The following is a 115,343-nucleotide window of genomic DNA, read 5'->3' as shown; positions in this document are numbered from 1 at the left end:
TCGCGGTCTCGGCGATGGTGCCGTTGTTGGCGGTGGCAAATAAGGGTGGGGTATTCGAAGCGGCAGGGCTAAGATTGGAGATGTCAAAATCATCGAGCTTTCCAAAAATACCGCCGTCGCCTGCCGTAATGTATATTTTCGAAACGCCGCTCCACCCGAGGGCAACGTTTTCCCCGCTATTGGCAAGAGAGCTGCTTGTTGTGCTATCGCCATTATCGGAGGAGATCGTAAAAGTGTCAAAATGGGTGGGACCGGACCAGTTGTATATATAGATACTGTTCGCGTCGAAGGTTTCGCCGGTCGAAAAATACAGGGTCACCTGCGACTCATAAGCGCCGGAATGTCCAATTGTGACATAGCTGTTTCCTGAGTAGGAATATGCCCCTGTACCTGCGCTCTGTCCATCAACGACGAGCAGATAGCTTCCGACGTTGAACTTGGCATCGTCAGCAGGGTTGCTACTATAGGCGCCAGCATCGTTAACGCTATCGAAGCTGATATTTCCGGTATAAGCGAGAAGACTTTGGAATTTGGCTAGGCCATCAGACGATAACGGCACGTCATCGCTCACACCTCGGCTCACCTCGAGCACCCAGTCGCCGCCGGCGGCGAAGTTCCCGGTGGCGTCGTTCGACGCCGCCACATCCGCCCCGGTCGCCACCGCCAGCTCCTCGACGAACGCCATCCCGGTCTTGCCCTCACCTACTCGGCAGCCATACAACAACAAATCCCCTTCATCCGACAACGACCCCGAAATGGTTTCCAGCGCCTCGCCATACTCGTCCAGGGTCGCCGAGGACAGCACGCCGTCCCCCAGATGCACTTCGCCGGTATCGCCGTGGGAGAGAATGTGCAGCCCGTCGATCGCCTCGCGTCCTTCCAGGGCGGCGGCGAGCTCTTCGACCCCGTCGCCCTCGCCGGAGAGCAGGATGACCTCCATGCCCGCCTCTGCGGCGGCATCGGCCAACACCTGGTAATCGTCCACGGAGGTGTCGACCACGGCGACCTCGGCGCGATCGCCAGGCAAGGCTTCATGGGACGGGGGGTCCGTCTCCCGGGTGGAATCGATGGTCTTTTTGTGCGTGAAGCGATCGAAGGTACCCATGCCTGGTTCTCCATTCTTGCTCAAGGGGGTGACCGGACACTCGATCCGGTGAAACGGTCGACTCGTTTACAGGTTTTCTCTAACTTGCAACAGCTATATGATGCTATTCATCCGTCCTTTGCGCCGTGATCACGTTGGCCTTGCTGGCGGTGAGATCGCGCCAGAAGTCCATCCCTTGGAATTTCTTGAACAGATCCGGCGGCAGAATGGTGCGGCGGGGCTGAAAGGCCACCTTGGGCCGGACCCGGTGCAGTCCCGAAAGGCCCAGGGCTTCGTCGAAGTCGGGCGCGTCGAATTCCACGTGGTCGAAGTCATGACCGTCGTAACAGGGTTCATCGATGAAGTCGTAGATCAACGGCAATACCTTGCCCGGCGCCCGGGCCAGCAAATCGTAGTCGACAATCAACAGGGATTCCGCCTGCTCGCCGTAGAAGGCTTCCTTGAGCGCCGCCCAAGGGAATCCCACCAAGCGGTCGTGGCGCGCCAAGGCTTCCACCCGGGAATAGACCGTGGCGCGGTCGGCGTCGGAGCCGAACAGGCGGGAATTTTGAAAGGGATGCCGGCGGATGAGGCGCTCCAGGCTGTCCATGATCCAGGAAACGTCGCGCACGCAGGCGATGATCTTGGCTTCGGGAAACAGCTCGGCGAGCAGGGGCAGCTTGGCGCACCACTGACGGTTGGTGTCGAAAATCACCCGGGCGTCATTGTCGCCGTAGTATGCGTCGAACAACCCTTTCAGGAGGCGCGGTTTGTGGACCTCCTCCATCAAGAGGGACACCTCCGTGCCGGGACTCATCAGTTGCAAGTTGGCGGACACGAGGGCGCCCAGCGGGCTGGACATGGACGCGTGAAAGCGCGGATTCTGACGCAACAGGGCCGCCAGCAGCGTGGATCCCGAACGCGGCAACCCGGAGATGAAATGGAATTGTTTGGTCATGAAATCGAATCTCCTCCCCTGTCGATTCGCGGTTGGAACAAGCGTGCAATCCCCACGGCGCTCCCTAGAAAGATAGCCAATTTTAGTACAGCCCACAAACTCGCAGGACCCACCCGCCGCCGGTGGGCGGAAATCCGGTTCCGCCGATGGCCCCCAGCGCTTCCTTGACGCTCTGTCAATCCGGAACTAACCTTGCTGGTGGTGACTGCGACCGCCTTCGTGGATGCCCAAAGCTCGGCTCGATTGCCGCAGGGTTCCACGGGATGGCCCTTCCGGATCTTCCCGGGCTTGTCGAAGAGCCGCAATATTTCAATCGTAGGAGACCCCCCCATGTCCGATACCCCGTTCGATCCCGACAATCCCCCCGCAAAGGTGGAGCCCCCTGCGGAACCCCCGGTGGCCGTCTCCCCGGAGGATGAGGGCAAGCCGCTCCTGGGCCGTCTGACCAAGGACGATTTCGAAAAGCACCTGAATCAATCCTTCCGGATCACCCTGGAGGACGAAGCGGTGGACTTCACCCTGGTGGAGGTGACCGAATTGCCGCGCAAAGTGAGCAATGCGGAAGTCGCCAAGGCCTTGGGACTCGCCGAGCGGGCGCCTTTCACGATGATTTTCCGCGGGCCGCGGGAGGCCGAATCGGGCCAGGGAACCTTCGCCGTGGAGCATCCTGAAATGGGCCATATGTCACTTTTCATGGTGCCGGTTCAGGGCACCGACGAGCACATCGACTACGAGGTCATTTTCACCTGAAGCCGACCCGGCACGCCTCCGATTGACGCGGGCGGCGTCGGTCGGGGCGCTTTCCCGCCTTTAACCGTCCCGAGTCGGGAAGCTATTTCCGAGGCCGCCACTCCATCAAGTAATAAACACCTTCTTCGGCGATTTTCCGGAATCCGAGCCGGCGATAGAAACTCAGCGCGGGGTTCTCCCTCTCCACGTGGATGGTGACCGGCTTGTCCTCCTCGGCGGCGTCCTCCATGATCGCCCTCATCAACCGACTGCCCACGCCCTTGCCGCGCCGATGGGCCAGCAAGGCAATGTCCACCACCCGGATCTGGTCTTCCAGCGGCCGCAAATAGAGCCGCCCCAGGGGCTCGCCGTTCCGATCCTCGACAACCTGGAAGCGGGTGCCGTCGAGATAGGCCCTATAATATTTGTGCTGCACCTCGAACTGCTGTAGCAGGAACCGTCGCTTGTCTTCCTCGGTCCAGTGCGGAATTTTCGCCATCTCGTAATCCCGCGACTGGCAATAGATCTCAGCGAGCAGGGGCAAGTCGTCGGGCTCGTGCACCGGACGCAGCCTTGGCATTATCTCTTGATTCATACACCTTCCTAACCAAGTGGATCCGTCGGAGCCGGGCTATTTGATCACGACCGCGGGGGATAGTCGCCCACGACGCAGATAATGAAGTTCACCGCCAGGAAGGGCTGGCGGTTGTAGTGCGCCTGACTCGATCCGGCATTGCCCGTCGCCTGCGGCGACATGGAGGAGGTGGCGGCGGGATCGGGCTTGAAACCTTGGGTGGGCCGTGTTGGCGGTAAGCCCCGGTCCTTGATGGGCTTGGCAAGGGTGGCGTCATTGGCGGGATCGGCCGATTGAGCGGTGGCGTTCTTCGCCTTGAGGTTGTGCCGATGGGAAGGCAGTTGATCCCCGGTCACGGTGACCCGGTCGCTCCCCAGCGGCTGAGCCAGATGGCGCCGCGTCAGTCCCGGACCTTGGCCGGGGTGCATGGGTGTGCGGCCCATGAGATTGGGGACCGCGAAGGTGGTGCGGCCATCGCCGCCGTACATATTGGAAATAATGCTGAACAGCATGGTCTGCTGGTCGATATGCATCAACTGGCCGTTGCATAGGGCCCAATTGCGCGGGGCGTAGTTTCCCCCGAACATCCGGACCTCGCCGATATAGAGATCAGCCATGGGGTGTTCTCCTGGTTTGGTTGCGGATTCGGCGTCGCCGGTTAGCTGCGCTGCGGATAAGTGCCGTAAAGCGACAGAATGAAGTTGATGCCCAGACTCGGCATCATATTGTCATGGCCCTGATTTCCGCCCACGGGCTGCATCACGTCGTCGTGCAGGGTCGCGTCGGGTTCTTCGGCGCGGTACAGCATTTCGTTGGCCGAAGCATCCGCCTGAGCGTACATCCGTCCCGCCGGCTGATTGGAGGAGGCGGAGGCCGGAGCGGCATTGAAGGAATGGCTGTGGGCCGGCATCTGCGACGTGGTGAGCCGGACGGTTTCGCTACCGCCGCGCTCCCCCATGCGGCGGGTGGAAAGGCCGCCGCCGGTGCCGTAATGGATGGGGACGCGGCCGCGCATGTCGGGGTACGCGAAGGTGGTGTGGCCGTCACCGCCGAAAGTGGTGCCGAGCAGCGAAAAAAGGGCCTGATTCTGGGCGATGGCCATCAATTGGCCGTCGCAAAAAGCATAGTTGCGCGGGGCAAAATTGCCCGCGAACAACTTGATCTCACCGATGAAAGGGTCCGCCATGATGATTCTCCGGGTTGGAAAAAGTGAAACACTTGCCGCAGCCGCACGGCGTCAGGAACGACTCGGCCAGAGGCCTTTCAAGGCAATGCAGAAATTGAGCCCCATATAAGGCTGCATGTTGGGATGGGCCTCGCTTCCGCCGGTGGTGCTGACGGTGCCCGGCTCCAGGCTCGCGGGGTTCGCCGCGGAAGGGGCAAAGGCGTCGCGGGCATTGCCGTTTCGGTCAACGTAGTTGGCCGGAAAGGCACCGCCGGGGTCGTCGGTGGTGCCGTTTTCGGAAGCCGCCAATACCGGGTGGTTGTGAGCCGGAATCTGATCCAATGTCAGCGGAACGGATTCATAACCGCCCGCCTGAGCATCCCCTATGTCTTGCCCGGGGTGTACGGGAGCGCGACCGCGCATATCCGGAAGCGCAAAGTTGGTGGTGCCGTTGCCGCCGTAACGGTTTCCCAGAAGCGCATATAGCGCCGAATTCTGCTGGATCTCCAGCAATGCACCGTCACAACGGGCCCAATCCCGTGGAGTCCAGCCAAATCCAAACATGCGGATCTCGCCGATAAACGGTTCGGCCATGCGTGTCTCCTATTTTTTTGAATTATCGAATTTATTATAGACCCGATCCTTGCCCTATCACTTCCTTTGCGCGGAAAGTCATCGAGACCGGAGGAATAAAGTCACCTTGATGGTGTACGAAGCGACAACAAGCCGCAAAGCAGGTCAAGCGAAAAATCGGCTGGATTCCAGCCTCCACGTCACAATGAACCCCCGAGGTCGCCGCAAACAAACGCCTTCATTCAAAATCCTGTTTTTTCATCCAGGGGATGATCCGCTCGAAGGCTTTCTCGATTTGCTCCAGGGAGGTGGAATAGCTGATCCGCAAGGCATTGCTGCAGGATTCGCCGAAGGTGTCGCCGGCGATGGTGCACACCCCCGTTTCCTTGAGCATGCGCAGCGCCACATTGGTGCCGTTGATGCCTTCCGGAAGAGAGGGGAAAATATAAAAGGCGCCTTCCGGCCGATAGCCCTTCAAATACGGCGTCTCGTCGACCAAGGTCACCAGGCGGTTGCGGCGGCGGGTGTATTCGGCCAGCATCTCGTCGACAAAGCTCCGATCGCCGCGCAGCGCGGCCACCCCGGCCCACTGGCAGGGGGTATTGGCCACCGTGGTGGTGAACATGTGGTAGCGGCGCAGTTTTTTGATCGCGCCCTGGCTGGCGATCATCCAGCCGATGCGCATGCCGGCCATGCTGAAGGTTTTGGAAAAGCTGCTCACCACCATCACATGGTCCAGATCGCTGCAGCAGGACAGCACGCTGGGATAGGTCTTGTCGTCGTAGACCAGGTGATCGTAGACCTCGTCGCTGATCACGTAGACGTTGCGATAGGCGGCTTCCTGGACGATGGCTTCGACGGTTTCCCGCGGGTAGAGGGTGCCGGTGGGATTGCTGGGCGAATTCAGCACGATGGCGTAGGTGTTCATGTCGATGGCGTCGATCACTTCCTGGGGATCGAGCTGATGGCCGTTTTCGGCCCGGGTGGGAATGTATTTCACCTCGCCGCCGTTCATTCGGATCAAGGGCGCGTACAGCATGAAACTGGGATCGGGCACGATGAATTCGCGTCCCGGGGCCGATGTGGAAGTCAGCGCCAGGTAGATCGCCTCGGTCGCGCCGGTGGTCACCAGAATGTTATCCGGGCTCAGGGAGCGACCGTAGCGCTCGCCGTAATACTCGGCCAGGGCCTCCAGCAATTCAGGCAATCCCGCGTCCATGGTGTAGCCGGTCTGACCGGCCCGCATGGCCTCGATGGTCGCCTCCACCACATGCGGCGGCGCGGGCATATCGGGCTGGCCGATGGACAGATGGATCACGTCGTCCATTTCGGCCGCCAGGTTCACCATCTTGCGGATTCCCGGCACCGGAATGGCGTGCAGGGCCGGATTCCAGATGGGATCCTCGCTTTCGTAGAAATCGGCGTCGGTGATCATGCCCCGTTCTCCCGATCAAACAACTCCGGCCGGTTTTCGGTCAGGGGTGCCGCCTGCTGGTAGGCGTATCCGGCCCGCAGCACCCGCTCATCGCTGAACCGAGGCCCCACGATCTGCAATCCGATCGGCAATCCGTCGGTACTGAATCCGCAAGGGACGGACAAGGCGGGCTGCCCGGTCATGTTGAAGGGATAGGTAAACGGCGTCCAACTGGGCCAACGGGTGCTGTACCAGTCTTCGGGCACTTCCCGGCCGGCCTTGAACGCGGTGATGGGCAAGGTCGGCGTGAGCAAGAGATCGTATTTGCGATGGAAGACGGCCATGCGCTCGCTGAGCGCCATCCGGATATTGACCGCCCCCAGATAATCCAGCATGGAGAGCCGGGACGCCTTTTCGGCCACCTTGACCAGTTCGGGGTCCATCAAGGCGCGTTTTTTGGTCCCGATATCGCGCATCGCGTTGGCCGCCCCGCCGTAGAATAAATGACCGAATGCGCCCACCGGATCGCTGAAGCTGGGGTCCACCTCCATCACCTCGGCGCCCAGGCTCTCGAACACGGCGACCGCCTGTTTGAACGCCGCTTCGATTTCCGGATCGACATTCACATGGCCCAAGTTGGGCGTATAGGCGATTTTCCACCTCTTAACGCCCCGGTCCAATTCGGCCAAATAATTGACGCCCCGCCGCGGAGCGGCCTGGCTGTCGCGTAAATCGGGCTCGGTCAGGACGTTCATCATCAAGGCGCAATCCTGGACGGTCCAGGTCATCGGTCCCGCGTGGGCGAGCGTCCCGAAGGGGCTGGCCGGCCAATGGGGCACCTCGCCGAAAGTGGGTTTCAAACCCACGATGCCGCAAAAGGCGGCCGGGATTCGAATCGACCCGCCGGCGTCGGTACCCAGCGCCAAGGGTCCCATTCCCAGGGCCACCGCGGCGCCGGAACCGCCGCTGGAACCACCGGAGGTCTTTTCCGGATTCCAGGGATTGCGGGTCACGCCGTGTATGGGGCTGTCGGTCACGCCCTTCCAGCCGAATTCGGGCGTGGTGGTCTTTCCCAGCGGGACGTAGCCGTTGCGTTTCAAAGCCGCCACCGCGGGCGACTCCTTGCCCAGCGTACTGTTCGGCTCGATCACCTTGGAACCCTTGACGGTGGGCCACATGGGCGTCAGGAATACATCCTTGACCGCCACCGGCACCCCGTCGAGCCAGCCCTTGGGTTCGCCTTGCTGGTAACGCTCCTCGGATTCACGCGCATAACGCAAGGTGGTTTCCGAATCCACCAGACACCAGGCATTCACGTGTGGATCCAGCCGCTCGATCTGATCCAGCATGGCCCGGGTCGCTTCCACCGGCGAAAGGCTGCCCTTCCGATAAGCTTCCAGCAATTCAACCGCGGTCATCCGCAACACATCTTTACTCATATCCCCACTCCTTTATTTCACGCCACATGTTTCCCGACGATGCATAAAAAATGGTTGCCATTGAGGCGATCGAGCAAAAGCCCATCCTACTTGGCGCTGATATAGCCGCGCTTTTTCTCCACCACATTCAGCATAGGGGATCCGGCGACCCAGCGGCGGAAATTCTCCACGAACTGCTCGCCCAAAGCTCGGCGCCAGCCGATGAAATCACCGGCCATGTGCGCCGAAATCATCACGTTGGGCATATCCCACAAGGGGCTGTCCGCCGGCAACGGTTCCTGCTCGAATACGTCCAGCGCCGCCCCGTCGATTTGCCCGTTTCTCAACGCCTCGATCAAGGCATCGAGTTTCACAATCGGGCCGCGGCCCACATTGATCAGGCGCGCACCGGATTGCATTCGCTCGAAGGCGGAACGGTCGAACAGACCTTCGGTCCGGGGCGTCAACGGCGCGGTAATCACCACGTAATCGGCGCTGGGAAGCAATTCGTCCAAGGCATCCTCGCCGTACACTGCATCGAATCTTTCGTCCTCGCGGGCATGGCGGGCCGTTCCGATCACCCGCATACCCACCGCCCGCAGCAAAGCGGCCACTTCGCGGCCGATGGAACCGGCACCGACGACCAAGGCGGTCTGTTTATGGATCAATTCGGTTTCCCGATGCCGCCAGCGATGCTGGCGCTGATAATCCAAATTGCCCAAGGTGTCCTTGGCGAACAACAGTACCGCGCCCAACACGTATTCGGCGATCCCCCGGTCGAATATGCCGCGCGCATTGGTGAGAATGATGTCGCTTTCGGTCAACTCGGGAAACATCAACGCATCGACCCCCGCGCTGGTGGCGTGCACCCAGGAGATATGATGCTCACGGGGCCAAACTTCTCGCAGCCAATCGGTGCGAAAATCGGTCACCACGAGAATGTCCGCCGCCGGCAAGGTCTCGCGCAACACCGATTCATCGCGCGCATAGCGCACTCGCGCTTGGCCTCCCAGTGCCTCCAGGCCGGGCAAGTCGGGCTCGTCGGGCGCGGTCAGCACCACGATTTGGGTTTGCTTGGACATGGGAATCAAATCGTTTGCAATGCTTGCTCGAACAAGCCGACCGCCTCGTCGATCTGCTCCCGGGTCACGATCAAGGGCGGCAGCCACCGGACCACCTGGCCGTGGGTTCCGCAACGCAGCATCAACAGGCCGGCCGCCTCGCTTTCCTTGAGCAACTGGGCCGCCCGTTCGCCCGAGGGTTGTTTCTTGTCGTCGACGATCTCCATGCCCAGCATCAAACCCATGCCCCGGATCTCGTCGATGAAGCGATAGGCTGACTGCAATCGTTCCAACTGCTGGCGAAGGTAGGCGCCGTTCTCGCGTACATTGGCGAGCAGGTTTTCTTGCTCGAACACATCCAAGGTCGCCAACGCGGCGGCGCAGGCCACCGCGTTGGCCCCGTAGGTGCCGCCCTGAGAACCGGGAAAACCTTGCTTCATCAAGTCGGCGGATGCGGCAATCGCCGACAAGGGGTACCCGCTGGCCAAGCCTTTGGCGGTAATCAGGATATCCGGCCGGACATCGAAATGTTCATGGCTCCAGAATTGGCCGGTGCGCCCATATCCGGCCTGGATTTCGTCGCAGATCAGCACGATGCCGTGCCGATCGCAACGCTCGCGCAGGCCCTGCATGAAACCCTCGGTGGCGGGGTAATAGCCGTACTCTCCCTGAACCGGTTCCACGATGATGGCGGCGGTGTCGGAAGGCGCGGATTGGGTAACGAACAAATGATCCAGTTCCTGCAGGCAAAAACGGGTGGTCTCTTCTTCGCTCCAGCCGTAACGATAGGTATGGGGAAACGGCGCGTACACCACTCCGGCCATCATGGGATGGAAACCGGTGCGCACCTTGGGGGTGGAGGTGGTCAAGGACGCCGCGCCCATGGTGCGTCCGTGGAATCCCCCTTGAAAGGCGATGATGTTGGCTCTTCCCGTGGCTTGTCGCGCCAACCGGACCGCCGACTCCACCGCCTCGGAACCCGAGTTCCAGAAAGCGATGGCGTCCAGTTCCGCGGGCAGACGCTCATACAAACGGTCGGTCAGTTCCAGCATCCGCGGATGCTTGACCGTGGTGTACTGGGCATGGACCAGGGTGGCGACTTGTTTTTGCGCGGCGGCGACCACCGTCGGATGGCAATGCCCCGTGGCGGTCACGCCGATGCCGGACGTGAAATCCAGGTACTTCGTTCCGGCCGCGTCATACAAATACGCACCTTCGCCACGTTCCACGAGCACGGAGCTGGATTGGGCCAGCAGCGGGGACAAATGACTCATAAAGACTCCTTTAGCGCTTGTTTTCAAACCCGATCCTCTGCGGCGGGACCCACATCGTGGATTTAGGATGACGCCTACCACCCGGCAACGCAAGATCCTATTTTCATTCGCCTCCCATGCACAAATATTTCACTTCCAGGTACTCCTCCATGCCGTATTTGGACCCTTCCCGACCGATACCCGACTCCTTCACGCCGCCGAACGGCGCCACCGGGTTGGAAATCAGCCCTTCGTTGATCCCCACGATACCCGCTTCCAGGGCCTCCGCGACGCGCCACACCCGATGGATATCGCGGCTGTAGAAATAGGAGGCCAGCCCGTAGGGCGTATCGTTGGCCAGGCGAATCGCTTCTTCCTCGGTTTGGAATTTCATCACCGCGGCCACCGGCCCGAAGGTTTCTTCATGGCACAACTGCATGTCCGGGGTCACCCCGGTCAGCAGGGCGGGTTGCACATAGGTGCCGCCCAGGGGATGGGCCTCGCCGCCGAGGATCAGCCGCGCGCCCTTGCCGACCGCATCCCGGAGATGCTCATCGACCTTGTCCACCGCCGCTTGATTGATCAGCGCGGATTGATTGACGCCCTCCTCCAGGCCGTTGCCGACTCGCAAGGTTTCCATCGCGGTTTTCAGTTTCTCCACGAACGCATCGTGGACGCCTTCCTGAACCAAGAAACGATTGGCGCAAACGCAAGTCTGGCCGGTATTGCGGAATTTGGAAGCCATGGCCCCCTCCACGGCTTTATCCAGATCCGCATCGTCGAAAACCAGGAAGGGTGCGTTGCCGCCCAGCTCCAAGGAGATCTTCTGAATATGCTCGGCGCACTGGGCCATCAACTTGCGCCCCACCTCGGTGGAACCGGTAAAACTGAGTTTGCGCACCGTGGCGCTGGAGGTGAGGGTTTGACCGATCCTGACCGCATCGCCGGTGATCACATTCAGCACGCCGTTCGGCAAACCGGCGCGCTCGCCCAGCTCGGCCAAGGCGAGCGCGGAAAACGGCGTTTCGGCGGCCGGCTTGACCACCATGGAACAACCCGCGGCCAGTGCCGCACCGGCCTTGCGGGTGATCATGGCGGAAGGAAAGTTCCAGGGGGTGATCGCCACCGACACCCCCACCGGCTGCTTAATCACCACGATATGCTGGCCCGGCTTGGCCGCCGGAATGGTATCGCCGTAGGCCCGCCGGCTCTCCTCGGCGAACCATTTGAGGAACCCGGCGGCATAGGCGATCTCGCCCTTGGCTTCGGGCAGCGGCTTGCCTTGCTCCAAGGTCATCAGGCGCCCCAGGTCGTCCTGGAGCGCCATCATCAGCTCATACCAGCGATACAGAATCTCGCCGCGCTCGGCGGCGGTCTTCTTCCGCCAGACCTCAAATCCCTCTCGAGCGGCGGCAATCGCCCCTCGGGTTTCCGCTTCGGCCATGTCGGGGACGGTGCCCAATATCTGTTGATCGGATGGATTGACGACCTCCAGCGTGGCACCGCCATCCGCATCCACCCATTGGCCGCCGATATAACACTGCTGACGAAACAGATTTTGATCTTGCAGATTCACGCCGCTCATAGAAGCACCTCGATGGTTATAGGGGATAATCCATACCGCTTCCGGGCATAGAGCTAACTAGGATCTTAGCACAAATGCCTTTCATATCCCGTTGCGCAGCCCCAATGCCGGCGGATAGGGTTCCAAGTAATATTGCCAGGCCAGATAAAGGTCGCGAATATGGCTTTGATGATGGCGCAGCAAGGTGAAAGGAACGATCAGGGGGACTTCGCCGCGGCGATAATCCTCGATTGCCCGGGCCAACTCCTGCCGATCCTGGGAGCTCAAATACTTACGCAGATAACCGGAAAGATGTTGAAGGGCGTTGACGTGATTGGGGCGCCGGGCACGACGCTGGAGAGCGGCCATCAACTGGAGGAAATACTCCTTCGCCAGCGCTTCAAAAGGCCGCTTTCCCGCCTGGGAAAGCAGCCGGCCGAGTCGTTGATACGCACTGATATTGTGGGCCATCACCATGTATTTATGCCGGGTGTGAAATTCAATCAAGCGAGCGGGAGTCAGACCTTCCTCGCGGAGCTTGCGCCAGCGACAGTGAACAAAGACCCGTTGCAGGAAATTCTCCCGTAGAATCAAATCGTTCAGGCGCCCTTCCTCTTCCACTGGAAGCTCGGGGCGCAGCGCTTGCCACACACCGGTAAACATACCGACACCCCGCTTGTGGATCAATTGTCTTTCGCCGTCGTGCACCCGAACCCTGGCCATCCCGCAAGAGGGTGAATCCTTCTTGGCGATGAAACCGTCCACCGAATCGTGCTCGTTCAGCTGAGCTCGGGCGAAGTCAGTCATTTTATCGGTAAAATCGCGGCTGTGGTCACGAACCTCGAGGAGACGCACCCGACTATCGTGTTGGACCAGATGAATGGGCGGGCGGGGCACTCCCAGGCCGATGGCCACCTCGGGACAGATCGGCCGCAGCTCCATATAGGCGGCCAGGGTTTCCAGATAACGATTCCGCTTGTGTCCTCCGTCATAACGGACTTGCTGGCCCAACAGACAGGCGCTGGTCAAAATCACCGGCGTCGGGTGACCATCGCCAAGCGCTTCAACAAGTCGGTGTTCATTCATCACGCTTCGTTCCTTGTTGATTGGACCGGACCAGGCAATCGCGAAGCTGCGATAGCAATGCATCTTTGTCCAAAGGCAACGGTTCTACCCCTGCCTTGCGGAAATCAGTGGCGTGACGAGCCGAAGCTTCGCCGGCGACCATGACCGGCACGGAGATATTTCGCGCCAGGATGGGCAGCTCCTGAGTCAATAAACGCCGGGAAGGGGTCGAGTTCGCATATAGCAGCACCGCCGCCGCGCCACAGATTTCCGCGCTCTCACCTAAATATAATAAAGGGGTCGTATCCGGGACCCATATCAAACGATAATTCCGTTCCACCAATAGAAGCCCCAAAAATGCCGAATTCAAGTCGTTATCGTCCCCGGGCAAGCAACCGAATAGGATAGTGGGACCTTCATTACGCAGGGTTTGTTGCCATAGATGGTGGCCCAATTGAACCGTCAAATACCTACGCAGCATGGACGTCCCATGGATCGCCTGAGGCTCGCGCCCCTCCAGGCGCCTGAGACGTTCGAGCGCCGGACGCAGCACCTGGCGTACCAGCAAAACACTGGGGTACAGATTGCAGGCTTCCCGGTAGGCGGCATCCAACGCGCCGGGACTGAACGCCAATGAAGCCTTGACCAACGCCTCGGCGTGCCGCTCCCAGTCTTGCCCGGTCAACGGCGGCACCTCGGTGGTCTGGGGTTGTTCCAGAGCCGCCCTCACCCGGCTAACGGGAATACCGGTCTCCAGCAGTCTCACAACCCGCTGAATCAACTGTATATCCTGCTCAGAATAAAGACGATGCCCCTTGGGCGTCCGATGAGGCTTCACCAGACCATAGCGCCGCTCCCAGGCCCGCAGGGTAATGGGATTGACTCCGGTCTTCTCGGCCACTTCCCGGATAGGATACAACCCTAGCGGCGAGGTGTTCGTCTTCGATCCTTTGGCGTCAGTCATACCATTCCATCCTTGATAGAAATTACCTTATTCTCAAGCGGCTGCTGCTCACAGCTTGTCTTGTTAATCCGGTTCCTCAGAACGCCAGTCGAGTCCTTGCAATGCCCAGTTATCGGAATCCAAGACGTCTCCGCCTTGATACTTGATATAACAAGCATAATGCTGTTTTTTCGCCACCCCCGGAGAATCGGTGACAATTACGCTGGCCTTGATCAAGTATCGACCGCCCCCGAGACTCCAAATCTTTTCGGCGCCAGTAGGAAACTCGACTCGAGCCGCCCCCATTTCTCGGCGGATATATTCGCCACACGCCAACTGGGCCGACCGGGCTCTCTCGCCATTGACCGGCTCGATGACGTCGGTCCGGGCAAAATAATCGGAATCCAGCACATAGCGCATGAACGGCAGAATGACAAACACTTGAAGGACATATAATAACGCCACGTAAAATACGATTTTTAAAAGTGACTGCCAGTCGGGCAACCAATCTCGCCACCGTGTCACCATGATCCAATCTCCTCAAAACGGGGGGTTCCCACCTTTCGACGACTTCCGTGTGCGCATATAAGTATCTCCGAAATACAGCAGGTGGGACACTCCGCAGTAAGTCAGTCCAATCACCAAAGGAACGCTGAGGGGAATCCCGTTGATGCGCGAATAAAACGGAATGCCCGCCGCGGCCAGCAGGAACAGAGCTCCCATAAACAAAGCTTCCAGATAACCTTTATGGCGATATCGGAACATCCAAAGTAAAAATTGAATTGCCACCAGATAAAAAACAATGACCAATAAATTCCGCCCCATAGGGCCATAGATCTGCATCATTTCCGGAAATACCAGACCCGGCTTGAGCAACACGAAAAGGCCGCCGACGACCGAAATTAAAACGGAAATATAAAAATTAATCCAGATGACTGCTTGCATGGAATTCAACTAAAAATCGATTAAATGCCTTATCGAAAAAAAGCAGCATCCCTGCTGTCTCCAACCGGCAAACGCAACTCATACATGTCAATGCCAAAATCCCGGCTCATCCCATGCCCTCATCAAACTCTATACAATAATTATACAAAAACAAACAAAGCAGTCAATTTTTTATGCACAACCTAAAACTAGGTCAAAAATTGCACCACAATTCCCGTCATTAGACATCCCACTACCACAAAACTGAGATGGGTACGCAGGGTACGAAAAAACCGAAGATCTTCGCGCTCGGGATACCAGGCGAGATCGATGCGCCAGGCGATCAAAAATAAAACCGCCTGAATTGCAGCTCCGATTCCAAAGGGCAATGTCAAAGTGAGCCAGCCGATGAGGGCCGGCACTACGCTCCAGAGAAGATGACGATGAACCATTTTACCGCTAGCACCGCCTGCAATTACCCATCCCCAGTGGACAGCCCCGACAAACGAGAGAATGACTGCGCCGTAACTTAGAAGCATTGTTCCAAAGAAGGGCTGCAAAGATGGATGCACCACTCCTAAAATCAGCGCGCCCAGGATGAACGGCAACAGCCCCCCGTACCCCAACCAGGCCATTAGCCGTACGCTGTCTGTCTCACCTCTTTGGAGCGCCAAACGAAGTTCCGGCTCGCCCCCTACGAACTGACCATTCAGGAAAATCATCGGCAGACCGTGCCAGGCGTAGGTTTCGCTCAAATGCTGAAAAAGCTCGCGATGTTGCCGGTTCGCCATGGGCATCTCGACCGATCGAAAGTCTAAACCTTGACTATCCAACCAATCTATAAGGGTACGGACGTCCGTCAGTGACGAATGAAAAATAACGATAGGAGAAGACTCAACGGCCTCCTTAAAAAAATCAGCTGAAACATCGACGGTATACATAAAAGGTATTCCTTGAGCAGGACAATTCAATTAAATAACCAGATCCAAAAATTGAGAATGCCGGCAAACCCGGTCCAGAGAAGATACGGCATCATCAGGTAGGCAGATAAGGACCTGAGACGAGCGAAGACCGCCACACAAGCGCCTACCACCACAAGCAGCAAGCCCAGATCGAGCAAAGCCCAACCGATCGCATGACGTCCGAAAAACAACCAACTCCAGGCGGCATTCGCCCCAAGCTGAAAAAAGAACAAGCTCAATCCGACATTGCGCAAGCGGCTTGCCGGCACCGCCCAAACCAACCAGGCAGCCACCGCCATCAAGGCATAGAGCGCACTCCAGACCAGAGGGAACACAAAATCGGGAGGCGTAAACGGGGGTTTGGTCAGATGCTGGTACCACTCGCCGGGCCGAAACCGGCTACCGATGAAAGCCGCCGTGGCGGTGGCACCGGCCGCAACCGTCAATTTCCACCAGGATCGGGCAAGCATCGCTCAATCCCCCTGACATCGAGCCTTGACCTCACCGACATAGGCCTCCAATTCGTCGGTGGAATGGAGAAACCGCCAGCTGGTTAATCCCTCCTTCACCAACCATCCCCCCCCTTCCGGAATCAGTTCGTACCCATACTGATGCAAGACATCCTGGCATTCCAGCACCCTTGCCTGCTCGTCGGCGGGGATATTCAGGCCCGGATGAAAAGGATGCAGCCACATCTGATAAAGACTGAAGAAGATCTGAGCCCCCATGGACAGCCCCATCACACCACCGGAGACGACGATGACATAGGCAAAGAAAGGATGATTGCGGGCAGGAATCCAGGAAAGAATATCCACCAGCATCGCCACAAAAGGAATGATGACGATGGTTCGTTTGAGGGTGACATTCATGTCGCACAAAATGAATATCTTGCCCAGCAAGTACAGAATAAAAGCGATGCCGAACAGGTGGATATGCGATACCTTGACCAAGTTGGGCAGCGACGCAGGTTTGCCCGCGGCCACTTCCATCACCCCTTCGTACGTGGTCAGATTGGGCAGCGACGGATTGGCCTGGGGATTATGGCAACCGATGCAGTTTTGCTGGAAAATGGGAGCGACCTCTTCCTCGAAGCGGTCCCGGCTTTTGCCGCTATGAATCCACTTGATGAGGGTGTTCTTGTTCTCGGCAGAACCGACATATCCCGCCATAATGCCATTGATCGCCGCCTCCAGACGAGTCTGCTCCATCGACCCATAGTAAGAAATGATCACATCCTGAACCGACATGCCCGGATTTCCGTCCCGATTGTTGTAGGTGAAATACAGATGGGTGAGAGCAAACAGATAACCCACCCCGATCGTCAGCAGAAACAAGGTATCGATGAGTTTTTCGCTGGTGGAGATATCCCAAAATCTCCGATAACGGGTAGCCATAACAAGTACTCCTATCAATTAGAGGCCAGTGGAAGCATTACGGGACAGACAGAGCTCACGAAGCGGTCGGTTGTGGAATCGGTCGATGGAAAATTCTTGCAAATCGAAACCCGGATCCTCTCCAGTACTCAGAGCGGCGACGATCTCTCCGAATAGGGGAGCATACTTCAGGGCCTGCCCCGATCCGAGACAATGGATGAGATTTCCGACTTTGGAATCTTTTCCCAAAATAAAACGCAAGTCCGGCGTGATATCGAAAAAAGAAGGATAGGCATAGGTGGATACCGGATTACCGACCTGAGGGAAACGGAAACGAATCTTTTCCCGATAAGCGGTCAATTGTTCTTCTGAAGCGCCCTGGCTGCCCGCCTCGTAAACCCGATCAGCCGCTTCCGACATGAAGGCAAAACGGGTGAAAGCCGCCAGAACATCGCGGCCGTTTCGGGATCGGGGCCGGTGGACATGCAACTGACTTCCCGGCCAGCGGCGAAAGTAAGCGTTCTGAACATAATCGGCAATGATGGGTAAGGATTCAGGTATTTCTTGCCCGCCGGCCAGAAAGTTGGCCGCCAAGACCGGCTCCAGGGCGACCGGAATCGCGATCCCGCAGCGGGCGAAAAGCTCCGCGCTCCAGGCACCGGCGGCGTTGACCACCTGCTCGCAGTTGAACGAGCCTTGACGGGTATGAAGCTTGATGATTCGTTGAGCATCATCCTGTTCGAACGCCACTACGGGGCAATGCTCGAAGACCTGAACATCGTTGCCACGGAGAGCTGTCTGCAGCGCAGTCAAAACCTCCCCCGTCTCGAGCAGCAGCGCCTCGGGTTCATAAAAATAAAGCGATTCAGGATCGGTACGAATCGCATTTTGGCAAAGTTTCTCTGCCTCCTTAGGCGATAGACGTTGAAAGCCCACACCATAGCGCTGCATGGAACGCTCCAGTTCGCTCCATTGCCCCTGTTCGTCAGCCGGAGCGATCCAAAGCGCGCCCGGCTCTTGATAGGGAATTTTGACGCCCCAATACGCATCGAGTCGTTTCCAGCAATTTATGGCGGCCTTTCCCATTCTGGCGGCGTTGACGGAAGCGTTGACGGCGCGGACGATAGCGCTGTGCCTGGAACTCAAACCCGCCCCCAGCACCTTGCGTTCGACCAGCGCCACCTGACCGGGCCCCAAGCTGCGTCGCAGCGCAATGGCGCAAGCCGCTCCCAAACAGCCTCCGCCGATGATCACGGTATGAAAATGCTCGTCCATACAGGCACCCTCCTTTCAAAAGATGGAGAGTTCGTACAAGGTTTCGACCGTTTCTTTGATAAAAAAAGCCGGCAATCCCGCGACCACGTTTTCCGGGATGCCCAGCCATCCCACGCCGTCGGCAGGTCCCATGCTGACGAAATACCCCATCTCCCGAAAACGGTAAGGACTGAGGCTGAGACCGTGACGATGACGAACGATGTTTTCCCCTACCAAACGTCCCTTACGGGTAGCCACCTGGGCGCTGAGGGTATTGGCACCGCCCCCGGCGAAGGCGGTGCAATCCCCGGCGGCGAACAAACATTCCATCACCCTTCCCCCTTGAACGACCTGTCCGAAAGGATTCACCTGAATCGTCCTGGGATGAGCGACCAGCCCCAGACAAACCATCGTCAGGGCAGAAGGCAGGGTTTGTTTCTCACCGCTGATTCGATGCTCCAACTGCACCTGATTTTCCCGGCATTCGCGCAGAAGGGTTTGATCCAAATACTGAATCCCCGCTTTGGAAATTTTCTGGGCGGCGTATTGACGCATCCGCCGAGGGAACTGCGCCAAAACAACTTGACCGGCATCCACCAAGCGCAAGCCGTACGTGTGCGCGGGAATATTCCGCCATTGCCGGCGCCACGCATCCAGCTCGAATAAAATCTGGATACCGCCGGCGCCGGCGCCGACCACCGTTATCCAAGCCTCTTCTTTTTCATAATCCGACAACCTCCGCCGGAGGTAAGCGGTGAAATCCAGTCGGCTCAAATCATCGGGCGTCAGCGCCGCTCCCAGCACAGGCAATGAGCAGGGTCGACTGCCGGTCGCAATGACAAGGTAGTCGAAAGCCAACCGTTGGCCATCGAGAAGAAGGGTTTTGCTATGTTGCCAATTCTCCAAATTCTCCTCGTTAAATTGGATTTCCGCTTGGAGATGCCGGCAACCGAAACGCCGTTCGAAGTCGCGGAACGGGATTTGGCAACGCCCGCCGGGATGGCGAATCAATTCGTGCAGACGCGTCCGTTTGATATGCGCGGAGTGCGGATCGACCAATGTCACGTCCGCCCCGGGGCAGCGTTCGTGAAGCGCAACGAGTGTGGCCAAGCCCGCGTATCCGCCACCGAGAATGACTACTTTCGGCCGCATAGCTCCCGCCCTTCTTCTGGCTTGGTTAATGATGAAACCTGCTTTTCAACTTGAAAGCAAGCGTAAATGTTCGCCACAAAAATATTGTACAGATTGGAAAATTATATACAATAGTTATTCAAAACATTTACGGAGTGCTTATGGCATCACCACGATTGGCCGTTGTGGGGGGAGGCGTTGCAGGCCTGGTTAGCGCCTGGCTTTTGTCTGCGAAATATTCGGTGACGCTCTTGGAGCGGAACGCTTGTCCGGGCGGACACAGCCATACGGTTGAGATTCCCGGCCCCGACGGAGAGTTGGCGGTGGATACGGGGTTCATTGTCTATAACGAGCGTAATTACCCCCTTTTAACCCGTCTTTTCTCCCATCTCGGGGTCGCTAGCCGCCCCACCGATATGTCCTTTGCTTTCTCCACCGATGAGGGACGTTACGAGTGGGCCGGAGACAATCTCAATACATTATTCGCTCAGAGAAGCAATTTACTCAATCCACGCCACTGGCGGCTGCTGGGGGAGGTTATCCGCTTCAACCGCGCCGCCAAGCGGCTGCTGGAAAATCCGGACGACTCACTGACCTTGGACCAATTTCTATGCCGCGAGGGGTTGAGCGGGCCCCTGGCCCAAGCCTATCTGCTTCCCATGGCGGCGGCGATCTGGTCTTGCCCCACTCGGACCATGCAGGAGTTTCCGGCGCTCAGCCTGTGCCGTTTCTTCCATAACCACGGTTTAATCGATCTGTTCAATCGTCCTCAGTGGCGCACCGTCGAAGGAGGAAGCCGCCGTTACGTCCAACGGCTCCTGGCGACCGGTCGGTTTGAACTGAAGCTGAATTGCCCGGTGACATCGGTTCGTCCGGGATCGAAAGGCTGGGATATTACTGCGGAAAACAAGACGGAAACGTTCGATCAAGTCATCCTGGCTTGCCATGCCGACGAAGCCCATGCCTTGCTGGCAAATGAACCGCAAGAAGTAAGGGACTGCCTGGCCGCTTTTCCTTACCAAAACAACATCGCCTGGTTGCACCGAGATGAAGGGCTGATGCCGGTACGGCGACAAGTTTGGTCCGCCTGGAATTATCTAACCGCAGAAGACGCAGACCAACACGCGGTCTCGGTCACCTATTGGATGAACCGTCTCCAGCACCTGCCCATGAACCGGCCCGTATTCGTCAGCCTCAACCCCCTCCGACCGCCGCGGGAAGATCGCGTATTTCTCATGTGCACGTGGCAACACCCGGTGTTCGACCGCCACGCTTTAGCGGCTCAACATGCAATCGCAGCTTTGCAGGGAAAGGATGGGCTTTGGCTGGCGGGCAGCTATACCGGTCATGGCTTCCATGAGGACGCGGTAGCCAGTGCGGTGGCGATAGCACGCCGCTTGGATGCCTTACCCAGTTGGTTGGACGACCAGGAATAATCTAATGCGCGAACCCCACGCCGCCTCCCTGTATTACTGCTCCATCATGCATGCGCGCCGGTTCCCGGTTCGCTACCGGTTCCGCTACCGGTTGTTCAGTCTGCTGCTGGATCTCGACGCCCTGCCCCAATACGACCGAAAACTCAAGCTGTTCGGTTACAACCGACCGGCGCCGGTGGCATTTTACGATCGAGACCACGGCCCTCGAGACGGGCGGCCGCTAAGGCCCTGGATCGACCAGGTGCTCGAAGACGCCGGTATCGGATTGGCAGGCGGGGAAGTGTCTCTTTTGACCCTCCCCCGCCTGTGGGGCTATGTGTTCAACCCCCTCAGCCTCTGGTACTGCCGTCACCGCGACGGCAGCCTCCGGGCGGTACTGGCGGAAGTGCATAACACTTTCGGCGAGTGGCACGGCTATCTGCTCCACGAACAGGGTCGCCCGATCCAATGGCCGCTGTGCTCGAAGGCGGCCAAATGTTTTCACGTTTCTCCGTTTATCGGCATGGAGGCGGTGTATCACTTTCGTCTGTCAGAGCCGACCGAGCGGCTGCAAGTCTCGATTCAAGAGTATCAAGAGGATCGGCTGATGCTGATCGCGACCCAGTCCGGTCGCCGGGAAGCGCTCACCGATCGCGCCCTGTTGCGGGCATTGTGCCGATTTCCCTTGGCCACCTTCAAAGTGATTCTCATGATCCATTGGCAGGCGCTCAAGCTTTGGCTCCAGAAAATCCCCCTCTATCACAAACCCGAACCTCCCGACCAGGAAGTCGGCGGCTAATCGTTTTTATTCATGCAAACAAGAGACAAGTCATGACGGTATCGATCCAACGTCCTCCGGCCTTAATCGATAAACTCTTTTTAAAACGCCTGCAAAACATTTCCAAAGGCACGCTGGAAATCGAACTTGCCAGCGGCTACCGCGAACAGCTCCGCGGTAATGAAGGGATGCCCGAGGCTTCCTGGAAAATTCACCGCCCGATGCAACTTTTAGGCAAGGTCGCCCTTAAAGGCGCAATGGGCCTGGGCGAGAGCTATCTGGACGGAGACTGGGACAGCCCTGATCTATTCGCCCTTCTGAGCCTATTGGCGCTTAATGAGCGCGAGTTGGGCGGGGAGGGTACCGGGTTGGCCGGAGGGATCGACCGTCTGCGTCACCTGTTCAATGTCAACACCAAAACAGGAGCGCGGCGCAACATCCAGGCCCATTACGACCTGGGAAACGAATTTTACCGGCTGTGGTTGGATGAAACCTGGAGCTACTCGGCGGCTCGGTTTGCTTCCCCCAGCGACTCCCTGGCCGTCGCTCAGCGGCGTAAATACCGGATGCATCTGGCAGCAATCGACGCCGAACCGGGACAAGCAGTGCTGGAAATCGGCTGCGGCTGGGGCGGTTTCGGTCTCGAAGCTGCCGCTCACGGTTTGCGGGTCACAGGAATTACCCTATCCCCCGCTCAACTCACCCTGGCCAGAGAAAGGGTTCATAAAGCCGGAGTCTCCGATTACGTTCGACTCGAGCTGCAGGACTACCGGGATTTGACCGGCACTTTCGATCACATCGTCTCCATCGAAATGCTGGAGGCGGTGGGGGAGGGGTATTGGCCCACTTACTTCGAAACCTTGGCCCGGGTCCTAAAACCCGGTGGTCGAGCCTCGATTCAGGTCATTACCATCGATCACCATTATTTCGAAACTTATCGACGCCAGGCGGATTTCATCCAGCGTCATGTATTTCCGGGCGGGATGCTGCCGTCGGTACCGGTCTTCGAAAAACAGGCGGAAACAGCCGGCCTACAAGTCGCTCACCGTCACACCTTCGGCGCCGATTACGCCCGCACCCTTCGTCACTGGCGCGCCCGATTCTTGAACCAAGAAGAATTATGCTTGGCGCTCGGTTGCAACCCCAGATTCCTGCGCCTCTGGCATTACTACCTGGCCTATTGCTATGCTGGCTTCGTTACCGGACGCGTGGATGTCAACCACTTCGTGCTGACTCGCCCATGAAAAAACCGCTGTCCTTGCCGCGCCTGATCGCCTACGGTTTGCCAGGGTTGCCCTTGGCCATCCTGGGCCTGCCTCTTTACGTCTACCTGCCCACCTATTACGCCCGCGATCTGATGCTGGGGACACCCTTGGTAGGCAGCATTCTGCTGGCGGCGCGACTTTTCGACGTGGTCACCGATCCGGCCGCGGGCTTGCTGAGCGACCGACTGTCCCTGGACAACTGGCGCCGCCGGGGCATGATGGTCATGGGGGTACCGTGGCTGCTGATCGGGATCTGGATGTTGTTTCTACCGCCGGCGGGAATCGGGGCCGGCTGGCTGCTGCTGGGAACCTTGCTGGCCTATCTGGGATGGACCCTGGTCAGCATTCCCTACGCTGCCTGGGGCGCGGAGTTGAGTCCCGATTATCACGAACGCAGCCGTTTGGCCGCCAGCCGCGAGGGTTTTCAAGCCCTGGGAGTGCTTCTGGCGCTGGCCGTTCCCACATTGGCGGGCATCGCGGAAGACGCCGGCGCGACGCTGCGCTTGCTTTTTACTTGCGTCGTTGTGACCCTACCCCTGACGGTCTTGATCGCGGTCAGGGTACTCTCGGAATCCAGGTGGATTTTGCAAGGCCCCGCACTGACGGCCGGAGTGCGGTTGCTGCTGAGCAATCAGCCCTTGCGGCGGCTGCTTCTGGCCTATGTCCTGGACGGACTCGCCAACGGATTGCCGGCGACCCTATTTTTGCTCTTCATCACCGAACGGATGCAAGCCCCGGAGGCCACCGGCCCACTCCTGATTCTCTACTTCGGCATGGGCGTCGTCGCCCTCCCCGCTTGGATCGGGCTAGCCCGCAAGATCGGCAAGCACCGAGCCTGGGCCATTTCCATGGGGGTGGCGGCGCTTTCGTTCACCATCGTTCCCTGGCTCGGACCGGGCGATCTGGCCGTATTCACCGTCACCGTCGCATTCACCGGGTTGACCCTGGGCGCCGACATGGCCCTGCCGACGGCGATCCAGGCGGACGTGGTGGACGTGGACACCGCCCGCGGGGGCGGCGGACGCGCCGGTCTTCTGTTCGGCATCTGGGGCATGGCGACCAAACTGGCCTTGGCCTTGGCGGTGGGGATCGCCTTTCCGCTCCTGGGGCTGGCCGGCTACGATCCGGCGCTCCCAACCCAGCCCACCTCGGCGCTCACCGCCCTGGGATTTCTGTACGCCGGCCTGCCGGTACTGCTGAAATTGCCCTGTATCTATATTGCCTGGCGCTTTCCTCTGGACGAACATGCCCAATTCGATCTCCAAAGAGAAATTCGACGACGCAAAGCCGACCTTTCTACCGGAGAGAAGTAATGCACTCCAAGCGATTCATCTCATTTATCCTTTTGATCCTCATAGGGAAAACCCTCGGCGCGGCTACCCCGTGGCCGACCCGACTCGATTACGGCGATCACGGCTTGGTACTGACGGGCCAAGGGGAGGCACGTTACCTTATCTGGCACGTTTATGACGCCGCCTTGTATCTGCCCGCCGAAACCGACGAGAAACACGTCCTCGACGAGGACACACCGCGCTGTCTGGTGCTCCGATACGGGCGCGAAATCTCGGCCGAAGATATCCGGACCGCCGCCGACAAGATCCTTGACCGCCAAGCCGACCCTCCGACTCTGACCCGCTTGGCACCTGCCATCGAGACAATCCATCGAGCCTATCGCGATGTTGCGCCGGGCGATCATTACCGCCTCTGCCATGCCCCCGGTCTGGGAACCCGGTTGTATTTCAACGACGAACTCCAGGCGGAAATCACCCTGCCCGGTTTCGCACGGGTTTATTTCGGCATCTGGCTGGGACCGGATGAACCCATCTCCGAATCATTGCGCCAAAGCCTTCTGACTAAGCGCGGATAAACGGTACAATCCGTCGCATGACCACCATCCGCCTGATCAGCTTCGATCTGGACAATACCGTCTGGCCTACCGATCCGGTATTAAGGCAGGCAGAGAACGAGGCATTCCGATGGCTTCAGCAACGCGCCCCGCGCCTTGCCTCGAGCCACGACCTCAATAGTCTGCGCGCCCACCGCCAAGCACTCATGCGACAACAGCCGGCCATCGCCCACGACATGACCGCGGTGCGGCTCGCCTCCCTCCGACTGCTTCTCGAGGCATTCGAATATCCGTTGGCACTGGCGGATGAAGCGATGGCAATCTTTCTTCGAGCGCGCAATCGGGTGACGCCTTATCCCGACGCCCCCCCGGTACTCGAAACCTTGGCTCAAACGCACCGGCTGGTTTCGCTGACCAACGGCAACGCCGATGTAACATGCACCCCACTCGGTCCCCACTTTCACTTTTCCCTGACAGCGGCCGGCGTGGGCGCGGCCAAACCGTCTCCGGAGATGTTTCTGAAAGCTCTGGCGCAAGCCGGAGTCGAAGCCGGCCATTCGGTCCACGTGGGCGACGACCCGCACCTGGATATCCATGCAGCCAGGGAAGTGGGCATGCGCGCGGTTTGGGTCAACCGCGAGGGCGCTTCATGGCCGAGGGAGCTGCCGCCGCCCGATACGGCGGTTCGAAATCTCTATGAACTCATTGACTGGCTTGCGTTACTGCCGGATCAACCCCTATCAGTAGTTTGAATGAAGCGTGTAATCCCCCACCGGGCGCGTGAAAGTAAATTTAGCCGGCGTCACGACCAAAAAATTGCCCAGTTTTTGAAAGGACCGATGGGGGGGAAATGCATGCGAGATTAAGGTTAGCGGGCTCAGGCCAATGTACAAACCCGTCCCGGTAACCGTAGCGATGAACCCTATCGGACGCAATGCGAGATCCACCACGTAATCGCTGGTTGCCACGACGCGCTTCGATTCTTCGGCAAATACCGGACTGGATACCGCCACTACCATCGCTAAAATCAAGGGCTTTAAATATTTCATTTCATAATCTCCCGTTTATACGCCTGCCTCTTGTTAGACGTACAAACACCATCGAATAAGACAGACCAGATGATTTTTCAAGCCAACGACGCATCGCACGGAAAAATCTCGAACCGGAAAGCTTCTTATCGCGGATGGACTCATATTTCACTCAATCAATGACGGATTGAAGATGACAAACAACCCAACCGCCCTGATATGGTTCCGACGCGACCTGCGACTTGCCGACAATCCCGCTCTCCACGCAGCTCTGGCCGATTACCGCACCGTCTTGCCGATATACATTCATGCCCCCGAGGAAGAAGCCCCGTGGGCACCGGGAAGCGCTTCGCGCTGGTGGCTGCACGAGAGCCTCGAGGCCTTGGACGCGTCGCTGCGTCAAAAGGGAGCTCGATTGATATTGCGGCGGGGACCGAGCCGCCGGACATTGCCGGCTTTGTGCCGGGAAACCGGTGCTAAAACCGTATTCTGGAATCGTTTGATCGAACCGGCGGCCCGGAAGCGGGACCGAACGGTGGAAACGGCGCTGCGCGAGGCGGGAATCGCGGTGGAGGAAAAGGAATCCGCCTTGTTGTATCCGCCGGAGACGACAGTCAAAGAGGACGGAACCCCTTACCGTGTGTTCACCCCCTTTTGGAAAAACTGTTTGAAATCGGGGCTCCCCGCCTCCGCAAGGCCGGCCCCGAATCGCTTGCCGCCCATTCCGGACGGGATCTCCTCCCTATCCTTGGAAGCATTGAAACTGCTCCCGAAAACCCCTTGGTATGCTTCCATCGCCGCTTGCTGGCAGCCCGGCGAGGCAGGCGCCGGGAACGCTCTGACGGCGTTCGTGGACCATGCCTTGCCCGACTATTCAAAAGGACGCGACCGGCCCGATCTGGCCTTGACCTCCCGGCTGTCGCCGCACCTTCATTTCGGCGAAATCAGCCCTCAGCGGGTGGCCGCCGAGGCGCAAGCGGCAACACCACCCGGCTCGGGGGCGGCGGCGGCGTTTCTGCGCGAACTGGGCTGGCGGGAATTTTCCCATGCCCTTCTTTGTCACTTTCCCTCTCTGCCCGATACGCCCCTCGATGCTCGTTTCGAGCGCTTTCCCCGGGCCAATGACCATGCCGACCGATTCGAGGCTTGGCGGCGGGGGCAAACCGGTATTCCGCTGGTGGATGCCGGGATGCGCCAGCTGTGGCGCACCGGCTGGATGCACAATCGGGTGCGGATGGTGGTCGCCTCGTTTCTGGTCAAGAACCTGCTCATCCCCTGGCAGGAAGGGGCGCGCTGGTTCTGGGACACCTTGGTGGACGCGGATTTGGCCAACAACAGCCAGAATTGGCAGTGGGTCGCCGGCTGCGGCGCCGACGCCGCCCCCTATTTTCGAATTTTCAATCCCGTCCTGCAGGGGCGCAAATGCGATCCCGAGGGCAACTACGTCCGGCGTTGGGTACCGGAGTTGGCCAAGCTTCCGGCCCCTTCCATTCATGCCCCTTGGGAAACCAAAGAAACCGCTCTGAAATCTGCGGGCATCCGTCTCGGGGACGATTATCCCCTTCCCATCGTCGACCTCAAAGCCAGCCGCAAGCAAGCGCTGGACGCTTTTGCGCACATTCGGAAATAAGGGCAGACCTCTACCAGGGCCGCTGGCCCACATAATTACCGGGCGGATCGTAATTGCATACCCAGATCTGTCCCCGGCTGGGACAAACCGCCATGCCGCAACCCAACCTGCGCGTATCGCGCCATACAATTTGCGTGTAATGACCGCACATGGCGCCTGAACAGCGATTGCCGGCATAGTCGTAATCCTGTTTTTCCGACACCCACTGGGCGACCACCCGCGAAGCGGTCAGCGCCTTCAGTTCTCTTCTCCCATCCGACCATCGCACCGCGCTGGACCAGTAGAGATTTTCGCCATACTTGCCATTCGAGCGATGTTTAAGCTTGCAGCCGTTGCGACGTGCCAGATGATCCGCCCACTGTTGGGCATAAGCGGCCAAAGCATCCGACCATTTCAAAGGAGGAACACCCACCTCGGCTCGCGCCGCATTATGGGCGGCGGTCATGCCTGACATCCTACCCGTTTCCGCCGCCGTGGAAGAGACGGATAAGCTCAACGACAATAAGGCAACCAACAAAGTCGAATTTCGAATGAGCGGCCTGTCGTTCATCGGTTTGTGGATAGGCGTGATTCCGTCATGGGCTCGATTCGCGACTCGGCTTCGTGGTTTTCGATCTGAGCTCGGATAGCATCGAGCAGTTTTTCCCCCCGCGCGCCCGCCTGCTCGATATACACTTGCCGAACGCCCATGCTCGCCTGGCGGAAAGCTTCGCGTTGGGTATCGGTGAGCTCCACCACTTCGGTACCGCCCGCTTGTTTGATGATATTCAAGCGTTTTTGGTTAAACGTTTCCTGCTTTTGGTAGATCCAATCCACCATATCGGCCACCACGCCGTTAAACCATGCCAGCTGCTCGGGCGGGAGGCTGGCGTACCATTGGCTGCTCGCCACGAGGGTGGACACGAACTGGGCGTGACGCGCCAAGGTCATCACATCCTGTTCTTCGTAGAAACTCATCTCCTCGATGGCGAAAATGGGATTGACTTGGCCGTCGATCTGACCCAACTGAAGACCGCTGTATACTTCGGAGTAAGGCAAGGGGGTCGGGTTGGCGCCGTAGGCTTCGTAAGTTTTGATGAGAATGGGAGAGGTCATGGTACGGATCTTGAGCCCTTCAAAATCCGCGGGAGACGTCAACGCTTTATCTGCCGTCCACGCCATCCAGCCTTCCGGGACGATGCCGATCAACTCCAGGCCCTGCTCTTGGTAGGCGGAAGACAAAATTTCCCGCACCGGTTCGCTGGCGAGGACTTGCTTGTTGATCTGATTGTCATCGGAGAACACGAAATGCAGGGTGAACACGCCCACTTCCGGGATCACCGAGGCCAGATGCCCCGGTGAAGCGAAGGTCAGATCCAGCGCGCCGGCTTGCACCAGTTCGGTCAATTGCGGCGACGTTCCCAGGGTCCCATAAGGATAGATTTCCACATGGATGCGCCCCTTGGAGCGTTCCGCCATCCTTTTTTTGAATTCCCGGGCGTAGGCATCCTGTACGCTGCCCTCCACCTCTTCCAGCGCGATACGCCAAGTGATCGCTTCAGACGCCTCCTCCGAGGACTTCGAACAACCGCCGATCAGGACGATCACGCAGATCCAAAAAACAGCCAAGCAACGCAACGATCCTCGCATAACGCTCTCCCCTCCTGACGAATTCTTGCGGCTCGGGGATAAAAGCCCCCCTGGCAGTGCCGCCGGATAACCGATAGACTACTAAGTCAAGTCATCAGAATAACACGAACAAATCAAGGGGTTCCGCACATGATGCAAACCACCGGTGCCGGCTCCAAGCAATGGCGTCAGCGCATCAGACAACCCTTTCAATGGCTCGACCGGATTTTGGACTACTTCGAGCGCACGGTACTGATCGGCGCGATTCTCGCCATCGCCATCGTCAGCATCGTCAACGTGATCGCGCGCAATATGGGGCAAAGCCTCTCCTTTGCCAACGAACTGGCCCAAATCCTTCTGGTGGCCATTACTTTCGTCGGAGTCGGCCACGGCGTCCGGATGGCCCGGCATATTCGCGTCTCCGCGGTCCACGACCTGCTGCCACAAGGGGGAAGAAAAGCGCTGCTGATCATCACCAGCTTCACCACGAGCATCCTCCTGTTCATGCTGGGATGGTTCGCCATCCAATACGTCCTCAATTTGGCCACCACCGGTCGCATCATGCCTTCCTTGCAATTGCCCCTCTATCTCGCCTATGCCGTGGTCCCGCTGGGACTGTTCGTGGGCTCGGCGCAATATCTGCTCGCCGGCGTGCGCAATCTCATCAGCAAAGAGAATTATTTGTCCTGGCATCATAAAGACGAATACGAATTGCCCGCCGACGCTTTATCCGAAGTCATCATTACCGACGAGAAAAACGAGTAGTTCAATGGATATGGCCACTTCCACCATGGCGGCTATCACCGCAGCCATCATGATCGTGCTCCTTTTGATGGGCTATCCGATGATGGTCCCCCTGATCGTGGGCGCACTGGTCTTGATGTTCACCCAATTCCCCTTTCTCGACGCCCAAATCCTCATCCAGCAGATGATCGGGGGCGTCTCCCAAAGCGTCCTGGTGGCGGTGCCCATGTTCATCCTGGCCGCGGATATCATGATCAAGGGCCACACGGCGGATCGTTTGTTGGATCTGGTGGCGAAATTCGTCGGTCATTTAAAAGGCGGCCTTCCCATGACCACGGCCGTGTCGTGCACCCTTTTCGGCGCGGTATCGGGGTCCACCCAGGCCACGGTGGTGGCGATGGGAAAACCCCTGCGCCCCAAATTGCTGGAAGCCGGCTATTCGGACAAATTCACCATCGCTTTGATCATCAACGCCAGCGACATCGCCCTGCTGATCCCCCCCTCCATCGGCATGATCATCTACGGCGTGGTCTCCGGCACGTCCGTGAGCGAGCTGTTTATCGCGGGCATCGGCCCGGGCCTGTTGATCCTGTTCCTGTTTTCCATCTATTGTTACATGGTGGCGGTCCGAAAGGGCATCGAACACCAGCCCAAAGCCAGCTGGCCGGAACGCCGGCGGGCGCTCAAGCGCGCCCTTCTCGCCATGGGTTTTCCCGTCATCATCATCGGCGGGATCTACTCGGGCTTTTTCAGCCCCACGGAAGCCGCCTCGGTGTCGGTATTGTATGCGTTCATCCTGGAGAGCTGGATCTATCGACAGGTCGGACTCAAAGACATGCCCGAAATCGCCCTGTCCACCGGCTTGGTCACCGCGGTGGTGTTCATCCTGGTGGGGGCGGGTTCGGCCTTTTCCTGGGTGATCTCCTTCGCCCAAATTCCGGAATTATTGCTGGGAGACGTGATCGCCGACGCCGCCGACAGCCCCTACTTCATCCTGGGGCTGATCGCCGTTTCCTTTTTCGTGGGCTGCATGTTCGTCGATCCCATCGTGGTCATCCTGATCCTGACCCCCATCTTCGCGCCGGCGGTCAAAGCCGCGGGCATCGATCCGGTCCTGGTGGGCACCATCGTGACCCTGCAGGCGGCGATCGGTTCCGCCACCCCGCCGTTCGGCTGCGACATCTTCACCGCGGTGGCGATCTTTCGCCGACCTTATCTGGAAATCATCCAAGGCACCCCGCCCTTTATCCTCATGCTTCTCTTTTCCACGGTGCTGCTGATTATGTTTCCGCAGATCGCCCTGTTCTTGCCCGGCTTAATGCGTTAATGGGCTTTTTTCGTCCGAAATACCTCGGTCAGGGAAGGGAAAAACGCACTGGTTGTTTCCCGATAAGCCTGATAGGCCGGGCGTCTTCGCGTGATCTCCGTTTCCATCAACCCGACCCCTGACACCTTGAGAAGCAAAAGCGTCATCAGCGCCGGTGCATAAATGGTCCACCACCCATCCCCAGGCACCGCCAGCAGATAATAGCCCCACCAAATACAAAATTCGCCAAAATAATTGGGATGGCGCGTATAACGCCACAGTCCGGTATCGAGTACCTTACCTTTATTGGCTTCGTTTTTCTGAAATCGAAACAACTGCCAATCGGCCACACTTTCAAAAACAAATCCCACCAGCCAAAGAATGACCGCGATCACATCCAGCCAATGAAAATGAGTTACCGGGTACAAGGCGAACAGCAGCGGAATGGAGATGATCCAGGCGAGTACCCCTTGCAGGCCGAAAACAATATAGAGGCTTTTAAAAGCGAAGTGGGGCTCATTGTTGCGGCGGATTTCCCGGTAGCGGCGATCCTCCGGCTGCCCCCAATTTCGGAGAGTCAGGTGAATCGAGAGACGCAGGGCCCAAATAGCGATTAGCGACAGAACCAGCACCGAGCGCAAATTCACTGTGGGACTTCGGCTGAGATAGAGTATTGCGGCGGCCAGAAACATCAAAGACCACAGGCTATCGACGATACTGACGTCACGCCGAAACAAGCTATAGATCCATGTCACCGCTCCCATGCCTAGAATGAGTCCCAGTGCTTGCAGATAAGTGCTTTCCATGACAACCTCCTGAACCTGAGCCGATTATAAATGAGCGAAACCGTCGAAACGCCGCGCAAGAATCACCCGAGACGCGACTCCTAGCCAAGCGTCGACGAGTGGTCTTTTCCCATCCGATAATCCTCGATGATCTGGTCACCGGGGACCGGCCGGCTGAACAGATACCCTTGCCCGATCAGACATCCTTCCCGGCGCAGGAAATCGCGCTGATGCGGATGCTCGATCCCCTCGGCCACGGTTTCAAGCTCGAGGCTTCGCGCTAGCCCAATGATGGCGCGGCTGATCGCCTCGCTATTGGGGTCGCCTCCTATATCGCGCACGAAGGATTGATCGATCTTGAGACGATTGATGGGCAGATGCTTGAGGTAGTTCAGGCTGGAATAGCCGGTGCCGAAATCGTCGATGGCGAGTTCGATCCCCATGGCCCGAAAACCTTGCAAGGCGGCAGTCGCCTTTTCCGGTTCGCGCATGATCATCGATTCGGTCACTTCCAGCTCCAGACTGGCCGGTCGCAGGCCGGTCTCGTCGAGAATTCGCCGGACCAGGGGAAGGATGGTTTCGCCGTCGATCTGTTGTACCGACAAATTCACCGCCACGCGATCGATGGCGTGTTTCTCCTTCTGCCACCCCACCATCTGGCGACAAGCTTCTTCCAGTACCCAAGCGCCTATCTTCCCGATGATGCCCATTTCCTCGGCGAGGGGGATGAAGCGCCCGGGGGAAACCAACCCGAGCTCCGGATGCTGCCAGCGCACCAAAGCCTCCACGCCGACGAGGCGGTTGGAGCTCAAGTCGATCTGAGGCTGGTAATGGAGGATCAATTCCTTGTTTTTCACCGCGAAGCGTAGGGCGCTCTCCAGGGACAAACGTTCGGCGACTCCCACCGAAAGGGAGGGGGAGTAAAATCGGTATATATTGCGCCCCGCGCGCTTGGCCTCGTACATCGCCGCTTCGGCGTGCTGCAAGAAGGTATCGGCGTCGCCGTTGTCGCCGGGAAACAGGTTGATGCCGATGCTGAGGGTCAGCGCCACTTTCTGATTCCCCAGCTGTATCGGCTCGACCAAGGCATTCATGATCTTTTCGGCCACCGCTTCGGCTGTAGTCCGCCCGACGTCGTTTTCCATCAGCAGCACGAAACCGTCGCCGCCGACCCGCGCCAAGTTGGCGCCCGAGTGTAGCAAACTTTCCAGCCGGTGCGCCAAGGCCCGGAGCACCGTATCGCCGAGATTATGGCCGAGACTGTCGTTGATGGTCTTGAAACGATCGATATCGATATACAACACGGCCAAAGCACGGTTCTCTCGGCGCGCTCGATAGACGGCATGGATCAAGCGTTCGCGCAGCAGTGCGCGGTTGGGAAGCCGGGTCAGCGGATCGTAATGGGTGAGGAAACTCAGCCGCGCCGCCTGTTCGTGGGATTCGGTCAGATCGTTCCAGGAACCGACGATTTCGTCCAACTGGTCGGTCTTTCCCGGCAGCAAGCGCATTTCGTCGCGCACGAAGCGAACTTCTCCCCGGGCATCGTGGATTCGGTATTCCTGCACGAGATGGCCGGCTTGAAAAAGCACGTCGAGGTTGTTCAGCACCATTTCCCGGTCCTCGGCATGGAGTTGCCGTGGCCAGCAATTATCCGCAACGAAGCGTTCGGCCCCGAAACCGAACAATCGCTCCACGTTGTCGCTCACCCAGCGCGTATCGATACGGCCGTCGGCCATCGACAACTGGTAAAGCACCACCGGGCTGGAGGAAAGCATGTGATCGAGGCGATGGGCGGTTTCCCGCAATTGGGCGGTTCTCCGCTTGACTTGCCAACGCAACACGACGCTCATGGACAAAAGCATGAGCAGCATCCCGATGATAGCGACCATCAGATGGCGCAGCGTCGGTGGAACGACCGGTTCCTGGGCCGGTACCATGGCCGACTTCAAGGCCGCGTAATACACCGAATCCTCATCGTATCGCCAGGATTCCAAATGGGCGTCGATGCGCGGCAGCAGCCCCAGCGGATCGCCCTTGGAAGTGGCGAAAAACAAAGCCGCCGGATTGAATACGATGGGCGTTTCGCGCAAGCCGTATCGCTGCCCATAGAAGCCGGCATAATAGCTGTTGCTGACCACGGCGTCGGCTTCGCCGTCGCGGACCGCTGCGAAGGCTTCCGCATAACTGGGATAACCGACCGGCGTATAGGTCAAACCGTGGCCGGTCATCATCGCATCGAGCGGCTTGGCTTGAATGGCGCCGGACAACAAGGCGATGCGACTTCGATTGAGTTTGGGCAGGGAAATCACCGGGGCGCTCATCGGCGTGAGAATGACCGACCAGCTGTGGGTGACCGGGATGCGGTGAAAGTCGAAGCGGCGGCTGCGTTGATCGGAAAGGGCCACATCCGGCATGAGGTCGATCCGGGCCGCTTCCAGTCGCTCCAGACAATCCCGCCAATTGCAAGAGACGAATGCGAGCCGCCAATTTTCCCGGCGGGCGATTGCCTCGATCAAATCCATAAACAGTCCCGCCGGCTCACCGGCGTCGTTGAAATAGATCTTGGGAGGATTTTGGTATACCCCCACACGCACCACTTTTTTTGCGGCAGCGGTGATTTCCGGAAGGGCCGCCCGGTTCACCCAAAAATAGCCGAATACACATAATGCCAATACCGCGATTGCGATCGATGCGAATCGCAGAGTTCGGGCCTTGTTATACATACCTATGTTTCCTTAGGTCTCGCCATTGCAACCGCGGTCCCTGACTGCGTGAACCCACGATGGAACGCACAAGCACTGGATTCATTCTTTCGTAACCGCAAAGCACTACGATGTCATTTCCCGCAAACGCTCAACGTACACTACGTCGGAAATCATTCATAATAATATGCCCCATTCAACGCAAGCCGGCCAAGATCCCAGATTCTGCCTGTTGGAGGACATCCTCGACGCCGGTCTGTTAAACGCGGTTTTCCAACCCATTCTGGACCTTCGCAGTCGCACCTTCACCGGTTACGAAGCCCTGATCAGAGGACCCGCCGATACCCCCCTCAACGCCCCGCTGGCCTTGTTCGATTGCGCCCGCGAGCACGGGCTCACCCTTCCCCTCGAGCGCGCCTGCATAGAAGTCATTTTTCGCCGCTTTGCCGAAGCGCGTCTATCGGGAAGCTTGTTCGTCAATTTATCCCCCTCTGGATTGCTCGATGAACAAATAGGCAATGGACATACAAGCAAATTGCTCGCCGAATTGAACCTGCACCCCAGCAGGATCGTATTCGAACTGACGGAAAATGAACAAATCGACGATTTCGATCAGCTTATCGACGCACTCGACCGTTTTCGTTCTCACGGTTTTCAATTTGCGATCGACGATTTAGGCGAAGGGTTCGCCAATTTGAAACTGTGGTCCGAAATCCATCCCGATTGCGTCAAGATCGATCGTCATTTCATCGACCAGCTCGCCGACGATCCCTTCAAATACGAATTGGTCCACGCCATCACCTTGATGGCCAAAACCAGTGCCACCACCGTCATCGCCGAGGGCATCGAGCGTCCCGAGGATTTTCTGGCGGTACGCGATTTAGGCATCCAATGCGCACAAGGCTTCTTGATCGCCCGCCCCGAACCTCACCCGCCGATCAACCCCCACGAGAAAATCCGGTCATTTTTGGCGCAACGTCAAATTTCCGTTCAACCCGGAAAACTGTCGGAAACCCACCGGCAGACCATCGGCCAATTGATTGATTTAATCGAACCGATGACCCCCGGGGCCTGCAACGATTTGGTCCTCGACCGCTTCGAACGCGATCCGCAACTGAGCTTATTGCCGGTGGTGGATGACGGTTATCCCCTCGGACTCATTTGGCGCTACACCTTTCTCGACGGTCTGGTTCGCCCCTATCGGCGCGAACTGTTCGGCCGCAAGCCTTGCACGCTCTTCATGAATCCGAATCCCTTGATGCTGGATGCCGCCACGCCGCTGCAAGAAGCCAGTCTGCGTCTGGCACAGATCAGCGAGCATAGCGAAATTTTCGGTCTGATCGTGACCGAAAACGGCCGCTATGCCGGCGTTTGCAGCGGTCAACGTTTGATGACCCGAATCACCGAGCTCCAAATCAACGCCGCCCGCTACGCCAATCCGCTTACCCAATTGCCCGGGAACGTACCGATTTATACCCATATGGACCGGCTGTTGGGCAACGAAGCCGATTTCGTCGTCTGCTATATCGATATCGATCACTTCAAGCCGTTCAACGATACCTACGGTTACCATGCGGGAGACGATTTGATCTTGATCCTCGCCCAAGCATTGACCGAGGTCACCGACAGCCACCGCGATCTAGTCGGCCACATCGGCGGCGACGATTTCATCGTTTTGCTGCAAAGCGGCAACTGGCAAAAGCGCATCGAACAACTTTTTGCCCGCTTCGATGCGGGATTGACACCCCTCCTTCATCCGCGGCACCAAAGTGCCGGGGGTTATTGGACCGAAGATCGCTCGGGTAATGAAGTATTCCATCCCCTGCCCACGTTGTCGGTCGGTGCTGTCGAAGTCAATCACGGCGACTACGAGTCGCACCGGGATCTATCCGATACCGCCTCGCAAGTGAAGAAGCTGGCCAAGCGCCAAAGCGGTCACAGTCTTTTTAAGGAACGACGTAAACCTCCTCCAAACCGGCCTTAGCCACAGGGGGTGGCCGTCCTTGGCCCCGGGGAAACCGGAGAAATTTATTTCAATCCCTTGCAATTAGCATAGAAGGTAACCGTGGCCGGCCAATCGGAAAAAATCCCGATAATGCCCACGTCTTTGGCCAGGACATCCAAAACCCGATACTTATCGCCCTGCTTCTTGATCGCCTCACCGATGGTTTGGTAATACCACTGACCTTCCCCACCGCTGCGCAAATCCGAGCGCTCGAAGGTCCAGGTGATGATTTGAAGCCCGGCGGCTTTGGCTTCTTGCGCGTAGACGGAGGGCACGATTTCCCCGTTATCCAAGGCCAACAGCATCCACATGGGCGGCGCGATGATTTTTACCCCCTGGGCGGCCAATTCATCCATGGACGGCTTCCACGTGCTCGGGTCGGCATGGTCGAAGTCGGGATCGTCGTACCGGCCGTCCAGAAAAACCGCCTGCCGTCCGAATTCGGGTTCGTAATCGACCCAATACAGCACGTCTTCCAAATTGAATGACTGGGCGTACACATCCCGGGGCCGAACGCCGGCTTCCCGATATTCGTCAATCATCTTCCGGGCATAATCTTGCTGGGACATGCCATTAAACGGCATCGGGACTTCGGGGGATTTGAGTTCCGGGGTAAACTTGACGCCCAGTTGCTTGAATAACTCAATGCTTTCCTTGTGGGTCATCACCGTCCCGTAGCCGTAAAGGTCGGTGCGCCAGTCGGCGGTGCCCTTCAGATATTCCGCCGCCGTTTGCGCACGCGGATCGAAACCGTCCATCTTGGCCTTGAGGGTCTTGAACTCGGCCAGAGTGATATCGCTGGTGCAGCACTGGGCGGTGGCCGCTTGCATCAGCTCACCGGTGCCGGGATCGATGATCGCCGGTTGGAACGGCACCGAGCACTTAGCCGCCAACGGCGTTTCCAGAATGTTGGTGGTGGTGTGCAGATCGCATTGGGAATGACGACACACCAGTTCCTTGTCTTGAGTGAAAGTCACATCGCACTCCACGATACCGGCACCCATCCGCGCGGCGGCTTCGTAGGATTCCTTGGAGTGCTCGGGAAACTGCAAGGCGGCGCCGCGGTGACCGATGGAAAAGTCGGATTTCCGGAACACCATCCTGCTGTCGGCGCAGCGCTGAAGCGCTTCTTTGAGCGGCCCTTCGGTCATATCGTTGACCAGGAAATAAGGCCGGGGACCGAGCTGAATCCGCTGGATTCGCTTTCTCACTTCCTCTTTCATCGAATCGGCATACACCCCGGGAGAAATAACAATGGATGCGAATAACGCGGCCAAGCTGCCTAAAAACAGATATTTCTGGAAGCTTTGCATGGATATTACTCCTAAAGGAATGCACATAAAAAAAGGGAGCTGAAAACAGCTCCCCAAAATGGGGATGAGATCCCTGTCGAACATTTCAATTCCCTCGATCGATAAGTCGATCGAGGATGGCACTGTCTGAAAGAGGACGAAAAATTTGCCTCAGACACGCCGATGACGCTCCTCGAAGGAAACCTATGCAGATTTATGTCAGCGATCAAAGCGATGATCGTCACGCCCGCCAAACAAACGGTTCAAGTGCCGAAAGCCGGTAACGACCACGATATCGTCGGTGGCATAGCCATCCACGTCGGCGCAATCCGTTCCCGCACCGCAATGGCTGTCGTTGGAATGTTGAATGGACAGCAGGGCTGTTTCGCCGTCGGCGGTGAAACCGAAACCGGTGGGCTCGGCGGACCGGTCCTTGACGGACAGAACCTTCACGCAACCGTCGGTTTTGATGTCGCGATCTTCTCCGTCGGGCAAGCAGGCAAAGACGTCGCCGTTGGAATGGTCCTCGATGACGTAAAGGTTGCCGGTATGGGGTTGGAAGGCCAGGTTGTCGAAGGAATTGAAGTCGGTGTCGCCTTCCACGAAACGGTTGACCACGACGCTGCGGGTATCGGCGTCAGCCAGAAGCGGTTCGCTGTCCACGCCGCAGACGACCTCCGCGTAGTTCTTCGCGCCTTCATTGCCGGTGTTGGTCCAGCAGAAACGGACGCCCTCCCCCTCGTAGGTCGGATCTTGGTGCAGATCTTCGGGGCGGTAATAACCGGTGGCACCGACCCTATCGGCATCGTCGCGCGCATTGGCAGCCAAAATCGATATCCAGGCGGCGTTGCCGATCTCACAGCCTTGCCCATACTGCTGGCGGGAATCCCGACAGCTCACCTGCATGGCATAAGTGCTACCGGAAGCCAAAGGCGATTCATCCAGGTTCTGGATGGCATTATTGCCAGTGTAAGGACTTGCCGGTACGAACTTGAAGATGGCACCGCCGTCCTTATCGTCTTCTCCGGTGCCCGGACGCAGCTCGTCACCGCCGATCACCACCCCCGAATCGAGCACGGTGAGGCCTTCCCAAGCCATGGTCGGCAAGGCAGCGCGCTTGGCGACATGGACCGGCTCGCTCACATCTCCGGTGGCACGATCCAACACGGTTGTATTGGTGTTCAAAGGATCCAAAATTTCATAGGCACCGCCGTCACCGGTCTCCTCGGTGGCCAGAATGGTTCCCCAGGCGGTACGGCGGATACCGTCGCAGCGATCCATGCCGCGCACCAGAGTGGTCACGGCACCGGTGGCCAAATCGATAGCTTGGACGGAAGGATTGTATTTATCGTTGGAAAGGGTCTCACGGCCACCTTCGATGCACCAGATGGTGTGGGTCGGATTTTCGTCGGAAGGCCAAAAGGCGAACATATCCGCCTTATTGGCGGTTTCGCGGGTCAAGACGGCGGCCTTCAGCCCATGGGCCAGCTCGATCAAATCGGAAGCCTTTTGTCCGGGCGCGCGAGGAACGCTGCCTTCGGCCGAATCGGTGAGCGGTTTGACGATGCCAAAATATTTGAGCGACTGCGCACGGAGCAATTTCTCCATTTGCGCGCCGAAGTCGTTGGCGGCCCAGACCGGGGCCGAAACGGTGGCGGCGATTGCCATGCCGATGAGGTACTTTTTCATGATAACACTCCGTTTTTATGCCTATTGATCGGAACCGAACCACCCTCGGGCGATCCGGAGACCAGGTTAAAAACGAAATGTGAAATGGGTCTTAAAATTAGATGTCAGTCGGATGAAGATTGGATGACAAGACCAGCGCATTAGCAAACTTCCAGTTCCCGAAGTCGAATCTCCAGCCCCTTTTCCACCGTCAAAGGCATCTGGCACGCCGGGCATAGGTCATACAGCTCGGACATCGCCTCGGTCCGATCGCAGCGGGGACACCGCCCCAACCCCGGCACCGGCAGGATTTCCAGCCGCGCGCCTTCGGCGAGAGTGCCCCGCATGACCTCATCGAAACAGAAACGGAGTGCTTCCGGTTCCACGCAAGACAACTGCCCGACCGCCAAGCGCACGGTTTCGACTCGACTGAATTTCTGATGCTCGGCTTCGGTTTCGATGATCTCGCGTAGATTTTCGCTCAATGACAGTTCATGCATGCGAAGTGCTCGCTTCTTCGATAGCACCGGTGCAGGCAGCCCGCCACGCACTCGCTTCCGATTCCGACAACCGCTCGGCGACGAATCCGGCGGCTGCATCCAGATGCCCGGCAGCGGCGGAACTGAGCGTTTCTCCCAGGCCGAAACGCTCTCCCCGCAGAGTGAGAAGAAAGGTGGGCGGCAGAGATCCGCCCAGAGTATCCCGATAGATGGCCAACAAGGTTTGCGGACTCAGGGCATGGGTGGTGAAGCTGCTGTCGCGCAAAGGTTGCACCGCTTCGAAGGTGAAAGGCGCGGGCGTCTCCCACCCGGCATCGGCGAGAAGGGTCAGGTCATGTTGCTCCATATCGAGAATGTGCTCCGGCTGGAGCTGCATGGCGGTCAGCCAGGTAACCATCGAATCAGCATCCAAAGAAGGTCGGGGAACCCTGGTCAAGGGACGCTGTGAACCCGTCCGTGGGCGCTTCATCGCGGCGTCCTTGCCGCGAAGACCCTTGACCAGGGTTCCCCGACCTTCACTTTCAAACCGGCTTTCCAACCGTTCCACCAACGCCGGTCCCAGCCCGTCGTCCCCGCGGCCCGGATTGCCGTAGCCCAGCACCAAGACCTTAACGCCCATCAATCGGCGCTGACCTTCCCGTCCGCGTGCTTGGTCAGCACTTGGCGTACCCGGCCTCCGGTATCCACCAGCTCCACCTGAAGCGGCATCTTCCCGACCGCGTGGGTGGCGCACGACAAACAGGGATCGTAGGCGCGCACGGCGATTTCAATCCGATTGAGCAAGGGTTCGGTTAGCTCGTTGCCATCCAGGTATTCGGTCGCCACCTGGCGGATGCTCTCGTTCATGGCGGTATTGTTGTGGGTGGTGGAGACGATCAGATTGGCCTTTTCCACCAGACCGCCCGGATCGATGCGATAATGATGGATGAGCAGACCGCGCGGGGCTTCGATCACGCCGATGCCCTCGTCGGTCGATTCGCCTTCCGCCATCAATTCGCCTCGATACAAATCGGAGTCGGCCAACAGCGCCTTGATCTTTTCGGCGCAGTGGAGAATCTCGATCATTCGTGCCCAATGATAGGCCAGGGATGCCTGCACCGGCAGGCCGTCGTCGAGGGTCATAAAGTCTTGGCGTGCCGCTTCCGCCAAGGGGGTATCGATGAAATCGCAGATGTTCAGGCGCGCCAAGGGACCGACCCGGTACCATCCGGCCTCCGGCCCCAGCTCGGCCAGATAGGGGAATTTCATGTAGCTCCAGGATTTCACCTTCTCGTGGATATAATCGGGATAGTCCTGATCGCTGAGCCCGTCGAACAGCATCCCGCCGTCGGCGCTCTTCACCCTTATCTTGCCGTCGTATAGCTCGAGCGCGCCGTCGTTCGTGGTCAGCCCCGCAAAATGCGAGCGGATCACCGCAAAGCGCCGGTGGTAATCGGCATTGGCGAGATGCAGCTTGCGGATCAGCGCCAGGCCTTCCCGGCTCCAGTCAATCACCTGATCCACCTCCCCCGCCAGGTAACGCCGATCTCCCTCCGTCAAATGCTTGTTCATCCCCCCCGGCAACGGCCCCACCCCGTGGATGCGCTTGCCGATCACCACCCGGATTACCTCCTGGCCGAACTTGCGCAGCTTGATGCCCTTGAGGGCGACGTCGCGATATTCCGATTCCAGCAACGCCAGGATATTGCGTTTTTCGGCCTCGGTATCGAAACCGAACAGGAGATCGGGCGAGGCCAGGTGGAAAAAATGGAGGGCGTGGGATTGCAGCACCTGCCCGTAATGGAGCAGGCGGCGCAGCTTTTCCGCGCTTGCAGTGAGCCGATCGACGCCCACCAGACGGTCCACCGCCTTGGCCCCGGCCAACAAATGACTGACTGGACAGATGCCGCACAATCTTTGCACCAGCACCGGCACTTCCCAATAGGGCCGGCCTTGGATGAATTTCTCGAACCCCCGAAATTCCACGATATGCAGGCGCGCCTGCCGGACCCGGTTATCCTCGTCCAGAAGGAGGGTCACCTTGCCGTGCCCCTCGACCCGGGTCACCGGATCGATGGCCACCCGGCGCAAATTCTCGGGCTCGGAAGCGGTTTCCAGGTGGCGATAGCGCTGTTCAGTCATAATGGGTCAACTCGTAAGGCAAGACCGGCTCGCGGCCTTCGATCAGGTCGGTCAAGACGGCCCAGATGGTGTCGCCGGAGGGCGGACAACCGGGGATGAAATAATCCACCTTCACCACTTCGTGAATGGGGTGGACCTTATCCAGCAGCAGCGGCAGTTCCGGGTCGCCGGGTACTTGGGGATCGGTGACGCCGATGCCGGTGATGAAAGCCTCTTCCAGGCAATCCCCCAGGTCGTAGCGGTTGCGCAAGGCGGGAATGCCGCCGTTGATGGCGCAGGCGCCGATGGAAACCAGCTTTTTGCAGGCGCGCCTGAGCTCCCGCAGCACGTGGACGTTTTCCGAATTGCACACTCCACCCTCGACAATGGCGATGTCGCAATCGGTGCAATGCTTGATGTCGGTCAAGGGAGACCGGTCCAGCTCGGCGATCTCCACCAGATCCAGGAGCCGCTCGTCGATGTCCAGGAACGACATGTGGCAGCCGAAACATCCGGCCAGGGAGGTGGTGGCGATTCTAATCTTCGGCTTGCCCATGCTGCCTCCCCACTAAAGGCCGTTCTTCCTCCAAGGCTACTTGGGCGATGGTCCGATGATCGTATTTGCGCTCCCCGATAGGCGCCCGAAAGGCGGTTCCCCGGACCAGAATCGCCCCCACCGGGCAGATATGGGCGGCGCGGTCGGTGGCTTCCAAATCGGTATCCCCCAGCTTGCCGGAAGGAGAATTGACCACCAAGCGGGTATGGATGCCGCGCCCGGACAAGGCGAATACGTTCTTGCCCTCGTCCCGGCTGGCGCGCACGCATAACGCGCAGAAGATGCAGCGGTCGCGATCCAGCAGCACTTCCGGATGGGAGGCGTCGATTTCGCGGCGGGGAAAGAAGTGGGAAAAGTGGCCGTCGGTCATCCCCAGATAATACCCGGTCGCCTGCAGCTCGCAGCTGCCGCTCGCTTCGCACGAAGGACACAGATGATTGCCCTCCACGAACAGCATCTGGGTCAGGCGCAGGCGCAGATGACGGACTTCCTCGCTGGCCGAGATCACCTCTTGATTCTCCGCCGCGGGAAAGGTGCAGGCCGAACAGATGCGCCCGTTGACCTCCACCGAACACAGCTTGCAGCTTCCGTGGGGCTCGAAATCCGGATGATAACAGAGGTGGGGAATGTAGACCCCGGCCGCCATGGCGGCCTCCATGAGGGTCTGGCCCGGCTCGAAGGGAATGGTCCGGCCGTCGAGGGTGAAGTGGGGCATCGCTTACTCCTGGGTCAGATGATCGGCGGCGCTGAAACGGTCGGTCAGGCGGCGGGCGGTTTCGAGTTCGCCGTCCAAGTCGAAACCGGGAGAGAAATCGATTTCCTGCAGCGGCGCCTGGTAGCGATCGGGAAAGCGTTCCAAGGTATCCAGCAGCGGATTGGCCGCGGTATGCCCCAAGCCGCAGTGACTGCCTTGCCGCACCACCCGACCCAAACGCTCCAACTCCAGAATATCGCCCGCCGTTCCCCAGCCGTTGCGAAGCTTGTCCAGCAGATGGACGAGGATCGAGGTGCCCACCCGGCAAGGGGTACAAAATCCGCAGGATTCGTGGGCGAAAAAATCGGTAAAATTGCGCACGATTTCCAGCATATCGCGCTCCTTGCCAAACACCATGAACGAGCCGCCGGTGCCCAGATCCTCGAAAGCGATCCGGCGATCGTACTCCCCCGGGCCGATGAAGGTGCCGGAAGGGCCGCCCACTTGCACGCCCAAGGTCTCGCCGGCGCCGCACAGGATCATGATTTCGGTCACGGTCATCCCGAAAGGGACTTCATAAATCCCCGGCCAGCGGCAATCGCCGCCGATGGAGAGCAGCTTGGTGCCTTTGGACTTTTCCGTTCCCACGCCGGCGAACCACGCGCCGCCGTTGAGGACGATCAGGCTCGCGGCGATAAAGCTTTCCACGTTGTTGACCACCGTCGGCTGCCCCCAAAGCCCGGCGGTGACCGGATAAGGCGGTCGGTTTCGCGGCTGGCCGCGGCGGCCTTCGATGGAATCGAGCAGCGCCGATTCCTCGCCGCAGATATAAGCGCCCGCGCCCATGACGATTTCGATGTCGAAATGAAAATCCATCAGCCCGCAAATGTTGCGCCCCAACAAGCCCTGCCGGCGCCGTTGTCGCATGGCGGCTTCCAATTCGGCTCGGAGAAAGGCGTATTCGGCGCGTAGGTAGATGAAACCTCGGCGGGCATCGGTAACGAAGGCGGCCAAAGTCATCCCTTCCAATAGCTGGTCGGCGTGGTGGCGCAGCAGGACCCGGTCCTTGAATGTGCCCGGCTCGCCCTCGTCGGCGTTGCAGACGATGTAATGCTCACCCGCCGCCTCGCGGCAGAATCGCCATTTCTTGGCGGTGGGAAACCCCGCTCCGCCGCGCCCGCGCAGCCCCGAATCGGACAAAGCCTCGAGCACGTATTCCGGTCCCCGGCGAAGCGCCGATTTGAGCGCCTTCCCGGATTGCCAGGCGGCGGTCAACAGAAGATCGCGCCGTTCGAACCGATCCTCGATCCGGAACCATTTCGCCGGCCAGTCCTCGACACAAATCTGCTGTTCGATAAGGTCGGCGATTCGATCGATCTTTTCCCCCGTCAACGATCCGATCGCATGACCGTTGACCAAAATCGCCGGCCCCTGGTCGCACAAGCCGGTGCACGAAGTTTCGGCAACGCTCACCAAGCCATCGGCGCGCGTGGTGCCGACCGCCATTTTGAGACGTTCGCACAACCGCCGCTGCAGCGTTTCCCTCCCCTGCAGATCGTCGATAATGCAATTGCTGAAATATATCTCGTAACGCCCCTGAGGGAAGCTATGGAGGAAGCTGTAGAATTCGGTGACCGCCTCCACTTCGGCCAAAGGCACTGCCAGCCGCTCGGCGACCTTTTCCATTGCCGGACGGGGAACGTAATGATGGCTTTGCTGAAGTTGGCGCAGGATCGCCAGAAGCGACGAAAGATGGTTGCCGTAGCGTTCGACGGCGAGGGCGGCGGTTTGGATCGGATCGGAAGGCATACAGGGCCTCGTTGTGCTGGATCCCGGTGAACAACCCTATCTTCTACCACGGCGGGCTCCACGTAAAGCCCGCGCATAAACGGTAACCTCTTCCCGATCATGATACAAATGCTTGACGCGCAACTCTACCCCGCCTTGCGACCCCATTCTTTGACGCAATCGCGCGATGGCATCGTCGATCGCGGCCAAACGCTTTTTCATCGGCAGCTTCAGGTTGAATAAGGCATGCCGGCAATCGCCGCGTGCGAGCCAAGCGGCCATCAGTTCGGCGATTCGGCTGGGCTGTTCGACCATATCGCACAACAGCCAATCCACCGGTCGCCGCGGGCGCCATTTGAAGCCGTCGGCGGCGATAGGATGGACCATTCCGGTTGCCGTCACCCGGGGGGCGATCCGCCCGTTGTCGATGGCGCTGACCTCTATTCCATACTGGGCGAACTGCCAACTCCAACCGCCCGGCGCGGCCCCCAAATCCACCGCCTTCATCCCCGGCTTGAGGAAACGCTGCCGCTCCTTGTCGGTGAGAAGCACCAGCAATGCTTCGGCCAGTTTCAGAACCGAACGGCTGGGTGCTTCCCGCGGCATACGCAAGCGCGGAATGCCGTTCGCCGAGGGAGCGGCCAATCCTGGCGGCGCATGACACAGCCAGACGGTGCTCCAATCGGTGAATACCCCATAGAGCATTTCCCTGGGATTCTCCTTGGGTACCAGCCGCTCTCGTGCCTGAAGCGCGCTCGTCAAGGGCTTTTCGAAACGGCGGCAAAAACGCGACAAAGGACGGCCGGCTTCGCTGTCGGGAAAGGCCAATCCGATCCCCTCGAATACCGCTTCCGGCGGCAATTGCTCCACGGCGGCGAGCATGGGGGTCAGCCGATCGCCCGCCGGCAAATCGGTGACCTGAGCGAACCATGGCAAGACCTGGCGGGCAAAAATGAGCCGCTGCCAACTCGGCGCCGCTTCCACCGTCAAGTCGTCCATCGGCATGGAAGCGCTAAAGACGACGAAACCGGTCTGGTTCTCGGCCCGGCAAACGCCCGCCATCCCTTTTTGTCCGCTCCAGCGGTAAAACTCTTGTGCCAACTCCCTTTCGAACCCGGGCCGGCACAAGGCGATGAAACCGTTGGAATCTTTAAACTGATACCCCTTAGACAGCATCTTTCAGCGGCATTTTTGCAGCAGGAAAATTGCGATTCGGTATGCCGAGCGCCTTATGCCAAAGCCCCGTTATGGTCGATCACATACAGGAATCGGACCAGCGTTTCGCGCTCTGCGTGATCCTTGAACCAGCCGTTTTCGGCCATGCGGGCCTCGCATAGGAATGCGTTGCCTTCGGCGGCGAAGTCGGATTGGAGTTTCCGCGAGCACTCGTAATTTTTTATCCAGTGATTGCGGACGTTCTCCGTGAAGTCGTGCCGGGTATAGCGGAACGACAGGTCCTTCAAGGCTTCGTCCATACGCGTATGGCCGGGGAGCAGGATGGTTTCGGGATCACCCTCTTCCTTGACTTGAAACGCCGCGATAATCATCCGCCCGCCGGGGGCCAGCTTGGCGTTGAGCTTGGCCAGTGTCTGGTTGTAATCGCCCATGAAGTAAATCGAATCGATAGCCAGAATAACATCGTATTCGCCGCCGGGCAGCTCGTCCTGAATCAAATCCACGCATTGGAAATTCAGCCTATCGGCTTTCCCTCGGGTTCTGGCTTGCGCCTGGCCGACGGCGACGTCCGAATAATCGACGCCCAGAATGTCGCATCCGGCTTGCCGGTGAATATGCTCCGTGATGAAACCGTTGGAGCAGCCCACTTCCAACACTTTCTCCCCGGGCTTGAGCAAGGAAGCCAGAAAACCCATCTCGTCGATGTCCATCATGCCGTGCTGACACAGATCCCTGCCATAAACGGCCTCGCAAAAGCGCGCATGCGTCGGACTTTCGGCCGCGCGCCGGAAATATTCGTTGTACCATTCCTTGGAAAACATCTCCGCCTGGCCCATGTCGGCGGTGTGCTCCATCAGTTCGTTCATACTTTGTTCCATGTTGGGTCTCTCCCAAAGGTTTTAAAGAATCAAAAGATTCTAATATATGAGGCACGACCGGCACCTGCTCCGAACGGGGTCGATCCATGGCAAGTTCTAGAACCGGAAAAACGACCATTCGGGATCCAGCCCCAGCACGCGAGGGGCGGGGTCAGGAGGGGCGGGGTCAGTTCTCGGAGGGGCGGGGTCAGTTCTAACATTCATACATTAATCCCGGTTGTTCAGCTCAAATCGCCGCACCGCGCGGCTCACCGTCATATAATGCACGCCGATTTCAGCCATATCGCGCTTTTTCGTTTCTTGCCAAACTGGCTAATTGGAATGTTAGAACTGAACATCCCGCTGGTATTTTCAAGCTATTTCGAGCTAGTTTTCTCTGGTGAAGCTATCCTGAGCTCATACGCCCTTCCCTGTTTGAGCATTCGAAATAGCACGCGGCACAGATGGCGCCCCAACGCACGGATAGCCTGATTATGGCTCTTACCCTGGGCGCGCTTTTTCTCATAGAAGCGCTGTGATTCAGGAACCTGCTTTCGGTGCCGATCGACACCCACCAGCATCGCCGCTTTTGCGCGCGTATTCACATGCTTTGGGTTCTTCGAGCCGCGCTGATTTCCTGAGCTGTTGTCGAGGTTCGCCATGCCCACGTAGACCGCAAGACTACCTTCTTTGGCGAAGCGCTCGATGGTACCGAGTTCACCGGCCAGCTCCGACGCACATACGGTCGCAAAGCCGGGTATGGTATCGACCAGCTGTGCAATCTCTGACTGGCCCATGAGTTCTTCACAGCGGACTTCAAGCGCCTTTATCTTCTGTCTCAGGTCCAGTATTCGACGGGCATCTTCAACAATCATCGGGCCGACCCACTCAACATCGTGGCTGAAGCTCGCAGCCTTCTGCCAACCGCCTATCACCTCGACGTATGTGCGTCCGATGCCTTTGATCGAAAGCACCGTCTTCCGACGGATACGGGCAAGCTTACGAAGGTCGTCACTATAGGTGATAAAGTTCAAAAACCAGAGGTTTTCCGCATCCTTGGTGATTGCCAGCAATCCGGGGCAAACCGCCTGCAAATCAGCCTGCATGCGGCTCAGAAGGCGACTTTTCTCATTAACCAGCGAACGGCGCCGGCGGGTCAGACGCTTCAGTTTTTCGTTCTCAACCGGCGTTGCTGAGACCTCCTGGAGCACCCCTTTGGCCGATGGGAGATAGTCCCGCAGCTGGAACAGCTCGAGGCCTTTCCGTGCATCGATTCGGTCTGTTTTAGCCGCCGCCGGGAAAATCTCCTTGAAGCGGGCAAGCTTCAGATTATTGATATTGAAAAGGCGATAACCATGGGAGCGCACGAGGGTGTCCAACGGGCGAGCCCAGCCGTTATACCCTTCCATGGCCACCGAGACCTCACCCCCATAGCGATGGTGGTGGTGTTCGATTCGCTCGAAGAAAAGCTCGAAGCCTTCCGGCCGGTGGGGCAGGTCGAATTCGTCCAGCACTTCTCCACAGGGCAGGCCGATCGCTACACTGTGACTGTGACAGCCCACATCAATGCTGACGCGAATGTCGGAGGTTGTTGTCATTGTTGGTGTCTCCGTAAGTCAGAACCAGTAGAAGAAAATCATCCGCCGGTCTCGTCTACTTACAGAGCCACATCAGAGAGCTGATCGGCACCATCCCGTTCGACCCACCGGATGATGCAGGGTGGCGGGGGCGGCATTTCAGGTTCGAGTGAGCCGAAACCGGCCACCGACCCCAGGAGCCACACCCCCGCCGAAGTCAATCTTACCTATTATGCGGGGGCTCCGCTAACCTGCAAATCCGATGGTAGACCCCATCATCGTATTTGTCGATCCGTTACACCGAGCGGCTGGCGAAAGCGGGCATTGATGCTTCGGTGGGCAGCGTAGGCGATTCCTATGACAACGCCCTGGCCGGAAACCATCAATGGGCTGTTCAAGACAGAGGTGATTCGCCACAAGGGCCCGTGGCGCGGTATCGACGATGTCGAATATACCACCCTGGAATGGGTCGATTGGTTCAACCACCGTCGGTTGTTGGAGCCGATCGGCAACATGCCGCCGGCGGAATATGAATTGGCGTATTATCGCCAACTGGAGGAGTCAGTTGAAGCAGCCTGACTCAAACTAACGGGTCTCCGGTGAACCCGGAGCGATTCAGTCGGCTGGAGCGCATTGTTCGGCATTTTTGCGCCTCCGCAGTTAGTTCGTCTCAATGTCGTAATCACCCTTCTTTTCGTTGAACACCATCCTGGCTATGTGAGGGTAATCACTGGCGGCATTCAGAAACAGTCTTCGAATCTCGTCAACCGGAACGCGCCAGATGCAATCGTTTTTGTCAAAATCCGAAACAACGAACACATCACTCCAGTTTCTGCTCTCGTCACGCGCAACAAAGCTTGTATACGCATGAATGAACTGATTAGCGACGTACAGCGGCCTCTTTTGTTCTGGGCGTTCTCTTTCCATATCATAGAGTTCCCAGATTTCATGTCCATTCAGACGATGGACCTTTTTTCCGACCGCTTTGTATGAGAAAACGCGCAATATTTGGTCGCTGGTCCGGCGTGAAACCTTGTGCAGTTCGATTAGCCGCCGGAGCATGAAGAAGCCCACCATGATGTCTCTCTCTAGAACGCAGTGGGCTCGTTCGCCCCAGCGACGCGGACGACCCACTTTCTTCAGACCTTGAGCTATCCGCTGAAGCTCTTCTTTCCAGTACTGAGACTCGATCATTGGTCACTTGCCGAACGATAAGCATCAGCGGCGGCGCGCAGCGCCGTCCGCTGCATGCTGTTGTTATGTTTCATTCAGGTATCAACCCAGCGCCTTGCTTAGCCGGTCGCGAGCGCTCTGGCTTAATCGAGCAATGCCAATATGGCGGGCTATCTCAATGGGGTCGTCGCTAAGGGACAACAAAGCTCTGATCGCGCGGATTTCCTCCTTGCAGATATACTCCGCCTTCCGCATTTCATCATCACGGCCCGCATAACGGGCTGGCGCGAGGCGATCTTTGACCGTTCCCTTGCGCCAGAAAAACAAGCCGACATCTTCCTTTGTCCGGCCCCGACGGCGCTTCGCTATATCGATGACAATTTCACGGATCTGGCGACCCGCACGCTGAAATCCGTGATGGCGTGCAATACGCCGGACCAACACATCTTCATGGATCGGTCCTTCTATATCGATGACGTGATCGATCATGGCTGACAGCCGAGGCTCGTACTCCTCGGAGTAGAACGTGTTCGGTTCAGCCCTATAATTCCCTCCGTCGAGGTCCGCCACCACATAGCTGTGTTCGTTATTGCCAAATAGGTCATCGGGGGACTCCGGCATTCGGTTTGATGGCACCTCACCGGCCGAAGGTTCTGGCCTCGCAAGATCAGCGGCCATATAGCTTTCCTGCGGCTCGAAATCCGGGCCTGATGCGTCCGTCTCGTCAATTGTCATTTCAGTGGGCAAAATCGGCGCGACAATCTCTTCCCCGGATCCATCGATATGATCCGGGCGAGAAGATGAATCCGCAGCGTTTGCCTCCATCGCCCGAACTGCTTCTTCCCGCTTTTGCCGATCCGCTTCCAGATGGACTTTCAGCGCCTCATTGAGGGAGTCCAAAGCCTTTGCACGATGGGTCCACCAATCGGTCGACCACACGCGGAATAAAGTCCAGCCGAGTCCCTCCAGAACCGACTGGCGGATCTTGTCGCGTTCCCGTGCGAAAGCGGAGCTGTGGTACATGGCACCATCACACTCGACACCGGCGAGGTAGATCCCCGGCTCATCTGGATGGACAACACCCAAGTCGATTCGATAGGCGGATACGCCGACTTGCGGATGGACGTCCCATCCCCTATCCCGTAGCGCCCGGGCAACCGCAGATTCAAATGGGGACTCAAAATCACCGATCGAACCATAAACTGCCGCTCCGAGTGCCGATGGACCACGTTCAGCATATTCCAGGAAATGCTTCAAGTCTGCGACTGCCCGAGCCTGCGTCCGCGAAAGATCGATGCGATCGGGACTGAGCGTGGAGAACACCAGCATTTCGGAGCGTGCCCGTGTCATGGCCACGTTCAGGCGGCGCTCCCCTCCGTCCCGATTGAGGGGGCCGAAATTCATGGTGACGTGGTCGCCCTGATCCGGACCGTAAGTGATACTGAACAGGATCACGTCCCGTTCGTCCCCCTGCACGGTCTCCAGGTTTTTCACGAACACCGGCTCAAGCGTGCTATCCGTGGAGAATGCCCATTCGATTTGTGGATTTCTGGAGCGCGCTTCGTCCAGCAAATTCTCGATCAGCGACTGCTGTTCGGAATTGAAGGTTACAACGCCGATGGACTGTTCCCGCACCACCTCGTCCTCGTGGGTGACTCTTCGCAAAATCTCCGCAACAATCGCCTTTGCTTCCCCTTCGTTATGACGCGCCTTTCCACGTGCATAAAAGCCGTCGGGGCGGATCAGGCGAACGCCGTGATCAGGGTGTATGGGGGCGGGGAAGGTGACGAGTTCATTGCCATAGTATCGGCTGTTGGAGAACGCGATTAGGCTCTCCCTGCGCGACCGATAATGCAGGTTGAGGGTCCGCTGCGGGATGCTCGCCCCCAACATTTCGTCCAGGATGCTCTCCAAATCCCCTTCCGTATCCACTTTCCCATCGGGATCGTCGTCGGCCCGCGCGAAGAAGTTTGTTGGCGGCATTTGTTTCGGATCGCCGGCGACAATGGCTTGACGTCCGCGCGCCAGGGAGCCAACCGCGTCCCAGACGGTGATCTGCGACGCTTCGTCAAAGATCACGACATCGAACAACGCTTGGTCAGCCGGCAGATACTGGGCAACGGACAGCGGCGACATCATGAGACAAGGTGCCAGTTTGGTCAGAACGTCAGGCATCTCCTGGACTAACTGGCGGACCGGCTTATGCTGTCTTTTCTTTTGGATCTCACGGCGCAGAACACCCCAGGACGAACTTCGCTTGACGTCATCGGCATCCGGAAGATTGCCCGCCAACTTGGCAGAGATATAGGCTGCCGTGAGGTCCTGGAATTGACTGTCGATCTCGCGGAATTTCTCAATTGTCGCGACGTGCTCGGGTGTGGAAAAGGTTCGCAAGACTTCATCTTCCCCGATCACCGCGCCCGACCACCATGTACAATATGCTGCTTCGAAAGTCGCTTCGATCTCCTCTGCCGGAATGCGGCCCTTCTCAATCGCGTCCACCAGCGGCCCCAGCTCCAGATCCATTGCCGCCGTTCGACGATGACGCCAGCCGCACCAATCATGCAATTCTGCATGGCGCGCAGCGATAGTGTCCGCCGTCTCCCGAATGGCATCCAGCGCCTTGCCTGTTTCCGCGAAATGCTCTCTCACCGACCTTCCGGCGATGGCTTCGAACGCCGTGCATGTTTCCTTTAGTCCCTTGTTGGCCGTCAGGAACTCCTGTGCAGCCCGACCGACTGCAGCCTCAGGCGCTAACAAATCGTTGCCGTCATGCATCAAGGTTCGAACCTTGCTGCGAACTTCCACCAGCGTCGGCGCATCGTCAGCCAACCTGCCAACTGCAAGTCGCGCCCGCTGCCCGAGGGTCCGCAAGGCGAGAGCCACGTCGGGGCTGGTCGTATGCCCCTCCCAGTCCTTGAATTCTGAAAGCAGCTTGTTCAGGCGGTCGATGGCTTCGCCTTCCAAGCGCAAACGCTTAAGCGTCGGCGCGTCGCGAACCGGATCCGGAACTCCCTGTGCCCCTCCTGCCTTCATGTCCTTGATCAGGCGACGGCGGGCGAAGAAACTTTTGGGCCACCAAGCCGCTTCCGCTTCTTGCCAGCGCTGAGCAATCTCATCCCCATCCAATTTGCGCCAAGCCATGGGATCGTAAGCGCAACTCAGTGCCGCCTGATCTTCAGCATAGGCCTTGAGCCGCTGCACAGCTTCTTCAAGCGCCTCGATACGATCTGACCCATCCGGCTCGAGTGCGTAGGCAATCTGTCTGCGATAGGACTCCATCAAGACCGCCGCGAGATCGGCAACAGCGTCCAGGCGCGCCATTGAGCGATCGGGCCCATCGATCCCTATGGCGTCCAACAGCGCTTTGCAGGAACGCTCCGATTTGGACGCCGCCGCAGACAGGCAGCCTGCCTGTTCGACCACTTGGCCTTCCCATTGCGGCGACCAGTCACCTTTCGTCACCAACTGGAAAGGGCTTTCGGCCACATCTCCCACGGCGGTGACCTGCACACGGAGCCATTTGACGGCTTCACGCATTGCGTCCAAACGGGCCTTATCGTGCTGATCCGCGGACGGCCAGGAAAGGGTCACACGCGACGCCAAATTCTCGTCTCGAACTTTCACGCCGATGGCGTAATGAGCCGTGATTCCGTTCCGGCGGGGGATGTGTAGTCGGTCCACGACACGATTCAGTTGGTCGCGCAAGATCCGCAGCCGCTCGGCCTCTTGCTCCCAAGCTTCGGCCTTGGCGCTTTGATGGAGATCCCATGCATTGCGCAATTGGTCGAGCACGTCGGCCTTGCGGGCTTTGTTGGAATGAAGCTCCAAACAGAACCTTCCAAGCCCAATGTCTTTCAGGCGTCGGTACACAACCTCCAGCGCTGCGGTCTTCTCCGAAACAAAGAGAACCGTCTTCCCCTTGCCCAACATATGGGCGATCAGATTGCTGATGGTCTGGCTCTTGCCCGTCCCGGGCGGGCCGATGATGATGAAGTTCTTGCCACGGTCTGCCGTGGCGATCGCCGCCATTTGTGATGAGTCCGCAGGCAGCGGAGTCAGCAAATCGGACGGCTTGAAGTGCCGATCGATAAGAGTGCTGTCCACAAAGGCGATATCGCTGGGATAAGGATCGCGCGGCGTATCAATGAGGTGCTTGACGATCGCGTTCTTCCGCAGCGCATCGGTGCGGTCGACCAGATCCTTCCACATGAGATATTTGGCGAAGGAAAAATGGCCTAGCACTGCATCCTCGACGACTTCGAACCCCGGCGCGTCCTTCACCGCCTTGCGCACAGTGTTCCAAATCCCGCTCACGTCGATACCGCTGTGATCTGTCGGCAGTTCCCCGTCCAAGCCCCGGATATCGATCTCGAAGTCTTTTCGCAGCATCTCCAACAGTGTCGTGTTGAAGCGCGGCTCGTCGTCATGGGCCAGCATCCGGATTCCACTGCGAACGGATTTTCGTTCCAGGGTCACCGGCAGCAAGATCAGCGGCGCGCGGAACCGACGCTCATCCTTCTCGTCGCGTTTCCACAGCAGGAAGCCGAGAGCCAGATAGAGCGTATTCGCGCCGCCTTCCTGAAGTGCTGTCTGAGCTTTTCTGTAAATATCGACCGCTCGCCGGGAGAGTTCCTCTCCAGCGCATCCCGGGCGTATTCTTCCGTGATCACCTCACCGGTACGCTGCTGATGAAGTTCTTCGTCCTGCCCGTGAGTCGTGGGCCGTGGGATCGGCTGGATCGAGATCCGGGCTCCCTCGGCCAGCTTGTCTTCCAGCAGTCCCGGCGCCGGACAGATAAGGCGCAAACTCGTTTTCGTGGACTTGTGATTGAGGAGCGGGTTCCGTGCGGAGAGGTCCAATAGCTTGCGCTGCCATCGCTCCAGACGCCCGGCCGGCGTTTCGGACAGTTCTTCCTCCTCGACGCCATCGTCGAAGTCGGGCAACGCCGGAGCCTCTTCAAGGGTGAGCTCCACGCGTTCGCCGTCCCTCTCTTCTGCCGGCCCCGAAGGCTTGCCGGATTTCAGCCCGAGGGGAGCGATTCGATGGGCACGGGCGCGGCGGATATCAATCGCCGAATTGAAGGTGTCGTCCTTATCTGGAGCGATCACTTCCGTCGCAGCCGCGACGGCCTTAGAAAATGGTGGCGCGGGATGCGACGTCACATAGGTCGTCTCGATCAGCACGAGTTCCTTGAGCTGGATGCGTTTCCTCAGGGTTTCCGCTTCGTCGATGACGATGGTCGTGAGCTCTTCGGGCTGCAACCACACGCCGACCACCGCATGGCCCTTAGGCAATGCGATGATGGGGTTGAGCCCGGCCTGCTCCAATGCCGAGGTGAACAGCATGGTGCAATCGAGGCAGGTCGCTACGCGGTTCTCCAGGACTTGGCTGGGCAATCGGATTTTTTGTCCGTCACGCTCGAAACTCGCCGGGGGCACGGAATAGGTGATGCCGAGGTTGCAGATGGCGGTGTAGACGGCAGACGCGATTTCCCATACCCGTTGGCGGCTCCCCGTCTTGTAGCCGTCGATGCCGTCCTGTTTTCCCGCTTTTCGCAAGATGAGGCTCGCGTCGCGCAACACACTATCCACCGCCGGATCGTTGGGCATGGAGAATGCGGCAAGCAGTTCGGGCATGTAGCCTGCGCCGCCCCATTCGTTATAGGCCAGCAATTCGACGGGCTTCTTCTCTTCCGCCAGAACCGATCCATCCTTTTCGACGGTAATGGTGACGGTGCCGCGCACGGCATCGGCCAGAGCGAGGAGAAAGTCCCCGTCAAGCTCGATATCCCGGTCTTTGACCGAGATCGACCCTTCCGGCGCGATCCGATCCAGCCGCCAAGATTTGGGCTTCAGGAAGGACGGGTTCGACGACAGGCTGACAAATACGTCGTCCAGCCGCGTATCGTGGTCCGCGTTTTCGATCCGCAACTCTCGCAGAAAGGCGAACGCGCTCTGGTGACAAGCGAAGTTTAGTTTCGCTGCCGTTTCACAGTGTATAGCGGTCGCTATAGTTTTCTCCATGTCAACTGTCTCTTCCGATTCCGCCCTTCATCAGCCGGTGCGTAGTGTTCTTATAGAGGTCAACAGAGTCATCATGAAACATAACGCTCAAAGCAGCGGTGCATAGCATCCGCTGCCTTTGCTTGTTAACGCTTTACTGGTATAGGTTAGAAACGTATTCATTTGTAGGCTCTGGCAATAAATCTTGTGGGTGATCTCCACCAAATGTTGCCCATTTACTTTTTCCAGTATAAGAGGAGTTTGCCACCTCTGATTTAGTGACGGCATCATAGATAACTATTTGAATTTCTATGCGATCTGGCTTACCGGACCACTCCGTTGCACGCTCTTCCCAATGAAGGATAACTGGTTTAACGAAGTAACCATATTTCTCAGCATCTATCCCATCTAGGCATTCTTCATCACGACAATCTTGTGCTATGTCGACCTTCCTTGCATTCTTAGAAAAGGCAGCTCTTACTGCATTGGCTGCCATGCGACCGGAGTTCCTGTATTGAGTATTCTCATACCAGCCATCCTCTGGCACCGAAATTAGGACACCCAATGAAGAATCTAGCTTTGCAACAGGTGCTTGGAGCTCTGAGTGACGGTAAGTAGAGGCACATCCAGAAACTACCATCATAACTGTGGTCAAAATTAAAATTCTTATGATCATATGCGCTCCGTGATTGATATTTGCGTTAACGGATCAGCTGTTGAGCCTCGAGCATCGCAGGCAAGAGCTTGTTATACAAGCTCTTGCTGAGAAGCGCAGTGGCTCGAACGGGTTGATAGGCAGAGCGCGAAGCGCGGCGGCTATCAAGCCGGGCGAGTGAAGCGCAGCGGAACTCAACAGCTGATCCGATAGGACAGACCGCGTAAGCGGTCTGTCCTATCGCCATGCTCAGGGGCAGCAAAAAGCAGAGCGAGGAACGAGCGGCGCTTTTTGCTGTCCGCTGGAGCTATTCGTTAGATGTATTTCGCTCATCAATGCCTCGTTTCAAATTAAGCTTTTGCTTGTTTTGCAGTTTGGCGAGATCTCTCGCCCTGCGATAAAGGGACGACAGTATTTTTAGAACGGCTAGCTCATTATTCTCCGCACGAAGATAGAGCTTGGCTAACGTTTCCTTTCGGACACCCATTACCTGTGCAATGTCTCTGACTGATTGGTGAATAAAATCTCGCTCCTTTTCAAGAAGCTTCAGTTCTTCGCTACGAAGGTCGAATTTTGATAGCTTTCGTTCTCTTATGCCTTTCTGGATTGCGCTGTACGTTTTATTTCCTGCAAGCAAGGCGGCAGAAACGTATCCCACAATCAACGAAATGTCCTTTGCGACTTCAACGAGCTGGGAAAGCTCGATGAACCCTGGCGATGCGTATTGAATAGACTTAATCCTCGGCCTGTATTCCCGAGGCATTTTTGAGAAAAGATTTTGATAAAAATTAACCGCGCTATACCCTCCGCGCCAAGGGTACTTGCCGTAAATGTATTGTATTTCTTCTTCAATATAGTCATCTGCCACATCAAGAGAATAGAGAAGGCCGTAAACCTGAATATACACGCGAGTAAGTACATTCAGGTCTGTGAGCTCCCAGCGCCCGTCAATGTGGAGCTTGATATTTTCAACGTCCAATGTGACCTTCCTTTTTCATCTAACGCGAAGCTGAGCGACTTCCGTGCAGGTGGCCCCGGACGGGCCGCCTGGGCGGAGGTTCGACTCTAGCGTCTTGATAGGCGGCGCCCTTTTTATTCCGTATACGCTCGTAGATCGTCATTTTTTGATCCTGCATAAGCGCTTCGGAATGGCACAGCGACGCCGATGATGAATCCCTCTTCCCTTTCTCAATCCGCTCACCTTGATTGGCCTACTCCTGTCGCTCAGCTTCGCGATAATTTCCCATCAAATAATTAGCCCAGCCCACACTTTTCAAGACTAGCCCAGAAATCGGCCAACGTCCAAAATCAGCCCCTAACAAATCCGCGGCAACTGTTCCCCCATGGGCAGGTCCACGATTCGTTCGCCGCCGAAGATTGTGTGCAGAATGACCATTCCCGAGGGCGTTTCCGTGACCTCGCCGACGATGGCGGCGTCGCGGCCGTCGGGGTGATCGCGCAAAGCCGCCAAGGCGGTTTCGGCGATTTTCGGAGCGACGACCGCCACCAGCTTGCCTTCGTTGGCCAGATACAGCGGGTCCAGACCCAGGATTTCGCACATTCCCCGAACCGCTTCCCGCATCGGCAGTTCGGTTTCTCGGAGACGCAGGCAATGGCCGCAGGTTTGGGCGAATTCGTTGAGGACCGCCGCGACGCCTCCCCGGGTGGGATCGCGCAGGGCATGAACGCCGTTGGGGCAGGCCGACAACAGATGCGCGACCAAGTGATTCAGAGGGCGGCAGTCGCTTTCGAGGGTATGTTCCAGGGCCAGTTCGCCTCTCGCGTCGAGCACCGCCGCGCCGTGGTCGCCGATGAAGCCGCTGATCAGGATGCGATCGCCGGGGCGGATGTTGGCCGCGCCTAGATTCACGCCGGGCGGGATTTCCCCTACCCCGCAGGTGGTGATAAAAACCTTGTCCGCCGCCCCGCGCGGCACCACTTTGGTGTCGCCGGTGACGATCCTGATTCCGGCCCGGGCGGCCGCCGCCTTCATGGAAGACGCGATCCGGCGCAGATCGGCCAAGGGCAACCCTTCTTCCAGGATGAACGCGCAGCTCAGGTAAAGAGGCCGGGCGCCGCCCACAGCCAGGTCGTTGACGGTGCCGCACACGGCCAGCTTGCCGATGTCGCCGCCGGGGAAAAAGATGGGGTCGATGACGGAGGCGTCGGTGGTCATGGCGAGTTTGCCGGCGGGAGATTCCAGTCGGGCCTGGTCTTCCAACCTCGCCAGTTCGGGATCGTCGAATATTTCCAGAAACAACTCCCGGATGAGGCCGGCCATGGCCTGGCCGCCGCTGCCGTGAGCGAGGGTTACGGAATGCTCTTTCACGGCCTATGGGAGATTACGATTCCGTTTTGTTCTATCCGGGCCGGCTGTTTACCCATGTGTGGCCTCGGTCAAGGCCTCTTCTATCACTTCGTCGGTGACGCCTCGGCGCTTCAAACTCGCCACTAACGCCGAGACAGTATCGCTATCCAATTTCTCTAAATCCTTTCTAAGACCTTGACCGATATAGGCTCGAATCAAGGGTTGATAACCTGAAAACCCAAGTAAGGGCGCGATACGCTTCAGGTCCTCCACCACATCTTCCGGCATGCGAATCGTAATCGTCGTCATCGGCCGGTTCCGGTCTAGCCGCTTTTTCAGTTTTTCAATCTTCATAGAACTGCCTCTCAGTTCGAGTCGCTTCGCTAGAACTCAAGCCGTATATCTAAAATAAGCGGCGCACGCCCCTTCCGAGGAGACCATCAAGGCGCCCAATGGCGCCTCGGGCCGGCAGCGGCCGCCGAAGTGGGGACACTGACGGGGTTTGAGACGCCCCTTGAGCACTTCCCCGCAAGGGAGGGCTTCTTCCTCGGCCACGTGGGAGACCAAACCGAATCTGCGCTCGGCATCGAAGCGGGCATAATTCGGCCTCAAGCGGACGCCGGAACGGTCGATCTCGCCCAGGCCGCGCCAGCGGGAGTGTTCGGCCAATTCGTAGACCCGTTCGATGGCGGCGCGCCCCGCGCGGCTGCCCTGCTCGTTCACCACCCGCCGGTATTGGTTTTCCAGGCGGCATTTCCCCGCCTCCAACTGGCCCAGCACCATCCACAGGGACTGGAGGATGTCCAGGGGTTCGAAGCCGCTCACCACCGTCGGGACGCGGTATTCGGTCGGGATGAAGCGGAAGGTGTCGGCGCCCACCACCGAGGCGACGTGACCGGGGGCGACGATGCCGTCGAGGGAGAGATCCGGGTCGTCGAGAATGGCGCGCACCGCCGCCGGGGTGGTGATGTGGTGGCACAGGAGGGAAAAGTTCGGGATTTCCTCGGCTTCGGCCCGGAGGACGGTCAGGGCGGTGGCGGGCATGGTGGTCTCGAAGCCGATGGCAAAAAACACCACTTCTCGGTCCGGATGGCGGCGGGCGATTTCCAAGGCATCCAGGGGAGAATACACCACGCGCACGTCCGCTCCCTCGGCGCCGGCCTCGCGGAGGCTACCGGCGCTGCCGGGCACCCTGAGGGCATCGCCGAAGGAGGTGAAGATCACCTCCGGTCGGCGCGCCATTTCGACCGCGGCATCCACCCGTTCTCTGGGAAGGACGCAGACCGGACAGCCGGGACCGTGGACCCATTCGACGGCCTCGGGAAGCATCTGATTCAGACCGTAGCGGAAAATGGCATGGGTGTGGCCGCCGCAGAATTCCATGATTTGAAGCGGCCTGGCGGGAGCGATCGCCTCGAGGCGGGACCTTATGGCTTCGACCAGGGCACGTCCCTTGGCCGGATCGCGGAATTCGTCAACCAGCTGCATCGACTTCCAACTCCGCCAACAGCGTCAGGGTTCGTTCGGCTTCTTCCGCCGAGATGAGGGTCAGGGCGAACCCCACGTGGACCAATACCCACTGACCCACGCAGGCTTCAAGGGATTGCCCTTCCTCCGCCACGCACGCCAGGTTCACCTCGCGCCGCACGCCGCCGATGTCCACTTTGGCCAATTGGCGCTCGGTGTCGGTGATGGCGATGATTTTTCCGGGTACGCCCAGGCACATGGTTTTCTCCTCCTGCCATTGGTCAACACTCACAGTAAATACTTGTTGATGTCGAACGAACCGTGGAATACACCCAAAATGTCTATGCTCGACTTCGACCTCAGGGCAATCGCATGAATGCCATTATCTCCCTTGTATGTTTTGTGTTGCTGGACAGTGGTTGTTTGAGTAGGTTTATGTCTGGCCCGGTGCGGCAGTTCGAAACTCCCTTGGGACACCAAGCCCGTGGGAGAGCGATGAGCGTCGCACCGGTTTTCATGGATACCCCGGACGGTTGCTTGGGCAGATAAGCCCGTATTTTTGCAAGGTTGGGAATCATGAACGAAATGAATGCAGAACAGTTTGTTGGTATTGACGTGTCGAAAGCGACGCTGGATGGGGCGGTCGAGCCTCAAGGTCAGGTATGGCAGGTGGCCTACGATGCCAAGGGGATCGATCAGCTGGTTTTGCAGTTGCAAGAGATCGGGCCGACCTTGATCGTCATCGAGGCCACCGGCGGTTTGGAAACCCAGATTGCGTCTGCCTTGGCGGGTAAGGAATTGCCGGTGGCGGTGGTCAATCCGCGCCAGGTGCGCGACTTTGCCAAGGCCAGTGGCCGGCTGGCCAAGACCGATCGGGTGGATGCCGGGGTGCTGGCGGCGTTTGCCCGGGCCATCCGTCCCCAGGCGCGTCCGCTCAAGGATGCGGACACCCGCGCTTTGGACGATCTGGTGGATCGGCGGCGGCAGTTGATCGGCATCCGGGTTCAAGAGGTCCTCCGATTGAATGGGGCCACGACGAAACCGCTGCAAACCAGTCTGAAAAAGCATATCACCTGGCTGGACAAGCAGATTGACCAGAACGACCGGGACCTGACCCGGCGGTTGCGCGAGTCGGACGCCTGGCGGGCCAAGGACGATCTGCTCAAGAGCATTCCCGGCGTCGGTTCGGTGACCATTGTCACGTTGCTGGCAAAATGCCCGGAGCTGGGCACCCTCAACCGGCGCGAGATTGCCGCGCTGGTCGGCGTGGCGCCGATGGCCAACGACAGTGGCCAGTATCGCGGCAAGCGCTTCATCTGGGGTGGTCGCTCCGAGGTTCGCGCCGTGCTATACATGGCCACGATCTCGGCGATACGCTGTAATGCGGTCATCCGCGCCTTTGCAGAACGCCTCAAAAACGCCGGCAAACCGCCCAAGGTCGTCATCGTCGCCTGCATGAGGAAGTTGCTCACCATCATGAATGCCATGTTGAAAAATAATACCCCTTGGCAGCCACAAAACACTTGACTTTAAACACGGTTGCTCTCCCGCTCTCCCGCCAGCGGGAGAAGGGACTAACGCGAGACACTTTCAAGTGAGTGAGGCGCGATACGCTTTCTGCGATTGGATGATATCCGTCAATTTCTCTTTTACGCTTGACATATCTCACACCTGGCTAGTATTGGAATCAATGGTCAACCTCGTGCGGCGACAATCACCGCCTGCCCCAACGCCAAGCCGCCGTCGTTCATGGGCACTTGCTGCGGAATCCACACTCGAAGCCCCTTGTCTCTCAGACATTCGGTCGTCGTCTCCAGCAAAAGCCGGTTCTGGAATACGCCGCCGGACAGGACCACCATAGGACATTTCATTCGCTCTGCAAAGTGGCCGATCACCCGGCACCAGGCATCCGCCAATCCCAGATGGAAACGGCGGGCCATGATCGTCTTGGGAACCCTCGCGGCGAGATCCGCCAGAACGGCCGGCCACAGGGGGGAAGGGTCCACAATCCAGGTCTCGCCCCGCCTGATGGAGAAAGAATAACCCGACCGCTCATCGCTTTGCCAAGCCCACCGTTCCAGCTCGGCGGCCGCCTGCCCTTCGTAGCTTTGGGTGTCGAAGCGGAGATCGAAGGCGGCGGCCGCAGCGTCGAACAGGCGCCCGCAGGAGGAGGCCGGCGGCGAGCCGAGGCCGGTTTCCAGCATCTTGCGCAAGGCGGGCAAGGGCTTGGTCCGCAGGCCGGGGAAGGCTTCCAGCGGAATCCCCGCCTGCCACAATTGCGCCGCCAGGTTGCGCCACGGCTCGATCATCGCCTTGCCGCCGCCCGGCAGCGGAACGGCCTTGAGGTGGGCGAGACGCCGACAGGTGCGGTAATCGGCCCAAAGCAGTTCGCCGCCCCAAAAAGTGCCGTCGCCGCCGTAGCCGAGCCCGTCCAGGATCAACCCCAACACCGGCCCGGCCGCCTGCGGATGACCGTGTTCGGCCAGACACGCGGCCAGGTGGGCGTGGTGGTGCTGCACTTCGGTCAAAGGGAGGTTTTTTTCCGCCGCCCGGGTCCGTCCCAGCTTGGTGGACAGATATTCGGGATGCATGTCCACCGCCAGACAACGCGGCTCGAAGCCGAATAAATCTTGATACGCCGCCAATTCTCGCCGGTAAAGCCCGTAGCTTCGGGCCTGCTCCAGATCCCCCAGATATTGGGACAAAATCGCCTGCCCGTCGCGCACCAGGCAGAAGCTGTTTTTGAGCTCGCCGCCCAGGGCCAGAATGCCGTTGGATTGTTCGAATCCCGGCGGCAAGGAGACGGGCGCCGGCGCGTATCCCCGCGCCCGCCGCAGTATGCGCATCCGGCCGGCCATCCGGCACACCACCGAATCGTCGCAGGGATGGACGATGGGCCGGTCGTGGAGCAGAAAAGCGTCGGCGATGCCCGTCAGCCGCTCCAGGGCTTCCTCGTTGTCGGCGCACAAGGGATCGCCGCTCACATTGCCGGAGGTGAATACCAGCGGATGATCGAAGGTTTCCAGCAGGAGGTGATGGAGGGGCGTATAAGGCAACACGAAGCCCCAAAGAGCCAAGCCCGGGGCGACGGACTTCGGCAGCGTTCGCCCCCGGCCCTGGAGCAGGACGATGGGCGCGGCGGTCGACGCAAGCGCCCTCTCCTCTTCCGGGTCGACTCGGGCATAGCGGCGCACCACGGCCAAATCCCGCGCCATCAAGGCCAACGGCTTATGCGGGCGATGCTTTCGGGCACGCAGAGCGGTTACGGCTTCCGGCCGCGTGGCGTCGGCCATCAGCTGAAATCCACCCAAGCCTTTGACGGCGATGATTTTGCCTTGGCGCAGCAATCGAACGCACCGCTTGACGGCGGCATCGCCGATTGCATCTTCCGGCGTCAGCCATACTTTCGGCCCGCAGTCGGGACAGGCGGTGGCCTGGGCGTGAAAGCGGCGGTCGGACGGATCTTCGTATTCGGTGCGGCACGCGGAACAAAGGGGAAAGCCCGCCATGCCGGTATGCTCCCGATCGTAGGGCAAACGATGGATGACGGTGAAACGGGGACCGCAGTGAGTGCAATGGGTGAAGGGATAGCGATGGCGGCGCCCGGCGGGATCGAAGGTCTCCTTCAGGCAGTCGGGACAGATCGCCGCATCGGGCGGGACCGATGTCCGCGGCGCCTCGGTCCCGCTGGCTTGGATAATAAAGTCGCCCCGGGGCGGCGGACCGTGCAAGGGCCGATCGATTACCCGCTCGATCCGCGCCAAAGGGGGCGGATTTTCCCGCAGTTCACGCTGGAATTCCGCTAGGGAGGCGGCTGTTCCCCAAACCTCGATTCGAAGCCCCGCCCCCGTGTTGCTGACCGATCCCGTCAACCCGTACCGGCTGGCCAGGCGCCACACGGCGGGTCGAAAACCGACCCCCTGCACCAGGCCGTGGATGCGGGTTTCCAGTCCCGTCAGGCGCTCTCCGCCAGCTTCCCGGTTTTCGTCTCGCGCATCGCACGGAGCCATCGATACCAATCTTCCAACCCTTCGCCGGTTTTCGCCGAAACCTGCACTACCTCGATATCCGGATTGATCCGACGGGCATAGGCGATGCAGCGCTGAACATCGAAATCCACGTGGGGCAAAAGATCGACCTTGCTCAATAGCATGAGCCGCGCGGCGTGGAACATGTTGGGGTATTTCAGGGGTTTATCCTCCCCCTCGGTCACCGACAGAACGACCACTTTGCCGTCCTCGCCCAAATCGAAGCCCGCAGGACACACCAGATTACCCACGTTTTCGATCATCACCGCCGCACCGGGCGCGGGATCGAGATCTCTCAAGGCGTGACCCACCTGATGCGCATCCAAGTGGCATCCCTTGCCGGTATTGATCTGGACCGCCGCCGCCCCGGCCGCTTGAATACGGTCGGCATCGAGCGAGGTTTGCTGGTCCCCCTCGATGACCGCAAAGGGCGCTTCCGCCGCCAAATCCCGGAGCGTCCGCACCAAAAGGGATGTCTTCCCGGCGCCGGGGCTGGCCACCAGATTCAAGGCCAAAATGCCGCGTTCGGCCAACCACTGGCGGTTAGCTTCGGCATAGCGGTCGTTCTTTGCGAGAAGATCTTTTTCAACCTGTAACAAACGGGAAGTATCATCCTGAGGATGATGGTGATGGTGGTGAGAGTCACTGCAACCGCAGGTGGCGCACATAAGGGAACCTCCTATTTATCGTTCCGACTCGACCGCAATATGACAAACAGATCGTTACGACAATATAGCAGCTTAAATAAATTGTTCCTGAATGGAACCTTAACAATTTCCATCGGTCTATGAAATTTAATGGTTCCTAAATCTAAACAGTCAAGAGGAGAGAGGCAAGATAATGGGACTCGCCAAAGCACTCGTTTCTACGCCTGACGATCTCGTCCACGAAGTAATCGAGGAGGAGCAACGATCCCAAGACGACTTTGCCGACAAGACCAGCGATAAACTGACCGAGACTCAGATCAGAAACTACCGGCCCTGCTTTCGAACGGACGAACGGTACTATTGCACCCGGCGCTGCAGATGGTCCCGGGAATGCAAGAAACTTATAGCTGAGTGGTTGCGCTAAGCATCACGCCCGGCGAAGAATATTTTTAGTTAGGAACCATTCCTAACAACTTGACGCCATGATGCCCGCCAAAGCGGGTATTCTTTTTTTGGAAACAGTCTTTCGACTATGCCGCTACCAAGGTTGCTTGCGAACCCTCGAAGCGGCAACTACCATTTATAAATACAACCAATCATCTTAACGGGGCGCTCGCCTTGAATAATTTTCCTCCCGCATACCTGCCGTCCGTTCCCGAACGGCTGTCCGATCTCGTATCCCTCGCCTTGGATCTTCGCTGGTCCTGGAGCCACGTCAGCGATGTTTTGTGGAAAACCCTGGACCCGGATCTCTGGCAACTGACGGCGAACCCCTGGCTGATACTACAAAGCGTTTCGCCCGCGCGATTGGAAGCACTGGCCCAAGACCCGGATTTCTGCCGGCAAGTCGACCAAGTGGCCGCCGAGCGCCTCAGCTTTCTGGAAAAGCCCACTTGGTTCCAGGACTATAAAGGCGACGCCCCCCTCGACTGCATCGCCTATTTCAGCATGGAATACGGGCTCACCGAAGCCCTTCCCCTTTATTCCGGCGGCCTGGGAATGCTCGCCGGGGACTTCCTCAAGTCCTGCAGCGACCTGGGCGTTCCGGTCGTCGGCGTGGGCCTCCTCTACCAAGAAGGATATTTTCGGCAAATCATTGACGAGCAAGGACGCCAGGTGGAGCTCTATCCCCATAACAACCCCTGGGAGCTTCCGATCATGCCGGTCCGGAACGAGGACGGTCAAATACTCAGGCTCCGCTATCACTTCAACGGCTACGACTTGTGGGTGCGGGTCTGGCAGGCGGAAGTGGGACGGATTCGGCTTTATCTCCTGGATCTCAACGACCCGGCCAACCCTCCTTCGGAACGCTGCATTACCGACCGCCTCTACGGCGGCGGCACCGAGCAGCGCCTACAGCAGGAAATGCTGCTGGGGATCGTCGGTTGGCAGCTCTTGAAAACCTTGGAAATCGAACCCACCCTCTGCCACCTCAACGAGGGCCACGCCGCCTTGGCGGTATTGGAAAGGGCGCGCAGCTACATGGAGCGCCACCAGGTGGACTTCGAACTCGCCTTGAGCGTCACTCGCGCGGGCAACCTGTTTACCACCCACACCCCGGTGGAGGCCGGCTTCGATCGTTTTTCGCCCCATATCATCGAACGCTACTTGGGCTTTTACTGCGAGCTTTTGGGGATCTCGCTGGCGGATCTCCTCGCCTTCGGCCGCAGCAATCCCAAAGACTCGAAGGAAAAATTCAATATGGCCTATCTGGCGATTCGGGGGAGCGGCGCGGTCAACGGCGTCAGCCGGCTTCACGGCCGAGTCAGCCGACGCATCTTTCAACCCCTTTTTCCCCGATGGCCGCAGGGGGAAGTGCCGGTGGGCCACGTCACCAACGGGGTACATACGCCGTCCTGGGATTCGCCGCCCTCCGATAAACTCTGGACCGAAGCTTGCGGCCAGGAGCGCTGGGTCTGCGATCCCTCCCGCCTGGGCAAACAAATCCGCAAGCTCAAGGAAAAGGATATTTGGGAATTCCGCTCCCGCAACCGCAAACGGCTGGTGGCGTTCGTGCGCGACTATCAAGCTCAGCGTCCCACCGCCTTCAATTACCTTCCCCCCAAAACCACCCTGCTCGATCCCAATATTTTAACCATCGGATTTGCGCGCCGTTTCACGAGCTACAAACGCCCCAACCTCCTGTTGAACGATCCGGAGCGCCTGCTCAGGCTTCTAAGCGACCCCCAGCGGCCGATGCAGCTCATTTTAGCGGGCAAGGCGCATCCGCAGGACAAGGACGGCAAAGCCCAGCTGACCGCCTGGATCGACTTTATCCGCAGCCATACCGAGATCGCCGGAAGAGTGATTTTTCTACCCGACTACGACATGCAACTGGCCGAACAACTGGTGGAAGGCGTGGATGTGTGGGTGAATACGCCGCGGCGGCCGTGGGAAGCGTGCGGCACATCGGGGATGAAAGTGTTGGTCAACGGCGGGATCAATATCTCGGAATTGGACGGCTGGTGGGAGGAGGCTTACGACGCCTCGGTGGGCTGGGCCATCGGTGACGGCGCCGAACACGACGCCGACCCGGCCTGGGATCGAATCGAAGCGCAGCAATTATATGATGTGCTCGAACAGGAAGCCGTTCCGGCGTTCTATACCCGCGATTCCAACGGCATCCCGAACGCCTGGGTGGAAAAGATGCGCGAGAGCCTGGCCAAACTGACCCCCTACTACTCCGCCAACCGGATGGTGCGCCAATACATCGATCATTATTATGTACCCCAATCGCAGGCCCTGACGCGCCGTCACCAAAACAACCAATCCCTCGCCCGGCAGCTCCTAATGTGGAGCCGGAATCTTAAAACCCACTGGCACACCATCCACTTCGGCACCCCCAAAATCGACTCCCGCAACGGAAACCACCATTTTCAAATTCCGGTTTATCTGGGCAACGTGGCACCGGAAGGGATTCGGGTGGAACTCTACGCCGACCCGCTTTCCCCCGACGAACCGCCGGTAAAAATCCCTCTCACGCCTTCCCATCCCCTGCTCGGCGCCGCCAACGGTTTTCTCTACGAAGGCGAGGCATCCACCGACCGACCGGCGGAACATTACACCGTCCGGGTGGTTCCTTATCGGACCGAGGCCTTCACACCTTTGGAAATCACCGAAATCGCATGGCAGTCGTGAGATCAGTAAATCAATTCCGTCCAGCGCCCGCCGGCGACCAGTTCGGCCTTGCGGCGCTGCCACTGTTCGGCCGAGCCCGCCATCTGGACAAAGGCCTTGTCCAGCATTTCTCGTATGCTTTGCAGACCGGCGACGTAGACCCAGGTTTCGGGGCTGGAGACCATCTCCCACACTTCCCGTCGATGTTCCGTTAAAGCCCGGTCCAAAGCCGCGGGCTCGTCCCAATGGGGACGGGGACTAAGGGCCTTGAAGGCGCGGAAGGTTTCGCGGTCGTAGTAGTTGGCGAAATCGTCGCGTTCGTCGTTCATGTAAACCATCTCGAGACCGGTTTTGGCGCCGTAAAAGAGCCGCACCTTACCCTCCCATCCGCCCAGATTGCGGTAGATGTGCTTGACGAAAGCACGGAAAGGGGCAATGCCGGTACCCAAGCCGATCATGAGCAGATTCGCCTCCCGATCGTCGGGCACTTCGAAGGGCAGGCCATAGGGGCCGGTAATCGTGATTCGGTCCCCTGCCCGGCGATCGCACAGATAATGGGAAGCGATGCCTTTGTAGCGCTCGCCGCTGTAGTCGTCGATGTAGTCGACGCGCTTCACGCAAAGGGTAATAATCGGATTGCCGCTGGGCATCGGAGTGGGCTCGTTGGCGATGCTGTAAAGGCGGAAATGCACCTCGTGACCCAGCGCATGTCGGCCCGGCACCAGGACACCGACACTCTGGCCCGCCTCGAAGTGGAAATCCGGATGATCGACTTCCAGCACCAGCTCTCTGACTTCGTCGCATTCCTCCGGCGTGATCCGGGTACTGCTTTTGACCGTCGCCTGGTATGGGCGCTCGAGATCGTAATCCTGTAAACGCATGGTCTTACCCTTTGTTTGGATGGTCGGCGTTGGTTGTGTCACATGCTCCGAAACAGCGGCATTCGCGGCAGGGCGTGAATGACGTCCCGGCTTCGAAACGGCGACTCAAGGCCTGTACCCCAACCCACAGCATGAGCAGGGCGATGACAATCGAAGCGGCGGTCAAATAGCTCACAATCATTGCGCTGTTCCGAGGCCCGCAAAGCCCATGAACGTCATCGACAGAATGCCGGCGACCATCAAAGTGACCGCTGTCCCCTTGGCCAAGTCCGGCACGTTGGAGAATTCCAGTTTCTCGCGCAGCCCCGCCATCAGGGTCAGGGCCAGGGTGAATCCCGCCCCCGCCCCCAGGGCGAAGACGATGGACTGGAAAAAATCGTAGCTGCGGTTGGTTTGGAACAAGGCGACGGCGAGGATTGCGCAGTTGGTGGTGATGAGGGGCAAAAAGATGCCCAGCGAGCGATATAAAAGGGGGCTGATCTTTTTGATGAACATTTCGATCAATTGGACCAGCGCCGCGATCACCACCACGTAGGCGATCAGTTGAAGATAAGGGGCATGGGCCAGCTGCAGCAGAATATGGATGCCGTAGGCGCTGACCGAGCTGATCAACATGACGAAAGTCACCGCCGCCCCCATGCGGGTGGCGTTGCCCAGTTTGCCGGAGACGCCCAAAAACGGGCAAATCCCCAGGAAATAGGCCAATACGAAATTGTTGATCAGGCTGGCGTTGATGAACACCGACCACAGAGATTGTTCACTCACCGTAGACCTCCTCCCCTGTCGAAGCGCGAGCCTTGCGTTGTTTCAGCCAACCAAATACCAACAGCCAGGCGCCGAGGGTAAAGAAGCCCCCGCCGGGCAGAAGCATGATCGCCCAGCCTTGGTAGGTCTCGGGAAACAAGGGGAATCCCAACAAAGCCCCCTTCCCCAGGGTTTCCCGTACCCCGCCGAGACACAGCAAGGCGAAGGTGAATCCCGCCCCCATGCCCAGCCCGTCGAGGACGGACCGGGCCACGGTGTTTTGCGAGGCGAAGGCCTCGGCGCGGCTGAGAATGATGCAATTGACCACGATCAGCGAGATGAAGGCGCCCAAAGCGCCATGCAATTCCAGGCTGACGGCCTGAATGAAATAATCGACCGCCGTGACGAAGGTGGCGATGATCAGGATGAAGCAGGCGATACGCACTTGTTTGGGAATGAATCGACGCAAGGTCGAGACCAGCAGGTTGGACATAATGAGCACGAAGGCAGTCGCCAAACCCATGGTCAAGCCATTGACGGCCGTATTGGTAACGGCCAGCGTCGGGCACATGCCGAGCACGTGCACGAACACCGGGTTGTCCCGCCACAGCCCCTTGAGGAATTCGTCCGTGTATGGCGGCGTTGCGTTGTCATGACCCATGAGACGTCTCCCGGTTCGCTAGGCGAGGCACCCAAAATCGCGCGCTTTGTTCCACAATGCGGCCCACCGCCCGGGAAGAGACGGTAGCGCCGCTAATGGCATCGATCTGCCACGGCTTCGGGGCTTGATCGGCTGGAACGACCTCGATGGGATGGGCCAGTTTCGATCCATCCGCCGCCAGGCGCACATCGAGTTGCCGGAAATTGCGGAGAAAGTCGGGATCGCTGGCGATGCGGGCGCCCAGGCCCGGCGTCTCCCGGCTTTCCAACACCACCATCCCCACGATGGCGGATTGCTTCGGGGCGTAGCCGTACAATAATCGAATGGTATCCTGATAACCCATGCCTTGCGCCTCGATGGCGTATCCCAACAGACGTTGTCCCTGGTCATAGCAGGCATAGACCGCAGCGCCCGTATCGGACTCGTCCGTCATCCTTTTGAATTGCCCCTCGGCGTTCAGATGAAACGCCGTATAAGTCCGAGCCAAAGGGAAGATCGTGAAGATGGCCTGGCGCAGTGCCGCTGCTTGATTCTTGCGGATGATCGGTGCGGTGTATTCAAACACCGAGACGATCACCAGCGAGCAGATCAGGCCGAGGCCCACCAGAGCGCGATACATGGGCCAATCCGTGCTTTGCATCGACTTGCTGTCCGTGGTTCTCGCGTTCACGGTTCTCGACCTCGCTTTCCGGTGCCATAAGTGATGGGCTGTATCGCACGGTCGATCAGGGGCGAAACCGCATTGCCGAACAAAATGGCGTACATGACCCCTTCGGGCATCGCCCCCCACAGCCGGATTGTCATCGCCACCGCGCCGATCAGCAAGCCATAGATGAAACACCCCGCCCCGGTAAGCGGCGAGGCAACCATGTCCGTGGCCATGAACAGAGCGCCCAGCATCAAACCGCCGGAGAACAGCATGAATGGGGGTGCGGCATAGGTCTCAGGCTCAAGGCCGTGAGTTATCCCGCTCAGCGCCGCGACTGCCGCAAAAATACCCGCCGGAATCCGCCAATTCGCCATTTTTCGGGCAATCAGATAGAAACCGCCTGCCAGCAACAACAGGCTGGCGGTTTCTCCGGTCGACCCACCGGTCAGACCGAGAAAAAGATCCACGGTCTCGGTGGTCTGCCGTTCGAATTTAAACGCCGCCAAGGGGGTGGCACCGGTCATCGTGTCATAGACGGGTTCGGCGAAGGGATAAGCCAAGGTGGAACGGGGCAGGATCTGAAATCTGTCGGCGCTCAATACCGGCACCCAGCTGGTCATGGCCGAAGGAAACGCCGCTTGGAGAAAGGCCCGGCCCACCAGGGCGGGATTGAACAAATTGCCGCCCAAACCGCCGAACAGGAATTTGCCCAAGGCCACCGCGACCATCCCGCCCAAGATCACCATCCACAGGGGCAGTCCCGGCGGCAGCGTCATACCGTAGATCAGTCCGGTAATGGCCACCGACCAATCGTTGACCGTGGAAGCGCGTCCCGTGGCCCGGCAAAGAAGATGTTCGGTCGCCACGCAAGTCAGCACGGCCGTCGTCAGCAGCACCAAGGCGGCGAGCCCGAAGACGTAGACGGAGAAGACGGCGGCCGGCAACAGGGCGTACACGACGTTGCGCATAATCGCCTCAACCCCGATGGGGCTTCTGATATGCGGCGAAGAGCGGATGGTTAAGGTTTTTTCAACGGCGTTCATCAGGCGGCCCGGCGTTTCTTGATCCGCTGTTTGGCCACGCGGAAATGCTGAACCAATGGAATGCGGGAGGGGCACACATAACTGCAGGCGCCGCATTCGAAGCAGTCCATCAGATCGAAGGATCGGGCCATTTCCTCATACCGTTCCCGCTTGGCCAGCAAACCCAACCGGGCCGGATTCAATCGCACGGGACAGGCCGCCACGCAGTAACCGCAATGGATGCACGGCAGGACCTTCTCGGCCCGGTAAATCTGCGCTTCCGTAAAGGCGACGAATCCGTTGATGCCTTTGGTGATCGGAATATCCAAACTGGGTACGGCCTGGCCCATCATCGGCCCACCCAGAAACACCTCGGCCAAATCGTCGCCGACCCCCACCCACTCCAGGGCAAAGCGAAGGGGGGTACCGATGGGAATGCGATAATTGCCTTTCTTCTTCACCCCCGGGCCCGTGATGGTGATCACCCGCTCTTGAATCCCCCGGCCGTGGGGCAGCAAACGACCGATTTCAGCGGCCGTGGCGACGTTGACGCCGATGACGTGGACTTCATAGGGATGGTGCCCCGAGGGCACTTCGCGATTGAGCAAAGCCTGGATGACCATTTTTTCCGCGCCTTGGGGATATTTGACGGCCAACACCTCCACCATTACCGGCAAATTATTCGGCGCCTGCCGACGCAACTTCTCCGCCGCATCTTGTTTATTGGCCTCCACGGCAATGATCGCCCGCTCGGCGCCGGTCGCCTTGAGCAGGTAACGGATACCCAGGAAGATATCGTCGGTCTGCTCCAACATGACCCGGTGATCGGTGGTCAGATAAGGTTCGCATTCGACCCCGTTGATCAGCAAGGTATCGACGGTCTTTCCCTCGGGGATTCGGAGTTTCGCGTGGGCGGGGAAAGCGGCACCGCCCAGCCCCACGATGCCGGCTTGCTGAACGGCGTCGATGATCTGCTCCGGGGTGGTGGTCTCCACGCGGCAGGGCGTTCCCTCGATCACTTCCTGGGTGGCGCCGGGAAAACACTGAAGATACATGCCCGGCACCATGTGGCCGTCGATATTCGGCACTAGGGCGATGCGTTTGACGACGCCCGAAGCCGGCGCATGGACGGGTACGGAGATAAAGCCGTCGGCGCGGGCCAATAGCTGGCCGCGCGCCACTTCTTGGCCTTCGGCAACCACGGGGATGGCCGGCTTGCCGATGTGTTGCTGCATCGGAATCACCATGACCGGGGCGAAGGGAAATTGCCGAATGGGCGAGCCGCGGGTCTCGTCCTTGCACTCGGGGGGATGGATCCCCCGGGGAAATGTTTTATGTCTACGCCACAGCATCACTGGTTGCCCGGCTATTGATTGAATTTCTTCCCGCGTTCGATCCACTTGTCAATCTCCCGCTCGGACCGGTCTTTGGGTAGGCCGGGATGGATGATCCTTGCCGGACAGCGCTCCGCCGCTTTGACCAGATCTCGATAGGGACCGCCCTTGGGGTTCTTGATATAGGCTTTATTCTCCTCGTTGTAGGCGAAGATTTCCGGATTCAGGGAAATGCACTCCCCGCAGCTGGTGCATTGTTCGGAGTCGATCCAGGGCGCCATGTAGGCCGCCTCGCCTTGGGGGGCGGCTTTCGGTTCGGCCTCCGGCGTTGTCTCCGCGGCTGCCCCTTCCGCCAGAGAGATCAGGCCCTCGCCTTCCCCGCCGGTCAGCTTCATGAGTCCTTGGGCAAGACGGGACACGACTTCTCGGCGAATCTCGTTTTCCATGTCTTCCCGGCTCGGCCCCTCGGGCTCCATGAGCCCGGCGATCGCCCGGAGCATCGTCCAGAAGTTACGCCGATCCTCGCAGGAGGCGACCATGGTGCGATCCACCAATAAACGGGTGAGCTGTTGCTGGTGGTCGACGCTCCAGATAAAGGGATACTTGCCTTGGCGACCGGCTTCGTCGAGGTCCAGGAAATCGACCAGCGGAAGCATGTCTTCGTGCCAGGTGTCCGGCGGCGCCTGACGGAAATGTTTGCGGAATCGCACTTCGGTCATGGCGAAGTCGGCGAAGGTCATGGGCAATTCCATTTGCTTTTGCCGGCTGCCGTCCCGGTAGGTGAGCGTGTAAGTGGGCCAATCCTCGTGCAGCGCCGGGTTGCCGTGCAGATCGAAGCATTCGGCCGGCACGGGCCCCTTGTCCGGGTCGAAGTGGAACAGAGGATAGGCCCGCCCTTCCACCGCCAGCCTTGCCTGATGCTGGGCCATGTCGTCGCCGATGCCGTGCTCCGGCTGGCAAGAGGTATAGCAATTGAACACGGCCGGGCGTCTGCTCTGCAAGCCTTGGATGAAGCCTTCTATCATGTGACTGGGGTAGGCGATGGTGCTCTGGGAGACATAAGTGGTCCGGTGGGCCATGCCGATCAGCCCCATTTCCTTCCGCACCTCCTGCTTGCCTTGGGTGATTTTGCCGAAGGGCGACATATCGGCGATCTGGCCTTCAAAGCCCGAGGTGCAAGCCTGGCCGCCGGTGTTGGAATAGACCTGGGTGTCCACCACCAGCACCTTGATCGGTTTGCCCGACATCATTAGGCGGGAAAGATTCTGAAATCCGATATCGTAAAGCGCGCCGTCGCCGCCGATCACCGCCACCGGCGGGCACAAGCGAAATTCCTCGTCGGAAAAATGCTGCCAATTGAAATAAGTGAAGAATTCGTCGTGCTCGGCCGGATCGTATCGATCGGAAAGTTCCAACTCGGCCGTGCGAATGGCCTTGAAGCCTTCGGCCATCTTGGCCATGTGGCCTTCGAACACCCCCATGGCCATGGAGGCGCTGTCCTGGAACAGATGATTGGCCCAGGGGAAGGGATAGGGATTGAACGGATAGGTGCTGCCCCAGACCGAGGTGCAACCGGTGGCATTGATGATGCCCATGGCGGTGCGGCCCCGACCGGTATTGCCTTCGGTGTATTTCCATTGCAAGTGTTTGAGCTTGGCCAGAAGATCGGTAACCCGCCGCAGCCAGCTTTCGTCGATGGGTCGAGTGCCGCGCAGCCGTTCGACTTGGTTGGCGATGCGCCCCAGCGTGAGATCCCCTTCCCCCATTCCGGCGACCACCTCGCGAATGGCGGCGATGTCGTCGATATCGATTTCCTCCACCAGTTTGCCTTCGATATGGCGTTCCAGGCGCCCGATGAGATCGTCCAGGTAGGCGACGTGTTGGGCGATCCGCGGTCGCATCAGGGCCTCGATGGCGGCGGTGAACAGATGAATCACCGTCTTCTCGGCGCAGCCCATGCAGGCGCCGTCGCCGCTGGTAAACTGCAAATAGACGTTTTTATCCAAAAGCATCGTCTCCAACGGACCGATGCCTTCTTCCAAATCGGCGTTGATGTATCGTTTGGGGGTGTTGGGCAGGTCCAGCCACATATCCCAACGGTTGCGCAACTGCGCCACCGATTCTTCCGTCTGCGGGACTTCTCGCAGGGCGTCGTAGGGACAGGCCTCGATACATTCCCCGCAGCCTTTGCAGGTATAGGGATCGATGTTGATGGTGAAAAGTCCGCCACTGCCGGATTCCTCATTTTCCGGCACCGTGTAAAAAGGTCGGGTAAGGGCGAAGTCGAAACCGTCCAGCTCGTCCCGAAAGTATTGAAACTCCTGCTTCAAGTCCGCCTTCGCATCCGGTTCGGCCTCGGCAACGACCGCGTCCATGGCGTCTTCCAGCATGGCCTGAACGGAGTCGCTCTCCTCCCCCTGGTTGAACAGCGTTCGCAGCTTGCCCTCCATCAGCCGCACCGCCCCGGGCAAATGCGCCACGGCGTGGCCGTGCTTCCGGACCCGCTTGACCACCGTGTCGAGCACTTGCGATACCTCACAGACCAGCCCGGGGATGGCCGTGTCCGGGCAGACGGTGTAGCACTTGCCGCAGGCGGTGCAGTTTTCGGCGATCCATTCCGGGTGATGGAAACGGATACTGGTCATGTCCCGGAACAAGGCGGTGGAAGCGGGCATGATGCCGAGCCCGATGAAGGGGTCGGAAATATTGTCGCTCCCCATGCCCCGGGCATAAAAGCTGCCGGTTTGTTCCCAGAAGCGATGAATATCGGCGGTCCGGGTTGTGGCTTGGGGAAGCCGCTTGACCATGACCGGCATGGGGGGTTCCGCCTTTCGGGTCTCGGTTATGGCTTCGCGCTCGGCGAGGGCTTTTTCGGTGATCTCGCGCACTTCGTCGTAGCCGCGCTTGACCACCCTGATATTGTCTTCCACCACCCGGGCGCCCTTGGCGCCGAATTTTTTTTCCAGTTGCCGGCGGATCGCCTCGAGGAGCGCCTTCTCACTCAATCCGGCGTTTTCCATCACCGGCGAGGCGGCGAAGAAAGCGCCTTGGAAGGCGATGCCCTGCATCCGCAGTTGAAGATCGGGGTCGGTCGCTTCTTCGCGGGCGATCTTGAAGGCATCCAGGAAGAACACGCGGATATCCTTATCCGCAATGACTTGTTGGAAGGGCGCCGGAATGGATGCCCACACCTTTTTCGGCGATTCTAGCTCGCTTTGAATGATGAATACCCCGCCTTCGCGCAGCCCGGCCACGGCATTGGCGTGGTGGAAGACATTGGGATCGGGCGAGAGCACCGCGTCGACGTACTGGTATTCGCAGTTGATGCGAATCGGTTCCGGGGCGGCGGACAAGTAATAGGTGGTGGGCTGGCCCTTTTTCTCGGCCCCGTACTTGGGATTGGCCTTGACGTGATAATCCAGCAGATCGAACAAGGTCATGGCCAGATTCTTGCCGGTGGTGATGGCGCCCCAACCGCCCACCGAATGCATGCGGACGGTGATGCTGCCGGCGGGCATGAGATTGGGATTCTCGCTCCCGTGAAGCGCCAACTCTTTTACGTGGGGATAGGATTCTTCGATGGTCTGCTGATAGATTTCCTGCTTGGGAGTCACCGCTTTGCGGATGAAATCGATGCCCAGGTAATAAAATTTTTGTTGCCTGCCCTCGGGCAGCATGTTTTCCACCGCGGCAATCAAGCCTTCCGGCTGCAAATCGCGGCTGCCCATGCCGAAGGCGCCGGAATAGAGGCTGGGGATATCGGCGATGCGATCGTACCCGGCCAGCCCGGGAAACGGTTCGGCCTTCTCTCCGCGGCCGTTTTCGATCGCTTTGCTGATCGTGGCCCGCACTTCGCGCATCAAGGGCAAATCGGCCGCCAGGGGTTGGTCGGTTCGTTCCAGGACGGCAACGCCCTTGCGGCCTTTTAGAATCGCGCTCAACCGATCGGACGGGAAGGGCCGGAACATGACCAGGTCGACCACACCGACTTTGATACCCCGGGTCTCGCGCAGATAATCGACCACCGCCTCGGCACTCGATACCACACTGCCCTGCCCCAGGATGAGATAATCCGCATCTTCGGCGCGATAGGTCAGCACCCGATCATAGCGCCGCCCCGTCAGCCCGAAAAATGCTTCGAAGGTCTCGTCGGCAATGGCCGGGAGATGATCGAAAAAGAACGGCCGTTGGGCGGCCACGCTTTGCATATAGGAATCCTGGTTTTGAACGATGCCCGCCATGACCGGATTGTCCACGTCCCACAACGCCGGAATCCGCCGGCGGGTATCGCCGTATAGAATGCGCTGAGCCGGAGTGGGCGTGGGGATGATATCGTCCGGGCGTCCCAGAAACTCCAGAATGAGCGCCCGTTCCGGGATGCGCAGCGATTCGATCAGATGGGTGGTCAGAAAACCGTCCTGGGCGACGATGCCGGGATTGAGCGCTGTCTCGGCGATGCGATGGGCGATAATATTCAGATCCGCGGCGTGTTGGGCGTTCTTGGCAAATAATTGAAAGAAGCCGGTGTCGTCGATGCAGTGATAGTCGTCGTGACTGGCATGGACGTTGAGGGACGCCTTGCTCAAGGCTCGGGTCCCCATGTTCAGCACATAGGTCAGGCGCTTTCCCACCGCCGCGTACAGCGACTCGTGCATGTAGGCGATGCCCTGACTGGAAGAGAAGTTGGCGGCGCGCAAGCCGCTCATGGAGAGGCCTGCGGTGACCGCGGCGGCGGCATGCTCGCCTTCGGGCTCGATAAAGATCAAAGGACGGCCGGCGATGTTGATGTGGCCATTGGCGGCGGCCTCCGCCCAGTACTCGCCCATCTGGGTGGAAGGGGTGATGGGGTAGGCACCGGCCGCGTCCGTGGATTCCCGTTCGCAGGCAATGACGGCGGAGTTGCCGTCCAAAGCGGCCCAGATGCCCGGGTATTTGTAGGTCTGCGCTTTCGTTGACATAATTCTCCTGCGAGGCTTGGGGAACATGACTCCGACTTGAAATAGAGCAAAGTCCGGTGTGTTTTTACGGTTTCATGTGGCGGCCTCTTTCAGCGGTTCGCGGCGGATAATCTTTGGCGCCGCCCGGCCCTTGAGCGCCGTGCCATCCGGTTCCAGCCACACGATGGCCCCGGTGGGACAGCGTTGGATGGGAACCCGGGTCTGATGAGGCTTGCTGTAATCCACCATCGGCAGATTATTGCGCATGGTGATCAGCTCGTCGGGCGCATCCATGGCGCAGCGCCGGCAGGCCGTACAGGCGACTTGGCAGTATTCGAGGATATGATCGCCGGCTTCTTCATTTTTACAGGGCACCCACAGACGGTGGCTGATCGGGTGCAGGGAAAACAGATCCTTGGGACAGACTTCCACGCAATCGCCGCAAGCGGTGCATTTGTCTTCGCTGACCACCGGCAAATCGTGTTCATTCATTTGGATGGCATCGAATTGGCAGGCGGCCTCGCAATCGCCGTAACCCAGGCAGCTCCAAAAGCAGCTTTTGCCGCCTCCCGAAACTTGCGTGGCCGCCTGGCAGGTTTCGATGCCTGCATAGCGGGCCTGGCGGCGAGCCACATTGCTGCCTCCCGCACAGGCCAGCCGAGCCACCCGCTTTTCCCGCTCACCTACCGCCACCCCAAGAAAAGCGGCGATACGGGCATGGTCTTCATCGGTACCAACGCTGCATTGCGCGGGTGAAGCTTCTCCCCGAACCAGCGCCTCGGCGAAGGACCGGCAACCGGGATAACCGCACGCGCCGCAGTTGACATGGGGCAGCATGGCTTCTACGCGATCGATGCGGGGATCTTCTTCGACGTGGAGCTTTTTGTTGGCCAACACCAGGAGAGTGGCGAGCACCAAGGTAAGTCCGCCAAGAATCGACAAGGCGATCAACGCCGACATGAGACTGGTTCGGATTTCGCGCGTTGAAGCCGTTGGTCCACCCCGCACCTCCAAACAAAAAACCGGTATATGGATTCTAACGCTCGTTTTCCGGCAATGGCAACGCTTTGAGCGATGGAAATCTCACCATAAGACTCGGCGCGCCTGAAACGAGCGGCGCGCCGAATAGGTCTACACAAGCCTGAATCCGAAGGATTCACTTCATGCGGCAACCTTATTCGCTCTGATTAGGTTCCATGCCGCCTTGACCCATGCCGCCTTGACCCATGCCGCCTTGACCCATGCCGCCTTGGCCCATACCGCCTCGGCCTTGGCCCATACCGCCTCGGCCTTGGCCCATACCGCCTCGGCCTTGGCCCATACCGCCTCGGCCTTGGCCCATGCCGCCTTGGCCTCTAGCGGGGGGTTCATCCGGCAACGTCACGCCCTGCTCCTTGGCGCGCTGCTGCATTTGCTCATGATGCTCCCGACGGATGCGCTCCATTTCCTCGGCGCTTTGCGCGGCCCGCATTTTGGCCCGCATTTCATTCCTTTCTTGTTCCGTCATGAGTTGACTGCCGTAAATCGGTTCCTCCTGTGCCTGCACGGGCGTGGACCCGACGGACAAAGACAAACCGACAGCCAAGCCGGCCACTGTCAGTGTTTGTTTAATCATGGTAGCCTCCTCGCGGTTGCGGGTTGCTTCAACCGACCGACGCACCCATCGCAACCCGTTCAAGGGATGCGTCTCTCGCCTCGGTTCAAAGGGATGATGTCCGCATAAGCAAATCCATCCCGCTGCTTCACCTCGCCCAGCTCGACCTCGATGCGTTCGGCGAACATGGGGCCGTCTACAACGATCGTGTGAAATTCGCCATTCTCTCCACAGGGATCCACTTCCGGGGGAAGCTTTTCCAGTAATTCCCGGGACCATCGGCGTCCTGCAAAACTCGCCGGAAGCTTTTTCAGATCCACGCAGCTGATATAGGCTTCCAAACCCGCGGCGAGCATCCATTCGGCCAATTCGCGCGTGGGAAGTCGCCACAGCGGAAAGATCGGTTCCACGCCGGTGCCAGCCAACTGTTTCTCCCGATACTGCCGCACGTCTTCCAGATACAAGTCGCCGAAGGCAAAACTATTTGTCCCCTGGGCGGCACAATCGGCTACGAAGCCGCCCATGATCGCATCGTATCGGTGATTCGGGCAGGGATCGGGCAGATGGATCGTTTGCAACGGCAAACCGACGGCTTCCGCCTGGAGGCGAAGCAATTCCACTCTCGTCGCATGCATGGAGACTCGATCGAAACGTTCGTTCACCACACTGAATAGCCCCGTCACTCTGTCTGTGGACGTTTGCCTCAAAACATGCAGCGCCCAGGCGCTGTCCTTGCCGCTGCTCCAGCTCAACCCTATTTTCCTTGTCATGCCTTCGTCATTCCTCGTCAATATATCTAACGCCGTCCGTCCGCCGCCAATCCTTAATGGAAAAAGCCGGGTTAACGATAATTACTATACGCCTTGTTGCAGTCGCAGCCTAGATCCCGTTGAAATTTGAATGGGGAGCCGGAGAGACGCAACGTGCCGCAGGGTTGCGTCTTCCGAACCCCCGCCCATTAATCGTTCTCGGGAGTATAGGCCAAATTGGGCGCCAGCCACTTTTCCACCTGCTCTGTCGACACGCCCTTGCGGCGGGCGTAGTCTTCCACCTGGTCGCGGCCGATCTTGCCCACGTTGAAGTAACTCGCTCGAGGGTGAGAGAAATACCACCCGCTGACCGCCGCCGCCGGGTACATGGCGAAGCTTTCGGTCAATTCGATCCCGGCGTTTTCTTCGGGTGAGATCAGATCGAATAAAGTATGCTTTTCGGTGTGATCGGGGCACGCCGGATACCCCGGCGCCGGGCGGATACCTCGATACTTTTCGGCGATCAGATCGGCGTTGGCCCAGTTTTCATCCGCCGCATAGCCCCAGAATTCCCGCCGCACCCGTTGGTGAAGGTGTTCGGCGAAGGCTTCGGCGAGGCGATCGGCCAAAGCTTTCAGCATGATCGCGCGGTAGTCGTCGTGATCTTTTTCGAATCGTTCCAGATGCGGCTCGATGCCGATCCCGGCAGTGACGGCGAAGGCTCCGATCCAGTCGGCTCGGTCCGCCGCTTCCGGGGCGACGTAATCGGCCAGACAGTAATTGGGCTGGCCTTGGGGTTTTTGATGCTGCTGGCGCAAATGGTGCAAAACGGTTCGAACCTCTCGGCGGCTTTCGTCGGTGTAGATCACAATATCGTCGCCGCGGCTCGCCGCCGGGAACAGGCCGATCACCCCCCGCGCCTCGAGCCATTTTTCCGCCACCAGCTGCTCCAGCATTTGACGGGCGTCGGCGAAAAGCCTTCTGGCCTCCTCGCCGACCACCTCGTCTTCGAGGATTTTGGGGTAGCTTCCGGCCAACTCCCACGCCTGGAAGAACGGCGACCAGTCGATATAACGGGTCAATTCGTCCAAGGGGTAGTCGTCGAACACTTGCAGCCCTGCCTCGATCGGCGGCGGCGGCTCGTAGTCGGCCCAAGTATCCCGATAGCGATTGTTCCGAGCCGCTTCGATGGACAATAGACGTGTCCGATCCTGCTTCATGGCGTGGCGGCGGCGCACTTCCTCGTATTCCTGCGCCAGGCTCTCCACATAGGCGGTGCGTAGATCCTTACTCAACAGGTTACCGGCCACCCCGACCGCCCGCGAGGCGTCGGAAACGTAGACCACAGGCTTTGAGTAATGGGGGGCGATCTTGACCGCGGTATGCACCCGGGAAGTGGTGGCGCCGCCGATCAGCAAGGGAATTTCGAAACCCTGGCGCTTCATTTCCTTGGCCACGTGGACCATTTCGTCCAAGGAAGGCGTGATCAGGCCCGACAAGCCGATGATATCGACCTTTTTTTCCCGGGCGGTTTGAAGGATTTGATCGGCCGGCACCATCACCCCTAGATCGACCACCTCGAAGCCGTTGCACTGCAGCACCACGCCGACAATGTTCTTGCCGATGTCATGCACGTCTCCCTTGACCGTGGCCATGAGGATCCTGCCCGCGGTTTCGCCCGCTTGACGCTCGGCGTCGAGATACGGCATCAAGTAAGCCACCGCCTTTTTCATCACCCGCGCCGATTTGACCACCTGGGGCAAAAACATCTTGCCGGCCCCGAACAGGTCGCCGACCACGTTCATTCCGGCCATCAGCGGTCCTTCGATCACCCTGAGGGGATTGCCCAGATCTTGGCGGGCTTCCTCGGTGTCCTCGTCGATGTAGTCGGTGATCCCTTTGACCAGGGCGTGCTCCAGGCGCTTCTCCACGGGCCAGGTGCGCCATTCCAAATCCTCCTTGGCCTGGGCCGCCCCTTCGCCGCGGTACTTTTCCGCCACTTCCAGCAAGTATTCGTCGGCGTTTTCGCGTCGGCACAAAAGGACGTCTTCGATGGCGTCGCGCAGATCCCCGGGGACTTCTTCGTAGATGCCCAGCTGACCGGCATTGACGATGCCCATGTCGAGCCCTTCCTTGATCGCGTGATAGAGGAAGACCGCATGGATCGCCTCGCGGACATAGTTGTTGCCGCGAAACGAGAACGACACGTTGGAAACCCCGCCGGAAGTCAGGGCGTGGGGAAGCGTCCGCTTGATCTCGGCCACCGCCTCCAAATAGTCGAGGCCGTAGCGGTGATGCTCGGGAATGCCGGTGGCCACCGCGAAGATATTGGGATCGAAGATGATTTCCTCGGGCGGAAAATCCAGCTTTTCCCGCAGCAGCTTGTAGGCGCGGGTGCAGATTTCCACTTTGCGCTGCTTGCTGTCGGCCTGGCCGGTCTCGTCGAAGGCCATCACCACCACCGCCGCGCCGTAGCGGCGTGCCAGCCGGGCGTGCTCGAGAAACGCGGCCTCGCCCTCCTTGAGGGAGATGGAGTTGATCACCCCCTTGCCCTGGATGCACTGGAGACCGGCTTCGATCACCGCCCATTTGGACGAGTCGATCATCACCGGCACCCGGGCGATGTCGGGCTCGCCGGCCGCCAGGTTCAAAAAACGCACCATCGCCGCCTCGGAATCGAGCATCCCCTCGTCCATGTTGACGTCGATCAGCTGGGCGCCGTTTTCCACCTGTTGCCTGGCCACTTCCAGCGCGGTGTCGTAGTCGTCTTCCCGGATCAGGCGTCGGAAGCGGGCGGATCCGGTCACGTTGGTGCGCTCACCGATGTTGATAAACCCCCACCCTGCCCCTCCCCCGCTCGCGGGGGAGGGAATCATCGCAATTTCTCCTCCCCCGTTTGCGGGGGAGGGAGTCTTCGTAATTTCTCCTCCCCCGCTTGCGGGGGAGGGATGGGAGGGGGAAACGATATTGAGCGGCTCCAAGCCGGCCAGGCGGCAAGCGTGTCCGGCCTTGGGGATTCGGCGTGGCGCAACCCCTTCCACCGCCTCGGCGATGGCGCGGATATGCTCGGGCGTGGTGCCGCAACAACCGCCGACGATATTGAGAAAACCGCTTCGCGCCCACTCCCGGATGTGGACCGCCATATCTTCGGGGGTCTCGTCGTACTCGCCGAATTCGTTGGGAAGACCGGCGTTGGGATGGGCCGACACGTGCGTGTCGACATAACCGGCTATTTCCTCAATGTATTGACGCAGTTCCTTGGGACCCAGCGCGCAGTTGAAACCGAAGGAAATGGGCCGGGCGTGGCGCAGGGAATTCCAGAAGGCTTCGGCGGTCTGGCCGGACAAGGTGCGTCCGGAAGCATCGGTGATGGTGCCGGAGATCATGATCGGCAACTGCCCGCCGTGCCGCTCGAAATATTGCTTGACCGCGAAGATCGCGGCCTTGGCGTTGAGGGTGTCGAAAATGGTTTCGATCAACAGCAGATCCGCGCCCCCGGCCACCAGACCGTCGACGGCCTCGGTGTAAGCCGCCACCAACTGCTCAAAGGTAATGTTGCGGTAACCGGGATCGTTGACGTCGGGGGAAATGGAGGCGGTGCGATTGGTCGGACCCAGCACGCCGGTCACCAGGCGGGGTTTGTCCGGCGTGCGGGCGGTGGCGGCATCGGCGGCGCGGCGGGCGATGGCGGCGGCTTCCCGGTTGATCTCCCCGGCCAGATCCTCCATGCCGTAATCGGCCAGACTGATCCGGTTGGCGTTGAAGGTATTGGTTTCGATGATATCCGCGCCGGCGTCGAGATTCTCGCGATGGATTTCCTCGATGAATCGAGGCTGGGTCAGGGACAACAAATCGTTATTGCCTTGCAGATCGGAGGGCCAATCGCGGAAACGCTGACCGCGGTAATCGGCCTCCGACAAGCGACGGTTTTGGATCATGGTGCCCATGGCACTGTCCAAAATCAGAATGCGTTCGGCAAGCAGCCGTTTGATTCGGGCACTGGATTCGAAGGACGGATTCGTATGCATAACTCGCAGATGTTCAAAATACATTCAACTTTATCATGCTCGAAGGGAGAAATCGTCTCAATTTTTGACGCCAGTTTTGCGATAATGGGCAAGTCATCGTTTGCTCAAACGGTCGAAATAGAAATAGAAAAGAAAAACGCCAAGGAGAACTACCATGCGCAAAATCATCTCCCTGTTGCTGGCCTCGTCTTTGCTGGCCGCTGCCGGCACCAGCCATGCGGTCAAGATCCGCAAACCCACCGCCCAAACGCAAGAAGCCGCCGGCCAACGGAATCCGCTCCAACTGCAGGACGCCCAACCCATATTGGGGAAATGGACCTTGGTGGAAGTCGCTCCGCGCGCGACCGGAGGCCGGATTCCTGAGAACCGCGAATGGGATTTTCAAGGCGGTGGCACACTGGTCACGTCCGGTTACAACCGGCACTTCAGGCGGAAAGACACGCAACAATTCAAATACGAAATCAAAGATGGCATGATCGTCACCGACGTACCGGGAAGACCGGGTAAGCAGCTCACCTATCGGGTTTACGACCTGCAAGACGATTCGATGGTTCTGAAAGGCGGCCTGGAAGGGTTTTATTTTTTCAAGCGCAAATAACCAAAAGAGGAGTTCGATTCAATGAACAACATTACCAGCAAACACAAAACCGACCTTCTGATGTGGGCGGGGATTCTGGTGATCAGCTTCATATTCATCGGAATATTCATGGCGTTCACCACCACTTCTCCGATCGAACTGATCAAGAAAATCCTCAGCGCCATCCTGATCATGTTCCTGCCCGGATACGTGATCGTGAAATTGTACCTGGACGACGTGCATCTCACCGAAAACCCGGCCTTGGACCGATTCATCCTCTCCTTCGGGCTGTCCATAATCACGGTCCAATCGCTGGCTTTTCTGGTCAACTACTTCGCCATCCATTCGCTCGACATGGATCAGGAAATCCGTATCGGGGTAGAAAACTGGGTTCCCCCGATCATCGTGATCTTGGTCATCTCGGTGGCAGTGGGCCTCAAATTCTTTAAGGGCAAACTTGCAACGTTCTGGCAACGGCTTTCCGACTGGTTCCAGCAGAAACTGGGGGACAACGGCCCCATGATCCTGATGATCCTGACCACCTTCGTGAGCCTGGCGGTGTTGTACGGCGTCATCCGGCTGATTCTGCTTATCATGCTCAAGGCATCCGGCTACCAGCCTTACTAAGACCAAAAAATATATTATTTATTCTGTTCCAATGAAGCGGGCTTTCATGCCCGCTTTGTTTTGTCCGGTGGTAAAGTTGTAAACTTTCCCGGGAACATTCAAACTAAAAACGTATCGGTCACTCCAGGGGTTAGGCCATGGCCACTACCGATCAAGCGCCGGTTGACTTCGACCAACAACCCTACTCTGAATACCGGATCGATACCGTCATCTACGATCGCGCCGCCCGCCTGCTGCGTTTCGCTCAGCGTTTTCTCAACATTCATTTCAAGCTCCACGCGCCCGAAACCGACGTCCATCGGGGACAAATTTTCGTCTTCAACCATTTCGCCCGTTTCGAAACCCTGATTCCCCAATATCTGATTCACGAATGCTGCGGCGCCTACTGCTGCGCCATCGCCCACCGGGAATTGTTCCAGCTCGATCCCCATTTGACCCGCGTACTCCTGGCCATCGGCGCCATTCCCCACGATCACCCTCAATTATTTCCCCTGTTGGCGACCCAAATTCTGCGTGGCCGCAAGGTGATCGTCTTCCCCGAGGGAGGCATGGTGAAGGACCGCCGGGTCATCGACGCCAAGGGCCGCTACCGGATCTATTCCCGGACCACCCAAACCTTTCGCCGCCACCATAGCGGCGCGGCGGTACTGGCTTTGGGCCTGGATATTTTCAAGCAGGCGGTTCTGGCGGCCGAGCACGAGGGAAGGGAAGACCGCCTGGAGGCTTGGCAAGAGCAATTGGATCTTCCCGACCGGGACGCATTTCTCGCCCGCTGCCGGGAACCCACCCTGATCGTGCCGGCCGATATCACCTTTTTTCCCTTGCGGATCGACGACAACTTGCTCAAACGGGCCGTGCAAATCATCCGTCCCGGAATCGGCAAACGCTCCCTGGAAGAGCTCTTGATCGAAGGGAATTTGTTGATGAAAGACACCGACATGGACATCCATCTGGGCGATCCCATCCGAGTGGACGCTTATCCGCGCTTCTGGGACCGCTGGCTGATTCAGACGGAACTGCCGCACATCGGCGCCCTGGACGGAATTTTCAATTGGCACGATCATAAAAATTTGAAGCGGCGTTTTTTAGCCTGGCGCATCCGCCATAACGGACGCCGCATTCGGGACCGCTACATGGAGGCCATCTACCGGGAAGTGACCGTGAACCCCTCTCACCTGGCCGCCACCTTGATCTATCACACCTTGGCCGAGGGACGCACGCGAATTGCCCGGAAGACCTTCCGCAAGGCGCTCTATCTGGCGATCAAGGCGGTCCAACGGGAGCCCACGCTTTTTCTCCATCGCAGTCTGCGCAATCCCGAAAATTACCTCGCTCTGCCCGAAGCCGAACCTTCCTTTTTGAACCAATTTCTTTCCACCGCCGAAAGCGCCGGACTCATCGAACCGGTGGGCGGTTATTATCATTTTTTACCCAAATTATGCGAGGAATTCGAACTCGATACCATTCGCCTGGAAAACCCGGTCATGGTCTATGCCAACGAAGTGGCACCGTTGACGCGAATCAAGAAGATCGGACAACAGGCGCTCCGACGGGCCGACAAACTCACGCCCCGTGAACGGGCCTTGCAAAGTTTCGACGACGAAGTGCGCGCCTGGCACTGGGATAAGGCGTTTTATACCGCGCCGTGCTTCGAACCCCTCAATCGCTTGGAAATCCTCCGGGGGGACAACGGGCCTTTTTTACTACCGAACCCGCCTTCCGGCAAGAAAGGCGTATTGCTGATTCACGGCCTGCTCTCCTCTCCGGTGGCAATGCGCTCATTGGGTGAATACCTGGCCGACGCCGGGTATGTGGTCCTCGCCATCCGCCTCAAAGGCCACGGCACCTCTCCTTGCGATCTGCGCGAGCGTCGCTGGAAGGACTGGTATGCTTCGGTCCGGCGCGGCTATCGGATTCTGGCCGGCCTGACCGAAACCATTGCCCTGGTGGGCTTTTCCACCGGCGGATTGCTGGCCTTACGCCAGGCCGCCGACCAACCCGACCAGTTGGCGGCGGTGGCGGCGGTCGCCACGCCGGTCAAGTTCCGGACCCCCACCATGACCCTGGTGTCATTGGTGCACCATACCAATCGTTGGACCCACTGGATGCGAAACGGCGGATTCAAGGCATTCGTGGCCAACCAATCCGAATTTCCCGAAATCAACTATCGGCATATTCCCATCCCCGCGCTCCACGAGCTGCGCCAAGTCATCGCCGAAACCGAATCGCGCCTGGCGGATGTGAAATGTCCGGTACTGCTGTTGCAGGGCGACGCCGATCCGGTGGTGGATCCGGACAGCGCCGAATGGATTCTGGAACACCTCGGCAGTCGCCATAAAATGCTCATTCCGGTCGCCACGGCCTTGCACAATATGATTTTCAAAGACCCGGGGGGAGTGCATGACCGAATCCGGCAATTTTTCGATCAACATACGGCGATCGAGCCATGACCGACCGCTCCTGGCTCACCCTTTATCCCCCCGGCTTGCCGGCCGATCTCCCTCCCCTTGCGGATGCCTCGCTGGTCAGCTTGTTCGAGCGTTCGTGCCGGCGATTCGCCGATCTTCCCGCCTTGGACAATCTGGGGACCACCCTCACCTATCGCGATTGGGATCGGCTCTCATTGCGCTTCGCCCACGGTCTGCACCGGCTCGGACTCGGTCCGGGCCATCGCCTGGCGATCATGCTGCCCAACCTGTTGCAATACCCGATCGCCTTGCTGGGAGCGCTGCGCGCGGGCCTGACGGCGGTCAATGTCAACCCTTTGTTCACCCCCCGGGAATTGGCCCAGGAACTCAAAGATGCCGAGGTCTCGGCGATCGTCCTATTGGCCAACTTCGGGCATGTTTTGGAAAAAGCCCGATCCGACTTCGGCCTCAAACTCCCCCATATGCTCGTGACCCAGGCGGGCGACCTGTGCCCCGCCCCCAAACGGCAATTGATCAACTGGACCTTGAAATACCTCAAGCGCCAGGTGCCGCCGTTCAATCTGCCCCGGTCCCTAAGCTGGAATCAGGTGATTCGGGAAGGCCGGGAACGCCCGTTAAAAGTGTCGCTGCAACCGGAGGACATGGCTTTCCTTCAATACACGGGAGGCACCACCGGCACCCCCAAAGGGGCGATCCTTTCTCACGCCAACGTGTTGGCCAATATCGAACAGACGCGCCTGTGGCTGACCTGCCCGGAATGGCCCCGCTACCTGGAGGACGGCTGCGAACGGCTGATCACCGCCCTGCCGCTGTATCACATCTTCGCCCTCACCACCAATTTGTGGGTGGGAATGGCGGCGGGCGTCCATAATCATCTGGTCACCAACCCCCGGGATTTGAAGGGATTGGTCAACATCATCAATCAATCCCGCTGCAGCTGCATCACCGGCGTCAATACCCTGTTCAGTCACCTGCTGCACTTTCCGGGATTCGAGCAAGCGGATTTTTCCGGCCTGAAATTCACCCTGGCCGGCGGGATGCCCATGCAGAAATCGGTGGCCGAGTGCTGGCAGGAAGTCACCCGATGCCCGGTTTTGGAGGGCTACGGACTGACCGAGGCCTCGCCGGTGGTCACCTTGAATCCCATGAACAGCGATGCTTTCACCGGCAGCATCGGTCTCCCCCTTCCCGGAACCGATTGCCAAATCGTGAACGACGGCCGCCCCGTTCCCCCGGAAAAAACCGGCGAGCTGTGGGTGCGAGGCCCCCAGGTGATAGCCGGCTATTGGAACCGACCCGATGAAACCCGTGCCGTTCTGGAAGCGGACGGCTGGCTGCGCACCGGCGATATCGCCAAAATGGATGCCCGGGGATTTTTCTATATCGTGGACCGGAAAAAGGACATGATCCTGATTTCCGGCTTCAACGTTTATCCCCACGAAATCGAGGAAGTGGTCGGCGGTCACCCCAAGGTCCAAGAATGCGCCGCCATCGGAATACCGGACGCCCATACCGGCGAGGCGGTCAAGCTCTTCGTGGTGAAGGCCGATGCCAGCCTGACGATCGACGAACTCCAGGCATGGTGCCGCGCCAACCTGACCGCCTACAAACGCCCCCACCACTTCGAATTCCGCACCGAACTTCCCAAATCCCCGGTGGGAAAAATTCTGCGCCACCGGCTCCAAGGCTGATCTTTTTTGCTCTGGATCAAATTCTAAAAATTCCCTTCCATTAGTATGGTTTTAAGCCAGATTCCAGATCTGGCTTAATCATCCACTATCGGAGGAGAAAACTGATGCGCGAAAAACTCGAACAGGAAAAAGATTATTTCTGGTACATCATCGGCGCCGTGGTGGTCGCCGTGGGGATCGCCATGTGGGTCGTGAAAAGCAGCGAACACGGTAAATACGTGACTTCCGAACAAGCGATCCAGGAAGATTCTTCCTTTTCCGCCTATCGCTGATCGAGCGGCGCTCCCATTTCCTTCCATAAACAGGGGATGATGCTTGCGCAAGCATCATCCCCCGCCTTCATCATAACGCATTGCCTTCCTTATCCACCAAGGGTACCCGGTATTTTTTCAGCAAGGCGACGATTTCGTCGCGGTTGCGGTCGAGCAGGTTTTGCAGCATCTGTTGACGTTCCTTGTCGCCCCGACGAACCGCCATGGCGATGGCGAAATCGAAGCGGATTCCCTTCTCGGACTTGAGCGGCAAGAGGACGTAATCCTGCGGGTGCTTCCAGGCGAGATAGGCACCGACCGGTCCCCAAACGATCGCCATATTGATGTTATCCGCGGCGAACTCCTTTTCCAGCGTCATGGCGGTATTAACGTTGGGATCGCCGGTCATGGACTGGTAACTGCGACCCTGTTTGAGCAAGCCGTGACGAAGAAGCCAGGTCACCCCGGGAGTACGATCGAACATGGCGACCTTGAGCTCTTTCTTGCGATCGTCGGACAGGTCGAAAAGCTGCTCGGGAGATTGAATATCGTCGAAGCCCTTGCCCTTGGCCACCACCAGCGCGTAGGTGGAACGGTAGTAGGGCTTGGTGGTCGCCGCCAGCTCGTAGCCGGCCGGCACACCCATCACGATGTCGCACTTGTAGCGCCCGGTGTCCGGATCCTTGGACTTGAGGGTATTGCGCAGAAAACCGATACGCTGGGGAAACCAGGTGTATTCGATTTCCCTATCCAGTTCGTCGGCGAACAGCCGGGCGATCCGGTTTTCGAAACCGTCTTCCTGTCTATCGGACAAGGGAGGATTGACCGGATCGGCGCAGACTCTGAGGGGTTCCTGTTCGGCATGGGCGGCCGCTCCCGAAAATAGCGCCAACCATCCGACCATCAGGCTCATGTAAACTCGCATTAATTTCGCTCCATTGCATTGTGGACAACAAAAGAGTATACCGAAATCCTCCGGCCCGCTTGTTCCGAAGACGATTTTCCGGTAGCTTAAATCTTCAGACCATTCCTCGAGGTCACGCCATCATGACCCTCCAAGTCAAAGACATCATGGAACCGGAAGTGGTTTCCGTTGCTCCCGAAATGACCCTCGATCAATTCGAAGAGTTCCTGACCATCCAGAATATCGACGGCGCTCCGGTCCAAAACGGCGCCGGGGAAATCGTCGGTATCGCGTCCAAAACCGATGTCATCCGGGCGCTTCAATTCAGCGGGGTGAGAGGAGACGCGATCAACGTGAAGGACATCATGACCGACCGCGCCATTTTCATCCCCCCCGACCTCTCGCCCCGAGAAGCCGCCGAATTGATGATCGAGCACGGCATTCACCGGCTGCTGGTGGGGGATAAACAGCACATCCGCGGCATCATCACCGCTTTCGATTTGTTGCGTTTGGTCCGGTAGAATCATCAGAATGCGTTGATATTCCAGCGAGCGCCGGTGAGAGCGCTCATGTAGTGCTGAATCGGCTCAATGTCGACGCGCCCTAGAAAGTCAAACCGAGCGGGTTTTTCGGATCCACGCCGGGCATGAAGGGAATCCGCCGATCCTGGTCGGTGATCTGATACACCAACCCCAGCCAGTTGTTGAATACCCCCTTGGCGGTGTCCCGCCAGGTATTGTCCAGTAGGGGAATCAGGGCCGATTCCGGAAAATCCGGCGGCGGTGCGCCGCGCCGGCGGGCGCTTTGTACCGCGGCGCGATAATCCGCCAGGATCGCTTGCGCCTCGGCATTGAAATAATGTTCCGGCGACGGCGGATAATCCTCGCGATCCCGAAGGTGATAACGCAGCACTTCGCGCTTGTATTCCTTCAACAGGCTGATGGTGTCGTACTCGGGATGCCCCTGGAAGAAGACCACCCGAAACAAATCCGGGCTGACCGCCAAATGCACCCCGGCTTCCTCGCTCTCCACCAGAATTTTCAGGCCCACCCGTTCCAGATCCCGGCGGAACAGTTCATTGAAGCGCGAGTGGGGGACATCGAAACGGGTATTGATATCGGACACCAAGGGGTGGCGCGGTTCCACCACCCGATGGGAATACACCCCCCAGCGCTTGGCCGGCAGGCGGGTGCGATGAAGCCCGTAGCAATACTGCACCAGCGCATGGGTGGCCAGGCAGGAACAGAGAATCGAAGTCACATTGACCTTGGCCCAATCGAAGACTTCGGTCAAAGGCTCCCAGAAGGGTTCGTCGGAGATTTCGGGATGGGTCACGTTGGCGCCGCTGACGATCAGCGCGTCCAAGCCCGCTTCCTTGATTCGGTCGAAGGATTCGTAATAGCGCTTGAAATGGGCGCGGGCTTCCGGTCCCCGCTCCAAGCCTTCCACGGTGAAGAAATGCACGTAGAATTGGACGATTTGGTTGCACGCACCCAGGAGTCGGAGGAACTGCCGCTCGGTGGCTTCCAGCGCCTTGTCCGGCATCATGTTGAGGAAACCGATATGAAGCGCCCGGATATCCTGGTGGCGGGCGATTTCGGGCGGCAGCACCTTTTGCCCTTCGCTCCGAAGGCGCTCGAAAGCCGGCAATGGGTTATGCGCGACCAAAGGCATGATTTTCTCCCTCCCTACCGGTTCCGGTTGACCGCCTCGCGGGCGGCGATGGCGTCGGCCACCAATTGCAAGAAATCCTGTTCGTCGCGCACCGCGGCGGTTTCGCTCGCATCGACGACATAACCGTAGCGGTCGGCGATCGCCTGATAGCGCGGCAATCGCGACCGGAACAGGCGCGGAAACACCCAGCTCACGAACTCGTCGGGCGGGATCTCGCCCGGATGCCGGTAGCCCCGTTGGGTCATGAATTCGGCCAGTTGCCGATCCAGGAATGCCTCCGGATAGTAGAGCGGCTTGGGACTGCGTTTCGCCCGGGCGATCAAGGTCTCCTCCAGCTCCGGCGTGGTCTTGATATAAAGCACCAGGGTGTTTTCGGCGAGGGTTTCCAGCACGCTCTCATCCAGCTCGCACACGCTGCCGCCGGCATCGTTGATGAAATGCCGGTAACCGTAGATGTCGCGGGCCTTTTCGATGAACAGCGGCACGTCCAGCATGGCCCGGGTTTCCGCCTCCCGGTGCAGCGCCTGGCGGCGCTTGAATTCCTCCAAAGGCAACCCGCCCCGGTCGGGATCCCCCACTTTCCCCAAAAAGGAAGCGATGGGGGTCAGATTCTCCACGGTAATATTGTTGCAAATGTAGATGGAATCGGAGCGGAGCAAATCGCGCAGAAACGGCACCTGCATCGCCTGACGCTTGATATTGTCCAGAATCGGTTCCTCCAGATACTTGGTCCCGATCCGATAATCGCCGGAATAATGAAACCATTCCTTCTTGGGCAATTTATTGGCCAGGGTGGTTTTTCCGACCCCGGACATCCCCAAAAATGTGATGCGCTTGGCGTCCCAGTCCAAAAATTCCCGTGGTGTCATTCGCATAAGCTGCGGCACTCCGAATTCAATGAATAAACGGTTTTAATTATTAACTGCGGTTCCGAATGCTCGAACCCGCTTGAAATTCTCGTTTCGCCCGAAACCAATCGCCACCGCCGTCGTCTCAATGCAAACAAACCTTTTGGACGGGAGGCGATAACTTCGGTTCCTTGCCCTCCATCGCTGTGTCATAATCCAGCTACACAATTTTGCTTTTACGCGACAATCAGAGCCTATCCATGAAATCAATCCTGAGGAGATTCACCCTTCCCCTCCTTCTAGGAGTTCTGGCGGCCGCTTCGGGGCCGAGCCTTCGTGCAGAGCCCCGCCTGCCGCTCTCCGACTGGAAGGAATTGACCTTGGAGCTTTCCCCCGCCTTGATCGTCAAGGCCGATCTTACCGCGACGGTCGCCGAGCGGACTCACCCCAACCTGGTCGAGCGAAGCGGCACGATTCAGCCGCCGCCCGGCAGCTCAGTCTATCACTTGACGGTGGAAACCCGCCTGAAATGGTTTTTATCCGGCAAGACTTGGCTGGGCCAGTTATGGTTCCAGCCCGACTTGACCGCTCTCCAGCGAACCCGCCTCAAATCGGGACCGACGAGCAACTATAAGATTTATCGCTATGCCGAGCGCGGCGTTTACCGCGTGCGCCAGAAACCCGAGGAACCCGATCAGGCCCAGCAATCTCCTCAAACTTGGCCCATCACCAGCGAAAATTTCTACCCCTTCCCCGAAGCCACCGCCCGTCAATGCGACTTCGTCTCCGACCCATACGCTCTGCTGTTGTTGCTGACGCAGGACTGGCCCGAGGACGAAGCCCATGTTTGCCTGTTCAACAAGCAAAACGTCTATCGCGTCGCCCTGCGGCGCAACGGCCGCCAGACGATCGATGTGGATTACCGCCGCCAGGATTCCGGATCGCGTCGGATCAAAACCCAAATCGAGGCCGATCGCATCCTGATCCATCCGGTGCCGGTGGATCCCGACGCGCGCGACAAGGAGCCCTTCGAATTCTTGGGGATGGAGGGCGATATCGAATTTTTGCGCGATCCCCGGACCCATCTGCCGGTTCAAATCGAAGGCGAAGTCCCCGGCTTCGGCCAGGCCAAATTGAAACTCACCCGGGTCAAGCTTCGCTCTCCGTAACCTGCGCCGCCAATTGCTCCAGGAGACCGCCCGAAGCCACCGCCAGGGCGGCGATTTCCCGCGCCCGCTCGGGCGTGGCGGCGAAGGCGTAGATCCGAAGCTGCGGCGCATTGCCCGAAGGCCGCACATGCGCGATTTCCCCGTCGGAGAAATAACAGCGCAGCCCGTCCACCCCGTTGATGGCAACCAGCGGCGCGAACCCGTGGCGAGAAGAAAACACCTCTTCCAAACCTTGTCTTTTCTCTTCCCAAGCCGGTAATTCCGGATCGTCGGCGGACCGGCGGCCGATCTCCTGGCCGTCGCCGTTCAGAAGAACGATTTCCCCCTGCTGAAAACGCACCTCCTTTACCCGGTCGTCGTCGGGGGTGAAATAGGCGATCATACGATGGCTTTTCTCCCGGGGAAAGTCATCCAAAAGATCGGATTTTCCGTAGCGGGGAGGAAATGCCCGCAATAATTCGCCCAAGCTTTCTCCGCGCCGGCGGGCGGCGGCGAGAACCGCCAAAATGGGCAGAATCGCATCCCGGGTCGGCAATGGGTGAAGGGTCCCGGCTTCCAGGGGAATGGCCGACCCCACCAGAAATCCGCCGTTGGCTTCCCACGCCACCACTTTCCGTTTGCCTTCGGCCAGCCAGTGCTGAATCGCCTCGATCACATAGGGCGAGCCGATCCGGGTCCGATTCAACGGAATATCGCGATTTTCCAGAAAGTCTTCCAAGCCCGGATTGGCGCTGACGGGCACGGCGGCGGCATCGGCCTCGAGAAAGTCCGCCACCGCCGCCCCCAACAGGTCGCCGGGGAAGAATTGCAATTCACCTTCTTCCACCCCGATCACCAGCGGGCGATCGCTGTCCCCGTCGGTGGACACCACCGCATGGATGGGGACTTCTTGCCGATCGACCCAGTCCCGCAGCAGGTTGAGATGGTTTTCGGAGATGGCTTCGGTATCGAGGGGTATGAACTCGTCGCTCCGGCCCACTCGAATCACCTCGGCCCCGGCATCGGTCAGGATTTCCGGCAACAAATCCCTTCCCACCGCGCTGTACTCGAAAAACAGTACCCGCAATCCCCCCAAGGCATCCGCCGAAAATACCTGCCGGTAACGGTCGCGGTAGACTTTGACCGCGGCGGAATTGGCCGGCGGCAGATCCGGACGGTATTGGGACTTGAACATCCCGTCGGGACCGAACTTGGAGGCTTCGGCCGCGCGGCCGTATTCCTCGGCCCGGAATGCCGCCACCGCTTCAATGATGCCCGCCTCGTCGCTTTTCAGCACCTCCCCGTCGCAGCGGTTGGCCTTTTGGCCGTTGCGGTCGGCGGGAATGTGGCTGCCGGTCACCACGAAGCCGGCCACGCCTTGCGCCAGGGCGTAATAGGTCAAGGCGGGGGTGGGAATGGAGCCGCAATAGTCCACCTCATAGCCGGCAGCCCGGATCGCCGCCGCGGTGGCCTGAAGCAGGCGCTCGCTGGAGGGACGCAGATCCCCGGCCAAGGGGATGACAATGGGTTCGGAGGGCTTGCGATCCCGGGCCAGTTTGCCGATCCGCTCGAAATAGGCCAAGGTTCCCCGGGTCAGGCAATACACTTCCACGTCGGTCAACTCTTCCACCTTGGCCCGCACGCCGCTGGTGCCGAAACGCAGCGGCCGGGGCGGAGCGGTCAAAACCTGCTCGAGGGTCGGTTCAGTGCTCATGATGCCTCCCTTAGTCAGTCGACAATCCGAGATGCCGTCTTTCCGCGCTTCCTTAGAAGGTGATCGCAAATGCGCATATCTCCCCCTTCAATTATCGCAAAAACACCCTCTTCCGCTGGCGGGAGAGGGTTGGAGAGAGGAGGGTTTAATAAAATGACTTTCATGTCAATTAGATCCACCCTCTTCCTAACCTTCTCCCTCCAAGAGGGAGAAGGTACGTTGTTAAACGAAGAGAGCATTGAGGGCGTTGTTGTGCCCATAGGCTTGCACGGCATGTCCGATTTTAAATCAAACGATCGGAGATCACTCCGCCAGATTCATAAAGCCCACCTCGATTTTGGCGAAGCGGCGCTTGCCCACCTGAAAGACATGGGTTTCCCCTGCCGGAATCATGCGCCCCGGATCGGACACCCGTTCCCCGTCGATTCTCACCGCGCCCTGCTTGATCATGCGCAGCGCCTCGGAAGTGCTCTTCACCAAGCCGGCGTCCTTGAGCAGGCGGCCGATGGGATAGCCTTTCGGGTCGGGTGCCGGGAGCCGCTGCAGCTCCAAATCCTCCGGCAAAAGACCGCGCTTGAAGCGGCTTTCGAAATTTTCCAGGGCTTTTTGGGCGGCCGCCTGGTCGTGGAAGCGGGTGACGATCTCCAATGCCAATCGAACCTTGTAGTCGCGCGGGTTGGCCCCCGTCTCGCAGGCTTTTTGCCAAGCGCCGATTTCCTCCAGGGGGCGGAAGCTCAACAATTCGAAGTAGCGCCACATCAACTCGTCGGAGATCGACATCAACTTGCCGAACATCTCGTCCGGCGGCTCGTTGATGCCGATATAGTTGCCCAGGGACTTGGACATTTTCTGCACCCCGTCCAAGCCCTCCAGAATCGGCAGGGTGATCACCACCTGCGGCTTCTGGCCATAGATTTCCTGCAGATGCCGGCCCACCAGCAGGTTGAATTTCTGGTCGGTGCCGCCCAGCTCCACGTCCGCCTTCAGGGCGACCGAGTCGTAGCCTTGGATCAGGGGATAGAGGAACTCGTGGATGGCGATCGACTGGCCACTTCGATAGCGCTTGCTGAAATCGTCGCGCTCCAGCATCCGCGCCACGGTGTATTTACCCGCCAATTGGATCAGCTCGGCTGCGTCCATTCCGCTCATCCAGCTGGAATTGAACACCAGCAGGGTTTTTTCCGGATCGAGGATTTTGAAAATCTGCTCCTCGTAGGTGCGGGCGTTTTCGATGACCTCGTCCCGGGTCAAGGGCGGGCGGGTCTGGCTTTTGCCGCTGGGATCGCCGATCATGGCGGTAAAATCGCCGATCAAAAAGATCGCCTCGTGGCCCCGGTCCTGGAAGTGCTTGAGTTTGTTCAGCAATACCGTATGCCCCAAGTGCAGATCCGGGGCGGTGGGGTCGAAACCGGCTTTGACTTTCAGCGAGCCCCCCGAGTCGAGCCGTTCCCGCAATTCTTTTTCCAGCAGCACTTCCTCGGTGCCGCGCTTGAATTCGGCCAATGCCGCTTGCGGTTCGTTCATGGATCTTCCATCTCCCAAGCAAAAGTGACAAGATTACACAACATCCTTTAGACTTTACAGTCTTCCGGGGAGAAAGAAAGAGGAATTCGGGCATGCGCAAAAAGAGATCGCCCCTGTACCTGCAAGCCACCGCCGGCGGGGTGAATGCTCGCCGGGTCGGCTTTCGGCTGCCCAAAAGAGCATTGCTGCCGATTTGCGGGATCGCGTTTATCTCCGGCCTGGGCTTCAAATTCTGGCCGCAACCGTCTCCCGTTTCGACGATCGAGCCCGAACCACCAGTCGTCTCTCCGCCTCAACCGTTGGCCATCGCCACCGACCCCGCCGACAACGTCCCGGCGGCAGAGGAAACGTTCGACGAACCCGCCCCCGCGGAAGCGCCCTGGATCGAACACCGGGTCAATCCCGGCGAATCCCTGGCGGCGATTTTCAAGCAGTACGATCTCAGCGCCCGAACCCTGCACACGCTGATTCACAGCGACGACCACGTGGAAGAGGAATTGGCCCGCCTTCAACCGGGGGAGACGCTCAAAATTCTGCGGGACGAACAAGGCAAATTGGAAAAGCTGGTCTACCAGCCCAGCCTGACGGAGACCATCGCCCTCGCCCGCAAGGAAGACCGTTTCGACATCGAGCGGATCTTCACCGAACCGCAGCGGGAGCTGGAGGAAGCCGGCGGCTTCATCCGATCTTCCCTGTATCTGGACGGCAAACGCGCCGGATTGAACGACGGGCTGATCATGGAGCTGACCGAAATCTTCGGCTGGGACATCGATTTCGCCCGCAGCATCCGGCCCGGCGATCAATTCTCCATCCTGTACGAAAAACACTATGTGGACGGCAAGTTCATCGGCGAGGGACCGATCATGGCCGCCGAATTCGTCAACCAGGGCAAAACCTACCGCGCCTTGCGCTTCACCCTGCCCGACGGCGACAGCGACTACTACACCCCGGAAGGCAAATCTCTGCGCAAGAAGTTTCTTCGCACGCCGGTCAAATCGGCCCGGATCACCTCCCGCTTCACCCTCCGCCGGAATCACCCCATCCTGCACCGGATTCGCGCCCATAAAGGGGTCGATTACGCCGCCCCCACCGGCACTCCGGTGCGCGCCACCGGCGACGGCAAAATCGTCTTCCGCGGCCGCAAGGGGGGCTACGGGCGGGTGGTCATTCTCGATCACGGCCGGGGCTATACCACCCTGTATGCCCACCTCAGCCGCTTCAATTCCCGCTACAAGCGCGGCGCCCGGGTGAAGCAGGGGGACACCATCGCCTACGTGGGCCAATCCGGCCTGGCCACCGGCCCCCATCTCCACTATGAATTCCGGATCGCCGGCGTCCACCGCGATCCCTTGACCGTTCCCTTGCCGGGAAGCGAACCCATTCCCCCATCCCAGCTGGCCGCGTTCAAACAGCAAACCGCGCCCTTGCTGGCCTCTTTGGAGCAATACCACCAAACCCTGCTCGCCCAGGCCAAACCGGAGGAATGAGCGCCTATTTCATCGGGCTGATGGCCGGCACGAGCCTCGACGGCGTCGACGCCGTGCTGGCCGAAATCTCCGCCCCGCCCTGCTCCGTCGCGCTCCGCGCCAAGCACTATGCGCCGTTCGAGCCTTCCCTTCGCCGGCGGCTCGAGCGCCATTGCTTCAGCGACCGGATCGCATCGGCCGAACTGGGCCGACTGGATGCCGAGCTGGGCGAGCTGTTCGGCCGCTGCGCCCTGGATCTTCTAAAAAAAACCCGAGTGCCACCGGACCGGGTGCGCGCCATCGGCAGCCACGGGCAGACCTTCCATCACCATCCGTCGGTGCCCTATCCCTACACCCTGCAAATCGGCGACCCCAACCGCATCGCCGAAATCACCGGCATCACCACCGTGGCCGATTTCCGCCGCCGCGACATGGCCGCCGGCGGCCAAGGCGCGCCCCTGGTGCCCGCCTTTCACCGGGCGGTATTCCACTCCCCCCAAGAAGACCGGGCGGTGCTCAACCTGGGAGGCATCGCCAACCTCACCTTTTTGCCCGCGGACCCCGCCGTGCCCGTGACCGGCTTCGACACCGGACCGGGCAATACCCTCATGGATCACTGGATCGGCCGGCACCGGGGAGTGTCCTGGGACGAAGACGGGCGATGGGCGCGGCAGGGACGACCGATTCCCGAACTGCTCCGGGCGCTAGTCGACGATCCCTACTTCAGCCGGCCGCCGCCCAAAAGCACCGGACCGGAATATTTCTCCCCCGCCTGGCTGGAGAAAAGGCTGCAGGCTTTTCCGGACCATGCGCCCGAAGACGTGCAAGCCACCCTCGCCCACCTGACCGCGGCCGGGATCGACGAGGCGATTCGGCAGGCGGCGACCTGGCCCGCGCGGCTCTTGGTGTGCGGCGGCGGCGCGCACAATCGCTATCTGCTGGAAATACTGGAAAACCAAGCCGGCTGCCCGGTGGAAACCACCGCCGCTGACGGGATCGATCCCGATTGGGTGGAAGCGGCGGCGTTCGCCTGGCTGGCCTGGCGGACTTTGAAAGGGCTGACGGGCAACCTGCCCGCGGTCACGGGCGCCCGCCATGAGGTCGTGCTGGGGGGAATTTATCCCGGCACGTAAAGTCGATCTTGCCTAGAGCCGGGGAGAACGCTGCGGAACACGCTGTAAATACCTCCATGTACGCTCGAATCGCGGCATCCCGGCCGCGAACGGTCCCGAAGCGTTCGCCCCGGCTCCCACAACAAAACCTAGACCGAAAACGAGGAACCGCAGCCGCAGGTGGTTTGGGCGTTGGGATTGCGGATCACGAAGCGCGCGCCGGACACGTCGTCCTTGTAGTCGATCTCCGCCCCTCTCAGATACTGCACGCTCATGGCGTCCACCAATACCGTCACGCCCTGCTTTTCGATCACGGTATCGTCGCCGGCGGCCTGTTCGTCGAAGGTGAAGCCGTACTGGAAGCCGGAACAACCGCCGCCGGTGATATACACCCGCAACTTGAGCTCGGGGTTGTTTTCCTCGGCGATCAATTCCGACACCTTGGAAGCGGCGTTGTCACTGAAAATGATGGGGTTTTCGGTCGTTGACATCTCATCCCTCCTGATTCTATGGGGAAGCATTATCCCTTTACCCGACCATTACGGTCAAGAATAGCGCTTTCGCCGTCGTAATACTCATTACGACAGTCTGTTTCAAACTCGACAAACCGTGCAAGCCTACGAGGCACGATATCCCCTTAATCCCCTCTCCGTTCGGGAATGGCTCGAGCAAAGTCCCTTCTCCCTCTTGGAGGGAGAAGGTTAGGAAGAGGGTGGATTTAAACCATCCTCACCCCACCCTCTCCCGCCCGCGGGAGAGAGAGCTTTTGCCACACCTTCGCCAACCGGATAGGAAGATAATGGCAATTGCGACCACCCGGCCTCTCACACAAGTTTTGAATCAGACTCTGAGACTGTCGAGTTTTGCGGAAGTTGCGGCCTTGCCGTTTCCGCTAAGGCAATTGAATGCCCGCTGCCGCCAAGGCCCGGTTCATCGCCTCCCCCCAGCCCTGGTTGGCGGCGGGATTGGCCGGGCTGGGATGGGGCACCATGCCGGTAGTCAGATCCATGTCGGCCAAGGCGGCGTTCACGCGGCGCTCGGCGAATCGCCCCACGCCCAGGACATAGCGCGGCTCGAGGCGTTCCACCACCTTTTTGAGCGACGCATCGCACCGTTCGAGCAAGGGCTCCCGCATCTCCGCCGGCAGCCGGTCGGGAGTGAGATTGCGTCCGCTTTCCTCCATGAACGCCAAGGGGCAGTAGTTGAACACGAAAAAGCGGTCGAAGAACCGCTCCGGCGTGCCGTAAGTTGCCCTGGCCCAGCCCCACAGCCGCTTGCCGCTCACCTCCCGGCGGCGGCAGTCGAACCCTTGGATGGGCCGGGCGGGATGCTCCTTGGCGGGGCGTTTTATTTGCGCGTGGATACCCAGCCAATCGCGCACCATCACCACGTCCCCGAACGGCACGCCGGTCTGAACCATGCCCCACGGCCCCGGATTCATTCCCACCAAGACGATTTCCCGGCCGCCCCCGCCGTAGCGCTCCAGGTAAGTCCGGTGGGACTGCCAGGCGTAGTTCAGGGGGTTGTAGACGTGGAAGACGGGCGGGCCGAATTTCAGTTTTCCGACGGACGCGGAAAGGTCGCCGGCGATTGTGATCAGATCCATGAATCCATTCTATCGCATTGGGGTGCCGCCGGATGGATGGAGATTACATGTCCAGCGGGCTGACCACCCCTTTGCCGCCCCGGTTCAGCACGTGGGTATAGATCATCGTCGTGCTGACGTCCTTGTGTCCCAGCAGTTCCTGGACGGTGCGGATATCGTAGCCCGATTGCAGCAGATGGGTGGCGAAGGAATGGCGCAAGGTATGGGGCGTGGCCGGCTTGGTCAAGCCCAAATCCCGCACCGCCTGCTTGACGGCGCGCTGGACGGCCTTCTCGTCCAGGTGGTGGCGGCGGGTCTGGCCCGAGCGCGGATCCACCGAAAGGGAGCGCGCGGGAAACACATACTGCCAGCCCCATTCACGGCCCGCCGCGGGATATTTGCGCGACAGCGCATAGGGCAAATAGACCTCACCATAACCTGCGGCCAGGTCTTCTTCATGTTGCGCCTTCACACCCGCAAGATGGGCTTTAAGCGGCTCCACGAGCTTCCGCGGCAGCATCGTCACCCGGTCCTTGAAGCCCTTGCCGTCGCGCACGGTGATCTGATGCATCTCGAAATCCACATCCTTCACTCGGAGCCGCATACACTCCATGAGCCGCATCCCGGTGCCATAGAGCAGCCGCGCCGCCAATCCCGGCGTCCCGCGCAATCGTCCCAGCAGCGCCTGGACTTCGTTGACGCTAAGCACCACCGGCAACCGTTCGGGATTCTTCGCCCGGGTGATGTTATCCAACCAGGGCAAGGGCTTCTCCAGTACCTCGCGATACAGAAACAGGATCGCGGCCAAGGCTTGGTTCCGGGTCGAGGAAGCGACATGGCCCTCCACCGCCAAATGGGTCAGGAACGCTTCCACCTCGGAGGCTGAAAGCTCCGAGGGATGACGTGTGTCATGAAAGAGCATAAACCGCTTGACCCAGCCCACATAGGCTTCTTCCGTGCGCAGGCTGTAATGCTTCGCTCGAATTCGATCGCGCATTTGGTCCAGGAGCTTCGGCTTTTTGCCTGGAACGCTTGGCTTCGGATTTACGCGAGGTGAAGCGTGGGGTGGAAACTTATCTTGATTAGGTCGCATAAAAGCTGGTTTTCCCTGAACGGAAGCTGAGGAATGTTGACTTGGTTTGAATTATACACCAAACTGGTTCCAAAAAAGACGCCATTTTAGGGGGTCGAATTTTTGTTATAGGTTGGGACGGGTGGATAGTGAAGCACATCAATAGAATCAATAACCTGGGATGTCTAAGTGATACTTAATAAGATCAAAATCGAGAAGTTCAAAAAAATCGATGTTATTGATATTGGAACTGGATCACTAAATATTCTCGTCGGATCAAATGGGTCAGGGAAATCATCAATTCTTCAGGCAGCGCACCTAGCCGCTTGTCTATTGCGCCAGGCAGACCGCATTAGAACGGGAAGCACGTCCACTGTGGCCGTTATGGACCTGGATTACCTGCCAACCGACGACTATATGAGACTTGGTCATGGCGAGAATTGGGGAAATATGCGTAATACCCCAGGTTCAAAAGTTACTTTTACATTTCGTGATGAAAGCAACATAGAGCACGAAGCGATTTGTGAAGCAAGGGCCGCCCGAAATGCTGGAATTTCTGTCACTGGTCAACTTCCAGAGGAAGTTAGGGGGCTATTCAGAGGGCAAAACTCGTATTTCAGTGGCTTTATTCCCGGTATATCAGGAGTACCAAACAGCGAAACAAAGCAATCCAAAAGGGTAGTGTTAAAAGCATGCTCTTTCGGTGATTCTAATGTGTACTTGAGAAACGCTTTAAACTTATTAAGTGAAGATGATCTGAGACAGCTAGAAACATGGCTCGGTAGATTGATGGGAGAAGTCTCAATCAAACTAGATTTCCAAGAAGATAGAGACTTGGTTATAAAAGCAGAAGTTACCGTTGATGGTGTGTCTCACCCGATAGAGCTATTGGGAACTGGCTATATCCAACTAATACAGATTTTTTGCTATGTGCTTCTATTTAGACCAAAGATATTGCTGATTGATGAGCCGGATATTCATTTGCACCCGAATGTGCAAGAAATGCTTGCAGGAGAGCTCTCAAAAATCGCGACAGAAAGAGAGTTGTCAGTTGTGCTAACTACTCATTCGCCTTTTATTTTGAGAGGGGCTCCTTTGACCACTAATGTTTACTGGGTCGAAAATGGGGCGCTAGCAAATGAGAACCGGCAGGCTGCGGAAATTGCGTTGGGATGGGGTGCATTTGGAAAGAAAGTGATAATTGTCTCCGAAGACAAAAATATTGCCCTGTTGAAAAAGCTTATTTCTCAATGGCCTGAACTTGAAAAGTTTGTGACATACCACCCTGGTCAAGGGTACAAGAACCTTATGAAGAAAGAGCAAGCCATCGAGCTTTATGAGGCCCTTGGTAGGAAATACAAAATTCTTGTTCATCGTGATAGAGATTCATTAACTGATGAAGAAATAGAAAAACTACGTAATGACTATGAAATCGATGGAATTAAACTCTGGTTTCCAGAGCAGGCTGATATTGAAGCATATTTTTGTTGTGCTGAATTTATTCGAAATTTAACGAACAACGAGATTGCAGAGTGTCAAGGTTATATTGACCGTATATTAGCCAGAGATGTCGTTCCGGCAAGAGATCAATTTAACAGTCAGCGACAGGCTCATAATCAGGAACTATATGCACAAGGAGGTAGCCCCACCAATGATGAAGTATGGCAACAATTTCAAGCTAGACCGCTGAAAGGCTACAAAGGAAAGCATGTATTTAAACAGCTAAAAAACATTGTTCCAGGCAATGTCTTTTCAGAGGAAAACATTACTAGCTGCGAACTGCATATAGAGTTAGCCGCCGATTTGAGAGAACAAGTAACAATATTAGTTGATGAAAACTGAACGGTTTATCTATAACAAAGTGCTGCTAGCAGGATGGTGAGAAACTCTTGAATAATTGGGGTCAGAGAATAATTGGGGTCAGAATAATTGGGGTCAGAGTACCAATAATTTATGTAAGGGCATAAATATTACTCTGATCCCGAATATTCATGGCCTGCTGGATCACCCGGTCGGCAGCCGTGGGGATGCCCAACAACCGCTCGCCTCCACCCGGCTTCGGGATCACCCAACTTCGATACTTCCTCCTCCCCCATTTCTGATTTAAGCCAGTAATGACAGGCGTTCCCGATGTTTTGTGCGGCGATTCCTGTAGTGCCATCTTTTTGCATATATTTATTCCTCGATGCCAGGGCTAATATGGCCTCTGCTGACTTCTGTCCGATCACGCCGGAGATTCCTCCCCGCCGCGCTTTGCCCGCGTGTCGCTCGCTACCTCGTTCGCTCGCGCCGGCCGGCAGCGCGCCGACGCGCCCAGGCTTGGTCAATCAACCAGGCACCTGACTGGTTACCCTGCTGCACACGCAAGACACCGCCAAGTCGGACAGACCTCCCCGAATAAGGACATGAACTTTCAGTGCACAACTGACCGCTCAACCCTATCCCCATTACCTGACGGGCTTCGTCATCTTGTGCTGACTTGCCCGGGGACTGAGCCTTCTATGCGGTTTTATTCGCCCCATCCCTGGGACTCCCCCTTCGGGCCAGCCTGCGGCTGTTCAAAATCGCTCCCGGCGATTTTGTCTGTCCGTCGGCTCGTACCTTTACCTTTGCGCTCGGGCTTCCTCCAGACAACTCCTCGCGAAGTTGCCCTTGTCGTCGGCTAGTCGTTATATTCATCCGTATGGTGGACATCACAGGTACGCCTACAGGGGACTTGCACCCCATCCGTTCATGCCCATGTCGGGCGTACACACGGCGCTACAGCCGACGCACCAAAAGCGCGCGCGGCTGAGCTGGGGCGTTATGCGGCTGAAGAACTAGTAGACCTTCAATTTAATATTGCCTAATGTTAATGTGCTTTCTCAATGTTATCCAGCAACATGCTGAGAAGGCGTATGAAGAAGAAATACATTGTCCGCCTGACGGCGGAGGAGCGCCAGAGCTTGGAAGCTTTGGTGCACAAAGGCAAAACGGCAGCCTATCGACGCATCCACGCGCAAATACTGCTGTGGGCCGATGAGGGCGATCAAGGCCCGGGCCTGCTGGACAGCGAAGTGGCTGAGACTGTCGGGGTCAACGCACGCACGGTGTCGCGGTTGCGTCAACGCTGTGTAGAGGAAGGCCTCGATGCGGCCTTGGAGCGCAAGCGGCGTATGCGGGAAAAGCGGCGCGTCCTCGACGGTGATGGCGAGGCGCAGTTGGTGGCGCTGATGTGCAGTGAGCCGCCACCGGGGCAATCGCGCTGGACGTTGCATCTGTTGAGCGATCGACTGGTTGAGTTGGGTGTTGTGGAGTCGATTTCGCACGAATCGGTAAGACGCGTTTTAAAAAAACGCCTTTAAACCGTGGCGGAAAGCGATGTGGTGTATTCCGCCCAAACAGAATGCCGCGTTTGTGTGCGCGATGGAGCGCGTCCTGGAGGTTTACAAGCGCCCCTTCGATCCGGACTATCCGGTGGTGTGCATGGACGAAACCAGCGTGCAATGTGTGAGGGAAGGGCGACCTCGCGTGCCGGGCAAGCCCGGGCAAATCGAGCGCTACGATGTGGAGTACGAGCGCAACGGTGTCGCCCACCTGATTCAGTTTTATGCCCCGTTTAGGGGGTGGAGACGGATAGAGGTCGCAGACAATCATGCGGCGCCGCAATGGGCAGAGGGGGTTCGGGCGTTGGTGGAGAAAGACTTTCCGGATGCCCGGCGTATTACCCTGGTCATGGATAACTTAAGCACACATACGGGAGCTTCTTTGTATAAAGCATTTGAGCCACAGGTCGCACGCGCTCTGCTGGATAAACTGGAATTTGTGTATACACCCTCAGCTCGACTTTCCCCATTTGAGGGGTTGTATAAGGGCCGGGAGATAACCACCTATGAAGAATCATCTTCGACCAAAAAGAGGTTCTTCAGATGGGCGGATTACCTCCCGACGTCTTGTCGATTATAAAGGTGTTTGCACCGCTGTTCAGCAAAAGGGTATGGCAACGGGCGCAAGTGTTACTGATAGGTGCGATCCTCACGCCTGGTCGACGCACGGTGGCGGCAGTGCTTCGGGTGATGGGGCTCGGCGAGGAGCGACGGTTCAAGAACTACCATCGGGTGCTCAGCCGGGCGCGGTGGTCTGGGCTGGCCAGCAGTCGCCTGTTGTTGGGGCTGTTAATCCAGGCGTTTGCCTGGCAGGGACCCTTGGTGATGGGATTGGATGACACGATTGAGCGACGGTGGGGGCGCAAGATTGGTGCTCGGGGGATCTACCGGGACCCGGTCCGCTCCAGCCGGGGGCATTTTGTGAAAGCCAGCGGCCTGCGCTGGTTGAGCCTGATGCTGTTGGTGCCGATCCCTTGGGCCCATCGGGTTTGGGCGCTTCCTTTTCTGACCTCGCTATGCCCCTCGGAGCGCTACTATCGGCGCTATCGGCGTGCGCATCGATCCTTGACCGAGCGGGCCCGGCAGCTCTTGCGGATGGTCCGGCGCTGGTTGCCCACCCGCTCGATCGTGGTGGTCGCCGATCAGAGCTTTGCGGCCTTGGATCTTTTGGCGGCCGTCACTGGGGACCGGTTCAGTGTCGTGACCCGGCTGCGGTTGGATGCGGCGTTGTACGAACCGGCCCCGCCGCCGCGACCGGGCCGCTCTGGTCGACCGCGCAAAAAAGGGAAACGGCTCCCCACGCTGGCGCAAGTGGCCGCCGACCCGGCGACCCGTTGGCAACGCTTGACCGTTGCGCGGTGGTATGGCGAATCCGACCGCCCGGTGGAAATCGCCTCGGGCACGGCGGTGTGGTACCACGCGGGCAAACCGCCCGTACCGCTCCGTTGGGTGCTGATCCGCGATCCGCTCCAGCGCTTCCAGGCCCAAGCGCTGTTGTGCACGGATCCGAAGGCCGCGCCGACAGAGATCGTCCAGTGGTTTATCCGCCGTTGGCAGGTCGAGGTCACCTTCGAAGAAACCCGTGCCCACTTGGGACTGGAAACGCAGCGCCAATGGTCAAGGCGGGCGATCGCCCGGACCACGCCCATCCTGCTCGGCTTGTTCTCCCTGGTCACCCTCATGGCCGATCGGCTGGTCGCCAACCAGGCGATGCCGGTGCGTACCGCTGCCTGGTATCGCAAAACTCACCCGACCTTTATCGATGCGTTGGCCTTGGTACGCCGTCACCTGTGGAGTGCACACCTTTTTTCCAGGTCGCCGCCAGCCACCGACGTGGAAAAAAATCCCAACCCATTACTGACCCGCTGTATCGAGATAATGTGCTATGCCGCATAATGGGGAAAGTCGAGCTCAGTACGGGACAAAAAACTTCAATAGCCATAGAAAATCCGTCCATCGATCGAAGAGGTTGAAGAGGAGATTGCGGATGAAATCGAGGCCATGTCGGAAGACGGACTTGACCGGTCGCTGGAGCGTTTTTTTACCTCAATGGGCTTTTGTTCAGTCAGTACCTCACCGGTACGCCAACTCCAAGCAAAGGCGAGCGCCAAAAGCGCCAGCAGTTTGCTGAGGCGGTCGGGATGAGTCAGATGGGTGTCCTCCAAATTGAAGCCGCGGGACTTCAAGGCGCCGAACAGGGTTTCGATTTCCCAACGCTGCCCATAGGCGGTGAACGCCTCGCTCTGGGGCGCACCGTGAGTTGCCACGATCAAAAGTTCGTTATCGGCCAGCCGCAAAGCCGATATATGAATAAAGCAGTCCCAGACCGGTCGACGCCCTTCCAAGTGACGCATCTGTCCGGGCCTAAGCGATCTAAAGAACAGCCAGGCTGGGGTGGCGCGATTCCAGGTGTTGGGAATTCGGGTGTTTTCCTTGATCCGAATATGAAAGGGAATGCCCTGGGTCTGAAGCCAGGTAAACCATTTTTGACCGACAAACTCTCGATCGGCCAACAGCGCCCGGATGCGGGTTTTACCAAAGTTCGCCAGAAAGCGTTGCATCAATTCGATGCGCTGGTCGGTATGAGAATTGCCCGCTTTGCCCAACACCGTCCACAGCACCGGCAAGGCCATCCCCTTCTGGGCAATGCCCAACACCAGAAAATTGATTTCGATCTTACCCAATTTCCAATTGGTACGATCCAAGGTCAGATACCACGGCCCTTCACCCACCGCAAACAAATGCACCAGCAGCCGCGCCAGCACGTCATAGTTGATCGTAAAGCCCCGAAAGAACCGCTGCAAACGCTTATAGTGCGAAGCCACTTGCGCCTTGCCACGGAAAGCCGTGGCCAATTCGGCCAGATTGACGCTGCGTACCTGGAACAAGGCCAACAGAAACTGAGCCAGAAAGTTCAAGCGGGCACCATGCCAGGGGAGATGCTCAGCCAATACGGCCCGAAGCGCAGAAACGGAATCATTCATATCAAGGATAGGGTGAAAATCATCAAATGATCCCCATACTATCAGTAGGTTACAGATTTTGTCCTGTACTAAGGTATACACCAAAGCATGGCAGTTGGTTGAATATGGCGGAATGCGAATTCAGCGTGTTGTCGCGACAATGTCTTGATCGGCGGCTACCGGATAGGAAAACCGTGCGCAGAGAGGTCGAAGCCTGGGCGACGGTACGCAACCAAGCTGCGGTGACCGTCGATTGGCGGTTTACGACTGAGGATGCCCGGATAAAGCTGAAACAGCTCTACCCGACAATATAAAATTGAAAGAGCACTAGTAGACCTTCAATTTAATATTGCCTAATGTTAATGTGCTTTCTCAATGTTATCCAGCAACATGCTGAGAAGGCGTATGAAGAAGAAATACATTGTCCGCCTGACGGCGGAGGAGCGCCAGAGCTTGGAAGCTTTGGTGCGCAAAGGCAAAACGGCAGCCTATCGACGCACCCACGCGCAAATACTGCTGTGGGCCGATGAGGGCGATCAAGGCCCGGGCCTGCTGGACAGCGAAGTGGCTGAGACTGTCGGGGTCAACGCACGCACGGTGTCGCGGTTGCGTCAACGCTGTGTAGAGGAAGGCCTCGATGCGGCCTTGGAGCGCAAGCGGCGTATGCGGGAAAAGCGGCGCGTCCTCGACGGTGATGGCGAGGCGCAGTTGGTGGCGCTGATGTGCAGTGAGCCGCCACCGGGGCAATCGCGCTGGACGTTGCATCTGTTGAGCGATCGACTGGTTGAGTTGGGTGTTGTGGAGTCGATTTCGCACGAATCGGTAAGACGCGTTTTAAAAAAACGCCTTTAAACCGTGGCGGAAAGCGATGTGGTGTATTCCGCCCAAACAGAATGCCGCGTTTGTGTGCGCGATGGAGCGCGTCCTGGAGGTTTACAAGCGCCCCTTCGATCCGGACTATCCGGTGGTGTGCATGGACGAAACCAGCGTGCAATGTGTGAGGGAAGGGCGACCTCGCGTGCCGGGCAAGCCCGGGCAAATCGAGCGCTACGATGTGGAGTACGAGCGCAACGGTGTCGCCCACCTGATTCAGTTTTATGCCCCGTTTAGGGGGTGGAGACGGATAGAGGTCGCAGACAATCATGCGGCGCCGCAATGGGCAGAGGGGGTTCGGGCGTTGGTGGAGAAAGACTTTCCGGATGCCCGGCGTATTACCCTGGTCATGGATAACTTAAGCACACATACGGGAGCTTCTTTGTATAAAGCATTTGAGCCACAGGTCGCACGCGCTCTGCTGGATAAACTGGAATTTGTGTATACACCAAAGCATGGCAGTTGGTTGAATATGGCGGAATGCGAATTCAGCGTGTTGTCGCGACAATGTCTTGATCGGCGGCTACCGGATAGGGAAACCGTGCGCAGAGAGGTCGAAGCCTGGGCGGCGGCACGCAACCAAGCTGCGGTGACCGTCGATTGGCGGTTTACGACTGAGGATGCCCGGATAAAGCTGAAACAGCTCTACCCGACAATATAAAATTGAAAGAGCACTAGGGCAATGAAGACAACCAAGTATTTTAAAGTCACTCGCACTCGCCCGGACCGCGCGGAAATCCGGGACGAATGGATTCTCCGGGCAATCGAACACCCAGAGCATGAGCATGTCCAAGAAGATGGCCGACTACGGAGATGGGTCCGGATTCCGGAGGCGGGGAACAGGTACTTGCGAGTCGTTTTGCTTCCCGACCGGGAAACGGTCCATAATGCATTTTTCGATCGAGGTTTCAGGTTATGAAAGTTCAGTATTTTGATGATACCGACACCTTGTACATTGAATTCCAGGTGCGAAAGATTTCGGAGACTCGGGATCTAGATGAAAATACTCTTCTCGACCTGGATTCGGAGGGAAACGTATGCGCAATTACTTTCGAGCATGCCAGTAAACGCACGGACGTCAGCAGCTTGCATGTAGAAGGCATAGCCGCATAACGAACAAGGTTAGATTGGGAATAATTGGGGTCAGAGTACTAGAATAATTGGGGTCAAATAATTGGGGTCAGAGTACTAATAATTTAAATAAAGGCATAAATATTACTCTGACCCGAATGGCACAAAAGAAGCTCGGCAATCGCGCCGTGCAGCACCGCTTCCTGCGACGCCTCGCTGAGCTATTGCCGCCCGGGGTAGAGCCGGTCATCCGCCGATTCCGGCTTCAAGGTCCCGTTCTATCGCGAGGTCGAGCGGCTGGGTTGGCGCTGGGTGGGGCGAGTTCGCGGGCGCGACTTCGTGCGCCTGAGGAACCGCTGGGCGAATTGTCAGACGATCTTCCGCCGCACCACGTCCACGCCGACCCGGGTCGGCGAAGGCGAGTGGGTGCGCAGCAACCCACTGCGGGCGCTCTTTGTGCTGGTGCGCCACCGCGACAAGGGACACAGGGGGTATTCGAAGTCGATGAAAGTACGTGATATTCTTCGGAAGCTGAAGGAAGACGGGTGGTATCAGCACTCGACGCGCGGTAGTCACCGGCAGTTCAAGCACCCTACCAAGTCCGGCAGGGTAACAGTTCCAGGCAAACCTGGAGACGATTTGGCTGTCGGAACCGTTGCAAGCATTTACAAACAGGCCGGCTGGAAATAGGGTTAGCTATGAAGTATGCAATCGTCATTGAGAAAGCGGAGAACAATTACTCAGCGTATGTCCCCGATCTGCCTGGTTGTGTAGCCACCGGAGCGACTGTCGAGGAAGTAGAGCACCAAATTCGGGAAGCTATCGAGTTTCACCTCGATGGAATGCGAGAGGATGGGGAGCCCATTCCTCCACCGAGCAGTCATGTTGAGTACGTTGATGTCGCCTAATCGGGTAAGAACGGGTGTGTGCGACGTGAAGTCGCGTAAGTGATTGTTGTGCTTGGAATTAATCCCATGACACAACCTACTGTTCCTCCAGTAGTAGCCAAGAGGCGCGGGCGGAAGGGGCAACCGTTCCGTCCGAAGCCGCCTCGACAATGTACCCCAATCCCGCAAGGGATGAAGCCGAACCCGCGAGGGCAAGGCGGAACTGCGAGCATCGCGCGGTGGGGGGCTAGGCTCGGAAGTAGGGCGAGCGTATGCGAACTGGTGATAAATCCCGTCACCTTAGACAAGCCAAAGATGCTGAACAGGCTTGAGCCAAAAGGCGAGAAGGCGGTCTTGGTGTTACACCCTCACCAAGCGGGGACAAATGCCTACCGGGAAAAAGCCAGCGCCTAACCTTCCGAAGTCACTTACGCGAAACACGGTAAGCCCGTATCTCCGCCCTTCGGGGCAGGCCGACCGTAAGGAAGGTTGTTGAAGATGCGGGTAAGGGAAGCCGAAAAAGCGAACGCCGTCCTGTAATGGGATGGATAGGGATTGAGGGGAAACCCGACATCATCCCACGCGAAAGCGGGCAGACTTCCGGCGGGTCTCTCCTTGCAAGAGAGTTTGCAGAGCCATTCACAGGAGGACAAGCAAATGACGGTTGACATTGCAACTGGTGCGGCCTCCGGCTTCGAGATGGACTGGCACGGCATCGACTGGGCCAAGGCCCATCGGGAAGTCCGAAGGCTGCAAATGCGTATTGCAAAGGCGGTCCGGGAAGAACGCCGGGGCAAGGTGAAAGCCTTGCAATGGCTCCTGACCCACTCGTTCTCCGGCAAGGCCCTTGCCGTGAAACGGGTGACCGAAAACCAGGGCAAACGGACGCCGGGCGTGGACCGGGAAACCTGGAACACCCCGGCGGACAAAGCCAAAGCGGTATTGTCGCTCAAGAGAAGGGGCTACCGACCCCGACCCTTGAGGCGAGTGCTTATCCCGAAAGCGAACGGGAAGAAGCGCCCACTGGGGATTCCGACCATGCGGGACCGGGCAATGCAGGCGATATACCTGCAAGCTTTGGAACCCATCGAAGAAACCTTGGCGGACCCGAACTCGTACGGGTTTCGGCCCATGCGGGCGAGCCGAGATGCGGCGGAACAATGCTTTATAGCATTGGGAAAACGCCAATCGGCTCAATGGGTTCTGGACGCGGACATCGCCGGTTGCTTCGACAACATCGGCCACGACTGGATGGCCGCCAACATCCCCATGGACAAGGCGGTTCTACGGAAATGGCTGGATTCCGGCTTCGTCTGGAATCACCAATGGTTCCCAACCGAGGCGGGCACGCCGCAAGGCGGTATCCTCTCGCCGACGCTGGCGAACATGACTTTGGACGGGATGGAAAAGGAGTTGGAGCGGCATTTTGGAATAAAACGCCTCACCACAAATGGAAGTGTATATTCCAACCCCGCTAAAGTCTATCTGGTGCGATATTGTGACGATTTCGTCGTCACCGGCGCTTCGAAAGAGACGCTCGTAGAGGCGAAATCCGTGATCGAAGGTTTTCTAAAGGAAAGGGGGCTTTTCTTGTCTCCCGAGAAAACCAAGATCGTGCATATCGAGGAGGGCTTTGACTTTCTCGGATGGAACGTTCGCAAGTATGGGGGCAAATTGCTCATCAAACCTGCGAAAAAGAACGTCCAGGCGCTTCGGCGCAAAATCCGGGAATTCATCAAAGCCAACCGCCAGGCGAAGCAGGAAAATCTGATAGGACGCCTGAACCCGGTAATCCGGGGGTGGGCGAACTATCACCAAAACCAGGTGGCGAAAGAAACCTTCCAGAAGGTAGATTACGTCATCTGGAAACAGCTTTGGCGCTGGTGCTGCCGGAGGCATCCGAACAAACCCAAGAAATGGATCAAGGACCGGTATTTCCACCGGCAAGGAAACCGGAATTGGGTGTTCGGAGCCAAGGTGAAGGACAAAAACGGCGAGGAAAAGTTGATGAAACTGGTCAAAGCCAGTGACACGCCGATCCGCCGCCACGTCAAGATCAAGGGTGAAGCGAACCCCTACGACCCGAAATTTGAGGAATACTTCGAGAGAAGGCTCGACCTGAAAGCGAAGGACGACCTCAAGGGCTGGGGAAAACTGCTGAACCTTTGGCTTGCCCAGGAAGGAAGGTGTGCGGTCTGCGGTGAACCAATCACCAAGGAAACCGGATGGAACCGGCATCACATCCAACACAGATGCGATGGCGGCAGGGACATACAATCCAACCTGGTGCTCCTTCATCCGAACTGCCATCGGCAGTACCACAACCGGGTCGAAAGAGGACTGCCGGCTCCTGTCATAAGGGGCTTTGCAGAGGCTTGAGCCGTATGCGGGGAAACCCGCACGTACGGTTCTTAGGGGGCGGGGAGCGCGGTAACGCCTCCCTGCTACCCGACTTAGCCCGCCCTCCCCATACCACCTAGCAAGCGGGTCCGCACTAGGCGGTTCACAAGAAGGAAGCACACGACGCTGTCAGGCATAACCATGCGCTTTCATCCAGAGATCACGACATAGGGGTCAGTTCCGACATAGGGGTCTACCATCGGATTTGCAGGTTAGCGGAGCCCCCGCATAATAGGTAAGATTGACTTCGGCGGGGGTGTGGCTCCTGGGGTCGGTGGCCGGTTTCGGCTCACTCGAACCTGAAATGCCGCCCCCGCCACCCTGCATCATCCGGTGGGTCGAACGGGATGGTGCCGATCAGCTCTCTGATGTGGCTCTGTAAGTAGACGAGACCGGCG

97 protein-coding genes and 3 pseudogenes (1 of these 100 only partly in view) are annotated in these 115,343 nt (G+C 58.5%); 33 read left to right on the top strand and 67 right to left on the bottom strand.

What is annotated here, in order from left to right:
• Positions 1–1,105, bottom strand: partial view of a DUF4347 domain-containing protein gene (locus tag H035_RS0106645; protein WP_022948209.1) — the beginning only. Its footprint begins 5,882 nt before the window's first position; 1,105 of the gene's 6,987 nt are visible here — the first part of the coding sequence; it begins with the start codon at positions 1,103–1,105; its stop codon lies off the left edge, out of view.
• 103 nt (positions 1,106–1,208) lie between these two features.
• The gene (locus H035_RS0106640; protein ID WP_022948208.1) at positions 1,209–2,042 is read right to left on the bottom strand and encodes a sulfotransferase family protein; all 834 of its coding nucleotides are present in this window, start codon (positions 2,040–2,042) and stop codon (positions 1,209–1,211) included.
• Positions 2,043–2,372: 330 nt separating this feature from the next.
• On the opposite strand from H035_RS0106640, the gene H035_RS0106635 reads away from it, so the two are divergent.
• Entirely contained in the window at positions 2,373–2,792 is a 420-nt protein-coding gene (locus H035_RS0106635; protein WP_022948207.1) for a DUF6916 family protein, read from the top strand.
• An 82-nt stretch (positions 2,793–2,874) separates the two neighbouring features.
• Here H035_RS0106635 and H035_RS0106630 read toward each other — a convergent pair whose 3' ends face one another.
• The 18 genes from H035_RS0106630 to H035_RS0106545 form a co-directional block, all read right to left on the bottom strand.
• Complete coding sequence (locus H035_RS0106630; RefSeq protein ID WP_022948206.1) at positions 2,875–3,366, bottom strand: GNAT family N-acetyltransferase; 492 nt, start codon at positions 3,364–3,366, stop codon at positions 2,875–2,877.
• A gap of 44 nt (positions 3,367–3,410) precedes the next feature.
• A complete protein-coding gene (locus H035_RS0106625; protein WP_022948205.1) occupies positions 3,411–3,962 on the bottom strand; it encodes a phage tail protein in 552 nt (183 codons plus the stop codon).
• Positions 3,963–4,003: 41 nt separating this feature from the next.
• Complete coding sequence (locus H035_RS0106620) at positions 4,004–4,531, bottom strand: phage tail protein (RefSeq protein WP_022948204.1); 528 nt, start codon at positions 4,529–4,531, stop codon at positions 4,004–4,006.
• Positions 4,532–4,582: 51 nt separating this feature from the next.
• Positions 4,583–5,104 (bottom strand): phage tail protein, encoded by a 522-nt coding sequence (locus H035_RS0106615; RefSeq protein ID WP_022948203.1) that lies wholly within the window; start codon positions 5,102–5,104, stop codon positions 4,583–4,585.
• Positions 5,105–5,321: 217 nt separating this feature from the next.
• Entirely contained in the window at positions 5,322–6,518 is a 1,197-nt protein-coding gene (locus H035_RS0106610) for a pyridoxal phosphate-dependent aminotransferase (protein WP_022948202.1), read from the bottom strand.
• Positions 6,515–7,936 carry an amidase gene (locus tag H035_RS0106605; RefSeq protein ID WP_022948201.1) on the bottom strand — a complete coding sequence of 474 codons (1,422 nt, stop codon included), beginning with the start codon at positions 7,934–7,936 and terminating at the stop codon, positions 6,515–6,517. The genes H035_RS0106610 and H035_RS0106605 overlap by 4 nt, the downstream gene beginning before the upstream one ends.
• 86 nt (positions 7,937–8,022) lie before the next feature.
• Positions 8,023–8,997 carry a D-2-hydroxyacid dehydrogenase gene (locus tag H035_RS0106600; protein ID WP_022948200.1) on the bottom strand — a complete coding sequence of 325 codons (975 nt, stop codon included), beginning with the start codon at positions 8,995–8,997 and terminating at the stop codon, positions 8,023–8,025.
• 5 nt (positions 8,998–9,002) lie between these two features.
• A complete protein-coding gene (locus H035_RS0106595; protein ID WP_022948199.1) occupies positions 9,003–10,250 on the bottom strand; it encodes an aspartate aminotransferase family protein in 1,248 nt (415 codons plus the stop codon).
• A gap of 103 nt (positions 10,251–10,353) precedes the next feature.
• Positions 10,354–11,814: an NAD-dependent succinate-semialdehyde dehydrogenase gene (locus H035_RS0106590; protein WP_022948198.1), complete on the bottom strand. Its 1,461-nt coding sequence runs from the start codon at positions 11,812–11,814 to the stop codon at positions 10,354–10,356.
• 81 nt (positions 11,815–11,895) lie between these two features.
• Positions 11,896–12,879 (bottom strand): YbgA family protein, encoded by a 984-nt coding sequence (locus H035_RS0106585; protein ID WP_022948197.1) that lies wholly within the window; start codon positions 12,877–12,879, stop codon positions 11,896–11,898.
• Positions 12,872–13,822, bottom strand: coding sequence for a MerR family transcriptional regulator (locus tag H035_RS0106580; protein WP_022948196.1), 951 nt, complete (start codon positions 13,820–13,822; stop codon positions 12,872–12,874). The genes H035_RS0106585 and H035_RS0106580 overlap by 8 nt, the downstream gene beginning before the upstream one ends.
• A 63-nt stretch (positions 13,823–13,885) precedes the next feature.
• Positions 13,886–14,329, bottom strand: a complete 444-nt coding sequence (locus tag H035_RS0106575; protein WP_022948195.1) for a hypothetical protein — start codon at positions 14,327–14,329, stop codon at positions 13,886–13,888.
• Positions 14,330–14,341: 12 nt separating this feature from the next.
• A complete protein-coding gene (locus tag H035_RS0106570) occupies positions 14,342–14,746 on the bottom strand; it encodes a hypothetical protein (RefSeq protein ID WP_022948194.1) in 405 nt (134 codons plus the stop codon).
• Between the two features lie 188 nt (positions 14,747–14,934).
• Complete coding sequence (locus H035_RS0106565) at positions 14,935–15,666, bottom strand: DUF3429 family protein (protein WP_026596343.1); 732 nt, start codon at positions 15,664–15,666, stop codon at positions 14,935–14,937.
• A 26-nt stretch (positions 15,667–15,692) separates the two neighbouring features.
• On the bottom strand, positions 15,693–16,157 hold the full coding sequence (locus H035_RS0106560) for a TspO/MBR family protein (protein ID WP_026596342.1): 465 nt from the start codon (positions 16,155–16,157) through the stop codon (positions 15,693–15,695).
• 3 nt (positions 16,158–16,160) lie between these two features.
• On the bottom strand, positions 16,161–17,081 hold the full coding sequence (locus H035_RS18560; RefSeq protein ID WP_022948192.1) for a hypothetical protein: 921 nt from the start codon (positions 17,079–17,081) through the stop codon (positions 16,161–16,163).
• An 18-nt stretch (positions 17,082–17,099) separates the two neighbouring features.
• Positions 17,100–18,335, bottom strand: a complete 1,236-nt coding sequence (locus H035_RS18555; protein ID WP_022948191.1) for an NAD(P)/FAD-dependent oxidoreductase — start codon at positions 18,333–18,335, stop codon at positions 17,100–17,102.
• Positions 18,336–18,350: 15 nt separating this feature from the next.
• Entirely contained in the window at positions 18,351–19,466 is a 1,116-nt protein-coding gene (locus H035_RS0106545) for an NAD(P)/FAD-dependent oxidoreductase (protein ID WP_022948190.1), read from the bottom strand.
• A 140-nt stretch (positions 19,467–19,606) separates the two neighbouring features.
• Here H035_RS0106545 and H035_RS18550 point away from each other — a divergent pair, with 140 nt between their 5' ends.
• From H035_RS18550 to H035_RS0106515, 6 genes are read left to right on the top strand one after another with little or no spacing between them, the layout of a single operon-like run.
• Entirely contained in the window at positions 19,607–20,881 is a 1,275-nt protein-coding gene (locus H035_RS18550) for an NAD(P)/FAD-dependent oxidoreductase (RefSeq protein WP_022948189.1), read from the top strand.
• A 4-nt stretch (positions 20,882–20,885) separates the two neighbouring features.
• Positions 20,886–21,659 (top strand): DUF1365 domain-containing protein, encoded by a 774-nt coding sequence (locus tag H035_RS0106535; RefSeq protein WP_022948188.1) that lies wholly within the window; start codon positions 20,886–20,888, stop codon positions 21,657–21,659.
• Positions 21,660–21,691: 32 nt separating this feature from the next.
• A complete protein-coding gene (locus H035_RS0106530) occupies positions 21,692–22,882 on the top strand; it encodes an SAM-dependent methyltransferase (protein WP_022948187.1) in 1,191 nt (396 codons plus the stop codon).
• Positions 22,879–24,216 carry an MFS transporter gene (locus tag H035_RS0106525; protein ID WP_022948186.1) on the top strand — a complete coding sequence of 446 codons (1,338 nt, stop codon included), beginning with the start codon at positions 22,879–22,881 and terminating at the stop codon, positions 24,214–24,216. The genes H035_RS0106530 and H035_RS0106525 overlap by 4 nt, the downstream gene beginning before the upstream one ends.
• A complete protein-coding gene (locus H035_RS18545) occupies positions 24,216–24,770 on the top strand; it encodes a chalcone isomerase family protein (RefSeq protein ID WP_022948185.1) in 555 nt (184 codons plus the stop codon). Before H035_RS0106525 ends, H035_RS18545 begins: the two co-directional genes overlap by 1 nt.
• A gap of 17 nt (positions 24,771–24,787) precedes the next feature.
• Positions 24,788–25,501: an HAD family hydrolase gene (locus tag H035_RS0106515; protein ID WP_022948184.1), complete on the top strand. Its 714-nt coding sequence runs from the start codon at positions 24,788–24,790 to the stop codon at positions 25,499–25,501.
• On the opposite strand, the gene H035_RS18540 is transcribed toward H035_RS0106515, so the two are convergent.
• On the bottom strand, positions 25,490–25,798 hold the full coding sequence (locus H035_RS18540; RefSeq protein WP_022948183.1) for a hypothetical protein: 309 nt from the start codon (positions 25,796–25,798) through the stop codon (positions 25,490–25,492). The two genes, H035_RS0106515 and H035_RS18540, sit on opposite strands and share 12 nt — an antisense overlap.
• Positions 25,799–25,970: 172 nt before the next feature.
• Here H035_RS18540 and H035_RS0106505 point away from each other — a divergent pair, with 172 nt between their 5' ends.
• The gene (locus H035_RS0106505) at positions 25,971–27,407 is read left to right on the top strand and encodes a cryptochrome/photolyase family protein (protein ID WP_022948182.1); all 1,437 of its coding nucleotides are present in this window, start codon (positions 25,971–25,973) and stop codon (positions 27,405–27,407) included.
• A 10-nt stretch (positions 27,408–27,417) separates the two neighbouring features.
• On the opposite strand, the gene H035_RS0106500 is transcribed toward H035_RS0106505, so the two are convergent.
• Both H035_RS0106500 and H035_RS18535 read right to left on the bottom strand, forming a co-directional pair.
• Positions 27,418–27,852, bottom strand: a complete 435-nt coding sequence (locus H035_RS0106500) for a pathogenesis-related family 1 protein (RefSeq protein WP_051149750.1) — start codon at positions 27,850–27,852, stop codon at positions 27,418–27,420.
• 101 nt (positions 27,853–27,953) lie between these two features.
• Positions 27,954–29,036, bottom strand: a complete 1,083-nt coding sequence (locus H035_RS18535) for a TRAP transporter substrate-binding protein (RefSeq protein ID WP_022948180.1) — start codon at positions 29,034–29,036, stop codon at positions 27,954–27,956.
• A 129-nt stretch (positions 29,037–29,165) separates the two neighbouring features.
• Here H035_RS18535 and H035_RS18530 point away from each other — a divergent pair, with 129 nt between their 5' ends.
• Together H035_RS18530 and H035_RS0106485 are read left to right on the top strand one after the other, a co-directional pair.
• Positions 29,166–29,780, top strand: coding sequence for a TRAP transporter small permease (locus H035_RS18530; protein WP_022948179.1), 615 nt, complete (start codon positions 29,166–29,168; stop codon positions 29,778–29,780).
• Positions 29,781–29,790: 10 nt separating this feature from the next.
• Complete coding sequence (locus H035_RS0106485) at positions 29,791–31,086, top strand: TRAP transporter large permease (RefSeq protein ID WP_235044549.1); 1,296 nt, start codon at positions 29,791–29,793, stop codon at positions 31,084–31,086.
• On the opposite strand, the gene H035_RS18525 is transcribed toward H035_RS0106485, so the two are convergent.
• Complete coding sequence (locus H035_RS18525) at positions 31,083–31,871, bottom strand: DUF1295 domain-containing protein (protein ID WP_022948177.1); 789 nt, start codon at positions 31,869–31,871, stop codon at positions 31,083–31,085. The two genes, H035_RS0106485 and H035_RS18525, sit on opposite strands and share 4 nt — an antisense overlap.
• A gap of 80 nt (positions 31,872–31,951) precedes the next feature.
• Entirely contained in the window at positions 31,952–34,573 is a 2,622-nt protein-coding gene (locus H035_RS18520; protein ID WP_022948176.1) for an EAL domain-containing protein, read from the bottom strand.
• Positions 34,574–34,739: 166 nt separating this feature from the next.
• Between H035_RS18520 and H035_RS18515 the strand changes: the two genes are divergently transcribed.
• Positions 34,740–36,536 (top strand): GGDEF domain-containing protein, encoded by a 1,797-nt coding sequence (locus H035_RS18515; protein WP_022948175.1) that lies wholly within the window; start codon positions 34,740–34,742, stop codon positions 36,534–36,536.
• Between the two features lie 44 nt (positions 36,537–36,580).
• Here H035_RS18515 and H035_RS0106465 read toward each other — a convergent pair whose 3' ends face one another.
• The 11 genes from H035_RS0106465 to H035_RS0106415 all read right to left on the bottom strand — a co-directional run bounded on the left by H035_RS0106465 (position 36,581) and on the right by H035_RS0106415 (position 48,786).
• A complete protein-coding gene (locus tag H035_RS0106465) occupies positions 36,581–37,870 on the bottom strand; it encodes a glycerophosphodiester phosphodiesterase family protein (RefSeq protein ID WP_022948174.1) in 1,290 nt (429 codons plus the stop codon).
• A gap of 198 nt (positions 37,871–38,068) precedes the next feature.
• Positions 38,069–39,538 (bottom strand): alkaline phosphatase PhoX, encoded by a 1,470-nt coding sequence (locus H035_RS0106460; protein ID WP_022948173.1) that lies wholly within the window; start codon positions 39,536–39,538, stop codon positions 38,069–38,071.
• A 140-nt stretch (positions 39,539–39,678) separates the two neighbouring features.
• Entirely contained in the window at positions 39,679–40,017 is a 339-nt protein-coding gene (hypA, locus tag H035_RS0106455) for a hydrogenase maturation nickel metallochaperone HypA (protein WP_022948172.1), read from the bottom strand.
• The gene (locus H035_RS22165) at positions 40,010–40,636 is read right to left on the bottom strand and encodes a homospermidine synthase (RefSeq protein WP_022948171.1); all 627 of its coding nucleotides are present in this window, start codon (positions 40,634–40,636) and stop codon (positions 40,010–40,012) included. Before H035_RS22165 ends, hypA begins: the two co-directional genes overlap by 8 nt.
• Positions 40,636–42,138: a Ni/Fe hydrogenase subunit alpha gene (locus H035_RS0106445; protein WP_022948170.1), complete on the bottom strand. Its 1,503-nt coding sequence runs from the start codon at positions 42,136–42,138 to the stop codon at positions 40,636–40,638. Before H035_RS0106445 ends, H035_RS22165 begins: the two co-directional genes overlap by 1 nt.
• Positions 42,131–42,673, bottom strand: coding sequence for an NADH-quinone oxidoreductase subunit B family protein (locus H035_RS0106440; RefSeq protein ID WP_022948169.1), 543 nt, complete (start codon positions 42,671–42,673; stop codon positions 42,131–42,133). Before H035_RS0106440 ends, H035_RS0106445 begins: the two co-directional genes overlap by 8 nt.
• The gene (locus H035_RS0106435; protein WP_022948168.1) at positions 42,654–43,388 is read right to left on the bottom strand and encodes a 2Fe-2S iron-sulfur cluster-binding protein; all 735 of its coding nucleotides are present in this window, start codon (positions 43,386–43,388) and stop codon (positions 42,654–42,656) included. Before H035_RS0106435 ends, H035_RS0106440 begins: the two co-directional genes overlap by 20 nt.
• 3 nt (positions 43,389–43,391) lie before the next feature.
• Positions 43,392–45,176: an NAD(P)H-dependent oxidoreductase subunit E gene (locus H035_RS0106430; RefSeq protein ID WP_022948167.1), complete on the bottom strand. Its 1,785-nt coding sequence runs from the start codon at positions 45,174–45,176 to the stop codon at positions 43,392–43,394.
• 36 nt (positions 45,177–45,212) lie between these two features.
• Complete coding sequence (gene rlmM, locus H035_RS0106425) at positions 45,213–46,331, bottom strand: 23S rRNA (cytidine(2498)-2'-O)-methyltransferase RlmM (protein ID WP_022948166.1); 1,119 nt, start codon at positions 46,329–46,331, stop codon at positions 45,213–45,215.
• A gap of 53 nt (positions 46,332–46,384) precedes the next feature.
• Complete coding sequence (locus tag H035_RS0106420; RefSeq protein ID WP_022948165.1) at positions 46,385–47,209, bottom strand: class I SAM-dependent methyltransferase; 825 nt, start codon at positions 47,207–47,209, stop codon at positions 46,385–46,387.
• Positions 47,210–47,565: 356 nt separating this feature from the next.
• A complete protein-coding gene (locus H035_RS0106415) occupies positions 47,566–48,786 on the bottom strand; it encodes an IS110 family RNA-guided transposase (protein ID WP_022947256.1) in 1,221 nt (406 codons plus the stop codon).
• Between the two features lie 254 nt (positions 48,787–49,040).
• On the opposite strand from H035_RS0106415, the pseudogene H035_RS18505 reads away from it, so the two are divergent.
• Positions 49,041–49,344, top strand: a pseudogene (locus H035_RS18505) (integrase core domain-containing protein); the annotation flags it as partial.
• Positions 49,345–49,425: 81 nt separating this feature from the next.
• On the opposite strand, the gene H035_RS0106405 reads toward H035_RS18505, so the two are convergent.
• From H035_RS0106405 to H035_RS0106375, 9 genes and pseudogenes are all read right to left on the bottom strand, one after another.
• Positions 49,426–49,959 carry a hypothetical protein gene (locus H035_RS0106405; RefSeq protein WP_022948164.1) on the bottom strand — a complete coding sequence of 178 codons (534 nt, stop codon included), beginning with the start codon at positions 49,957–49,959 and terminating at the stop codon, positions 49,426–49,428.
• 81 nt (positions 49,960–50,040) lie between these two features.
• Positions 50,041–54,378 (bottom strand): DUF3320 domain-containing protein, encoded by a 4,338-nt coding sequence (locus H035_RS22400; protein WP_235044547.1) that lies wholly within the window; start codon positions 54,376–54,378, stop codon positions 50,041–50,043.
• A 6-nt stretch (positions 54,379–54,384) separates the two neighbouring features.
• Positions 54,385–55,286: pseudogene (locus tag H035_RS22720) on the bottom strand (DUF4011 domain-containing protein); the annotation flags it as partial.
• 811 nt (positions 55,287–56,097) lie between these two features.
• Positions 56,098–56,619, bottom strand: a complete 522-nt coding sequence (locus tag H035_RS21235) for a DUF4823 domain-containing protein (RefSeq protein WP_084684845.1) — start codon at positions 56,617–56,619, stop codon at positions 56,098–56,100.
• Between the two features lie 286 nt (positions 56,620–56,905).
• A complete protein-coding gene (locus H035_RS0106395; RefSeq protein ID WP_022948163.1) occupies positions 56,906–57,577 on the bottom strand; it encodes a hypothetical protein in 672 nt (223 codons plus the stop codon).
• 336 nt (positions 57,578–57,913) lie between these two features.
• Positions 57,914–58,927: a hydrogenase expression/formation protein HypE gene (hypE, locus tag H035_RS18495; RefSeq protein WP_022948162.1), complete on the bottom strand. Its 1,014-nt coding sequence runs from the start codon at positions 58,925–58,927 to the stop codon at positions 57,914–57,916.
• 48 nt (positions 58,928–58,975) lie between these two features.
• Positions 58,976–59,260: a hypothetical protein gene (locus H035_RS0106385; protein WP_022948161.1), complete on the bottom strand. Its 285-nt coding sequence runs from the start codon at positions 59,258–59,260 to the stop codon at positions 58,976–58,978.
• Positions 59,261–59,296: 36 nt separating this feature from the next.
• Complete coding sequence (hypD, locus tag H035_RS0106380) at positions 59,297–60,394, bottom strand: hydrogenase formation protein HypD (protein ID WP_022948160.1); 1,098 nt, start codon at positions 60,392–60,394, stop codon at positions 59,297–59,299.
• Positions 60,381–60,665 carry a HypC/HybG/HupF family hydrogenase formation chaperone gene (locus tag H035_RS0106375; RefSeq protein WP_235044545.1) on the bottom strand — a complete coding sequence of 95 codons (285 nt, stop codon included), beginning with the start codon at positions 60,663–60,665 and terminating at the stop codon, positions 60,381–60,383. The genes hypD and H035_RS0106375 overlap by 14 nt, the downstream gene beginning before the upstream one ends.
• Before the next feature lie 293 nt (positions 60,666–60,958).
• Here H035_RS0106375 and H035_RS0106370 point away from each other — a divergent pair, with 293 nt between their 5' ends.
• Positions 60,959–61,900, top strand: a complete 942-nt coding sequence (locus H035_RS0106370; RefSeq protein WP_026596270.1) for an IS110 family RNA-guided transposase — start codon at positions 60,959–60,961, stop codon at positions 61,898–61,900.
• A gap of 167 nt (positions 61,901–62,067) precedes the next feature.
• Here H035_RS0106370 and hypF read toward each other — a convergent pair whose 3' ends face one another.
• Both hypF and hypB read right to left on the bottom strand, forming a co-directional pair.
• Positions 62,068–64,383 carry a carbamoyltransferase HypF gene (hypF, locus tag H035_RS0106365; RefSeq protein ID WP_022948158.1) on the bottom strand — a complete coding sequence of 772 codons (2,316 nt, stop codon included), beginning with the start codon at positions 64,381–64,383 and terminating at the stop codon, positions 62,068–62,070.
• Positions 64,329–65,069: a hydrogenase nickel incorporation protein HypB gene (gene hypB / locus H035_RS18490; protein WP_022948157.1), complete on the bottom strand. Its 741-nt coding sequence runs from the start codon at positions 65,067–65,069 to the stop codon at positions 64,329–64,331. The genes hypF and hypB overlap by 55 nt, the downstream gene beginning before the upstream one ends.
• A gap of 597 nt (positions 65,070–65,666) precedes the next feature.
• On the opposite strand from hypB, the gene glgP reads away from it, so the two are divergent.
• The gene (gene glgP / locus H035_RS0106350) at positions 65,667–68,186 is read left to right on the top strand and encodes an alpha-glucan family phosphorylase (protein ID WP_022948155.1); all 2,520 of its coding nucleotides are present in this window, start codon (positions 65,667–65,669) and stop codon (positions 68,184–68,186) included.
• Positions 68,187–68,188: 2 nt separating this feature from the next.
• Here glgP and H035_RS0106345 read toward each other — a convergent pair whose 3' ends face one another.
• From H035_RS0106345 to metH, 11 genes are all read right to left on the bottom strand, one after another.
• Positions 68,189–69,046, bottom strand: coding sequence for a ferredoxin reductase domain-containing protein (locus tag H035_RS0106345; RefSeq protein WP_022948154.1), 858 nt, complete (start codon positions 69,044–69,046; stop codon positions 68,189–68,191).
• 177 nt (positions 69,047–69,223) lie between these two features.
• Positions 69,224–69,811: an electron transport complex protein RnfA gene (locus H035_RS0106340; protein WP_022948153.1), complete on the bottom strand. Its 588-nt coding sequence runs from the start codon at positions 69,809–69,811 to the stop codon at positions 69,224–69,226.
• Entirely contained in the window at positions 69,804–70,451 is a 648-nt protein-coding gene (rsxE, locus tag H035_RS0106335) for an electron transport complex subunit RsxE (RefSeq protein ID WP_022948152.1), read from the bottom strand. The genes H035_RS0106340 and rsxE overlap by 8 nt, the downstream gene beginning before the upstream one ends.
• The gene (locus H035_RS0106330; RefSeq protein WP_026596332.1) at positions 70,441–71,121 is read right to left on the bottom strand and encodes an FMN-binding protein; all 681 of its coding nucleotides are present in this window, start codon (positions 71,119–71,121) and stop codon (positions 70,441–70,443) included. Before H035_RS0106330 ends, rsxE begins: the two co-directional genes overlap by 11 nt.
• A complete protein-coding gene (locus tag H035_RS0106325; protein WP_022948150.1) occupies positions 71,118–72,143 on the bottom strand; it encodes an RnfABCDGE type electron transport complex subunit D in 1,026 nt (341 codons plus the stop codon). Before H035_RS0106325 ends, H035_RS0106330 begins: the two co-directional genes overlap by 4 nt.
• A complete protein-coding gene (gene rsxC, locus H035_RS0106320; protein ID WP_022948149.1) occupies positions 72,143–73,474 on the bottom strand; it encodes an electron transport complex subunit RsxC in 1,332 nt (443 codons plus the stop codon). Before rsxC ends, H035_RS0106325 begins: the two co-directional genes overlap by 1 nt.
• 14 nt (positions 73,475–73,488) lie before the next feature.
• Positions 73,489–78,414, bottom strand: coding sequence for a 2-oxoacid:acceptor oxidoreductase family protein (locus tag H035_RS0106315; protein WP_022948148.1), 4,926 nt, complete (start codon positions 78,412–78,414; stop codon positions 73,489–73,491).
• 72 nt (positions 78,415–78,486) lie between these two features.
• Positions 78,487–79,353 carry an RnfABCDGE type electron transport complex subunit B gene (locus H035_RS0106310; protein ID WP_022948147.1) on the bottom strand — a complete coding sequence of 289 codons (867 nt, stop codon included), beginning with the start codon at positions 79,351–79,353 and terminating at the stop codon, positions 78,487–78,489.
• A gap of 214 nt (positions 79,354–79,567) precedes the next feature.
• The gene (locus H035_RS18485) at positions 79,568–80,008 is read right to left on the bottom strand and encodes a hypothetical protein (protein WP_022948146.1); all 441 of its coding nucleotides are present in this window, start codon (positions 80,006–80,008) and stop codon (positions 79,568–79,570) included.
• A gap of 59 nt (positions 80,009–80,067) precedes the next feature.
• Positions 80,068–80,757: a Dph6-related ATP pyrophosphatase gene (locus H035_RS0106300; RefSeq protein WP_022948145.1), complete on the bottom strand. Its 690-nt coding sequence runs from the start codon at positions 80,755–80,757 to the stop codon at positions 80,068–80,070.
• Between the two features lie 188 nt (positions 80,758–80,945).
• The gene (metH, locus tag H035_RS0106295; RefSeq protein WP_026596328.1) at positions 80,946–84,764 is read right to left on the bottom strand and encodes a methionine synthase; all 3,819 of its coding nucleotides are present in this window, start codon (positions 84,762–84,764) and stop codon (positions 80,946–80,948) included.
• Positions 84,765–84,918: 154 nt separating this feature from the next.
• Here metH and H035_RS18480 point away from each other — a divergent pair, with 154 nt between their 5' ends.
• The 5 genes from H035_RS18480 to H035_RS22155 all read left to right on the top strand — a co-directional run bounded on the left by H035_RS18480 (position 84,919) and on the right by H035_RS22155 (position 90,360).
• Positions 84,919–85,362 (top strand): hypothetical protein, encoded by a 444-nt coding sequence (locus tag H035_RS18480; protein ID WP_022948143.1) that lies wholly within the window; start codon positions 84,919–84,921, stop codon positions 85,360–85,362.
• A 21-nt stretch (positions 85,363–85,383) separates the two neighbouring features.
• On the top strand, positions 85,384–85,968 hold the full coding sequence (locus H035_RS0106285) for a DUF1616 domain-containing protein (protein WP_022948142.1): 585 nt from the start codon (positions 85,384–85,386) through the stop codon (positions 85,966–85,968).
• Between the two features lie 137 nt (positions 85,969–86,105).
• The gene (locus H035_RS18475; protein ID WP_022948141.1) at positions 86,106–88,418 is read left to right on the top strand and encodes an alpha/beta fold hydrolase; all 2,313 of its coding nucleotides are present in this window, start codon (positions 86,106–86,108) and stop codon (positions 88,416–88,418) included.
• Positions 88,415–90,088 (top strand): AMP-binding protein, encoded by a 1,674-nt coding sequence (locus H035_RS0106275; RefSeq protein WP_022948140.1) that lies wholly within the window; start codon positions 88,415–88,417, stop codon positions 90,086–90,088. The genes H035_RS18475 and H035_RS0106275 overlap by 4 nt, the downstream gene beginning before the upstream one ends.
• A gap of 104 nt (positions 90,089–90,192) precedes the next feature.
• The gene (locus tag H035_RS22155; protein WP_022948139.1) at positions 90,193–90,360 is read left to right on the top strand and encodes a hypothetical protein; all 168 of its coding nucleotides are present in this window, start codon (positions 90,193–90,195) and stop codon (positions 90,358–90,360) included.
• Positions 90,361–90,430: 70 nt separating this feature from the next.
• On the opposite strand, the gene H035_RS0106265 is transcribed toward H035_RS22155, so the two are convergent.
• A complete protein-coding gene (locus tag H035_RS0106265; protein ID WP_022948138.1) occupies positions 90,431–91,252 on the bottom strand; it encodes a quinoprotein dehydrogenase-associated putative ABC transporter substrate-binding protein in 822 nt (273 codons plus the stop codon).
• Between the two features lie 134 nt (positions 91,253–91,386).
• Here H035_RS0106265 and H035_RS0106260 point away from each other — a divergent pair, with 134 nt between their 5' ends.
• Positions 91,387–91,764, top strand: a complete 378-nt coding sequence (locus tag H035_RS0106260; RefSeq protein WP_022948137.1) for a CBS domain-containing protein — start codon at positions 91,387–91,389, stop codon at positions 91,762–91,764.
• Positions 91,765–91,846: 82 nt separating this feature from the next.
• On the opposite strand, the gene metA is transcribed toward H035_RS0106260, so the two are convergent.
• Positions 91,847–92,917, bottom strand: coding sequence for a homoserine O-succinyltransferase MetA (gene metA / locus H035_RS0106255; RefSeq protein ID WP_022948136.1), 1,071 nt, complete (start codon positions 92,915–92,917; stop codon positions 91,847–91,849).
• Between the two features lie 14 nt (positions 92,918–92,931).
• Entirely contained in the window at positions 92,932–93,792 is an 861-nt protein-coding gene (locus H035_RS0106250) for a hypothetical protein (RefSeq protein WP_022948135.1), read from the bottom strand.
• 233 nt (positions 93,793–94,025) lie between these two features.
• Between H035_RS0106250 and H035_RS0106245 the strand changes: the two genes are divergently transcribed.
• Positions 94,026–94,934: a hypothetical protein gene (locus H035_RS0106245; RefSeq protein ID WP_152485975.1), complete on the top strand. Its 909-nt coding sequence runs from the start codon at positions 94,026–94,028 to the stop codon at positions 94,932–94,934.
• Here the strand turns inward: H035_RS0106245 and H035_RS18470 are convergent.
• Together H035_RS18470 and tyrS are read right to left on the bottom strand one after the other, a co-directional pair.
• Positions 94,915–96,627, bottom strand: a complete 1,713-nt coding sequence (locus tag H035_RS18470; RefSeq protein ID WP_022948133.1) for a phosphohexomutase domain-containing protein — start codon at positions 96,625–96,627, stop codon at positions 94,915–94,917. The two genes, H035_RS0106245 and H035_RS18470, sit on opposite strands and share 20 nt — an antisense overlap.
• 303 nt (positions 96,628–96,930) lie before the next feature.
• Positions 96,931–98,151, bottom strand: a complete 1,221-nt coding sequence (gene tyrS, locus H035_RS0106235; protein ID WP_022948132.1) for a tyrosine--tRNA ligase — start codon at positions 98,149–98,151, stop codon at positions 96,931–96,933.
• Between the two features lie 92 nt (positions 98,152–98,243).
• Between tyrS and H035_RS0106230 the strand changes: the two genes are divergently transcribed.
• Both H035_RS0106230 and H035_RS0106225 read left to right on the top strand, forming a co-directional pair.
• Positions 98,244–99,638 (top strand): peptidoglycan DD-metalloendopeptidase family protein, encoded by a 1,395-nt coding sequence (locus tag H035_RS0106230; protein WP_022948131.1) that lies wholly within the window; start codon positions 98,244–98,246, stop codon positions 99,636–99,638.
• On the top strand, positions 99,635–100,750 hold the full coding sequence (locus H035_RS0106225) for an anhydro-N-acetylmuramic acid kinase (protein WP_022948130.1): 1,116 nt from the start codon (positions 99,635–99,637) through the stop codon (positions 100,748–100,750). Before H035_RS0106230 ends, H035_RS0106225 begins: the two co-directional genes overlap by 4 nt.
• A 128-nt stretch (positions 100,751–100,878) precedes the next feature.
• Here the strand turns inward: H035_RS0106225 and erpA are convergent, their stop codons facing one another.
• The 3 genes from erpA to H035_RS0106205 form a co-directional block, all read right to left on the bottom strand.
• A complete protein-coding gene (erpA, locus tag H035_RS0106220) occupies positions 100,879–101,220 on the bottom strand; it encodes an iron-sulfur cluster insertion protein ErpA (protein WP_022948129.1) in 342 nt (113 codons plus the stop codon).
• Between the two features lie 401 nt (positions 101,221–101,621).
• Positions 101,622–102,335 carry a uracil-DNA glycosylase family protein gene (locus tag H035_RS0106210; RefSeq protein ID WP_022948127.1) on the bottom strand — a complete coding sequence of 238 codons (714 nt, stop codon included), beginning with the start codon at positions 102,333–102,335 and terminating at the stop codon, positions 101,622–101,624.
• A 43-nt stretch (positions 102,336–102,378) separates the two neighbouring features.
• Positions 102,379–103,311 carry an integron integrase gene (locus tag H035_RS0106205; protein ID WP_040574354.1) on the bottom strand — a complete coding sequence of 311 codons (933 nt, stop codon included), beginning with the start codon at positions 103,309–103,311 and terminating at the stop codon, positions 102,379–102,381.
• 264 nt (positions 103,312–103,575) lie between these two features.
• On the opposite strand from H035_RS0106205, the gene H035_RS0106200 reads away from it, so the two are divergent.
• The 4 genes from H035_RS0106200 (at position 103,576) to H035_RS0106180 (ending at position 108,647) form a co-directional block, all read left to right on the top strand.
• A complete protein-coding gene (locus tag H035_RS0106200) occupies positions 103,576–105,228 on the top strand; it encodes an ATP-dependent nuclease (RefSeq protein WP_022948125.1) in 1,653 nt (550 codons plus the stop codon).
• A gap of 1,055 nt (positions 105,229–106,283) precedes the next feature.
• A complete protein-coding gene (locus H035_RS0106190; RefSeq protein ID WP_040574353.1) occupies positions 106,284–106,730 on the top strand; it encodes a helix-turn-helix domain-containing protein in 447 nt (148 codons plus the stop codon).
• Between the two features lie 16 nt (positions 106,731–106,746).
• The gene (locus H035_RS18465) at positions 106,747–107,331 is read left to right on the top strand and encodes a transposase (RefSeq protein ID WP_084684843.1); all 585 of its coding nucleotides are present in this window, start codon (positions 106,747–106,749) and stop codon (positions 107,329–107,331) included.
• Entirely contained in the window at positions 107,295–108,647 is a 1,353-nt protein-coding gene (locus tag H035_RS0106180; RefSeq protein WP_026596123.1) for an IS701 family transposase, read from the top strand. Before H035_RS18465 ends, H035_RS0106180 begins: the two co-directional genes overlap by 37 nt.
• Positions 108,648–108,682: 35 nt before the next feature.
• Here H035_RS0106180 and H035_RS18460 read toward each other — a convergent pair whose 3' ends face one another.
• The gene (locus tag H035_RS18460; RefSeq protein ID WP_084684842.1) at positions 108,683–109,735 is read right to left on the bottom strand and encodes an IS4 family transposase; all 1,053 of its coding nucleotides are present in this window, start codon (positions 109,733–109,735) and stop codon (positions 108,683–108,685) included.
• 74 nt (positions 109,736–109,809) lie between these two features.
• Between H035_RS18460 and H035_RS22390 the strand changes: the two are divergent.
• The 6 genes and pseudogenes from H035_RS22390 to ltrA all read left to right on the top strand — a co-directional run.
• Positions 109,810–110,028 (top strand): annotated as a pseudogene (locus H035_RS22390) (IS630 family transposase); the annotation flags it as partial.
• Positions 110,029–110,119: 91 nt separating this feature from the next.
• A protein-coding gene (locus H035_RS21230) for an IS630 family transposase (RefSeq protein WP_152485973.1) occupies positions 110,120–111,248 on the top strand; the annotation gives its coding sequence in 2 pieces (ribosomal slippage) (positions 110,120–110,553 and positions 110,552–111,248; 1,131 coding nt in all).
• A gap of 254 nt (positions 111,249–111,502) precedes the next feature.
• Positions 111,503–111,700, top strand: a complete 198-nt coding sequence (locus H035_RS22715) for a DUF2283 domain-containing protein (RefSeq protein ID WP_022948122.1) — start codon at positions 111,503–111,505, stop codon at positions 111,698–111,700.
• A 462-nt stretch (positions 111,701–112,162) separates the two neighbouring features.
• Complete coding sequence (locus H035_RS0106150) at positions 112,163–112,348, top strand: type II toxin-antitoxin system HicA family toxin (protein WP_026596319.1); 186 nt, start codon at positions 112,163–112,165, stop codon at positions 112,346–112,348.
• 8 nt (positions 112,349–112,356) lie between these two features.
• Positions 112,357–112,566: a type II toxin-antitoxin system HicB family antitoxin gene (locus H035_RS0106145; protein WP_022948120.1), complete on the top strand. Its 210-nt coding sequence runs from the start codon at positions 112,357–112,359 to the stop codon at positions 112,564–112,566.
• Positions 112,567–113,202: 636 nt separating this feature from the next.
• A complete protein-coding gene (ltrA, locus tag H035_RS0106135; protein ID WP_022947341.1) occupies positions 113,203–114,924 on the top strand; it encodes a group II intron reverse transcriptase/maturase in 1,722 nt (573 codons plus the stop codon).
• Positions 114,925–115,343 lie beyond the last annotated feature (419 nt).

The sequence above is a fragment of the Methylohalobius crimeensis 10Ki genome, assembly GCF_000421465.1.
GTDB classification, from domain to species: Bacteria; Pseudomonadota; Gammaproteobacteria; order Methylococcales; family Methylothermaceae; genus Methylohalobius; species Methylohalobius crimeensis.
Note: the sequence above shows the minus strand (reverse complement) of the source record. Positions and strands in the feature narration are given on the sequence as shown.

What these genes read in the sequence shown, in the direction of transcription:
- H035_RS0106640 (WP_022948208.1), bottom strand. Translation starts at nt 2,042, where the DNA reads ATGACCAAACAATTCCATTTCATCTCCGGGTTGCCGCGTTCGGGATCC.
- H035_RS0106635 (WP_022948207.1), top strand. Translation starts at nt 2,373, where the DNA reads ATGTCCGATACCCCGTTCGATCCCGACAATCCCCCCGCAAAGGTGGAG.
- H035_RS0106630 (WP_022948206.1), bottom strand. Translation starts at nt 3,366, where the DNA reads ATGAATCAAGAGATAATGCCAAGGCTGCGTCCGGTGCACGAGCCCGAC.
- H035_RS0106625 (WP_022948205.1), bottom strand. Translation starts at nt 3,962, where the DNA reads ATGGCTGATCTCTATATCGGCGAGGTCCGGATGTTCGGGGGAAACTAC.
- H035_RS0106620 (WP_022948204.1), bottom strand. Translation starts at nt 4,531, where the DNA reads ATGGCGGACCCTTTCATCGGTGAGATCAAGTTGTTCGCGGGCAATTTT.
- H035_RS0106615 (WP_022948203.1), bottom strand. Translation starts at nt 5,104, where the DNA reads ATGGCCGAACCGTTTATCGGCGAGATCCGCATGTTTGGATTTGGCTGG.
- H035_RS0106610 (WP_022948202.1), bottom strand. Translation starts at nt 6,518, where the DNA reads ATGATCACCGACGCCGATTTCTACGAAAGCGAGGATCCCATCTGGAAT.
- H035_RS0106605 (WP_022948201.1), bottom strand. Translation starts at nt 7,936, where the DNA reads ATGAGTAAAGATGTGTTGCGGATGACCGCGGTTGAATTGCTGGAAGCT.
- H035_RS0106600 (WP_022948200.1), bottom strand. Translation starts at nt 8,997, where the DNA reads ATGTCCAAGCAAACCCAAATCGTGGTGCTGACCGCGCCCGACGAGCCC.
- H035_RS0106595 (WP_022948199.1), bottom strand. Translation starts at nt 10,250, where the DNA reads ATGAGTCATTTGTCCCCGCTGCTGGCCCAATCCAGCTCCGTGCTCGTG.
- H035_RS0106590 (WP_022948198.1), bottom strand. Translation starts at nt 11,814, where the DNA reads ATGAGCGGCGTGAATCTGCAAGATCAAAATCTGTTTCGTCAGCAGTGT.
- H035_RS0106585 (WP_022948197.1), bottom strand. Translation starts at nt 12,879, where the DNA reads ATGAATGAACACCGACTTGTTGAAGCGCTTGGCGATGGTCACCCGACG.
- H035_RS0106580 (WP_022948196.1), bottom strand. Translation starts at nt 13,822, where the DNA reads ATGACTGACGCCAAAGGATCGAAGACGAACACCTCGCCGCTAGGGTTG.
- H035_RS0106575 (WP_022948195.1), bottom strand. Translation starts at nt 14,329, where the DNA reads ATGGTGACACGGTGGCGAGATTGGTTGCCCGACTGGCAGTCACTTTTA.
- H035_RS0106570 (WP_022948194.1), bottom strand. Translation starts at nt 14,746, where the DNA reads ATGCAAGCAGTCATCTGGATTAATTTTTATATTTCCGTTTTAATTTCG.
- H035_RS0106565 (WP_026596343.1), bottom strand. Translation starts at nt 15,666, where the DNA reads ATGTATACCGTCGATGTTTCAGCTGATTTTTTTAAGGAGGCCGTTGAG.
- H035_RS0106560 (WP_026596342.1), bottom strand. Translation starts at nt 16,157, where the DNA reads ATGCTTGCCCGATCCTGGTGGAAATTGACGGTTGCGGCCGGTGCCACC.
- H035_RS18560 (WP_022948192.1), bottom strand. Translation starts at nt 17,081, where the DNA reads ATGGCTACCCGTTATCGGAGATTTTGGGATATCTCCACCAGCGAAAAA.
- H035_RS18555 (WP_022948191.1), bottom strand. Translation starts at nt 18,335, where the DNA reads ATGGACGAGCATTTTCATACCGTGATCATCGGCGGAGGCTGTTTGGGA.
- H035_RS0106545 (WP_022948190.1), bottom strand. Translation starts at nt 19,466, where the DNA reads ATGCGGCCGAAAGTAGTCATTCTCGGTGGCGGATACGCGGGCTTGGCC.
- H035_RS18550 (WP_022948189.1), top strand. Translation starts at nt 19,607, where the DNA reads ATGGCATCACCACGATTGGCCGTTGTGGGGGGAGGCGTTGCAGGCCTG.
- H035_RS0106535 (WP_022948188.1), top strand. Translation starts at nt 20,886, where the DNA reads ATGCGCGAACCCCACGCCGCCTCCCTGTATTACTGCTCCATCATGCAT.
- H035_RS0106530 (WP_022948187.1), top strand. Translation starts at nt 21,692, where the DNA reads ATGACGGTATCGATCCAACGTCCTCCGGCCTTAATCGATAAACTCTTT.
- H035_RS0106525 (WP_022948186.1), top strand. Translation starts at nt 22,879, where the DNA reads ATGAAAAAACCGCTGTCCTTGCCGCGCCTGATCGCCTACGGTTTGCCA.
- H035_RS18545 (WP_022948185.1), top strand. Translation starts at nt 24,216, where the DNA reads ATGCACTCCAAGCGATTCATCTCATTTATCCTTTTGATCCTCATAGGG.
- H035_RS0106515 (WP_022948184.1), top strand. Translation starts at nt 24,788, where the DNA reads ATGACCACCATCCGCCTGATCAGCTTCGATCTGGACAATACCGTCTGG.
- H035_RS18540 (WP_022948183.1), bottom strand. Translation starts at nt 25,798, where the DNA reads ATGAAATATTTAAAGCCCTTGATTTTAGCGATGGTAGTGGCGGTATCC.
- H035_RS0106505 (WP_022948182.1), top strand. Translation starts at nt 25,971, where the DNA reads ATGACAAACAACCCAACCGCCCTGATATGGTTCCGACGCGACCTGCGA.
- H035_RS0106500 (WP_051149750.1), bottom strand. Translation starts at nt 27,852, where the DNA reads ATGACCGCCGCCCATAATGCGGCGCGAGCCGAGGTGGGTGTTCCTCCT.
- H035_RS18535 (WP_022948180.1), bottom strand. Translation starts at nt 29,036, where the DNA reads ATGCGAGGATCGTTGCGTTGCTTGGCTGTTTTTTGGATCTGCGTGATC.
- H035_RS18530 (WP_022948179.1), top strand. Translation starts at nt 29,166, where the DNA reads ATGATGCAAACCACCGGTGCCGGCTCCAAGCAATGGCGTCAGCGCATC.
- H035_RS0106485 (WP_235044549.1), top strand. Translation starts at nt 29,791, where the DNA reads ATGGCCACTTCCACCATGGCGGCTATCACCGCAGCCATCATGATCGTG.
- H035_RS18525 (WP_022948177.1), bottom strand. Translation starts at nt 31,871, where the DNA reads ATGGAAAGCACTTATCTGCAAGCACTGGGACTCATTCTAGGCATGGGA.
- H035_RS18520 (WP_022948176.1), bottom strand. Translation starts at nt 34,573, where the DNA reads ATGTATAACAAGGCCCGAACTCTGCGATTCGCATCGATCGCAATCGCG.
- H035_RS18515 (WP_022948175.1), top strand. Translation starts at nt 34,740, where the DNA reads ATGCCCCATTCAACGCAAGCCGGCCAAGATCCCAGATTCTGCCTGTTG.
- H035_RS0106465 (WP_022948174.1), bottom strand. Translation starts at nt 37,870, where the DNA reads ATGCAAAGCTTCCAGAAATATCTGTTTTTAGGCAGCTTGGCCGCGTTA.
- H035_RS0106460 (WP_022948173.1), bottom strand. Translation starts at nt 39,538, where the DNA reads ATGAAAAAGTACCTCATCGGCATGGCAATCGCCGCCACCGTTTCGGCC.
- hypA (WP_022948172.1), bottom strand. Translation starts at nt 40,017, where the DNA reads ATGCATGAACTGTCATTGAGCGAAAATCTACGCGAGATCATCGAAACC.
- H035_RS22165 (WP_022948171.1), bottom strand. Translation starts at nt 40,636, where the DNA reads ATGGGCGTTAAGGTCTTGGTGCTGGGCTACGGCAATCCGGGCCGCGGG.
- H035_RS0106445 (WP_022948170.1), bottom strand. Translation starts at nt 42,138, where the DNA reads ATGACTGAACAGCGCTATCGCCACCTGGAAACCGCTTCCGAGCCCGAG.
- H035_RS0106440 (WP_022948169.1), bottom strand. Translation starts at nt 42,673, where the DNA reads ATGGGCAAGCCGAAGATTAGAATCGCCACCACCTCCCTGGCCGGATGT.
- H035_RS0106435 (WP_022948168.1), bottom strand. Translation starts at nt 43,388, where the DNA reads ATGCCCCACTTCACCCTCGACGGCCGGACCATTCCCTTCGAGCCGGGC.
- H035_RS0106430 (WP_022948167.1), bottom strand. Translation starts at nt 45,176, where the DNA reads ATGCCTTCCGATCCGATCCAAACCGCCGCCCTCGCCGTCGAACGCTAC.
- rlmM (WP_022948166.1), bottom strand. Translation starts at nt 46,331, where the DNA reads ATGCTGTCTAAGGGGTATCAGTTTAAAGATTCCAACGGTTTCATCGCC.
- H035_RS0106420 (WP_022948165.1), bottom strand. Translation starts at nt 47,209, where the DNA reads ATGGAACAAAGTATGAACGAACTGATGGAGCACACCGCCGACATGGGC.
- H035_RS0106415 (WP_022947256.1), bottom strand. Translation starts at nt 48,786, where the DNA reads ATGACAACAACCTCCGACATTCGCGTCAGCATTGATGTGGGCTGTCAC.
- H035_RS0106405 (WP_022948164.1), bottom strand. Translation starts at nt 49,959, where the DNA reads ATGATCGAGTCTCAGTACTGGAAAGAAGAGCTTCAGCGGATAGCTCAA.
- H035_RS22400 (WP_235044547.1), bottom strand. Translation starts at nt 54,378, where the DNA reads ATGCTGGCCCATGACGACGAGCCGCGCTTCAACACGACACTGTTGGAG.
- H035_RS21235 (WP_084684845.1), bottom strand. Translation starts at nt 56,619, where the DNA reads ATGATCATAAGAATTTTAATTTTGACCACAGTTATGATGGTAGTTTCT.
- H035_RS0106385 (WP_022948161.1), bottom strand. Translation starts at nt 59,260, where the DNA reads ATGAAGATTGAAAAACTGAAAAAGCGGCTAGACCGGAACCGGCCGATG.
- hypD (WP_022948160.1), bottom strand. Translation starts at nt 60,394, where the DNA reads ATGCAGCTGGTTGACGAATTCCGCGATCCGGCCAAGGGACGTGCCCTG.
- H035_RS0106370 (WP_026596270.1), top strand. Translation starts at nt 60,959, where the DNA reads ATGAATGCAGAACAGTTTGTTGGTATTGACGTGTCGAAAGCGACGCTG.
- hypF (WP_022948158.1), bottom strand. Translation starts at nt 64,383, where the DNA reads ATGGCTCCGTGCGATGCGCGAGACGAAAACCGGGAAGCTGGCGGAGAG.
- hypB (WP_022948157.1), bottom strand. Translation starts at nt 65,069, where the DNA reads ATGTGCGCCACCTGCGGTTGCAGTGACTCTCACCACCATCACCATCAT.
- H035_RS0106345 (WP_022948154.1), bottom strand. Translation starts at nt 69,046, where the DNA reads ATGCGTTTACAGGATTACGATCTCGAGCGCCCATACCAGGCGACGGTC.
- rsxE (WP_022948152.1), bottom strand. Translation starts at nt 70,451, where the DNA reads ATGGGTCATGACAACGCAACGCCGCCATACACGGACGAATTCCTCAAG.
- H035_RS0106325 (WP_022948150.1), bottom strand. Translation starts at nt 72,143, where the DNA reads ATGAACGCCGTTGAAAAAACCTTAACCATCCGCTCTTCGCCGCATATC.
- rsxC (WP_022948149.1), bottom strand. Translation starts at nt 73,474, where the DNA reads ATGCTGTGGCGTAGACATAAAACATTTCCCCGGGGGATCCATCCCCCC.
- H035_RS0106315 (WP_022948148.1), bottom strand. Translation starts at nt 78,414, where the DNA reads ATGTCAACGAAAGCGCAGACCTACAAATACCCGGGCATCTGGGCCGCT.
- H035_RS0106310 (WP_022948147.1), bottom strand. Translation starts at nt 79,353, where the DNA reads ATGTCGGCGTTGATCGCCTTGTCGATTCTTGGCGGACTTACCTTGGTG.
- H035_RS18485 (WP_022948146.1), bottom strand. Translation starts at nt 80,008, where the DNA reads ATGATTAAACAAACACTGACAGTGGCCGGCTTGGCTGTCGGTTTGTCT.
- H035_RS0106300 (WP_022948145.1), bottom strand. Translation starts at nt 80,757, where the DNA reads ATGACAAGGAAAATAGGGTTGAGCTGGAGCAGCGGCAAGGACAGCGCC.
- metH (WP_026596328.1), bottom strand. Translation starts at nt 84,764, where the DNA reads ATGCATACGAATCCGTCCTTCGAATCCAGTGCCCGAATCAAACGGCTG.
- H035_RS18480 (WP_022948143.1), top strand. Translation starts at nt 84,919, where the DNA reads ATGCGCAAAATCATCTCCCTGTTGCTGGCCTCGTCTTTGCTGGCCGCT.
- H035_RS0106285 (WP_022948142.1), top strand. Translation starts at nt 85,384, where the DNA reads ATGAACAACATTACCAGCAAACACAAAACCGACCTTCTGATGTGGGCG.
- H035_RS18475 (WP_022948141.1), top strand. Translation starts at nt 86,106, where the DNA reads ATGGCCACTACCGATCAAGCGCCGGTTGACTTCGACCAACAACCCTAC.
- H035_RS0106275 (WP_022948140.1), top strand. Translation starts at nt 88,415, where the DNA reads ATGACCGACCGCTCCTGGCTCACCCTTTATCCCCCCGGCTTGCCGGCC.
- H035_RS22155 (WP_022948139.1), top strand. Translation starts at nt 90,193, where the DNA reads ATGCGCGAAAAACTCGAACAGGAAAAAGATTATTTCTGGTACATCATC.
- H035_RS0106265 (WP_022948138.1), bottom strand. Translation starts at nt 91,252, where the DNA reads ATGAGCCTGATGGTCGGATGGTTGGCGCTATTTTCGGGAGCGGCCGCC.
- H035_RS0106260 (WP_022948137.1), top strand. Translation starts at nt 91,387, where the DNA reads ATGACCCTCCAAGTCAAAGACATCATGGAACCGGAAGTGGTTTCCGTT.
- metA (WP_022948136.1), bottom strand. Translation starts at nt 92,917, where the DNA reads ATGCCTTTGGTCGCGCATAACCCATTGCCGGCTTTCGAGCGCCTTCGG.
- H035_RS0106250 (WP_022948135.1), bottom strand. Translation starts at nt 93,792, where the DNA reads ATGCGAATGACACCACGGGAATTTTTGGACTGGGACGCCAAGCGCATC.
- H035_RS0106245 (WP_152485975.1), top strand. Translation starts at nt 94,026, where the DNA reads ATGAAATCAATCCTGAGGAGATTCACCCTTCCCCTCCTTCTAGGAGTT.
- H035_RS18470 (WP_022948133.1), bottom strand. Translation starts at nt 96,627, where the DNA reads ATGAGCACTGAACCGACCCTCGAGCAGGTTTTGACCGCTCCGCCCCGG.
- tyrS (WP_022948132.1), bottom strand. Translation starts at nt 98,151, where the DNA reads ATGAACGAACCGCAAGCGGCATTGGCCGAATTCAAGCGCGGCACCGAG.
- H035_RS0106230 (WP_022948131.1), top strand. Translation starts at nt 98,244, where the DNA reads ATGCGCAAAAAGAGATCGCCCCTGTACCTGCAAGCCACCGCCGGCGGG.
- H035_RS0106225 (WP_022948130.1), top strand. Translation starts at nt 99,635, where the DNA reads ATGAGCGCCTATTTCATCGGGCTGATGGCCGGCACGAGCCTCGACGGC.
- erpA (WP_022948129.1), bottom strand. Translation starts at nt 101,220, where the DNA reads ATGTCAACGACCGAAAACCCCATCATTTTCAGTGACAACGCCGCTTCC.
- H035_RS0106210 (WP_022948127.1), bottom strand. Translation starts at nt 102,335, where the DNA reads ATGGATCTGATCACAATCGCCGGCGACCTTTCCGCGTCCGTCGGAAAA.
- H035_RS0106205 (WP_040574354.1), bottom strand. Translation starts at nt 103,311, where the DNA reads ATGCGCGATCGAATTCGAGCGAAGCATTACAGCCTGCGCACGGAAGAA.
- H035_RS0106190 (WP_040574353.1), top strand. Translation starts at nt 106,284, where the DNA reads ATGAAGAAGAAATACATTGTCCGCCTGACGGCGGAGGAGCGCCAGAGC.
- H035_RS18465 (WP_084684843.1), top strand. Translation starts at nt 106,747, where the DNA reads ATGTGGTGTATTCCGCCCAAACAGAATGCCGCGTTTGTGTGCGCGATG.
- H035_RS0106180 (WP_026596123.1), top strand. Translation starts at nt 107,295, where the DNA reads ATGGGCGGATTACCTCCCGACGTCTTGTCGATTATAAAGGTGTTTGCA.
- H035_RS18460 (WP_084684842.1), bottom strand. Translation starts at nt 109,735, where the DNA reads ATGAATGATTCCGTTTCTGCGCTTCGGGCCGTATTGGCTGAGCATCTC.
- H035_RS22715 (WP_022948122.1), top strand. Translation starts at nt 111,503, where the DNA reads ATGAAAGTTCAGTATTTTGATGATACCGACACCTTGTACATTGAATTC.
- H035_RS0106150 (WP_026596319.1), top strand. Translation starts at nt 112,163, where the DNA reads ATGAAAGTACGTGATATTCTTCGGAAGCTGAAGGAAGACGGGTGGTAT.
- H035_RS0106145 (WP_022948120.1), top strand. Translation starts at nt 112,357, where the DNA reads ATGAAGTATGCAATCGTCATTGAGAAAGCGGAGAACAATTACTCAGCG.
- ltrA (WP_022947341.1), top strand. Translation starts at nt 113,203, where the DNA reads ATGACGGTTGACATTGCAACTGGTGCGGCCTCCGGCTTCGAGATGGAC.